The 115343-nt window shown below is 38.5% G+C and carries 117 protein-coding genes and 7 riboswitches (2 of these 124 cut by a window edge); of the genes, 80 read left to right on the top strand and 37 right to left on the bottom strand.

Going from position 1 to position 115343, the window contains the following annotated elements; translation table 11 throughout:
- Window positions 1-160, bottom strand: the 5' end (the start) of a protein-coding gene (locus ACFX40_RS02925; RefSeq protein ID WP_263034424.1) for an aldose 1-epimerase family protein. 716 nt of this gene lie to the left of the window's left edge; the window shows 160 of its 876 coding nt (coding positions 1-160); its start codon is at window positions 158-160; its stop codon lies beyond the left edge, outside the window.
- Between the two features lie 141 nt (window positions 161-301).
- Between ACFX40_RS02925 and ACFX40_RS02920 the strand changes: the two genes are divergently transcribed.
- Complete coding sequence (locus ACFX40_RS02920) at window positions 302-748, top strand: YndM family protein (RefSeq protein WP_263034423.1); 447 nt, start codon at window positions 302-304, stop codon at window positions 746-748.
- 36 nt (window positions 749-784) lie between these two features.
- Here ACFX40_RS02920 and lepB read toward each other — a convergent pair whose 3' ends face one another.
- The 3 genes from lepB to ACFX40_RS02905 all read right to left on the bottom strand — a co-directional run bounded on the left by lepB (window position 785) and on the right by ACFX40_RS02905 (window position 2593).
- Window positions 785-1336 (bottom strand): signal peptidase I, encoded by a 552-nt coding sequence (lepB, locus tag ACFX40_RS02915; RefSeq protein ID WP_013055900.1) that lies wholly within the window; start codon window positions 1334-1336, stop codon window positions 785-787.
- A gap of 190 nt (window positions 1337-1526) precedes the next feature.
- Entirely contained in the window at window positions 1527-1862 is a 336-nt protein-coding gene (locus tag ACFX40_RS02910) for a LapA family protein (RefSeq protein ID WP_060746685.1), read from the bottom strand.
- A gap of 392 nt (window positions 1863-2254) precedes the next feature.
- Complete coding sequence (locus ACFX40_RS02905; RefSeq protein WP_263034422.1) at window positions 2255-2593, bottom strand: YmaF family protein; 339 nt, start codon at window positions 2591-2593, stop codon at window positions 2255-2257.
- A gap of 252 nt (window positions 2594-2845) precedes the next feature.
- On the opposite strand from ACFX40_RS02905, the gene ACFX40_RS02900 reads away from it, so the two are divergent.
- A complete protein-coding gene (locus ACFX40_RS02900) occupies window positions 2846-3253 on the top strand; it encodes a DUF1259 domain-containing protein (protein ID WP_025749486.1) in 408 nt (135 codons plus the stop codon).
- Window positions 3254-3465: 212 nt separating this feature from the next.
- Here the strand turns inward: ACFX40_RS02900 and ACFX40_RS02895 are convergent, their stop codons facing one another.
- Complete coding sequence (locus ACFX40_RS02895; protein ID WP_028414208.1) at window positions 3466-4218, bottom strand: M48 family metallopeptidase; 753 nt, start codon at window positions 4216-4218, stop codon at window positions 3466-3468.
- 261 nt (window positions 4219-4479) lie between these two features.
- Here ACFX40_RS02895 and ACFX40_RS02890 point away from each other — a divergent pair, with 261 nt between their 5' ends.
- The 5 genes from ACFX40_RS02890 to ACFX40_RS02870 all read left to right on the top strand — a co-directional run bounded on the left by ACFX40_RS02890 (window position 4480) and on the right by ACFX40_RS02870 (window position 10193).
- Window positions 4480-5724: a methyl-accepting chemotaxis protein gene (locus ACFX40_RS02890; protein WP_181869405.1), complete on the top strand. Its 1245-nt coding sequence runs from the start codon at window positions 4480-4482 to the stop codon at window positions 5722-5724.
- A gap of 203 nt (window positions 5725-5927) precedes the next feature.
- Window positions 5928-6440, top strand: coding sequence for a GNAT family N-acetyltransferase (locus tag ACFX40_RS02885; RefSeq protein WP_263034421.1), 513 nt, complete (start codon window positions 5928-5930; stop codon window positions 6438-6440).
- A gap of 40 nt (window positions 6441-6480) precedes the next feature.
- On the top strand, window positions 6481-7635 hold the full coding sequence (locus tag ACFX40_RS02880; RefSeq protein ID WP_263034420.1) for a M20 peptidase aminoacylase family protein: 1155 nt from the start codon (window positions 6481-6483) through the stop codon (window positions 7633-7635).
- Window positions 7636-7698: 63 nt separating this feature from the next.
- Window positions 7699-7800: riboswitch (SAM riboswitch) on the top strand.
- Between the two features lie 67 nt (window positions 7801-7867).
- Window positions 7868-8110: a hypothetical protein gene (locus tag ACFX40_RS02875; protein WP_028414204.1), complete on the top strand. Its 243-nt coding sequence runs from the start codon at window positions 7868-7870 to the stop codon at window positions 8108-8110.
- Window positions 8111-8579: 469 nt separating this feature from the next.
- Window positions 8580-10193, top strand: a complete 1614-nt coding sequence (locus tag ACFX40_RS02870; RefSeq protein ID WP_098333629.1) for a M20/M25/M40 family metallo-hydrolase — start codon at window positions 8580-8582, stop codon at window positions 10191-10193.
- Between the two features lie 18 nt (window positions 10194-10211).
- Here ACFX40_RS02870 and ACFX40_RS02865 read toward each other — a convergent pair whose 3' ends face one another.
- Together ACFX40_RS02865 and ACFX40_RS02860 are read right to left on the bottom strand one after the other, a co-directional pair.
- Window positions 10212-11009 carry a VOC family protein gene (locus ACFX40_RS02865; RefSeq protein ID WP_028407853.1) on the bottom strand — a complete coding sequence of 266 codons (798 nt, stop codon included), beginning with the start codon at window positions 11007-11009 and terminating at the stop codon, window positions 10212-10214.
- Between the two features lie 147 nt (window positions 11010-11156).
- The gene (locus tag ACFX40_RS02860) at window positions 11157-11552 is read right to left on the bottom strand and encodes a CotG/ExsB N-terminal domain-containing protein (protein WP_377254008.1); all 396 of its coding nucleotides are present in this window, start codon (window positions 11550-11552) and stop codon (window positions 11157-11159) included.
- Window positions 11553-11665: 113 nt separating this feature from the next.
- Here ACFX40_RS02860 and ACFX40_RS02855 point away from each other — a divergent pair, with 113 nt between their 5' ends.
- Window positions 11666-12112, top strand: coding sequence for a GNAT family N-acetyltransferase (locus ACFX40_RS02855; RefSeq protein WP_377254006.1), 447 nt, complete (start codon window positions 11666-11668; stop codon window positions 12110-12112).
- Window positions 12113-12157: 45 nt separating this feature from the next.
- On the opposite strand, the gene ACFX40_RS02850 is transcribed toward ACFX40_RS02855, so the two are convergent.
- Together ACFX40_RS02850 and ACFX40_RS02845 are read right to left on the bottom strand one after the other, a co-directional pair.
- Window positions 12158-12388 carry a hypothetical protein gene (locus ACFX40_RS02850; protein ID WP_377254004.1) on the bottom strand — a complete coding sequence of 77 codons (231 nt, stop codon included), beginning with the start codon at window positions 12386-12388 and terminating at the stop codon, window positions 12158-12160.
- A gap of 23 nt (window positions 12389-12411) precedes the next feature.
- Window positions 12412-13581, bottom strand: a complete 1170-nt coding sequence (locus tag ACFX40_RS02845) for an MFS transporter (RefSeq protein ID WP_377254002.1) — start codon at window positions 13579-13581, stop codon at window positions 12412-12414.
- A gap of 174 nt (window positions 13582-13755) precedes the next feature.
- On the opposite strand from ACFX40_RS02845, the gene ACFX40_RS02840 reads away from it, so the two are divergent.
- Complete coding sequence (locus ACFX40_RS02840) at window positions 13756-13950, top strand: hypothetical protein (RefSeq protein ID WP_028407857.1); 195 nt, start codon at window positions 13756-13758, stop codon at window positions 13948-13950.
- Window positions 13951-13981: 31 nt separating this feature from the next.
- Here the strand turns inward: ACFX40_RS02840 and ACFX40_RS02835 are convergent, their stop codons facing one another.
- The 3 genes from ACFX40_RS02835 to ACFX40_RS02825 all read right to left on the bottom strand — a co-directional run bounded on the left by ACFX40_RS02835 (window position 13982) and on the right by ACFX40_RS02825 (window position 17169).
- On the bottom strand, window positions 13982-15283 hold the full coding sequence (locus tag ACFX40_RS02835) for an NCS2 family permease (protein ID WP_013055916.1): 1302 nt from the start codon (window positions 15281-15283) through the stop codon (window positions 13982-13984).
- Between the two features lie 219 nt (window positions 15284-15502).
- Window positions 15503-16453, bottom strand: a complete 951-nt coding sequence (locus ACFX40_RS02830; protein ID WP_336095562.1) for a sensor histidine kinase — start codon at window positions 16451-16453, stop codon at window positions 15503-15505.
- 17 nt (window positions 16454-16470) lie between these two features.
- Window positions 16471-17169 (bottom strand): LytR/AlgR family response regulator transcription factor, encoded by a 699-nt coding sequence (locus ACFX40_RS02825; protein ID WP_098248418.1) that lies wholly within the window; start codon window positions 17167-17169, stop codon window positions 16471-16473.
- Window positions 17170-17344: 175 nt separating this feature from the next.
- Here ACFX40_RS02825 and ACFX40_RS02820 point away from each other — a divergent pair, with 175 nt between their 5' ends.
- The 7 genes from ACFX40_RS02820 (at window position 17345) to msrA (ending at window position 22465) form a co-directional block, all read left to right on the top strand.
- The gene (locus ACFX40_RS02820) at window positions 17345-18082 is read left to right on the top strand and encodes an ABC transporter ATP-binding protein (RefSeq protein WP_098333623.1); all 738 of its coding nucleotides are present in this window, start codon (window positions 17345-17347) and stop codon (window positions 18080-18082) included.
- A 1-nt stretch (window position 18083) separates the two neighbouring features.
- The gene (locus ACFX40_RS02815) at window positions 18084-19250 is read left to right on the top strand and encodes an ABC transporter permease (RefSeq protein ID WP_114324285.1); all 1167 of its coding nucleotides are present in this window, start codon (window positions 18084-18086) and stop codon (window positions 19248-19250) included.
- A 114-nt stretch (window positions 19251-19364) separates the two neighbouring features.
- Complete coding sequence (locus tag ACFX40_RS02810; RefSeq protein WP_318253752.1) at window positions 19365-19499, top strand: hypothetical protein; 135 nt, start codon at window positions 19365-19367, stop codon at window positions 19497-19499.
- A gap of 105 nt (window positions 19500-19604) precedes the next feature.
- Complete coding sequence (locus ACFX40_RS02805) at window positions 19605-20081, top strand: hypothetical protein (protein ID WP_377254000.1); 477 nt, start codon at window positions 19605-19607, stop codon at window positions 20079-20081.
- A gap of 137 nt (window positions 20082-20218) precedes the next feature.
- The gene (locus ACFX40_RS02800; RefSeq protein ID WP_028407862.1) at window positions 20219-20719 is read left to right on the top strand and encodes a MerR family transcriptional regulator; all 501 of its coding nucleotides are present in this window, start codon (window positions 20219-20221) and stop codon (window positions 20717-20719) included.
- A gap of 202 nt (window positions 20720-20921) precedes the next feature.
- Window positions 20922-21350, top strand: coding sequence for a MarR family winged helix-turn-helix transcriptional regulator (locus tag ACFX40_RS02795; protein ID WP_013082191.1), 429 nt, complete (start codon window positions 20922-20924; stop codon window positions 21348-21350).
- A 152-nt stretch (window positions 21351-21502) separates the two neighbouring features.
- Window positions 21503-22465: a peptide-methionine (S)-S-oxide reductase MsrA gene (gene msrA / locus ACFX40_RS02790; RefSeq protein ID WP_098333620.1), complete on the top strand. Its 963-nt coding sequence runs from the start codon at window positions 21503-21505 to the stop codon at window positions 22463-22465.
- A 25-nt stretch (window positions 22466-22490) separates the two neighbouring features.
- On the opposite strand, the gene ACFX40_RS02785 is transcribed toward msrA, so the two are convergent.
- From ACFX40_RS02785 to ACFX40_RS02775, 3 genes are read right to left on the bottom strand one after another with little or no spacing between them, the layout of a single operon-like run.
- Window positions 22491-23615 (bottom strand): GerAB/ArcD/ProY family transporter, encoded by a 1125-nt coding sequence (locus tag ACFX40_RS02785; RefSeq protein WP_028407865.1) that lies wholly within the window; start codon window positions 23613-23615, stop codon window positions 22491-22493.
- Between the two features lie 12 nt (window positions 23616-23627).
- On the bottom strand, window positions 23628-24713 hold the full coding sequence (locus ACFX40_RS02780) for a Ger(x)C family spore germination protein (protein WP_377237620.1): 1086 nt from the start codon (window positions 24711-24713) through the stop codon (window positions 23628-23630).
- 14 nt (window positions 24714-24727) lie between these two features.
- Entirely contained in the window at window positions 24728-26248 is a 1521-nt protein-coding gene (locus tag ACFX40_RS02775; protein WP_098333619.1) for a spore germination protein, read from the bottom strand.
- 202 nt (window positions 26249-26450) lie between these two features.
- On the opposite strand from ACFX40_RS02775, the gene ACFX40_RS02770 reads away from it, so the two are divergent.
- The 5 genes from ACFX40_RS02770 to sigI all read left to right on the top strand — a co-directional run bounded on the left by ACFX40_RS02770 (window position 26451) and on the right by sigI (window position 34953).
- Window positions 26451-28106, top strand: a complete 1656-nt coding sequence (locus ACFX40_RS02770; RefSeq protein ID WP_098964503.1) for an alkaline phosphatase — start codon at window positions 26451-26453, stop codon at window positions 28104-28106.
- 749 nt (window positions 28107-28855) lie between these two features.
- Complete coding sequence (locus ACFX40_RS02765; RefSeq protein WP_257146714.1) at window positions 28856-29602, top strand: LytR/AlgR family response regulator transcription factor; 747 nt, start codon at window positions 28856-28858, stop codon at window positions 29600-29602.
- Window positions 29603-29761: 159 nt separating this feature from the next.
- Complete coding sequence (locus tag ACFX40_RS02760; protein WP_377253998.1) at window positions 29762-32785, top strand: PAS domain S-box protein; 3024 nt, start codon at window positions 29762-29764, stop codon at window positions 32783-32785.
- A gap of 76 nt (window positions 32786-32861) precedes the next feature.
- A riboswitch (yybP-ykoY riboswitch) is annotated at window positions 32862-32957 on the top strand.
- A 96-nt stretch (window positions 32958-33053) separates the two neighbouring features.
- Complete coding sequence (locus ACFX40_RS02755; RefSeq protein WP_028407871.1) at window positions 33054-33869, top strand: TerC family protein; 816 nt, start codon at window positions 33054-33056, stop codon at window positions 33867-33869.
- A gap of 373 nt (window positions 33870-34242) precedes the next feature.
- Window positions 34243-34953, top strand: coding sequence for an RNA polymerase sigma factor SigI (sigI, locus tag ACFX40_RS02750; RefSeq protein WP_116515422.1), 711 nt, complete (start codon window positions 34243-34245; stop codon window positions 34951-34953).
- Window positions 34954-35005: 52 nt separating this feature from the next.
- On the opposite strand, the gene ACFX40_RS02745 is transcribed toward sigI, so the two are convergent.
- The 3 genes from ACFX40_RS02745 to phaQ all read right to left on the bottom strand — a co-directional run bounded on the left by ACFX40_RS02745 (window position 35006) and on the right by phaQ (window position 36507).
- Window positions 35006-35203 carry an alpha/beta-type small acid-soluble spore protein gene (locus ACFX40_RS02745; RefSeq protein WP_013055933.1) on the bottom strand — a complete coding sequence of 66 codons (198 nt, stop codon included), beginning with the start codon at window positions 35201-35203 and terminating at the stop codon, window positions 35006-35008.
- 143 nt (window positions 35204-35346) lie between these two features.
- Complete coding sequence (gene phaP / locus ACFX40_RS02740) at window positions 35347-35859, bottom strand: polyhydroxyalkanoic acid inclusion protein PhaP (RefSeq protein WP_377253996.1); 513 nt, start codon at window positions 35857-35859, stop codon at window positions 35347-35349.
- 168 nt (window positions 35860-36027) lie between these two features.
- Window positions 36028-36507 (bottom strand): poly-beta-hydroxybutyrate-responsive repressor, encoded by a 480-nt coding sequence (gene phaQ / locus ACFX40_RS02735; protein WP_013082201.1) that lies wholly within the window; start codon window positions 36505-36507, stop codon window positions 36028-36030.
- Between the two features lie 353 nt (window positions 36508-36860).
- On the opposite strand from phaQ, the gene phaR reads away from it, so the two are divergent.
- The 7 genes from phaR to ACFX40_RS02700 all read left to right on the top strand — a co-directional run bounded on the left by phaR (window position 36861) and on the right by ACFX40_RS02700 (window position 42017).
- On the top strand, window positions 36861-37460 hold the full coding sequence (phaR, locus tag ACFX40_RS02730) for a polyhydroxyalkanoic acid synthase subunit PhaR (protein ID WP_013055937.1): 600 nt from the start codon (window positions 36861-36863) through the stop codon (window positions 37458-37460).
- An 81-nt stretch (window positions 37461-37541) separates the two neighbouring features.
- On the top strand, window positions 37542-38285 hold the full coding sequence (gene phbB, locus ACFX40_RS02725) for an acetoacetyl-CoA reductase (protein ID WP_014461095.1): 744 nt from the start codon (window positions 37542-37544) through the stop codon (window positions 38283-38285).
- 76 nt (window positions 38286-38361) lie between these two features.
- Entirely contained in the window at window positions 38362-39450 is a 1089-nt protein-coding gene (locus ACFX40_RS02720; RefSeq protein ID WP_028407874.1) for a class III poly(R)-hydroxyalkanoic acid synthase subunit PhaC, read from the top strand.
- A 120-nt stretch (window positions 39451-39570) separates the two neighbouring features.
- The gene (locus tag ACFX40_RS02715) at window positions 39571-39789 is read left to right on the top strand and encodes a hypothetical protein (RefSeq protein ID WP_081732003.1); all 219 of its coding nucleotides are present in this window, start codon (window positions 39571-39573) and stop codon (window positions 39787-39789) included.
- Window positions 39790-39974: 185 nt separating this feature from the next.
- On the top strand, window positions 39975-41354 hold the full coding sequence (locus tag ACFX40_RS02710; RefSeq protein ID WP_255256589.1) for a TrkH family potassium uptake protein: 1380 nt from the start codon (window positions 39975-39977) through the stop codon (window positions 41352-41354).
- A 328-nt stretch (window positions 41355-41682) separates the two neighbouring features.
- A complete protein-coding gene (locus ACFX40_RS02705; RefSeq protein ID WP_025749458.1) occupies window positions 41683-41841 on the top strand; it encodes a hypothetical protein in 159 nt (52 codons plus the stop codon).
- A 2-nt stretch (window positions 41842-41843) separates the two neighbouring features.
- Complete coding sequence (locus tag ACFX40_RS02700; protein WP_013055943.1) at window positions 41844-42017, top strand: thiamine pyrophosphate-dependent enzyme; 174 nt, start codon at window positions 41844-41846, stop codon at window positions 42015-42017.
- A 27-nt stretch (window positions 42018-42044) separates the two neighbouring features.
- Here ACFX40_RS02700 and ACFX40_RS02695 read toward each other — a convergent pair whose 3' ends face one another.
- Window positions 42045-43814 carry a B12-binding domain-containing radical SAM protein gene (locus tag ACFX40_RS02695; RefSeq protein WP_050689442.1) on the bottom strand — a complete coding sequence of 590 codons (1770 nt, stop codon included), beginning with the start codon at window positions 43812-43814 and terminating at the stop codon, window positions 42045-42047.
- A 193-nt stretch (window positions 43815-44007) separates the two neighbouring features.
- Here ACFX40_RS02695 and ACFX40_RS02690 point away from each other — a divergent pair, with 193 nt between their 5' ends.
- From ACFX40_RS02690 to ACFX40_RS02655, 8 genes are all read left to right on the top strand, one after another.
- Complete coding sequence (locus tag ACFX40_RS02690; protein WP_014461089.1) at window positions 44008-44727, top strand: FadR/GntR family transcriptional regulator; 720 nt, start codon at window positions 44008-44010, stop codon at window positions 44725-44727.
- A gap of 138 nt (window positions 44728-44865) precedes the next feature.
- Complete coding sequence (locus ACFX40_RS02685) at window positions 44866-46386, top strand: nicotinate phosphoribosyltransferase (protein ID WP_377253994.1); 1521 nt, start codon at window positions 44866-44868, stop codon at window positions 46384-46386.
- Between the two features lie 35 nt (window positions 46387-46421).
- Window positions 46422-47252 carry an ammonia-dependent NAD(+) synthetase gene (gene nadE / locus ACFX40_RS02680; protein WP_377253992.1) on the top strand — a complete coding sequence of 277 codons (831 nt, stop codon included), beginning with the start codon at window positions 46422-46424 and terminating at the stop codon, window positions 47250-47252.
- Window positions 47253-47536: 284 nt separating this feature from the next.
- Complete coding sequence (locus ACFX40_RS02675) at window positions 47537-48256, top strand: (Fe-S)-binding protein (RefSeq protein ID WP_028407881.1); 720 nt, start codon at window positions 47537-47539, stop codon at window positions 48254-48256.
- 17 nt (window positions 48257-48273) lie between these two features.
- On the top strand, window positions 48274-49713 hold the full coding sequence (locus ACFX40_RS02670; protein ID WP_377253990.1) for a LutB/LldF family L-lactate oxidation iron-sulfur protein: 1440 nt from the start codon (window positions 48274-48276) through the stop codon (window positions 49711-49713).
- On the top strand, window positions 49691-50404 hold the full coding sequence (locus tag ACFX40_RS02665; protein ID WP_028407883.1) for a LutC/YkgG family protein: 714 nt from the start codon (window positions 49691-49693) through the stop codon (window positions 50402-50404). The genes ACFX40_RS02670 and ACFX40_RS02665 overlap by 23 nt, the downstream gene beginning before the upstream one ends.
- Window positions 50405-50833: 429 nt before the next feature.
- Window positions 50834-52990, top strand: a complete 2157-nt coding sequence (locus tag ACFX40_RS02660) for a PAS domain S-box protein (RefSeq protein WP_225049643.1) — start codon at window positions 50834-50836, stop codon at window positions 52988-52990.
- 18 nt (window positions 52991-53008) lie between these two features.
- A complete protein-coding gene (locus tag ACFX40_RS02655; RefSeq protein ID WP_028407885.1) occupies window positions 53009-53512 on the top strand; it encodes a methylated-DNA--[protein]-cysteine S-methyltransferase in 504 nt (167 codons plus the stop codon).
- Here the strand turns inward: ACFX40_RS02655 and ACFX40_RS02650 are convergent, their stop codons facing one another.
- From ACFX40_RS02650 to ACFX40_RS02635, 4 genes are all read right to left on the bottom strand, one after another.
- Window positions 53513-53677 carry a hypothetical protein gene (locus tag ACFX40_RS02650; protein ID WP_263034414.1) on the bottom strand — a complete coding sequence of 55 codons (165 nt, stop codon included), beginning with the start codon at window positions 53675-53677 and terminating at the stop codon, window positions 53513-53515.
- A 135-nt stretch (window positions 53678-53812) separates the two neighbouring features.
- Entirely contained in the window at window positions 53813-54871 is a 1059-nt protein-coding gene (mtnA, locus tag ACFX40_RS02645) for an S-methyl-5-thioribose-1-phosphate isomerase (RefSeq protein WP_098332267.1), read from the bottom strand.
- A 35-nt stretch (window positions 54872-54906) separates the two neighbouring features.
- On the bottom strand, window positions 54907-56079 hold the full coding sequence (gene mtnK / locus ACFX40_RS02640; RefSeq protein WP_263034413.1) for an S-methyl-5-thioribose kinase: 1173 nt from the start codon (window positions 56077-56079) through the stop codon (window positions 54907-54909).
- A gap of 135 nt (window positions 56080-56214) precedes the next feature.
- Window positions 56215-56365, bottom strand: a riboswitch (SAM riboswitch).
- Window positions 56366-56456: 91 nt separating this feature from the next.
- Window positions 56457-57239 carry a carbon-nitrogen family hydrolase gene (locus tag ACFX40_RS02635; RefSeq protein WP_013055956.1) on the bottom strand — a complete coding sequence of 261 codons (783 nt, stop codon included), beginning with the start codon at window positions 57237-57239 and terminating at the stop codon, window positions 56457-56459.
- 112 nt (window positions 57240-57351) lie between these two features.
- Here ACFX40_RS02635 and ACFX40_RS02630 point away from each other — a divergent pair, with 112 nt between their 5' ends.
- The 11 genes from ACFX40_RS02630 to ACFX40_RS02580 all read left to right on the top strand — a co-directional run bounded on the left by ACFX40_RS02630 (window position 57352) and on the right by ACFX40_RS02580 (window position 67875).
- Window positions 57352-58524, top strand: a complete 1173-nt coding sequence (locus ACFX40_RS02630) for a pyridoxal phosphate-dependent aminotransferase (RefSeq protein ID WP_114324428.1) — start codon at window positions 57352-57354, stop codon at window positions 58522-58524.
- 130 nt (window positions 58525-58654) lie between these two features.
- Window positions 58655-58761: riboswitch (SAM riboswitch) on the top strand.
- A 79-nt stretch (window positions 58762-58840) separates the two neighbouring features.
- Complete coding sequence (mtnW, locus tag ACFX40_RS02625; RefSeq protein ID WP_263034412.1) at window positions 58841-60085, top strand: 2,3-diketo-5-methylthiopentyl-1-phosphate enolase; 1245 nt, start codon at window positions 58841-58843, stop codon at window positions 60083-60085.
- A complete protein-coding gene (locus tag ACFX40_RS02620; protein WP_263034411.1) occupies window positions 60082-60747 on the top strand; it encodes a 2-hydroxy-3-keto-5-methylthiopentenyl-1-phosphate phosphatase in 666 nt (221 codons plus the stop codon). The genes mtnW and ACFX40_RS02620 overlap by 4 nt, the downstream gene beginning before the upstream one ends.
- Window positions 60744-61382 carry a methylthioribulose 1-phosphate dehydratase gene (locus tag ACFX40_RS02615; RefSeq protein ID WP_028407891.1) on the top strand — a complete coding sequence of 213 codons (639 nt, stop codon included), beginning with the start codon at window positions 60744-60746 and terminating at the stop codon, window positions 61380-61382. Before ACFX40_RS02620 ends, ACFX40_RS02615 begins: the two co-directional genes overlap by 4 nt.
- A 15-nt stretch (window positions 61383-61397) precedes the next feature.
- On the top strand, window positions 61398-61913 hold the full coding sequence (locus ACFX40_RS02610; RefSeq protein ID WP_013082223.1) for a 1,2-dihydroxy-3-keto-5-methylthiopentene dioxygenase: 516 nt from the start codon (window positions 61398-61400) through the stop codon (window positions 61911-61913).
- Window positions 61914-62035: 122 nt separating this feature from the next.
- The gene (locus ACFX40_RS02605; RefSeq protein ID WP_060746714.1) at window positions 62036-63112 is read left to right on the top strand and encodes a sugar ABC transporter substrate-binding protein; all 1077 of its coding nucleotides are present in this window, start codon (window positions 62036-62038) and stop codon (window positions 63110-63112) included.
- Window positions 63113-63128: 16 nt separating this feature from the next.
- Window positions 63129-64634: a sugar ABC transporter ATP-binding protein gene (locus tag ACFX40_RS02600; RefSeq protein ID WP_263034410.1), complete on the top strand. Its 1506-nt coding sequence runs from the start codon at window positions 63129-63131 to the stop codon at window positions 64632-64634.
- Window positions 64631-65665 (top strand): ABC transporter permease, encoded by a 1035-nt coding sequence (locus tag ACFX40_RS02595; RefSeq protein ID WP_028407894.1) that lies wholly within the window; start codon window positions 64631-64633, stop codon window positions 65663-65665. The genes ACFX40_RS02600 and ACFX40_RS02595 overlap by 4 nt, the downstream gene beginning before the upstream one ends.
- 86 nt (window positions 65666-65751) lie before the next feature.
- Window positions 65752-67092 (top strand): CoA-disulfide reductase, encoded by a 1341-nt coding sequence (locus tag ACFX40_RS02590; protein ID WP_263034409.1) that lies wholly within the window; start codon window positions 65752-65754, stop codon window positions 67090-67092.
- Between the two features lie 128 nt (window positions 67093-67220).
- Entirely contained in the window at window positions 67221-67358 is a 138-nt protein-coding gene (locus ACFX40_RS02585; RefSeq protein WP_176550061.1) for a hypothetical protein, read from the top strand.
- Window positions 67359-67635: 277 nt separating this feature from the next.
- The gene (locus ACFX40_RS02580; protein ID WP_013082228.1) at window positions 67636-67875 is read left to right on the top strand and encodes an aspartyl-phosphate phosphatase Spo0E family protein; all 240 of its coding nucleotides are present in this window, start codon (window positions 67636-67638) and stop codon (window positions 67873-67875) included.
- Window positions 67876-67939: 64 nt separating this feature from the next.
- On the opposite strand, the gene ACFX40_RS02575 is transcribed toward ACFX40_RS02580, so the two are convergent.
- Window positions 67940-68671: a ZIP family metal transporter gene (locus tag ACFX40_RS02575; protein WP_016763389.1), complete on the bottom strand. Its 732-nt coding sequence runs from the start codon at window positions 68669-68671 to the stop codon at window positions 67940-67942.
- A gap of 156 nt (window positions 68672-68827) precedes the next feature.
- Window positions 68828-69595, bottom strand: coding sequence for a DUF4931 domain-containing protein (locus ACFX40_RS02570; RefSeq protein ID WP_263034408.1), 768 nt, complete (start codon window positions 69593-69595; stop codon window positions 68828-68830).
- Between the two features lie 199 nt (window positions 69596-69794).
- Between ACFX40_RS02570 and ACFX40_RS02565 the strand changes: the two genes are divergently transcribed.
- Window positions 69795-70265: a MarR family winged helix-turn-helix transcriptional regulator gene (locus tag ACFX40_RS02565; RefSeq protein WP_263034407.1), complete on the top strand. Its 471-nt coding sequence runs from the start codon at window positions 69795-69797 to the stop codon at window positions 70263-70265.
- Between the two features lie 170 nt (window positions 70266-70435).
- Window positions 70436-72130 (top strand): M3 family oligoendopeptidase, encoded by a 1695-nt coding sequence (locus ACFX40_RS02560; RefSeq protein WP_263034697.1) that lies wholly within the window; start codon window positions 70436-70438, stop codon window positions 72128-72130.
- A gap of 80 nt (window positions 72131-72210) precedes the next feature.
- Here ACFX40_RS02560 and ACFX40_RS02555 read toward each other — a convergent pair whose 3' ends face one another.
- Together ACFX40_RS02555 and ACFX40_RS02550 are read right to left on the bottom strand one after the other, a co-directional pair.
- Complete coding sequence (locus tag ACFX40_RS02555) at window positions 72211-72345, bottom strand: hypothetical protein (protein ID WP_255256572.1); 135 nt, start codon at window positions 72343-72345, stop codon at window positions 72211-72213.
- 132 nt (window positions 72346-72477) lie between these two features.
- On the bottom strand, window positions 72478-74061 hold the full coding sequence (locus ACFX40_RS02550; protein ID WP_098525330.1) for a PAS domain S-box protein: 1584 nt from the start codon (window positions 74059-74061) through the stop codon (window positions 72478-72480).
- 340 nt (window positions 74062-74401) lie between these two features.
- On the opposite strand from ACFX40_RS02550, the gene ACFX40_RS02545 reads away from it, so the two are divergent.
- On the top strand, window positions 74402-74668 hold the full coding sequence (locus tag ACFX40_RS02545) for a hypothetical protein (RefSeq protein ID WP_098525329.1): 267 nt from the start codon (window positions 74402-74404) through the stop codon (window positions 74666-74668).
- A gap of 50 nt (window positions 74669-74718) precedes the next feature.
- Here the strand turns inward: ACFX40_RS02545 and ACFX40_RS02540 are convergent, their stop codons facing one another.
- The gene (locus ACFX40_RS02540; protein WP_377253987.1) at window positions 74719-76830 is read right to left on the bottom strand and encodes an ATP-dependent Clp protease ATP-binding subunit; all 2112 of its coding nucleotides are present in this window, start codon (window positions 76828-76830) and stop codon (window positions 74719-74721) included.
- 419 nt (window positions 76831-77249) lie between these two features.
- On the opposite strand from ACFX40_RS02540, the gene nhaC reads away from it, so the two are divergent.
- The 3 genes from nhaC to ACFX40_RS02525 all read left to right on the top strand — a co-directional run bounded on the left by nhaC (window position 77250) and on the right by ACFX40_RS02525 (window position 80019).
- Window positions 77250-78632, top strand: coding sequence for a Na+/H+ antiporter NhaC (nhaC, locus tag ACFX40_RS02535; RefSeq protein WP_028407901.1), 1383 nt, complete (start codon window positions 77250-77252; stop codon window positions 78630-78632).
- A gap of 292 nt (window positions 78633-78924) precedes the next feature.
- Window positions 78925-79806 (top strand): alpha/beta hydrolase family protein, encoded by an 882-nt coding sequence (locus tag ACFX40_RS02530; RefSeq protein WP_377253985.1) that lies wholly within the window; start codon window positions 78925-78927, stop codon window positions 79804-79806.
- Window positions 79807-79893: 87 nt separating this feature from the next.
- Window positions 79894-80019: a DUF6254 family protein gene (locus tag ACFX40_RS02525; RefSeq protein WP_013082238.1), complete on the top strand. Its 126-nt coding sequence runs from the start codon at window positions 79894-79896 to the stop codon at window positions 80017-80019.
- 65 nt (window positions 80020-80084) lie between these two features.
- On the opposite strand, the gene ACFX40_RS02520 is transcribed toward ACFX40_RS02525, so the two are convergent.
- On the bottom strand, window positions 80085-80804 hold the full coding sequence (locus tag ACFX40_RS02520) for a 3-ketoacyl-ACP reductase (protein WP_098525326.1): 720 nt from the start codon (window positions 80802-80804) through the stop codon (window positions 80085-80087).
- A 207-nt stretch (window positions 80805-81011) separates the two neighbouring features.
- Between ACFX40_RS02520 and ACFX40_RS02515 the strand changes: the two genes are divergently transcribed.
- The 9 genes from ACFX40_RS02515 to ACFX40_RS02475 all read left to right on the top strand — a co-directional run bounded on the left by ACFX40_RS02515 (window position 81012) and on the right by ACFX40_RS02475 (window position 88779).
- On the top strand, window positions 81012-82619 hold the full coding sequence (locus ACFX40_RS02515) for a spore germination protein (protein ID WP_028407902.1): 1608 nt from the start codon (window positions 81012-81014) through the stop codon (window positions 82617-82619).
- Window positions 82620-82643: 24 nt separating this feature from the next.
- Complete coding sequence (locus ACFX40_RS02510) at window positions 82644-83843, top strand: Ger(x)C family spore germination protein (protein WP_377253983.1); 1200 nt, start codon at window positions 82644-82646, stop codon at window positions 83841-83843.
- An 11-nt stretch (window positions 83844-83854) separates the two neighbouring features.
- Window positions 83855-84091, top strand: coding sequence for a hypothetical protein (locus ACFX40_RS02505; protein ID WP_013055980.1), 237 nt, complete (start codon window positions 83855-83857; stop codon window positions 84089-84091).
- A 26-nt stretch (window positions 84092-84117) separates the two neighbouring features.
- A complete protein-coding gene (locus ACFX40_RS02500; protein WP_377253981.1) occupies window positions 84118-85239 on the top strand; it encodes a GerAB/ArcD/ProY family transporter in 1122 nt (373 codons plus the stop codon).
- A gap of 70 nt (window positions 85240-85309) precedes the next feature.
- A riboswitch (PreQ1 riboswitch) is annotated at window positions 85310-85353 on the top strand.
- Between the two features lie 230 nt (window positions 85354-85583).
- Window positions 85584-86249, top strand: coding sequence for a 7-cyano-7-deazaguanine synthase QueC (gene queC, locus ACFX40_RS02495; protein WP_028414148.1), 666 nt, complete (start codon window positions 85584-85586; stop codon window positions 86247-86249).
- On the top strand, window positions 86249-86689 hold the full coding sequence (gene queD / locus ACFX40_RS02490; protein WP_013055983.1) for a 6-carboxytetrahydropterin synthase QueD: 441 nt from the start codon (window positions 86249-86251) through the stop codon (window positions 86687-86689). The genes queC and queD overlap by 1 nt, the downstream gene beginning before the upstream one ends.
- Window positions 86682-87413, top strand: coding sequence for a 7-carboxy-7-deazaguanine synthase QueE (queE, locus tag ACFX40_RS02485; protein WP_081085294.1), 732 nt, complete (start codon window positions 86682-86684; stop codon window positions 87411-87413). The genes queD and queE overlap by 8 nt, the downstream gene beginning before the upstream one ends.
- Window positions 87414-87511: 98 nt before the next feature.
- Complete coding sequence (gene queF / locus ACFX40_RS02480) at window positions 87512-88009, top strand: preQ(1) synthase (protein ID WP_013082243.1); 498 nt, start codon at window positions 87512-87514, stop codon at window positions 88007-88009.
- Window positions 88010-88077: 68 nt separating this feature from the next.
- Window positions 88078-88779 carry an NAD(P)H-binding protein gene (locus ACFX40_RS02475; RefSeq protein ID WP_013055986.1) on the top strand — a complete coding sequence of 234 codons (702 nt, stop codon included), beginning with the start codon at window positions 88078-88080 and terminating at the stop codon, window positions 88777-88779.
- Between the two features lie 33 nt (window positions 88780-88812).
- On the opposite strand, the gene ACFX40_RS02470 is transcribed toward ACFX40_RS02475, so the two are convergent.
- Window positions 88813-89052: a hypothetical protein gene (locus ACFX40_RS02470; RefSeq protein WP_098791188.1), complete on the bottom strand. Its 240-nt coding sequence runs from the start codon at window positions 89050-89052 to the stop codon at window positions 88813-88815.
- A 316-nt stretch (window positions 89053-89368) separates the two neighbouring features.
- Entirely contained in the window at window positions 89369-89554 is a 186-nt protein-coding gene (locus ACFX40_RS02465; protein WP_013082245.1) for a YkvS family protein, read from the bottom strand.
- 307 nt (window positions 89555-89861) lie between these two features.
- Here ACFX40_RS02465 and ACFX40_RS02460 point away from each other — a divergent pair, with 307 nt between their 5' ends.
- From ACFX40_RS02460 to ACFX40_RS02445, 4 genes are all read left to right on the top strand, one after another.
- Window positions 89862-90707: a patatin-like phospholipase family protein gene (locus ACFX40_RS02460; RefSeq protein WP_013055989.1), complete on the top strand. Its 846-nt coding sequence runs from the start codon at window positions 89862-89864 to the stop codon at window positions 90705-90707.
- Window positions 90708-90724: 17 nt separating this feature from the next.
- Complete coding sequence (locus ACFX40_RS02455) at window positions 90725-90919, top strand: hypothetical protein (protein ID WP_013055990.1); 195 nt, start codon at window positions 90725-90727, stop codon at window positions 90917-90919.
- Window positions 90920-91066: 147 nt separating this feature from the next.
- Window positions 91067-91393, top strand: a complete 327-nt coding sequence (locus tag ACFX40_RS02450) for a hypothetical protein (protein ID WP_013082248.1) — start codon at window positions 91067-91069, stop codon at window positions 91391-91393.
- 312 nt (window positions 91394-91705) lie between these two features.
- A complete protein-coding gene (locus ACFX40_RS02445) occupies window positions 91706-92431 on the top strand; it encodes a cell wall hydrolase (RefSeq protein ID WP_050689417.1) in 726 nt (241 codons plus the stop codon).
- 24 nt (window positions 92432-92455) lie between these two features.
- Here the strand turns inward: ACFX40_RS02445 and ACFX40_RS02440 are convergent, their stop codons facing one another.
- A complete protein-coding gene (locus tag ACFX40_RS02440; protein WP_028407910.1) occupies window positions 92456-92815 on the bottom strand; it encodes a YueI family protein in 360 nt (119 codons plus the stop codon).
- Window positions 92816-93490: 675 nt separating this feature from the next.
- Between ACFX40_RS02440 and ACFX40_RS02435 the strand changes: the two genes are divergently transcribed.
- The 5 genes from ACFX40_RS02435 (at window position 93491) to ACFX40_RS02415 (ending at window position 96580) form a co-directional block, all read left to right on the top strand.
- Window positions 93491-93778, top strand: a complete 288-nt coding sequence (locus tag ACFX40_RS02435; protein WP_013055995.1) for a hypothetical protein — start codon at window positions 93491-93493, stop codon at window positions 93776-93778.
- Between the two features lie 230 nt (window positions 93779-94008).
- Complete coding sequence (locus tag ACFX40_RS02430; RefSeq protein WP_028407911.1) at window positions 94009-95307, top strand: NCS2 family permease; 1299 nt, start codon at window positions 94009-94011, stop codon at window positions 95305-95307.
- Window positions 95308-95482: 175 nt separating this feature from the next.
- The gene (locus ACFX40_RS02425; RefSeq protein ID WP_377254446.1) at window positions 95483-95857 is read left to right on the top strand and encodes a cytochrome-c oxidase; all 375 of its coding nucleotides are present in this window, start codon (window positions 95483-95485) and stop codon (window positions 95855-95857) included.
- 204 nt (window positions 95858-96061) lie between these two features.
- Window positions 96062-96325 carry a hypothetical protein gene (locus tag ACFX40_RS02420; RefSeq protein WP_013055998.1) on the top strand — a complete coding sequence of 88 codons (264 nt, stop codon included), beginning with the start codon at window positions 96062-96064 and terminating at the stop codon, window positions 96323-96325.
- A 48-nt stretch (window positions 96326-96373) separates the two neighbouring features.
- On the top strand, window positions 96374-96580 hold the full coding sequence (locus tag ACFX40_RS02415) for a hypothetical protein (protein ID WP_013055999.1): 207 nt from the start codon (window positions 96374-96376) through the stop codon (window positions 96578-96580).
- Window positions 96581-96637: 57 nt separating this feature from the next.
- On the opposite strand, the gene ACFX40_RS02410 is transcribed toward ACFX40_RS02415, so the two are convergent.
- From ACFX40_RS02410 to ACFX40_RS02400, 3 genes are all read right to left on the bottom strand, one after another.
- Window positions 96638-97435, bottom strand: a complete 798-nt coding sequence (locus ACFX40_RS02410; RefSeq protein ID WP_028407913.1) for an HAD family hydrolase — start codon at window positions 97433-97435, stop codon at window positions 96638-96640.
- Window positions 97436-97814: 379 nt separating this feature from the next.
- Window positions 97815-101258 (bottom strand): methionine synthase, encoded by a 3444-nt coding sequence (metH, locus tag ACFX40_RS02405; protein ID WP_028407914.1) that lies wholly within the window; start codon window positions 101256-101258, stop codon window positions 97815-97817.
- A complete protein-coding gene (locus ACFX40_RS02400; RefSeq protein ID WP_014461038.1) occupies window positions 101259-103097 on the bottom strand; it encodes a bifunctional homocysteine S-methyltransferase/methylenetetrahydrofolate reductase in 1839 nt (612 codons plus the stop codon). It abuts the gene before it with no gap.
- A gap of 107 nt (window positions 103098-103204) precedes the next feature.
- A riboswitch (SAM riboswitch) is annotated at window positions 103205-103311 on the bottom strand.
- A gap of 343 nt (window positions 103312-103654) precedes the next feature.
- On the opposite strand from ACFX40_RS02400, the gene ACFX40_RS02395 reads away from it, so the two are divergent.
- From ACFX40_RS02395 to ptsP, 9 genes are all read left to right on the top strand, one after another.
- Window positions 103655-104689: a YkvI family membrane protein gene (locus ACFX40_RS02395; RefSeq protein ID WP_225049647.1), complete on the top strand. Its 1035-nt coding sequence runs from the start codon at window positions 103655-103657 to the stop codon at window positions 104687-104689.
- 107 nt (window positions 104690-104796) lie between these two features.
- A riboswitch (FMN riboswitch) is annotated at window positions 104797-104947 on the top strand.
- Window positions 104948-105226: 279 nt separating this feature from the next.
- Window positions 105227-105886 carry a riboflavin synthase gene (gene ribE, locus ACFX40_RS02390; RefSeq protein WP_013056005.1) on the top strand — a complete coding sequence of 220 codons (660 nt, stop codon included), beginning with the start codon at window positions 105227-105229 and terminating at the stop codon, window positions 105884-105886.
- A 16-nt stretch (window positions 105887-105902) separates the two neighbouring features.
- Window positions 105903-107096, top strand: coding sequence for a bifunctional 3,4-dihydroxy-2-butanone-4-phosphate synthase/GTP cyclohydrolase II (locus ACFX40_RS02385; protein WP_028407917.1), 1194 nt, complete (start codon window positions 105903-105905; stop codon window positions 107094-107096).
- Window positions 107097-107187: 91 nt separating this feature from the next.
- A complete protein-coding gene (gene ribH / locus ACFX40_RS02380) occupies window positions 107188-107658 on the top strand; it encodes a 6,7-dimethyl-8-ribityllumazine synthase (protein WP_013056007.1) in 471 nt (156 codons plus the stop codon).
- Window positions 107659-108100: 442 nt separating this feature from the next.
- Window positions 108101-108973 carry a hypothetical protein gene (locus tag ACFX40_RS02375; protein ID WP_028407918.1) on the top strand — a complete coding sequence of 291 codons (873 nt, stop codon included), beginning with the start codon at window positions 108101-108103 and terminating at the stop codon, window positions 108971-108973.
- Window positions 108974-109104: 131 nt separating this feature from the next.
- The gene (glcT, locus tag ACFX40_RS02370) at window positions 109105-109953 is read left to right on the top strand and encodes a glucose PTS transporter transcription antiterminator GlcT (protein ID WP_028407919.1); all 849 of its coding nucleotides are present in this window, start codon (window positions 109105-109107) and stop codon (window positions 109951-109953) included.
- A 270-nt stretch (window positions 109954-110223) separates the two neighbouring features.
- Window positions 110224-112278 carry a glucose-specific PTS transporter subunit IIBC gene (gene ptsG, locus ACFX40_RS02365; RefSeq protein ID WP_377253978.1) on the top strand — a complete coding sequence of 685 codons (2055 nt, stop codon included), beginning with the start codon at window positions 110224-110226 and terminating at the stop codon, window positions 112276-112278.
- Window positions 112279-112296: 18 nt separating this feature from the next.
- On the top strand, window positions 112297-112563 hold the full coding sequence (locus ACFX40_RS02360) for a phosphocarrier protein HPr (RefSeq protein WP_013056011.1): 267 nt from the start codon (window positions 112297-112299) through the stop codon (window positions 112561-112563).
- Window positions 112563-114284, top strand: a complete 1722-nt coding sequence (ptsP, locus tag ACFX40_RS02355) for a phosphoenolpyruvate--protein phosphotransferase (protein ID WP_013082261.1) — start codon at window positions 112563-112565, stop codon at window positions 114282-114284. The genes ACFX40_RS02360 and ptsP overlap by 1 nt, the downstream gene beginning before the upstream one ends.
- A 41-nt stretch (window positions 114285-114325) precedes the next feature.
- On the opposite strand, the gene ACFX40_RS02350 is transcribed toward ptsP, so the two are convergent.
- Window positions 114326-115012, bottom strand: a complete 687-nt coding sequence (locus ACFX40_RS02350; RefSeq protein ID WP_013056013.1) for an LrgB family protein — start codon at window positions 115010-115012, stop codon at window positions 114326-114328.
- Window positions 115009-115343: the 3' portion of a CidA/LrgA family holin-like protein gene (locus ACFX40_RS02345; protein WP_013082263.1), read on the bottom strand. It continues 34 nt past the right edge of the window; only the last 335 of its 369 coding nucleotides appear in the window; the start codon falls outside the window, past its right edge — the gene reads right to left on this strand; its stop codon occupies window positions 115009-115011. Before ACFX40_RS02345 ends, ACFX40_RS02350 begins: the two co-directional genes overlap by 4 nt.

The following is a 115343-nucleotide window of genomic DNA, read 5'->3' as shown; positions in this document are numbered from 1 at the left end:
TGCCCACAATCGGAAACAATACGGGCGATACTCGTCCCCAATAAGCGGGGTCGCCGCTCCACATAAACTGCAGGTCTTTTTCTTTATGAAATACTTCTACAACTTCCGCTCCTTTTTCTTGAATGCTGACTTTCATTTGGTTATTTTCTAGTACAATCATTACAACATCTCCCAAATCATTCTTGTACGCTCGAGCAGCCTCAACCGTACTGGCTTTGCCTATATTATACCCTTCTTGGCAAAAAAGGTATTAATTTCCCTATTTTTGTTCAAATTAATATAGAAAAAGGAGGGTTCAAATATGAATCATGCAACATTATTGCTCATTAAATTTGCAGCGGCACTTATTGCGTTTGGTATAGGCCTTGATTTGTTTTTTGATGCAACCATCGGAGATATTATTTCTTTTAGCTTGCTAACGACAGTTGTGACATATTTAGTAGTGGATCGAATTGTACTGCCTCGAGTGGGCAACCGTGATGCCATTATTGTTGAATTTGTTCTAACCTATATGAGCGTATGGATTTTTGGAACATTGTTATTAGACAGCTACGTTCAAATTGCTTGGGGAAGTTTTATTTCTGCAGCTATTATTACATTTGCCGAGGTTTTTGTTCACCGCTACTTATTCAACCATATTGAAACGAAACATACGGCGAGAACGCGTCCCGCTTTTAAGCGAAAACTAGCGTATGACACAGAATTTGCAGAAGAACAGCATGTAGAAAACAAGGAAAATCCAAAATAAAAAGAAAGCTCACTTTTGAGCTTTCTTTTTTATGTGTTAATGCATAAAAGTCATTTCCTTTAAAGGCCAGTATTTCATATTGACTTCTCCCATGATCGAAGAAATCGGAGTGAGGCCAAAATGCCTGCCATCTCGGCTGATACGTCTGTTGTCACCTAGCACTAATACGTATCCATCCGGTATCGTGCCGTCTGGAGACAGTTCGTACGTGGAAAAATTTTCAGTGAATCGCTCGTAAGCAGGAACTTTGGATAAATATTTATGGAGATGCGGCTCTTTTTTGACTTTGTTATTTATATACAGAACATCATCTTTGTATTCGACCGTTTCTCCTGGTAAGCCCACGATACGCTTTACTAGAAAATCACTGCTGTAGGGAGCTTGCAAAACGACAATGTCAAAGCGCTCCAGCTTACTGTGTTTGTTAATAATAATTCGATTGCCTTCGTGCAAAATAGGCTTCATAGAATCGCCTTTTACAGTGTAGGGCTGAAACCAATAGTGCTGAACGACAACAGAAAGCAAAACGGTGCCGAGGATGACGCTTGTGTATGTAAGAATTTCACGCTTTATTTTTTTATTGACCATAATGGATGAACACCTTCTTAACGGTAAGACTGTCAATTTAAGTTTTTCATAGAGATATAACAGTGTTGATTGTACCATTCAGAACTAAAGTTTTCCATATCTATCTATTTATGCGTATATGCCAAAAATATGCTGGGCGGAACAAAAAATGAAAAGAGCCGCTATTCTCTAGAATAACGGCTCTTCTTTATTATAACTGAGCACGCTCAGTTCGAGTAGCTGGTTGATTTGGTTCTTCTTCCACAACAGGCGCAACAGGCTTATGCTGCTTGACTTCTTCTTCCAGCTCAGCAATTCGCTTGTTTTTCTGTTTCACTTGTCCTCTTAGTTGAACAATTTTCACAAAGCTCAATGAAGCAGCAACAACTCCTCCAAACACGGCCGTTGTTAAGATAATTAAAATAAGAGGCCATTTTTGTGAACCAAATACATAGTTAAATTGTACAGGATCGTTGTTAATTACAGCTAAAACAGCAATGATAAGAGCAAATATAAGTCCTAAAATAAAAAAGCTCTGTCCTTTCATAAGCTGCACTTCCTTTCTTTACATGGTCATTACAACTTTTATAGCGTAACCACTCATCTTAAGTGTTTGCTATCTTGCTTATAGGTATACGTATCCACATTTAAACAAAATCAAACATTTTCTTGATTATATATATCTTTCTTTCAAAACACAATATATCGATTGGTGTAGAAACTTTGACATGTCCAAAGACCTGGTATGTCGAACTTTTGGAATAAAGAGCTCGCATATCCTTTTTTGCTTAAGCAGAGGGAGAGACTGGCATTTAACTCATATATGCACAAAGAGACCTTTATCTATTAAAGGTCTCACTGTTAATAAAGGGGTATAAACACAAGATGAAAATCAGTTCAGAAGCTGAGACTTTGGCTTAATTGCATTAAACTATTTCATTATCTATCGCCCGGAGCAGGATGGTCTACACCTTTGACATGATGCCGATGCTGGTTGTCTTCGCTGGTATAAAAGTCATAATAGTGAACATGCATACCGTTGCCAACGGGAATAGCGGGACCAGAGTAGGCTTTGTAATGATGTGTATGTCCGTCTTCAAAAACAACATAGCCTTCTGTATAGTGAATGTGGCTTCCATCCTCGCTTTGAATTGGAGGAGACGTTACATCGAGGCACTGATGGACATGTCCTGACGCAACAGAAGTGTAGTCCACTGAGCCATGATTATGATGAGGAACAAACCCTGAAATAAAATCATCCTTGCCTATTTTTTTCATTTTACTTCCCCCTATAAATTCAATTTAAAAAAACTGCTTAAGTAAATTTTTTAAATGGCATCTAAATTTCTCTGTTTAGTTAAATTCAAAAATACATGCTATTGATATGAACAAAGAAAAATAAATATGACTTTTGATAATCAGGATTTATAAAATGGGTAGTTTTCCTGTGTGTTTGCCGTTTCTACTTGATAACTTTCACATATATTTATTAAGGTAGGACAAGTTATTACAAGAGAGGAAGTCAGCATAATGAGTTGGGAAAATAAAAAGAGTCTATGTCAGGAGTTTGCGAGAATTCTAGGTGGACAAGGCAGTTTAGATGAAAATGGCGTTTGTTTAGTACAAAAATTTCGGACGATTCGTTTTAAAATTTTAGGGCGTCCAACACGCTCTCCGTTAGTTACTCCTCAATTTTTTACTTTTGAAGATTTAGATAGCAAGGGAAGAGCGCTAAATCTAGGTGAAACCGTGCTTTTGCAAGAAGAGGTAAATCCATTATTAACGGAGCTTAGAAAAAGAGATATTAAGGTTACGGCCGTTCACAACCATTGGCTATTTGAAGAGCCGAGAGCAATGTATATGCATTTTGAATCTGTAGAACCACCGTTAGATTTTGCACGAAAAGTAAGAGAAGCGTTTAAAGTATTAAAAGGATAGAAAGCAGTTTTTTATAGAATCAGTTTATTCTTACTTACTGCTTTTAAAATTAGATTAATAAAACTTTAAACATGTATATTATATATTGGTTTATAAACTGCGCTTGAATGAACCTATCAGATTAACTAATTTTTGAGGAGTGAGATTATTCGGGTACTTCTATCCAAATAAAAAAAGCACGCGTTCGCCGCGTGCTTTTTTTATGTATAAACTTAAAATGCGTTTAGGGTGTTATCGCTTAACCACTGTTTGCGTTCAGCTGCATCTTCGAATAACTCATCTGCATTTGTAAATTGAGAAGCAATGACATATTCAATTGTTGCAAGAGGAGCTGTTAGCAAACGCCAGTTTAATACGATTGTATTATCTTGAGTCGTAGCGTATTCTTCGCCTAACTCGTCCCACTTAACAGATTCAGGAGCATTGTCAGCTGCTTTTTTAACAGATTTCAAAGCTTCTTGGAATTTTTCACCTGCGCGGCCTTGGTACCATTCTGTTAATAGTTGTCCAATACCTTCATTTGTTTGCTGCTCGTTCCAGCTTTCAGGTACTGTAGCAATGAATTTTGCACGGAATGTCATTTCAGCCTTTGCTACATCTCCACGAACGATGTTTAAGCGGTATTGACGTCCTAGGTAAGGGAATTTGTCTCCCTCTTCAAAAGAACCAGTTTTAGCTGCAGAAGCTGCTGCTTTAGGAGCCTCTTTTTTAGCTGTTTCTTTTTTTACTGCTTCTTTTTTTGGCGCAGCTGGCTTTTCCTCAGCTGGCTGTGAACCGTTTAGTTGTTTTAAAATCCATGTTGCTTTGCGTGCGATGATTGAACGCACATTGTTTTCATTAAGACCTCTTGGGATAATAACTTTTACCCCTTCTTTGTCACAAATTTGCACCGTGATATCGGTTCTATTTGGAACGACTTCAATTTTGTAGTCAATTGTTTGATTGCCTGTTTGATACGTATACATAAAATTTTTCGTACTCCTTTCTACAAATCTTCATTTTATAAGCAAAGGTAGAGTTTGGTCAAATGAAAGAATAATCAGACAGTTATCAACTGCTGTTGCAGCGCCTTGCAGAATGATATGTATTCCAATGTTTAGTGGAAAAGCGCCAATAATAATTGTTTCAATTCTTCTTTAGTTTTTACAAAAAAATATAAAAATATGCCGATACTACTAATATAGATTAGACATTCTATGTCTTTAGATTGTATAGGGGATGAAAAAATGAAAAAAGTTTTTCAAAGTTTACGCATGAAAATGCTATGTATGATTGCAGCCATGGTGGCCATAACATCTACTGTAATTGAAGTAACAAATTATTATCTTATTGTGAAACAAGAGCAAGCAGCTTCGATTACGCTAGTGATTACATTTCTGTTTGTTTCTTTTACAACTACCGTGTTCTATTTTATCATACGTCGCTACATAATTGCGGTTGAAAATTTGTCAAAAACAATGAAAGGGATTTCAAACGGTGATTTATCTGTAGATGTTGTTCCTTTGAAAGGGAAAAATGAGATTAGTACACTCATATCTTCATTTAATGAAATGATGACTCACATGAGAATGCTGCGTCAGAAAATAAGTAAAACAAAGAACACGGTCAGTCATTCCTCAGAGCAATTGCTTGCAAGCATGGAGGAAACAAAAACAGCTGTGACAGAAGTTACGATGTCTATTCAAGAAATTGCTGCGGGTTCTGATAAGCAGTTGCTAAATGTGGTTGAAACCGAGCAAGCTATGGTGGATATGGCCAAACTGCTTCAGAAAATGACTGATCATTCTTCAAAGGTACAACAATCGATGAACAGAGCCTCTGAACATGCTTCCACTGGCAATGTTTCGGTGAAAGAGGTGACGAATCAAATGAATAAAATCTATGAATCAGTTAAGATATCCACCAGTGAAGTAAAGGGACTCGAAGATCGTTCTACAGAGATTGGACGAATTATTGACACGATTACAAGAATTGCTGAACAAACAAATCTTCTTGCACTTAATGCTGCTATTGAAGCTGCAAGAGCTGGGGAACATGGAAAAGGTTTTGCTGTAGTAGCAGGGGAAGTACGTAAGCTAGCGGAAGAATCTAAAACGTCCGCTATACAAATCAGTCATCTGTTAAAAGAAATTGAAGCGCAGGCAAAGCAGGCTTATCAAAACATGGAAGTCAATACAGAAGAAGTCACACTTGGGATTGCCAGTGTCGAAGATGTAACGCAACAATTTTCCACAATCATGGAAGATGTCTTTGCTGCTCAAGAACAAATGAACAAAATGACAAGGGCAACAGGAGAGATTGATGGGTATTCGTTCAAGGTAATGGAGTCTGTCATGGGGCTTTCAGAGGTTGCCAAACAAGCAGCTGCTTATGCTGAAGAAGTAGCAGCGGCTTCACAGGAGGAATTAGCATCTATAGAAGAACTTGTAGTGTTGGCAGCTAATTTAAAAGCTACGGTAAGTGAGTCCTAAAATTTGTCTTGATATGTAACAAATACGCGCAGAAAACTGCGTGTATTTGTTTTATTTATACCCTTTATAGAAAACGATAAATAGAATTGACACGTTATAAAAGCAGTTGTATAGTGAGGCAAGGCGGCAGTCTGTCTTTTTTAATTCTTAGTAAACTTATAAGTTAAATAAAATATTTAAGCACTACATAAGGAGACGAAGAGATGAAAAATGAATTCCGTTTGGCAACAAATGACGACGCAGATAACTTATTGAACTTAACTCTACAAGCATATAAGCCTATTCGAGAGCTAGGCATTCCTTTCTTAGCAGCTACTGCTGATCTTGCTCTTGTTAAGAAAAATATTTCTCAAAACCTTTGCTATGTATATGAAGAAGATAAAAGAATCGCTGCAACTGTGTCTATACGAATGCCTTGGGGAGAACATCCAGGTCCGTTTGCAGTTCCGCATCTTTGGTGGTTTGCAGTAGACCCGTCGTTTGCCAGGAAAGGCGTTGGATCTAAGCTGCTGCATCTAGTAGAGGAAGAGATAATAAAAAATATGTTTAAATCACCAGGTGTGTCTTTAGGAACAGCAAAAGAACATCCTTGGTTAGTTGAGATGTATGAACGAAAAGGATATGTTCAAGCTAAAGAAAAGCACCTTGCAGAAGGTTATACGACCGTATTTCTTTATAAAAAATTCAATAAGGTACACTTTTGTCGTAAAAGATAAAGAAGTGATCCAAATTAAGAAATGTGAAAGAGTGATAAATATGACAGATCAATTACTACTAAACGAGTTAATAGACATACGCCGTGAGCTGCACCGGTTTCCAGAGCTTTCAATGAAAGAATATGAAACAACTAAACGTATTAAAAAGTGGTTAAAGCACTATGATATTTCTATAGCGGATACATTCCAATTAGACGTAGGGGCAGTAGCAGAAATTGTAGGAGGAAAGCCGGGACCTACTATCGCTATTCGAGCTGATATTGATGCGCTGCCAATTGAAGAAAAAACCAATCTGCCATTTGCTTCTGAAGTGAACGGTGTTATGCACGCGTGCGGTCATGATTTTCATACGGCTTCTATAATCGGAGCAGCTATCCTTCTTAAAGAGCGTCAGCAGGAGCTTTGCGGCACGGTTCGATTTATCTTTCAGCCAGCTGAAGAAACGGCTTCTGGGGCAAAAATGCTAGTTGAAAAAGGTGTGCTCGAAGGAGTGGAAGCGATATTTGGGATGCATAACAAACCGGATCTTCCTGTAGGAACCATTGGTATCAAACCGGGACCTTTAATGGCAAGTGTTGATCGTTTTGAAATTGACGTCAAAGGAGTAGGAGGTCACGCGGGTATTCCTGAAAAAACAATAGATCCGATTGCTGCTGCTGGTCAAATTGTTACTAGTTTACAAACCATTGTCAGCCGTAATCTCAGCCCCTTTCAAAATGTTGTTGTCAGCATAACTCAAATCCATGGAGGGAGCTCGTGGAACGTCATTCCTGACAAAGTAACGCTTGAAGGAACGGTGCGTACCTTTCAAGAAGAAGCAAGAGAAAAAATACCGGCTCTTATGAAACGAACTGCTGAAGGGATTGGCGCAGCTTTCGGGGCTTCAGTAGACGTTAAATGGTATCCATATCTTCCTGTAGTCAACAATGATGATACGCTGGAAAAACTGGCTACTAAAGCGGCAGAGGATCTTAGTTACCAAGTCGTAGAAGCTGAACAATCGCCTGGAGGAGAAGATTTTGCCGTATATCAGCAGCATGTACCAGGATTTTTTGTATGGATGGGTACAGCTGGAGAATATGAATGGCACCATCCTTCTTTTTCATTAAATGAAGAGGCATTGCTTGTAGCAGCTTCTTATTTTGCTAATCTCAGTTTTCATTTTTTGAATTCATTCCATTACCGAAAAAATTAAAATATTTTTATTTTTCTATTTACGCGGATGAAATTGTTTGATAAAATAAATTTTAAATTAAAAAAGTTATCACGAGTGGACGAGAGATCTGGCTCTTTGACTCCACAGCAACCTACGAATGTAAGGTGCTCCTACCAGCAAAGCATGTGCTTTGGGTGATAAAACGGGTGAAAAACTCATTTTGCATCAAAGCAAAATGAGTTTTTTTATTTTTCTAAAAGGAGAGGGTTTTATGAGTCATACAGCAGTTGCAGCACATACAGGAGAGAAAGCATTAAAGGAAGCAGTGAAATTATTAGGAAAGCATTATCAAGTAGCTTATCGTGAGTTAGAAACATTTTATGAAATTGTGGTCGAAAACCATGTTCGTACATATGCTGTAGGCATAGATATTAAAGATGTACAAAAAGCAAATGAACTAGAAATTTATTCATCATGCTGTTCCAAGCTTGAGCGAGTAGGCTGTCTTTTATAGAAAAAGTCTGCTCGCGCCTCTATTTTTTAAGTGGTTTTAAATAGAAAGCATGGTTTTTGACAAGCAAAGAATCTGGTGGGTATAATCAATACTCACTAGGTTTTAAAATTGATCGTAAATTGTCGAAATTTTTACACAAATTAAAGGTTACATTCGAAATGAATTGTGGTATGTTATAAAACAAGAATATTTTATGAAAGGAGCATTGAAATGGAAATGTCTCTTGAACACGGAAACGATGCAGGAAGCGAACAGCTTATTGATCGTATCCTAGACTTTTTAGAAGATGACCAAAAGTAAAAAAAGAGTGTGCGGTGCTATCCCTAGCCGCGCACTCTTTTTTTATCATGTGTGTAAAGGCAGCGCCATACTATGATACATAGGGATAGAATGAAAGGGTCTCTGTCAAAGGGATTGACGAATGGTTTTGTTTGATAGAAAATTTAGAAAAAGGAAAGAGATGAAGGGTATGTCGAACAAAACATCTTTGTATCAAACAAAAGAACAGTTAAAAAAACTTGTAAGCGAATTGGTTTCTATACCTAGCGTGACAGGAACGATGGCAGAAGTTGAAATGGCTGAATCGATAGCGTCGTATTTATTGAAGCTGCCTTACTTTCAAAAAAACGAGCAAGTCGAGCTTCATTCAACAGGAGACGGACGATCGATTGTCACAGCTTTTGTTCAAGGGAAAAATACGAATAAAACAGTTGTACTCGTAAGTCATTACGATGTAGTGGATGTACAAGATTATGGACAGTGGAAAAAGGATGCTTTTCACGCTGATACATTAACGAGTACTTTTTATAACCATATGGAACAAGTTCCGGCGCACGTACAAAAAGATATGATAAAAGGAGACTGGCTTTTTGGCCGAGGAACGATGGACATGAAAGCAGGCATTGCCCTGCATATCAGTATGGTTGAACGAGCATGCAACGGAGAGTTTGACGGAAACATCCTGCTGCTGTCGGTACCGGATGAAGAAGTAAATTCGCTTGGGATGAGAAAAGCAGTGCCTGTTCTTTTAGAACTTGCCCGCAAACATCAGCTGGATTTTTCTCTCATGCTAAATGCAGAACCGGTGTTCAGCCGCTATCCTGGAGATCAAACGAACTATGTGTACTCAGGATCGATTGGGAAGATCATGCCAAGCTTTTTGTGTTATGGAAAAGAAACTCATGTAGGGGAACCGCTAGCTGGTTTAAATGCTAATTTACTAGCTTCTTATTTAACAAAAGAAATAGAATTAAACGTTGATTTTTGCGAAAAAGTAAGAGATGAAACGAGTCCACCTCCTACGGTGCTGATACAAAAAGATTTAAAAGAAGAGTATTCAGTTCAAGTTCCGCACTCTGCCGTTGTCTTATTTAATTTATTTATGTTAAACCGCTCTCTTAAAGAAGTAACAGATCTGCTGTTGAAATCGGCTGACAAAGCGGCTTTGAATGTGAAAAAACATTATAATAAAGCTGCTAGGCAGTACGCTGCGGGAATGGAGAGTTCATCTCTTGACGTGAACGTATGGACGTATGAAGAACTTTATACTCATGCAGTCAAACAGCACGGTGAAAAATATGTGCAAGAAATGGAAGCAGCACTTTTGGCACAAGAGGATGATGATAGAAATAAAACCATTAACTTAGTAAACTCTCTAGTTGGTTTATGTAAAGAAGCAGCTCCGATGATGGTCTTATTTTTTACGCCGCCTTTTTATCCGGCCGTTTGTTCACATGATGACCCCTTTGTACAAGAGATTTTGTCAAACGTACAGGCAACTGCCAAAGAGCAGTTCCAAGTGGAGCTAGTTGAACAAAGTTATTTTGGCGGAATTTCGGATTTAAGCTATGCCAGCCTGCAGCATCCGCTTCAAACATTTAACACATTAGTAGCCAATATGCCGCTATGGAATAAAGGGTATCATATCCCGCTAGAAGAGCTAGAGGAGCTGAAGATGCCGGTGCTGAACATTGGACCGCTGGGAAGAGATGCGCATCAATGGACCGAAAGATTAGACGTTCAGTATTCCTTTGAAATTTTGCCTCATTTCATTTATCAAGCTATAAAAGAAGCGCAGAAATAAACATCCGCCTGCGGATGTTTATTTGTTGAATTTAAAAGAAGCTCCTTGTACGGTAATTTGTTGCGGTGTTAGAGCGTGATCCAATTCAACCAAAAATGGACGCTCTCCAACTTTTTTTAATGTATCATGGACAACACCTTGTGTTCCGCTGCAAAAAATAAGGTTTCCTCCATTGACATATAGTTTTTGACAACGTGCATCAAGCAAAGAGTCTTTGTAGCTTTCGCCAGACTGAACGTCCAGCAGTTTCGTCCACTTGCTGATGGATTCTTCGAGGTTATGTACAGCACAGTAAATATTTTTTAGCTGCAGCTGACCAGCTTGGTGAGAAGAAAGATCTGCTAGCTTTGGCTTGCGTTTTTCTTCTGGTTCACCCCATTCAATAAAAAAAGGAAGAGGCAGGGAATCGTGATCAGCTTCAATAAAACACATTTTCCATTGAAGTCTTTCTCCATCATTGGTTTGGCGAGAACCCGCTACAGGACCTTTTACAGTGACGTTCTTGTTTTCCAGCTCTTTTATCAGCAAATCCATATCATCTGTACGAAGTGCAAATCGGCCAAAATGACCAACCGGTGTATGTTCGTTAACAAGCTGCTGAATAAGGTCATTATCTGTAACGTTTTGAGCTAACGCGATATCTCTAAGCCCAAGCCATTCAATATAGCTGAGGTTAAAATAAGCCAACGTGTTAAAAGTGCCCCATTTTTCATGGATGCCGCCTTTAATGACATGTATTCCGTATTTGTTTAGTTCTTTCTGAGCTTTAATAGGGTCAGGTGAAAAATGAACAAGATGATCAAAAGATAAGTGCATGGATAGGCCTCCTTTTAAGAGAGATTCTTTCCCATTATTATACGTTGTTTTCCTTTTCAAGAGGAGTAAAACGAATGATTATGTAAAATGAAAATCTTAAAAAAAGCAAGCCGCGTATGTTTTAAACTCGACTTGCTTTAGATTTAGTTAGCGACGACAGCCATGCCCCTTATAGCAGCAGCCAAATGATTTGTTAAACCATGGATATGAGCAGCAAGGTGAACCGCAGCGACAGCGGCGACGGCTAGAACGGCGAGTAGAACGACGAGTAGAACGGCGAGTAGAACGACGAGTAGTGCGGCGAGTAGTGCGGCGAGTAGAACGGCGAGTAGAACGGCGAGTAGTGCGACGAGTAGAACGGCGAGTAGAACGACGAGTAGAACGGCGAGTAGAACGGCGAGTAGAACGACGAGTAGAACGGCGAGTAGAACGACGACGAGAGCGCCTGTGAAGAGCAGTTGGCTCTTGGTACATAAATGTTTCAAGCTCAGTAGAAGCAATCGCTTCTGTTGCTTCTCTAATTCTTTCAGCAGTGATATGCATATAAACACCTCCTGGCTAATTCGGTACATAATACAATATGTACAAGGAAGGCGTTTGGATATAGTGAAAACATGGAATTTGTCTAAATTTGTGAAAGAAATGGAGTGGTTTTCATGCTTCAAATCCTCGAACATCAAAGAGTGGATATTGCTCTTCAAATAGTAGCTGTGCAAATAGAAGCTTATCAAGAAGAAGCAAGGCTCATTGGTTTTTCAGATATTCCTCAGCTTACAGAAAGCAAAGAAGATATTATGAAAAGCAAGGAAGTGTTTATCGGAGAAATGATTGAAGGTAAGCTAGCAGGAGTGCTGTCGTTTGAAATAGAAAATGAGCGATTAACGATTTGCCGCCTTGTTGTGCGTCCTCATTACTTTCGAAAAGGAATCGGAAGCCGTCTTTTAATACATGTACTTCAAAGATATTCTGAATGTGAATGTATGGTGTCTACAGCCGAAAAAAATATACCTGCGATTAAGCTATACGAAGCTCATCAGTTTTCAATTATAAAACGTACTGCAGCTACTGATAATCTTGTGTTAGTAACGATGAAAAGAGATTGAGACATAGCTAAATTAATCCAAAGAACAATAAATGAACCACATGAGCTAGTAGAAATCGGCTGTTGATTTTCCTGCAAGACTTCGCTTTCCGCGGGCGGGCGCTGCGCCTTCTCGTTGCTTCCGCTCCTGCGGGGTCTCCTCTCTTCCGCTTATCCCGAAGGAGTCTCCGTCTTGCTGTTCAATCAACACAGCTAGCATACTCATAACAATAAAAAAATCCGAACGCGTTGGATTCTCCAGCAAGAATCTCGATTCATCGTTCGGATCTTCTTTCAACTAAAATAATATTGTCCCAGCCTCTACGATGAGAGTGTTTGCTCAGAATAATCTAGAGCTGTATGGCGCTGAATCAGCAGTAAAGCAGCTAAAGTGACAACCGCTCCAATAATAAAAGGCAGCGTCATATTGAGTTTAAAGGCAAATGCACCAAGCAGAGGCCCAAAAATACGCCCTAAGCTATCCATTGAGGCGGTTAACCCCGAAGCAGAGCCATATCCTACTTTGGTTCTCATTGTAATTAATGAGAGGACACAAGGACGAATAAGGGCATTACCTGCTGTAAATATGCACAAAAATAAGGTAGCATTAACGGCACTAGAAGATAACAAAATAGACGTAAATCCTATTGCTGAAACCAATAAGCCAATGGCCATCAGCTTTTTTTCATTTCCTTTTTTAAATCGCTGCAGCACACCGCCTTGAATCAGCGCTTGAGTTAAACCGCTCGCCATAAACATCCATCCGATTGTCGTAGGAGTAGCATTGATTTTCGCTATTTGAAAAAATTGAAAAGTAGCTTCTAAACCAGCGAGCGTAAAAGTCGCTAAAAATGAAAGAACATATAAATACTTCATAGCTCCTTGAAAATCTGACGTGAAGTCATGCCATCTCGATGTCTGTACTTTATCAGCAGATTCTTTTCGTAAAGATTCTTTTAACGTAAAGAATGAGAACGCTGTCATAATCAGTGACAAGATACCAGAGATAACGAAGGGGAAAAACAAGCCGAAAGATGAAAGGACGCCGCCTAATGCCGGTCCAAAAATAAAGCCTAAGCCAATCGACATTCCTAACAGTCCCATTGCTTTCGTGCGGTTTTCTTCATCTGTACTATCAGAAGCATATGCAAAAGCACAAGGAATAACAGCTCCTGCGAACAAACCTCCGATGATGCGCGACGTATACATTAAAGTCAGAGAGTTTTCTGCCACCGAAAAAAGAAAAAAGCTTGCGCTAAAGCCGAGTAAGCCCCAAAGTAAGATGGGACGCCGGCCTTTTATATCGGAAAGCTTCCCCCAAAAAGGTGCAGTAATAAAAGATGCGATCGAATAGCTAGCCATTAGTATTCCTAAATTGGCCGTGCTTGCACCCGTGGCACGAATAACTTCAGGTACGATGGGGATGATCACTCCAAAGCCGACAAATACCATAAAAATAACAAACATTAATGTTCCAAGCTGTTTGTTCATATGCAATTAAGCCCCTTTCTCTGTAGAACATGCCGTGAGTTTAGTATACCAAATACAAAGAAGTTTTTTACGTATATTTGGTAAAAAACGTTTTATTTACAAATGGATAACTATGTTAATATTTACCTGTTGTGCTGAGGATGATACAATTAAAAGAAAAGGGACGTGAAGCGATTGCCAATATGGATTGTATTTGCTGGGATCATAGGCGGTCTTTTAGGATTTGGGGCGCTAGTGGACTATATAGCTAAAAAGAGAAGTATCGAGTTAGATCCAGCAGAAGGAATAAAGAATGCTTCTGATGCAGAACAAATCTATGTGGAAAATTATCTTTATCAAACAAAAGAAAATAACAATCACTTTCAATAAAAAAAGCTTGGAGAGAAATCTCCAAGCTTTTTTAATGCGGTAAAAAGATGAGCTGATAGAGAAATAAAACAGCAAAGACATACACAAGCGGATGAACTTGTTTGCCTTTTCCTTTTACCAGCTTCATTAACGGATAAGAAATGAAGCCAAGCGCAATTCCTGTTGCAATACTTGATGTAAGAGGCATCGCCAGAACAACTAAAAAGGCAGGGAACGCTTCATCAAAGTCATTCCAATTAATTTTAGCTACAGCACCCATCATCAAGCTTCCGACAATAATTAATGCAGGGGAAGTAATAGCTGCTACGCCAGAAACCGAGCTTACAACCGGACTAAAGAACGCTGCAACAATAAATAAAATGGCTACCGTCACACCTGTTAGACCTGTACGTCCGCCTGCTGCTACACCAGATGAAGATTCAACGTAAGCCGTTGTTGGGCTTGTACCAAATAAAGCTCCAATCGTTGTACCAAATGAGTCAGCAAGCAATGCTTGACGTACACGAGGCATCTTATTACCTTTCATAAGACCGGCCTGTTGAGCTACGCCTACCATTGTACCTGTTGTATCAAAAATCGTCACAAGTAAGAAAGAAAAAACAACTGTGTACAAATCATGATGAATAACATCTCCAAAAGCAGCAAAAGGATTTGAAATCATTAAGCCGTCTGGAAGGTGAGGGGAAGCAAACAAACCTTTATCAAATGAAAGCTGTCCTCTAAAGAAAGCAATTAATCCGGTAATAATCATACCGAAGAATAAAGCGCCGTTTACATTTAGCGTATATAAAATGATTGTAATCGCAAGTCCGATCAGTGTTAAAACTACTTTTTCAGACTGCAAATCACCAAGTCCAATTAAATTTGACTTATTTGCAACAATAATACCGGCTGAACGAAGCCCGATAAAAGCAATAAATAAACCGATACCAGCACTAATCGCGTGCTTTAAATTGTTTGGAATAGCTTCAATTAATTTTTCACGAAACGATGTTAACGATAGGATGATAAAGATAATACCCGCTACGAATACAGCTGAAAAAGCAGTAGCATAGTCGATGCTTCCATTTGAACCAACAACTAAAGCAGCAAAGTACGCATTCATTCCCATACCGGGAGCAATCGCGATTGGATAGTTAGCTGCAAGAGCCATCCATAGCGTAGCTACGACTGCTGAAATAATAGTAGCTGTAAATACTTGATCAAAAGGAACGCCGGCGCTGGACAAAATAACTGGGTTCACAATGACGATATAAATCATGGTTAAAAACGTTGTAATACCAGCTAAAATCTCCGTTTTAGCATCCGTGTTATATTCTTTTAACTTAAACATAAGTAACCTCCAAAAATAACGAACATTAAAAGCAACATGATATATAATATTCGTTTTTTACTTGAAATGCAATAGATTTGCATATAAAAAATCAAAAACTGAAAAAGTGACGATAAAAGAGCTAAAACAAGTGTGAAATATTTCTTTTTTTCGGTGCTTTTTATAGTGTGTGCGTATAGAAGAGGCTCATACGAAAAAAAGCCGCTTGGGCTGCAGCGGCTATGTTGCTTGTTTTGAGGCAACGACTATTGGAAATTTTATTTTAATGGAAAGAGTTAAATCGTGATACGTATATTCCAAGCGTCCGTGGTAGTTGGAAACAAGTTCAGAAATGATCCACGTGCCAAGGCCTTCGTGGCGTTCTTTCTTTTCTGTAACATGAAAAGAAGTAAACAAGTGATCTTGACGTTCTCGTGATAAAGCAGCGGTAGAATTGCTGACTTCTAAAATGTAAATGCCGCTTCGAATCATACTCGAAACGGTTATCTCCTTTTTCTCAGAAGAATGAGCGGCTTCTAAAGCATTATGCAGTAAATTCATGATGAGATTCATTTGGTCAAGGTGGTTTAAAGGCAGCTGTGATAACGGTGAATCTAATTGAACATTCATATGTATTCCCCACGTATGTGCTTGATTCTTGCTTTGATGGACAACAGAAGCAACGTGCGAATGTTCACCTTGAATATATGAATGGGTATCATTCAGAGCTTCAACGTAATCTTGAATATACTCTTGTGCCTGCTGTCTTTGATTTGTTTCTAAAAGATAGGATACGGCACTGACATGTTTAATAAAATCATGTCTTTCAGCCCTTAACGCTTGAAAAAGCTCATTGTTTTTTTGAATTTCACGTGAAGCACTGCTTTCCCGGTTGGTTACAAATATGTATTGTTGATAAGAAGAAAACATGTCAGTCATGTAACCAATCATTGCGATAACGGTTAAGCTAACACTAAAAGGTGAAGATAGGCTAAATAAAAGCAGGAAAAAAGCCGTCAGTACGATTGCTTTTTTTATAGTTAGTGAAGGAGCCGTTTGATATTTCTTTCTCCATATAAAAAATGAACCAATTATAAAAGAACTAAGTAGGAGATGTAAACTAACAGGCAGGTCTTTAAAAAAGAGGAGCACGAAAACAGTTAGTAAAACTAATGTGTAAAATAGTTTCATTTTAGATAGTCCCTCCTTTAAAAGTATTCTTTTTGCAAGATGTCTAAATTTGGTTTCGTGATTAAAGCTGTTTTTTCGGTGCTTTGAAACATCACTGAGTAGGAGTGCTTAGTATACAGGGAGAAATTTTGAACATAGGAAATGTTTATAATAAAAGCTCGATGCGACCTTAGAAAATGACTCGCTGTTAATTCTTTTTCAATTTCGTTTAATGATTGATAGGTACTAAATTCTCCATTTGTCGTTATGATTGTGGTAGAGCGACCCGTTCGTTCTGCAAATATAATATCTTGTTTGTTCAGCACTTGCATTTCGGTTTTTTGTTTTAAAATAAGCTTATCTCTTGTGTCAGTTGATTGTTTTTTTTGATGAAAACGCTGAATGCCTTTTAACAGACGCTCTTTAGAATAAGGCTTCATAATATAGTCTAAAACGTTGAGTTCAAATGCATGAACGGCAAAGCCGCTGTGCCCAGTGACAAAAATGACTTGAATATCAAGTGCGTAAGCATTGATAAAGTCTGCAAGCTCATAACCTGATAGCTTTGGCATTTCAATATCTGTAATTAATAAATCAATTTGATTTTTTTTAATTTCGTTATAAGCTTCCTCCGCGCTGCTAGTCGAAAAAAGTATGTCTATATCATCTTCTCTTTCTAAAGAAATCCTCAATTTCTCTAAATCATATGAATGATCGTCCACTAATCCTACCTTCATAAATAAAAACCCTCTTTGTTTCATTCTATTGGATATTACCACACTATTTTACCATGATTTACAAGATAGAAAGGATGTTTCGCGACATAAAAAACCCTCTTTATGACAAGATGGAAGATGCTGTATGAAAAATAAGCTAAGATATAGTCAATCACGGTAAAAGGGGAGAGCGGATATGATTGAAATCAAAGGTGTGACGAAATATTTTAAAGAGAAAAAGCAAACAATTGCGGCTGTTCAAGATATTCATGTAACCATCGCACAAGGAGAAATTGTAGGGCTATTAGGTGAAAATGGAGCAGGGAAAACAACTCTTTTACGTATGCTGTCGACTGTACTTGAACCATCGGAAGGTAATATGTTTATTCACGGAATTAACATTCATAAACAGCCCGATAAAATAAAACAAAGAATCGGCGTGCTTTTTGGCGGTGAAACAGGCTTATACGACCGTTTGACCGCTCGTGAAAACTTAGCTTATTTTGCTAAGTTTTATGGCATGAGCAAACATGAAACAAAGATAAGGATTGAGGAACTGGCCAAACGTTTTGGAATGAAAGACTACTTGGATCGCCGCGTCGGAGGCTTTTCAAAAGGAATGCGTCAAAAAGTAGCCATTGCACGCACTATTCTTCATAACCCGGACGTTATCCTATTTGATGAGCCGACTACAGGATTAGATATTACATCAGCAAACATGTTTCGTGAGCTTATTAAAAGTCTGCAAAGAGAAGGAAAAACGATTATTTTTTCCAGTCACATTATGGAAGAAGTGGAGATGCTGTGTCAGTCTATCATCATGATTCATAAAGGGAAAATGATTTATCAAGGAACAAACGAACAGCTGTATAAAGAAGAGGAAAGCACAGACTTAAACTATATCTTTATGTCGCGTATCGTGAGGGGGGCTTAATATGATTTGGCATATTTATAAAAAAGAGTTAATTGATTGTTTGCGAGATCGAAAGACGATTATCTTTAGTGTGTTGATTCCGATTTTGTTAAATATAGGGATGCTGTTTTTTGTAGATAGAATGATGTCTAGTGATCAATCTGATGGTATGTCTATAGCTGTTGAGAAAGGCTCAGATACAAGTGTAGTGGAATGGTTAAAGAAAGATAGAAACCTTCAAGTTGTGGAAAGCGAAGATCCACTTCAAACAGTAGAAAAAGGCAAAGCATTAGTAGCTTTAAAAGTTGACAAGAAATTTTCCGATAAAATTCTCCATATGCAATCTCCAGATGTGACGATTTATACAAGTCCAAGTAGTGTAGAATCTTCAGGGGCGACAGAGTACGTTACAAATATACTAAACAAACAGAGAGAAGGCATCGTAAAAGAACGTTTAAATCAATTAAATATTAATAATCAAACGATTGAGCCCTTTCATGTAATTGAACAAAGTGTTTCAAAAGAAGATACCAGTTCACTATACATGGTAGCAATTTATGCCCCCCTAATTATTATTATAGGTATATTAGGAGGTATCTTGCCTTCTGCTAATGATATTTTTGCAGGAGAAAAAGAGCGAAAAACGATGGAAGCTCTACTCATGGCTCCTGTTAAACGACTACATTTACTAGTAGGGAAATGGTTCACTATTTCTACATTTGGTGTCTTAAGCGGAGTTCTTTCTACTATTTCATTTGTGCTTTTTGTACGCTACTTTACCGTGACGTTAAATGATGCCTTGAATCTAACCAATCACCTCGTTGCTTTTGGCGTTTCATTACTAGTAGCTATCACTTTATTTGCTTTATTAGCAGGACTAATTCTTTGTATCTTTAGTCTCTTAGCAAGCTCCATTAAAGAAGCGCAAAGCTATACATCACAAATCATTACGGTAGCGATGCTTCCATATTTCCTAATGATGGGGAAATCTGTAAACGAGCTGCAGTCAAGTGCCTTTTTAATTCCTATTTATAACGTATTTGCACTTATGAAACAGCTTCTCTATGGTGTCTATGACATGCAGAGTCTTGTGTATACAGCAGGAAGCTTGTCGGTTTGCATTATTGTTTTATTTACGATTGGTTATACGATGTTTACCAAAAGCCGTTGGGTGCTTGGTAAAGGGTAAGAGACTGGGCAAAAGTAATTTAGTTGAAGAGAAATCCGAACGAGTAATCGTTCGGATTTTTTTATTGGAATGGTGAACGTAGGTTTCAAGTAGGTAGTTAGCTGCTTCTAGCTGTTGATTGGAGGGAAAAACGGAGACTCCTGCGGGAAAAGCGGAACAGGTGAGACCTCACAGGAGCGGAAGCGACGAGGAGGCTCACCGGCCACCCGCGGAAAGCGAAGTCTTGCACGGAAATCAACAGCGGCGTAACAAGCGCCTCATAATAGCTCATTTACCCCAGTTGTTTGTCTCTAGATTCAATTGATTTCGTTATATCTCAACTTTTTTGTAGGGAAATAGAAATTAAAAGAGAATATGGAAAGAAAGGAGAGTGAAACAGCTGCATCTTATTATATGCATCCTATTATAGTAGAAGAAATTTCTCATTCGATAAAAAAGTATGTAAAGCAAATCGAAAAAGTGACGTTTCCAAAGCAAGGATGTACCTCGGATGTTGGTATCCTTCATACGGCTAAAGGAAAGTATGTTTTAAAGCGGACAAAAGGGGGAAAGTACAGAAAATGGTTATATAGGGAATATTATGTATTAGAAAATATACGGGCACTGGCGGACTTTCAAAGCCCGAGTGCTTACAAATTTGTTCAAACAGCTGTTATTGGCTGGAGCGGAGGAACCTGCGGAGACGCTCGTTATGATATGGCGCTTGCTGTGCGCTTTGAAGACGGAATTTTTACAGATAAAGAGCGCGCGTCTTTTTTTAAGGGATATGGCAAGGGGATTTCACCGCACGAATTTTGTTATTTTGCAGAAGGATTGTACGAGTTTTTCTAAGTAATAATGACATCATTTTCTTCATTTGTTGAACGTCCACTTTCTTTGACGAATTCATACTAGTTTTGTCACGTATGAAGGGATTTAAAAATTTCTCTCGAAATGGCTAGTAAATGAAAAAAATGGAGGGATGGAACATGACGATGAAAACGGTAGATGTGGCAAAAGCGCTGGGAATACATCCAAGTACGGTACTAAAGTGGGTCAAAATGGCCGATATCGAGCTAGAGAGAAATGAATCGGGACACTGTGAGTTTACAGAAGAAAACATTGAAGCACTTAGAAACTTTCAAAAAAACCGCAATCGTCAAGCCGTCGTCAAAGTGGTAGAAAAAGTAGTAGAAAAAGAGGAAGTCGTTATATCTGATGAACGTGCGCAAGACATGCAAAAGCAGCTTGATCAGCTTTTTTTAAGGTTGATTGAAAATGAAAAGCGTACAGAAGAAAAAGCGGGAGAAGTAGTGACGTTTCAAATTTTAGAGCATCGTTCAGAAATCGATCGATTAAATAAAGTTATTACGAAATTAGAAAATCGAGTAGTGGAACTTGAAAGTCAGTTAAAAAGTGAAGATAGCTTAAAAGGTAAAAAGCCTGTTCCGAGATGGAGAAGCTTTTTAACCGGTATTTTTAGCTACTAGCAGCGATTTACCATAACGGTAAATCGCTTTTTTTATGGAATTTTATGAAAAATACATCAATTTGTACAGGTTTGTGGAAAAAAATCTCAATAATAGTTGACGAAACGCTTAGTAATTTGATAAAACTAATTAAGTTAAGAAAGTGAAATACTTTCGTAAATACATATTCGTTATCATGCGATAGCGATAAGGAGAGTGACAAGTGAAAAAAAGAGAAGAGCTCGTTCAAGAAATGGAGACGCTGTTTCGCTTTGTGTTCAGACAGCTTCGCCAAGAAATTAATGAAGTATACAATTCAGAGCTATCAACAAATGAATTTATGGTGCTTCGCATGCTGGTTGATTCCGGCAGGCAGCGATCAACTGATTTATCAAAGTATCTTCAAGTGTCAGCAAGCCACATTACGGCGGTAACAGACTTGCTTTTGTCAAAAGGCTACATTGCACGCAAACGGTCTGAAAACGATCGGCGTATTATTGATATCGAACTGACCAAGGAAGGACAGGATATTTTTAATGCTATTCAAGAGAAGAAACGAGCCTATTTCCTTGAGCGTTTTGAGCACTTTACAGATAAAGAAATTGAAACGGTGAATAAACTGTTTCACAAAATTAAAGGCGATCAAAAATAAAGCGCTTTAAATGCGGAAGAATAATCAGTGAATATGGCCTTCACTGATTATTTTTTGTCTTAAAACGCAAAGTGTATAAAAGGCAAGTTAGTTGGTGAGAACATAAAATCAGCGTATAATAATAGAAAGAACACATGAAGGAGGTCATCTTTTTGACAGAACAATATGAAGTAGCAACTTTTGCCGGCGGCTGTTTTTGGTGTATGGTGAAGCCTTTTGATGAACAGCCAGGCATTATAAAAGTTGTATCTGGCTATACAGGCGGTCACAAAGAGAACCCGACGTACAAAGAAGTATGCTCAGAAACAACGGGCCACTATGAAGCGATTCAAATTACATTTGACCCAGAAGTTTTTCCATATGAAAAGCTTTTGGAACTATACTGGCCTCAAATTGATCCAACGGATGCAGGCGGACAATTTGCCGATCGAGGCGACTCGTATCGAACAGCTATCTTTTACCATAATGAACACCAAAAGGAACTAGCTGAAGAATCGAAGCAACAATTAGAAGCAAGCGGTCGTTTTTCTGAGCCGATTGCTACCCAAATTCTACCGGCAAAACCGTTTTATGAAGCCGAAGAATACCATCAAGGTTATTATAAGAAAAATAAATTCCGCTATGCTATGTATCGACGCGGGTCTGGACGTGATCGTTTTATTAAAGAAAACTGGAAAGACTTTGGACGGGACGAGCAGCTGAAAACGACATTAACGCCCATTCAGTATGAAGTGACTCAAAACGATGCAACGGAACCTCCGTTTCGCAATGAATTTTGGGATCATACAGAAGATGGTATTTATGTAGATATTGTATCAGGAGAGCCGCTGTTTAGTTCAACTGATAAATATGATGCCGGATGCGGATGGCCGTCTTTCACAAAAGCGATTAATAAAGATGAAGTAAACGAAAACATGGACGTTAGTCATAATATGGTTCGTACAGAAGTACGAAGCAAAACGGCTAACTCTCATTTAGGTCATTTATTTGATGATGGTCCCCAAGATGCAGGCGGCTTGCGTTACTGCATCAACTCAGCAGCTCTTCGCTTTGTTCCGAAGGAAGATTTAGAAAAAGAAGGATACGGGGAATACACTGTTTTATTTAACAAATAAAATAATATGAAAAAAAGAGCGTGATTCAACTTAAAGTTGGCTCACGCTCTTCTTTTTGTGCTTTCTTTTGTTTTATTTTAGCTCGAATGAGGCTATAGAGAAAAAGGAAAGGAATGTAGCCATAAATAAAGTAAAAGCCGGTCATGGATAATCGTGTATTAAGCTGATCGATGGTTTCCCGATCATCAAAGAAAATAGAAAAACCAAGAAGGGCAATAAGAACTAATATAAGAAAAAGCGTAGGCGGCTTATTAAATGTTTTGCTAAATCCACGAATTGTACACCATACGCTGACGGCAATAGTAGGAAGAACAACTAAAAGCCATAGAGCAATTAAAATGTATTCAAAACGCTGTAAAAATGGGATTTCGATAATTTTAGCCATCGTTAAAGTTGGCCAGATCGTATGCATTAACTGTCCCTGGCTAAAGTAAGCAAATGACACTAATGCTGTGCACAAGTATAAAAAAGCACTGAACAAAATTCCAAGTTGACCCCATTTTTGGCTAGTAGCTCCATTTTTTATAAAAGGATAGAAAAAAAGCACAGATTCAAATCCTAAATTCTCAAAAGTCATCATTTTAGTTGAAATTAAAAATTCCCATATGGTGTGATCAAACAAAGGAAATAAATTATTAAGGTGTCCGTATTTTAATGGATAAATCAATGCGAATACGAGCGGCAAGGGAAGCATAACCCCAAAAAAAGCAATTCCAGTAATCACACGAAACCCACCGGAAACTGTATAGTAAATAATAGGTAAGTAAACAAGTGATACAATCCATGTTTCCAACTGTGGAAACATCCATATTTGTAAAATTTCTACGTACGTCCGGTAAATGGTTAACGCAAAAATAAAATAATAAGCCGATGCCGCAAGAGTTAAAGCTCCTCCAAGGTATTTCCCAAAGTATAACCGGTGAATATCGACAATATCGCTGTTTTCGCGGGTTAAAATATTAAAAATCATCGCTAATAAAATACAGACGCTGATTGCAGCAAGAAAGATGGATATCCAAGCTTCATATCCAGCTCCTTTAATAATATAACGCTGAAATCCTAGGATCCCAACACCAATCTGAGTAGAGTGGACTAAGAAAAAAAGAAAAGAAGGGGAAACTTGATTTTCTTCTTTGATTGTATTATGCATCTTTTCTTCCTCCTAGTTGCTAATACCGGTTTGAATAAGGTGAACGCGAGCTTTTACTTCAATATTCATATCCGGATATTGCGCTTTGAATTTTTCACTGTTAAACCCTCGCGTTTTACTTCGAACATAATCTGTAAAACAAATGGGGTCGATTTTGTGCCGCTGAAGCTTCTTAATAAAGGTATCCCCATCTTTTTCAATATCTTTTTGAAGCGTTTTTTCAACCATTTTAATACTAGCCGGGTCTGTTAAATCTATCCATCCAGGAAACTCTTTTACAAGTCCGTCGATAGTTAAGTGCGCAACAATACTTGGATGCTGATGATTTCCTTTAATTTCATACTTTGTTTTGGTGCGCAAGTTTTGCAGTATAATTTCGCCTTTGCGGTCACTTTCTTTAATTTTTACTGAGTAGCGGCCGTGCTTTGTTCCGCTTGTTAGCAGCTTAAATAAAAACGTTTCTTTCATTCCGATGGTTGTAACGACTTTTTGTTTTTTAAAAAGCGCCAGTCCCTTTAATTTAATAGCATCTTTTTCTTGAGCTAAAACAGGAAGGTACGGGTCGCGGTCATCGCTAAAAAAACTGAATAAAAAAATTTGTAAATTGGTGTTAGGCAAATTTTCTGTTCGGATATTTTGTTCAATCAAATTAGAAATAAACTGATAGTCCTTGATTTTCTTTTTGGTAACGGAGCTCAATAATTCATGTGCGTTGCCATCTGCAATGCTTAATTTAATATTACGTCCAAGGTCTGGATTCCTAGCAATTGTATTTACTAATTCATCCACGCCATGTGTTGCAAATTTTTTTCCCATGACGATGCTTCTCAGCTGCCCAAAAGCGACCGGAAGAGATGATTTATTGTTTAAACGGAGTGGAATATCAAATGATGAATTAGCAGTAGCCGCAATAATACTAGGTTCTTCTGTTGGCCCGTACTTATAGATAGGGTATAAAATAGTTCCTCTGACTTTATTGCTTTGAGGAATATAATCATAACCTATGGAGTTAACTACTTGAATTTCGTCAATTGTTTCACGGTCTGCACAGCTCGTTAAAAAAGTAAGGCAAGTGCATAAAATAAGTATTCTCTTCATGACGTTTCCCCGCTTTACTCATTATCTAAATTACTTTTTCGTTTAGTCTTGTTCGCTTTATTAGGGTTATAGCGAAAGCGTTCTAAAGGACGCAAGTAGCTTGGTCGCTTGGCCGTATGACTATAGGGCAATCGCAGAAAGGTATCCCTATACTCTGTTGGGCGAAACGGAAAAAGCGGAACAAGATAAGGCATGCCCAAAGATTTTAAACGAAGCAAGTGAACCAGCAAGAAGCAAAAGCCAAAGGTGATGCCGACTAAGCCAAACGCAGTAGCAAACAAAATAAATGGAAAACGTAGCAGCCGGATCGTGTTAGACATTTTAAAAATAGGCGTTGTAAAAGAGGCTAAAGCTGTCAGTGAAACAATAATAAGCAAAATATTGCTTGTTAACGCCGCTTCGACTGTTGCTTGCCCAATAACAATCCCGCCTACGATTCCCAGTGTTTGCCCTACTTTTGTTGGAAGTCTGGCCCCGGCTTCGCGAAGCAGTTCAATGGTGATTTCTAAAAAAAGTACTTCGATGACCGGTGGAAAAGGAACGTTTGTCCTTGAAAAGATAATAGGCCCCAGAAGATCTTTTGGAAGCATCTCATAATGATACGTAACAATGGCTACATAAAGAGGCGTAGCAAAAATAGAGAAAAAGACGCCTAAAATACGGATAACTCGGAAAAACGATCCTAGAACCCACGGTAAATAGTAGTCTTCAGGTGAAATAAAGAAGTCAAGCAGCGTTGACGGCCCCGTAACTGCGTAGGGTGAACCGCTTGAGAAAAAGGCAGCTTGCCCGTTTAACAGACTGAACAAGACCCGGTCGATCCGCTCTGTTGTTAAAAACAGAGGAAACGCCGTAGAAGAATTATCGGAAATTAATTGATCAAGCATTGTACTATCAAAAATGACGTCGAAATCTATATCTTCCAGGCGCTGCGTCATAGTGTCTACGTGCTGAGGGTTCGTTACGCCTTCTAAGTAAACAAGAACGACACGCGTTTTTGATTTATTTCCTACGGTGAGTTCTTTAAAAATAAGGTTTTCGGAAATGACCGTTTTTCTCATTAAATAGAGATTGACATCTAAATCCTCTACAAAACCAATTTTAGGACCAACGACGCTGAACTCATTTTCTGTTTCATTTTCTTTTCGAAACCCTGTATCAAAGCTTTGAACTTTAATAAGAGCTACTAGCTTATCGTCTTTATGTAATTGAAACATTACGTAGCCGCGCAGCATCTTTTCTAAAATTTCTTTTGTATCTTTTGTGACTGAAATATCTTCAATCGGCAGAACATTTTCAACTTCATATATACTGCTTAACGTGAAGTCTAGTTTTTGAAAAGGCTCGAGTATTTTATCTTCAACACTTTGCATGTTTACGAGCTGCTTAAAATAAGTAATGATGTACTTTCGATGCTGCGAACCAATGGCTAATGTTGTGAAATCACTTGATTTTTTAAATTGTTTAATCAGTTCATCCAATGTTTTTTTGGGCTGATCGTCTGCATTCTTTTTTTTAAATAAATGTTTAAACATAACCGTGCCCCTCGCATGACTTTCTATTACTGGTAGTTTGTTCATGTACTTCCTTTTTATTCGACTATTTTTTCTCAAGAAGAAAGGAAGAATATAAAGACAAACTTTACACTCTTTTACAGCAGATAAACAGTGGATTTACGTTTGAATGGTAACTTTAGACATGTCGAAGACAATTAAGTAAAGGAGCGGGTACATTTATATGAAGAAAAAATTAGCAGGTATTACACTGGCAGGAGCAGTAGCATTGGCCTCGTTTGGTGTAGGAAACTCACTTATTCAAACCGAAGCAAAAGTGGAGCACAAGTCAGCTAAGAAGCCTCAAAATGTCATTATGATGGTAATGGACGGGACGAGTTCAAATGCTACTACACTCGCAAGATGGTACAAGGGAAAACCGTTACATATGGATCAGCTGATGGCCGGGGGAGTACGTGCGTATTCGGCAGAATCTGCTATTACAGATTCCGCTCCGGCAGCTACTGCTTTAGCAACAGGAAATAAATCAAATTCAGGTTATGTAGGTGTGCTTCCTTCAGTAGTGAACACACCTGGGGTTAAATCTGTAGAAAAAGAAGATCAATTTCGTCCCGTAGCAAACGTTCTAGAAGGAGCAAAGCTTTCAGGGCGCGCGACGGGAATTGTGGCTACTTCTGAAATCCAGCACGCTACACCAGCTGGTTTTTCAGCCCACAACTATAGCCGTGATGATTTTCAAACGCTAGCGGAGCAGCAAGTGTATCAAAACATTGATGTAGTGCTTGGAGGAGGTAAGCAATCTCTTCTTCCAGGAAAAGAAGAAAAAAGCCGGAAAGACGGTGAAAACTTAGTCGATGTTTTGAATACAAGAGGATATGACTTTGTAGAAAATAAAAAGGAATTAGAGCAGTCACACGCCAAAAAAATCTGGGGGAGCTTCGCCGACCGTGACTTAGCGTATGATATGGACCGACCGCAGACAAAAGCAGAACAGCCAAAGTTGTCCCAGATGACAAATAAAGCAATAACAACACTATCCAAAGATAAAGACGGTTTTTTCTTATTTGTTGAAGGAAGCAAAACGGATTGGGCAGCTCATGCGAATGATCCAGTAGGAATGATTAGCGATGTATTAGCGTTTGATGAGGCAGTAGGCAAAGCAGTAGAGTTCGCTGAAAAAGATGGAAATACGATGGTTATTGCGATTGCTGATCACGGAAACAGCGGTCTTTCAATCGGTAATGCAAATACAACAAAAGGATACGATACCACACCTGTTTCTGCTTATATTGATCCGTTAAAAAAAGCAAAAATGACGTTAGAAGGTGCTACGTCTAAATTAAAAGAAGATTTATCAAATAAAGAAGAAGTGGCTGCTTTGTATGGTTTGTCCAATCTAACTTCAGAGGAAAAAGCGCAGCTGACTAAAGCAAGAGATAAAAAAGAAATCAGTGCTGCACTATCGAAGTTATTAGCCAACCGAGCAAACCTTGGATTCACAACGGGCGGTCATACGGGGGAGGATGTATTTCTGTATTCGTACGGCGTAAATCGACCAACAGGGCACTTTGATAATACGGATATTGCCAAACATATGGCTAAATCAATGAATATTAACTTAAACGAGTTAACAAATGAATTATTTATTGAGGCAAATAAAGCTTTTAAAGGCTCAAAGGTAGCGGTTGACTCAAAAGACAAAAACAACCCTGTGCTGGTTGTTACAAACAATAAGCGAACGGTGCGTTTCCCAGTAAACAAAAATATTGCTATTGTAAACGGAAAAGAAATTCAAATGGACAGCGTGGTGGTACAGGATAAAAAGAATCGCTTTTTTGTATCGAAACAAGCACAGCAAATTGTAAAAAATGAAAAATAAGAAATCAATACAAAACAGGCCGGGTTATAACTTTAGGCCTGTTTTTTTACAAATAATAGATGGTTAATTAGGTTATGTAGCCTTTATAGAGGAATGAAGCTATTTATTTTACAAATAAATAGCTTTGAACACTTAAAGAAATGGAAAGTCTTCACGTTTAACTATATGTGATTTGTACTATGAAATGGTATAATAATCATAGTTTTAAAAGGAACTAGTTCGGAATACATATGTAAGTTCATACCTTTGTATGCTAGAATTTTTATAATAAAATGAATAAAAAATACATAAATTCTTTTGGCTGAAATCACAAAGTCATGGTTATTAAGGGCAATATGTAAGTAATTACCTTGAATAAAAAGTAAAAAAATGAATAAAAGTATGGGTGAAAGAGCGTAGAACATGTTTTAATAGTAAGAGAAAACAAAATGATTGAAAAAAGCTTGTCGTCTTTATCGAAAATAGTAAATAAAGATTTTGGCATGCTGATTTACAGATTATAAAAAGGGTATTAAATCATTGTTAGGAAAATAAATGATAATAGATAAACGGTTTTTATGTCTTCTTCTAGAAAACCTACAATTATTGCAATATTCCCCATGAACAATCGTTGTGCGTTCCATTAACGATTAGCGTCCGTGTAGATCATTCATCTCAACATAAAAACACTATAACTATGTGTAGACATGCATAAAACAGAATGGGCAATAGTTCGTACTATACTTTAACATTGTATCCTAGGGGGAGTCATGATGAACAAAATTAACTTAATTATTGCCGATGATAACGAAGATTCGGTTGAAATTTTAGATTATTTTATAGAACAGCTTCCGGAATTTGAAGTGATTAGCACCTGCAAAGACGGAGAGCAGCTTGTACAGGAAGTGATGGCTAAGAGTCCAGACCTTTTGCTCGTAGACATTAATATGCCTACGATTAACGGTGTAGATGCCATAAAAAAGTGCCTGCGCATTAAGCCGAATTTAAACTTCATTTTTATCACCGGCTATGATGAATTTGCTGTAAAGGCATTTGAGTTGTCAGCACTGGATTACATTGTAAAACCGATTGAAAAAACCAGGCTTTATATGGCGTTAGAGCGGGCAAAAAACTCCATTGGAATTGATAAAAATCAGTCAAAAAAGCCAGGTGAGCAATTAAAAAGACTGCCTGTAAAATTTAATGGTTCTACTTATTACATTCCAATTGATCAAATTATTTTTATCGAGAAATCCGGAAAAAAATGCTTAATTTATACTCAATCACGTGTCTATGAGACATATGAAAATATTAGTGATATCTATATGTATTTGAACCCTTCTGTATTTAGTCAAACACACCGGTCTTATATCGTGAATTTACAGAAAGTTTCGCACATCACACCAAAAAACGAAACATATCTTGTTTATTTCTTAGAAATTGATGAATATGCTCATATCTCAAAATTAAAAATCCAAGACGTTCAAAAACAGCTGCATCAGTTAATGACGAATTAAAAGATGCTGCTGCTTCTAAAATAGCTATGTTGATGAAAGGACGAAGCTTATGTAAGTTTCGTCTCTTTCATGTGTCTGCTTTCGGAATAAATGATCGTAATATAGTTCTTATGAGAAGAGTTAGATAGAAGACGTAACGTTGAATTGAAAGGAAAGAAAATGATTTCAATTACTGGTAACTATAATGAATTTACCGTATTTCTTGCTGTCATTGTAGGGATTCTTGCCTCTTATACAGCACTTGATATTATGAGCAAAATGATAAAAAAACAGCGGAACAATTATTTGTGGCTTACACTGTCAGCAACTTCAATGGGGCTTGGAGTGGGGGCGATGCACTATATTGCGATGCTTGCTTATTATGTTCCTGTTAGCTTTCATTTTGATCCTGTACTTTCTGTCCTTGCTTTAATAATAGCGATCAGCGGATCATTAGTTGCGTTTTGGACATTCTGGAAATGGCGCACGTCGGTATGGTCAGGGCTTATTTTAGGAAGCAGTATTCTGGGTACGCATTACATTGCAATGGCAGCAATCGAAACAGAAGCACGTATTCATTATGCCGTGCTATCTGTTTTGCTTTCCATCATCATCGCCCTGGTCGTTGCATTTTATGCGATGCACTTGTTTTTTCGTTCGAAAAGCGTGAAAGCTAATCCGTTTCTTAAACTTGTTAGCTCTATTTTGCTGGGTATTGGAATTTCAGCTATGCATTTCATCAGTATGTATGGAATGAAGCTCCATATTGCACATTCAGTTGCTAGAAGGTGGGGCCAGTGGCTGCCGTATCAAGCGCCATTTTCCAATATTATTGCAAGCATCACAATTACGCTACTCATTGTCTTCCTGCTCGTTGCTGCTTTTAAGCGTCAGGAAGAAGTGAGGGAAAGTCAATTAAAAGAAGAGTATTATCAATCTCTTTTTAACTACAATCCCAATATTGTGTGTGCGGTTGATTTGTACGGCAATATTCAAACGATTAATCCAAAAGGAACAGAGCTAACAGGATACACGTTGCATCAAATGGAGAAAATTCCGTTTCCTTATATGTTTAGAGAAGCTGAAAGAGCTGAAGAATATATGTGGAAATCTCTGAGCGGAGACTCTGTGTATTATGAGGCAACGCTCATTCGCAAAGATAATCAGCCTGTATACGTTGAAGTAACGCAAATGCCTATTATTGTTCATGGTCAAATTAAAGGCAGTTACGTTATTGCCAAAGATGTGACAGACCGAAAAAAGGCTCAACAGCAGCTGTTGGATTTACAAGAAGATTTAAAACGCACGCTTTCACAGCAAGATGGCGCTATTTTTAAATTTGTGAAAAACGATAAAGGGTATATTCATACCATGTGCGAAGGAAAAATGGTTCGTGAAATGGGATATGAGGAAATAGATGTTGTTGGTAAAACACTTGAAGAATTTTTGCCTGAATCCTACGCGAAAGAAAATAAGAGATACTATGAGAAAGCATGGGCGGGAGAGAAAGTGTCTTATGAAGTACTTATGAACGACTTTGCTTACTATACGAAGTTAATACCTCATATCTACAAAGGAGAAGTACAAGAAGTTATTGGTTCTATAGTAGATATCACTGATCTTCACGAGGCAAGAGAAAAGCTGGCTAAAAGTGAAAGCATGTATCGCTCCGTTCTTTCTACAATGTCAGAAGGTGTGGTGTTTCATGACCTTGAAGGTAACTTAATTGCTGCCAATGCCTACGCTGCTAAAATTCTAAACGTGCCTTACGACCAAATGTTATCGGTTAACCCGTTTGGTTTAGACTGGGAAATTATTCATCCTGATGGCACAGCTTTTGCACTCGAAGATATTCCATCTGTCCGCTGTCTTCATACAAAAGAGCCCGTACGAAACACGGTCATGGGCATTTATTTAAATGAGAAAAAGTTGACTTGGCTTTCGGTGAATGCTGAACCTCTTCAAGAAAGCAAATATTATAAAGGCGTAGTGGTCACATTTTATGATATTACAAAACAGCAGGAACAAGAACAAGATTTGCTTCATTCTAATCAGCAAATGATTATAGCAAAAGAAGAAGCCGAAAAAGCAAATCAAGCCAAGTCTGAATTTTTATCAAAAGTAAGCCATGAGCTTCGTACGCCGTTAAACAGTATTTTAGGTTATGCACAGATATTGGAAGAGCAAGGGGAAAAAGATTTAACAGAAAAACAATTGAATCGTATACGAAAAATTTTAAAAGCAGGTAATCATCTTCTTTATTTGATAAATGAAACGCTTGATTTATCGAAAATTGAATCAGGTCACTTAGCGATTAATCTTGAACCGGTGTCGGTAAAAGAGGCAATTGAAGACGCCCTTAAAATTATGAAACCACTAGCAAAAAATAAGCATAGTATACTTTATACTCGCTTTCACGCATACCAAGAAGTCTTTGTTGAAGTAGATGAACTTCGGTTTCAGCAGATCTTATTAAATCTGCTTACAAACGCCATTAAATATTCGCCCGCTTATCGTGATATCACTATCTATACTGACATCACTCAGGATCACGTAACTATATCGATTGAAGATAAGGGCTTTGGAATTCCAGCTTCAGAATTAAATCGGATTTTTGAGCCTTTCTACCGTGTAAATAGACTAGAAAAAGACGGAACAGGAATTGGGTTGGCGCTTGTAAAACAGCTTGTTGTATTAATGAATGGAACGTGCGGAGTCCGAAGTGAAGAAGGAAAAGGCAGTACATTTTGGGTGCGTTTTCCCATAGTCCATCCACCTGTTCCTAAACGCTTATCTGATGAAGGAGAAGCCGAGCCGTTTTTAGGTTTTTCCATGCCAATTTCAATTGTGTATATTGAGGATAACGATACAAATATCGAGCTTATGCAATCGATTCTTTCTCCATATAAAAACGTTAAGCTTTTAATTGCTAAAACAGGAGAAAATGGCATCGGGCTAATCAGGTCTATTTCACCGGGTATAATCTTAATTGATATTGATCTGCCTGATATGAATGGTTTTGAGGTATGCACACAGCTTCAGCTGGAAAAAGAGTTGAAGCATATTCCGCGAGTCGCCCTGAGTGCAAGCGCGATGCAAAGCGATATCGATCAAGCTTTTTTAGTCGGCTTTAGTGAATACGTAACAAAGCCTATTCACATTGCAACGTTTTTGAATGTATTAAAACGCTTAACAAACGCTTAACAAAAGTTTAGAGGGCTTTTAATTGACTTATTAGTGAACTCTTTGTAAAATAAAAACAACTTAATACATTTACTTCTTAAGGAGTAAAGGGGAGTAGCGTCAGGGAAACCTGAAACAAAGTCGTCATTACATGGAGTATTCCATCGGCTTTGTTGGCATAATGATTATGCTTAGCAAGACCTTTGCCATATTTGGCAAAGGTCTTTTTGTGTTTTATTCCAGTAATGAGGATAAATAAACTTATACAAAGAAACGAGAGGGGATTTTTATGGATGCATCACTTTTGTTAGAGTATGGATGGGTATTGCTAGTGCTGGTTGCATTAGAAGGAATTTTGGCGGCGGATAATGCTCTTGTGATGGCCATTATGGTCAAACATTTACCGGAAGAAAAACGCAAGAAGGCATTATTTTACGGACTAGCCGGTGCCTTTATTTTTAGATTTGGTTCATTGTTCTTGATTTCATTTTTAGTCGACGTATGGCAGCTTCAAGCTATAGGAGCCATTTACTTATTGTTCATTTCCATTAATCATATTGTGAAGCGATATATGAAAAAAGACGATCATGAAAAAGTGAAAGAAGCAGACGGGAAAAAGGGCTCAAGTTTCTGGATGACGGTTTTAAAAGTAGAAATAGCAGACATTGCTTTTGCCGTTGATTCAATTTTGGCCGCTGTGGCTCTTGCCGTTACATTGCCAACAACAAATCTTCCTCAAATTGGCGGACTGGACGGTGGACAGTTCTTGGTGATCTTCGCCGGAGGAATTATGGGATTAATTATTATGCGTTTTGCTGCAACTTGGTTCGTCAAGCTATTAAATACGCGCCCAGGCCTAGAAACGGCGGCTTTTGCTATTGTAGGCTGGGTAGGGGTTAAGTTAGCGGTCTATACCCTTGCTCATCCGGAGTTGGGTATTATTAATGAACATTTCCCTGAATCAAAAGTGTGGAAAATTACGTTTTGGATTGTGTTACTTGCCATAGCAGCTTCAGGCTGGTTTCTATCTAAAAATAAAGAACAAACTGATCTTGAAAGCTCAGAGAAAGAAAAAGAATCGTTAAAAAAAATTGAAAATCAATAATACAAAAAAACACGCCTTCAATTAGCATTGAAGGCGCGTTTTTTTGTGTTGGGATAAAATACCTAGTTTAGATTATTTAAATAAAGGGTAAAAGAACTAACTGCTGTTTAATTACTGTATATCCGAATGTTTTGCTTTTTCGTTCATATTCTGTAGAGAACAGAAGCAGCCGTAAGTAATTCAGTTCAATGAAGTTTATTTCAGTTTATAAACATATATTTCAAATGTATGTTAATTGGTAAAATTGAGCTATTATGGGTTATAATAAAGGGAAATTAAAAGGAGCAGAGCGCTTCTCAACCCTGTTCGTCATCAAAAGAATGGATATTAATATGGTATAAAGCAACTGAGTATAGTAAAAGAGGTGAAGCCAATGCTCACAAAAGTTCAAACGCCTCCATCGCTTGAAACGCTTGTACTGACGATTCAGCAAGGGGATAAACAATTACATAATGAAATGATACAACAGTATAAACCGTTTATTGCTAAAGTTGTTTCAGCTGTATGTAAACGTTATATAAGTGAAGCTGATGATGAATTTAGCATTGGTCTAATTGCATTTAATGAAGCCATTGAAAATTACACAATCCAAAAAGGACGATCTCTTCTTGCATTTGCGGAACTTATTATTAAAAGAAGAGTAATTGACTATATTCGAAAAGAAAAAAGAAATCAAACGCTGCTCTATAGCCGAATTGAAAATGAAGGTTTTATTCAAGGCAAGGTAGAAAGGGATATATCGCTTTCTAACTATAAAAGGCAAAGTGAAACTTCATATATTCAAGAGGAAATGACTTATTTTTGTCAGGCGCTAAAATTGTTTAAATTAACTCTTGAAGACATTATTAACACGTCTCCTAAACATAAAGATGCAAGGGGAAATGCAGTCGAAGTTGCATCATTTATCGTCAATGAAAAAGAATTAAAAGATAAGCTGTTTTTAAAGCGGCAGCTTCCTATTCGCTTGATTGAAAAACATGTCAAAGTGAGCCGGAAAACAATTGAAAGAAACCGTAAATATATTATCGCCATGGTTATTATATTAGCGGGGGACTACGTGTATTTAAAAGACTATATTATGTAAGAAAAAGGCACACGCAGGTGCCTTTTTTTTAGCCATGTTATGAAGTTAAGTTTTATTTTTGTGTGCTGCCGCTTAAGTGAGCTTGAGCTTGTTGCACCAAGCGTTTTGTGATTTCTCCGCCTACTGAACCGTTGCTGCGTGCAGCAGTGTCAGAACCTAGAGTTACCCCAAATTCTTGAGCGATTTCATATTTATATTGATCTAAAAATTGTTCTACGCCTGGTGTTAATAGTTTATTTGTTCTAGCCATGATTAGTCATCTCCTTTTTTAGTGGTACAGCAGTTCACTGCTGTATCTGTATTATTTGTTGTTTCCTATTTTGCATACTGGTAATGGTTTGCAAGAAAGTATAAAAAAGCCCAGCTTTCAAAGAAGCTGGGCTTTTTTATATATTATTTTACAGCTGCATATTGCTCAAGAGACTGAGCAAATGACTTTTGAAGAGATTTTACTTGTTCTACGTATGCATCAGATACGTGTTGGAATTCTTGGCGCGTTTTCTTTTGCTCTTCTACTAATTGTGTTACTACTTGATGATATTGTTCTTGAGCTTGCTTTACTAAAGAATAGCTTGATTTGCTTTGGTTAAGAGAAAGCTCTTGTAATTTATTTAATGCTTCATGCGTGCGGTTTGTCCATTCTTCATAAGAATCGGCAACAGCGTTGCCAGCTGTTTTACGTAAGTTTTCAACTGTTTTTTGTTGAAGGTCTTCTAATTCAGCTTTCCATTGTTTGTCTGTTGCTTGAAGCTGTTCAACTGCTTTTGTTACAAATTCTTGCTGTTGCTCAAGTGCTTTTAACGTCCATTGCTCAATTTGTTTGTTTCCGTCTGCAATGTTTTGTAACCCCTTTGTCCATTGTTCCCACATTGCATCAATTACTGTATCATACTTTACTGTTGACATAATCAAATTCCTCCTTGAATAATTTGGTCTGGCGAACAGTTATCGTAATGAACAAAACGTTAAAGAAGAAATTCGTAGTTGTGTGATAAACCTAACATTCCGCGCTCGCTGGTTGACCGTGAAATTTTACATTATATTAGGAAACGCAGATGTACTGCGTGAATCCCTTTAATCGTTTTCTTCCTCTTTTGATTCTTTTGACTTTTTAGAAGAAGAAGAGCTAAAAGGGAACAACATGTCGGTATACATGTGAAAAAATGAATCTAACATGTTTTGATACTGTTCAAGTGAATTAGCCCACATGCTTAAATATTGTTCACCGGCATCTGTTAATGAATAAATCCGGCGTGCAGGGCCTTCAGCTGACGTATCCCATTGCGATGTAATCAAGTTGTCTTTTTCAAGCTGTCTCAGCGTGCGGTAGACATTTCCTTGATCAACTGATGTGAATCCAAAGCTCATTAGTTGCTGAATGAGCTTGTAACCATGTAGATTCCAACCTCTTAAACTTAAAAGAAGAAAAGGAACCATCAAGTTTTTTGGTGCACCGCTAATCGATTTTTCTAAGTTGTTTGAATTAGAGGTGTTATCTTTTTCACTTGATCCCAAGGTAATCACCCCTTCGAAAAAAGAGAATTTGTTTTCCATATGTGTAATTTACACCTAGATGAAAAAATTGTCAACACTTTAAAACAGGTCTTTCAAATACAGGAAAAAAGAACGATTTTTTGGATTTCGACAAAAAGCGTCAAAAAAATTCAAAAATAAACAAAGATTTAGAATTGTTTATTTTGGAAAACGTATTTATAATAGTACATGTAGGTAATTTTTATAACATTTATAATTTGTTGGTAAGTGAATTGTGAAAAGATTTACATTATCCAATAAATAAACGCAAAATTGGTTGCGTTTACTTAGAGCTTCTAATATGTCGCTTGTCACATTAAGTGTCCATATTGAAAGCCATCACTTTTAACGTACACAAGAAAGGAGATGGAGTTTTGGAACAGCAAAAAGTATTTGATCCGTTTCAAGCATGGAAAGACGTATATGACAAAACCGAATCTTACTGGGGTAAAGTTATTGGGGACAATATGAATCGTGAAGAATTTTCCCAGCTCATGGGAAATGTGCTAAATATGAACCTTCAATATCAACAAGCAGTAAATGAAGTAACGGGGCGCTATCTGCACCAAGTAAATGTACCAACAAAAGAAGATGTAGCAAACGTTGCGTCATTAGTCATCAATGTGGAAGAAAAAGTAGAATTATTAGAAGAGCAATTTGACGATCGTTTTGATGAATTAGAAGCACAGCAAGAAAGTGCATCTGCTTTGAAAAAAGATGTAACTAAGCTGAAATCTGATGTCAAATCGTTAGACAAAAAACTCGACAAAGTTTTATCTCTTCTTGAAGGGCAGCAAAAAACACAAGACGAGTTAAAAGAAACTATTCAAAAACAAATTAAAACTCAAGGTGAGCAGCTTCAGGCTCAGCTGTTAGAAAAACAAGAAAAATTAGCTGAAAAGCCAAAGGCAGAAGCTAAATCTGAAGCAAAACCGTCAAACGCTCAAAAAACTGAGCAGCCGGCTCGCAAGTAAGGTATAGGGGATTTTATAACAACATTAACTGCTGTATTTACAGTAAAAATCATAGCTGAAGAAGCAAGGGGGAAATTTTTCATGACAACATTACAAGGTAAAGTAGCAATCGTAACAGGCGGATCTAAAGGTATCGGGGCAGCAATTACACGTGAGCTTGCTTCTAATGGAGTAAAAGTAGCAGTAAACTATAACAGCAGTAAAGAATCTGCAGAAGCAATCGTAAAAGAAATTAAAGACAACGGCGGAGAAGCTATTGCGGTTCAAGCTGACGTGTCTTATGTAGATCAAGCAAAACACCTAATCGAAGAAACAAAAGCTGCGTTTGGTCAATTAGACATTCTAGTAAACAATGCTGGAATTACGCGCGACCGTTCATTCAAGAAGTTAGGTGAAGAAGATTGGAAAAAAGTAATTGATGTAAACTTACATAGCGTATACAACACAACATCAGCTGCGCTAACGCACCTTTTAGAATCTGAAGGTGGTCGTGTTATCAATATTTCATCAATTATTGGTCAAGCGGGCGGATTTGGTCAAACAAACTACTCAGCTGCTAAAGCAGGTATGCTAGGATTCACTAAATCATTAGCTCTTGAGCTAGCTAAGTCAGGCGTAACAGTTAATGCAATTTGCCCAGGATTTATTGAAACGGAAATGGTAATGGCAATGCCGGAAGAAGTTCGTGCAAAAGTTGTAGCAAAAATCCCAACTCGTCGCTTAGGCCACGCTGAAGAAATTGCACGCGGAGTGGTTTACTTAGCAAAAGACGGCGCGTACATTACAGGACAACAGTTAAACATTAACGGCGGCTTATACATGTAATAGATGCTGGCCCTGACTTTTGTCGGGGCTGTGCTTGTTAACTAACTACTAATGAAATGAAAGGGTGTGTATATTCGTGGCAATTCCTTACGTGCAAGAGTGGGAAAAATTAATCAAATCAATGCCAAGTGAATATAAAAGTTCTGCAAGACGTTTTAAGCGTGCATATGAAATTATGACAACAGAAGCAGAACCGGAAGTTGGATTAACACCAAAAGAGGTTATTTGGAAAAAGAACAAAGCGAAATTATACCGCTATACGCCAGTAAAAGATAACCTGCATAAAACACCAATTTTACTCGTATATGCACTGATCAATAAACCATATATTTTAGATTTAACGCCTGGAAACAGCCTTGTTGAATACTTATTAAACCGCGGTTTTGACGTGTATTTACTTGACTGGGGAACTCCTGGGCTTGAAGACAGCAATATGAAGCTAGATGATTATATTGTGGATTATATTCCAAAAGCGGCGAAGAAGGTGCTCCGCACTTCTAAATCTCCTGAGTTGTCTGTTCTTGGTTACTGCATGGGCGGAACCATGACATCTATTTTTGCTGCATTAAATGAAGACTTGCCGATTAAAAACTTAATTTTTATGACAAGTCCATTTGATTTTTCGGATACAGGTTTATACGGGGCATTCCTAGACGATCGCTACTTTAATTTAGATAAAGCAGTAGATACATTTGGAAATATCCCTCCAGAGATGATTGACTTTGGAAACAAGATGTTAAAACCAATCACGAATTTCTACGGTCCATATGTAACGTTGGTGGATCGTTCGGAAAATCAGCGTTTTGTTGAAAGCTGGAAGCTCATGCAAAAGTGGGTTGCTGACGGCATCCCATTTGCTGGTGAAGCTTATCGTCAGTGGATTCGTGATTTCTATCAACAAAACAAATTAATCAATGGTGAACTTGAAGTTCGCGGACGCAAAGTAGATTTGAAAAATATTAAAGCTAATATTTTAAACATTGCTGCTAGCCGTGATCATATTGCGATGCCGCATCAAGTGGCAGCTTTAATGGACGCTGTTTCAAGTGAAGATAAAGAGTATAAATTGTTGCAAACAGGTCACGTATCTGTTGTATTTGGTCCAAAAGCAGTGAAGGAAACATATCCTTCAATCGGCGATTGGCTAGAAAAACGCTCTAAATAAAATAAAGACGAGGCTGGACAAAAGTATTTTAGCCGACGTGAAAAACGAACCACTGAGATTAGTGGTTCGTTTTTTTGTTATGGTAAACGTAGGTTTCAAATATATAGTTGCTTCTAGCTGTTGATTGGAGGGCAAGGCGAAGACTCCTGCGGGAAAAGCGGAACAGGTGAGACCCCGCAGGAGTGTCAGCGACGAGGAGGCTCACGGGCCGCCCGCGGAAAGCGAAGTCTTGCACGGAAGTCAACAGCGGTGTCACAAGCGGTTCAGCACATGTATCCCATTTGTTCGTCTTTAGATTGGATTCATTTAATTATGTCTCAACCTCGTTTTTTTTTGTAAACAGACAATATTGATTGACGGTTCTTTATGCGGGCTGCTGGAATGTATGATATCTAATGACAAGTGAGGTGACTTCTTTTATACTAATGTAGTCACCTTCTTGAACATGGGATTTTTCACATGGATATTGCGATCCGTGTAACAATGAGTATGCTTTGGGAAGAAAGAAGAAAACTATTAGTATTATAACAAAAAAGGAATGTCAGATTATGCCGCAACCATGGAAACGACGAGTAAGGCAGATGTCTTCAGCTCAAATTATTGTTACATTTTACATAGTGGCTGTTACGCTTGGATTTCTATTACTTAGTATTCCAGAAGCTTTAAAGCCGGGAGTGAAGTTAGCATTTATTGATCGCTTATTTATTGCCGTCAGTGCGGTAAGTGTAACAGGGCTGACACCTGTCTCTACTCCGGATACATTTAGTACGACGGGCTATTTTTTGCTCGCTTTTATTTTTCAAATCGGTGGTATTGGTGTAATGACACTCAGTACATTTATTTGGATGATTTTGGGTAAAAAAATCGGTTTAAAGGAACGTCAGCTCATTATGACGGACCATAACCAATCCCGCTTATCAGGGTTAGTTGACTTGATGAGAAATATTTTATTTATTATTTTTGCCATTGAACTAGTTGGCGCCATTATTTTAGGATTACATTTTCTCCGTTATTATTCGAGCTGGACAGATGCGTTTCTGCATGGTTTCTTTGCTTCTGTCAGCGCTACAACAAATGCTGGCTTCGATATTACAGGATCTTCATTTATTCCGTATGCCCATGATTATTTTGTACAAGTGGTAACCGTTATTTTAATTACGCTTGGAGCGATTGGATTCCCTGTATTAATTGAAATTAAGCACTATTTTTTAACATTTAAAGATAAGCGTAAATTTCAGTTTTCGCTATTTACGAAGCTAACGACTATTATGTTTTTTCTGCTGTTAGCAGGGGGGACAATCTTGATTCTTGTGCTAGAGCATTCAGGATTTTTAGCAGATAAGTCTTGGGATGAATCGTTTTTTTATGCGTTTTTCCAATCCGCTGCTACAAGGAGCGGAGGAGTAGCGACCATGAATATTAATGAGTTTTCGCTTCCCACGTTAATTATGATGAGCGCGATGATGTTTATCGGGGCTTCACCGAGCTCAGTAGGGGGAGGAATTCGTACGACGACGTTTGCATTAAATATTCTTTTCCTGTTTTATTACGTAAGAGGAAATAAGACGATTAAAATTTTTCGCCGCGAAATTCATGAAGATGACATTATTAAATCAGTAGCTGTATCGATGTTAGCGGTAATCATTTGCTCGATTTCTCTTCTTGTTTTAAGTATTACAGAACATTTTTCTCTCATTGAGCTTATTTTTGAAGTGTGTTCAGCTTTTGGGACAACAGGTTTATCAATGGGAATTACAGGAGGGCTTTCTGATATTGGTAAATGCGTTATTATGATTTTAATGTTTATTGGCCGAATCGGCATGTTTTCATTTATTTTAATGCTTCGCCGTCCAACGTCTGGACCGGATTATCACTATCCGAAAGAACGTATTATTATTGGATAAAAGAGGCTGAGGTAAAAATATGTTAGTTGAAGAAGAATCCGAACGAGCTTAATTCTTAATCAAGCTCGTTCGGATTTTTTTATGATGGTAAACATAGGTCTCATATGTTTAGCTGCTTCCAGCTGTTGATTGGAGGGCAAGGCGAAGACTCCTGCGGGAAAAGCGGTTCAGATGAACTCATGTATCCCATTTGTTTGTCTTTAGATTAAAGTAATTTCGTTATGTTTCAACCGCTTTTTTACAGCTTTTTCTGCTTATATTGCGCATCAGAAAGTGCATTCTAAGAAAAGGAAGTTCAATGGACTTCCAAGCATAGGAGGGATATATGATGGCAAAGCGTAAAGTAGGGTACAAATCAGCACTGACTAACAATAATACACCAAAAGAGAGCCTTTCAGATGCAGAATTTGCTGCTGAATATGCTGGCGGCGAGGAGCCGGCTAAAGGCGCGAATCGCAATTCGAAAAAAGGAAAGCAAGGTAAGTAACGATGAGCAAACATAAACAAAATAATAAGCATATAGCAAGCACCGAAGCAAAGCAAAAGCAATTACTGCAAGAAGAGTTCGGAGCGGAAATGGGCGATCCTAACGCAGCTAAAATATATGAATCCTTAGGAAAGACAAAGTCTGATAAAGAGCAAAAAAAGAAAAAAGAATGTTAAAGAAAAAAACCTCGGATATCCGAGGTTTTAGCTTACAACTGGAAGGCCAAATGCCTCTACAGGTGCTGAATAAAGTTTTGTATCATTTGCTTTTTGATCATAATAAGCAAGAAGAACAGATGGTTGTTCATTTATTTTTCCCGTTTGTTTATAATACATATAGTCAAATGGCAGAATCTCTAAAACAGTGTGCTTGTATAATTCTTTTTCAGCGAGCTGTTCAGCTTCAAAAGCCTGTCCCATAATAGAAGGGTTAGCAAGCATTTGCTGATAGTAATGAGAGCGGATTTGTTTTTCTACTTTATCGTCCCACCAAGGTTTACGAGGCTTATGCTTTTGGTTTTGTAAATAATCAATTTTCATAAACCCTTCAATCATTTCTTCATTTGAAAAATTCTCTGTTTCAATATACTGTCTAAGGCGTCTGAATAAATCTTCAAGCTGATGGCCGATTCGAACCCAGCCCATTTCATCCCAATACGTCCCGAAGTTTTGGAAGAAATCAAAAGGTGTATCATAGCAGTGCTCTACTAAAAACTCTATTGTTTCATCCATTCGATGGTCATTCCAAAACTTTTCTAAAATATCTTCTACGTGTTTAATACGTACGACATCTGAAAATGGCAAGACGTTATTGCTTAAAATTTCATAAGGCGACTGATCCATGTATTGATAATTATAGCGAGGCGCACTTAAGCGTAAGCCGGTGCCGCGAAGCATTTTCAAAAAGCCTAGCTGAAGCTCTTCAGGGCGAAGTGCAAATACATCATTAAACGTATTCTTAAATGAGTTATAATCTTCGTCTGGCAGTCCTGCGATTAAGTCTAGATGCTGATCGATCTTTCCGCCTTCTTTTACCATTGTTACGGTACGCGTTAATTTTTTAAAGTTTTGTTTGCGTTTGACTAGTTCATTGACAGCATCATTTGTAGATTGAACGCCAATTTCAAAGCGGAATAATCCTTTTGGCGCATGATCGTTTAAGAACTGAATAACTTCTGGGCGCATAATATCGGCAGTAATTTCAAATTGAAATACGGTGCCTTCACGGTGTTCATCAATTAAAAATTGGAACATTTCCATGGCGTAGCTGCGGCTGATGTTGAACGTGCGGTCTACGAACTTAATTGTGCGGGCTCCGTTATCCATTAAATAGCGAATATCCTCTTTTACCTTTTCTCTATCGAAATAACGAACGCCTACTTCAATAGAAGAGAGACAGAACTGACAGCTAAACGGACAGCCGCGGCTCGTTTCAATATACACAACGCGTTTTGAAAGTTCTTGGCGGTCTTCTTCAAAACGGAAAGGAGAAGGCATTTCGCGCAGATCAATTTTATTGCGCTGCGGGTTTACAACTGGTTTTCCTTCTTTTCGGAAAGCCACGCCGCTTACGTTTTCAAACTGACGCTCTCCGTGAAGTTCGTCCAACAGCTGCTTGAATGTTTCTTCGCCTTCACCGATCGCGATAAAGTCAGCTTCAGGAATACGCTCTAGCCAGTGAGTTACATCATAGGTTACTTCTGGTCCACCGAATATAATGATGAGCTCGGGATTGATCTTTTTAAGCATTTGTGCCACTTTAATCGTTTCTTCAATATTCCAAATGTAACAGCTGAAACCAATAATATCTGGGTTGCGTTTATATAAATCCGTGACAATGTTCATAGCAGGATCTTTAATCGTATATTCGGCCATATCCACTTTATAGTCAGGCTCTGCATAGGCTTTTAAACATCGAAGGGCTAAAGAAGTATGGATATACTTCGCATTCAATGTACTGACAACAATGTTCATTCAAAAAGCTCCTTTTAACTCGTAATATGAAATCAATTTACTATTTTAGCACATTTGAGAAATAAAGTATAAATACCTTGCCACTTTTGTTGTGGAGGGGAAAGGATTTCGGTAAAATGTAACAGAAACGTAAAAGAAGAAAGAGTCTCGGTTAATGTAAACCTTGGTGAACGAAAAAAATGAGGTGGAAAACGTGGAATATAAGCGAATTAAGCCAAAAAAAATATACGAAGAAGTAGCTGAAACGCTTCTTGAGAATATAAAAGAAGGCAGTTTAAAGCCTGGTGACCGTTTGGATTCAGTGCAGCAGCTGGCGGAAAACTTTCAGGTAGGGCGCTCAGCTATTCGTGAAGCTCTTAGCGCTTTGCGGGCGATGGGGCTGCTCGAGATGAAACAGGGAGAAGGCACATTTGTACGCGAATTTAACTCCGATATGCTGTCTTTGCCTGTAACTAGCGCTGTATTAATGAATAAAAATGATATTGAGCATTTGCTTGAAGTGAGAAAAGTATTAGAAATTGGGGCTGTTCGAGCGGCAGCTCAAAAGCGAACGGATGCGGATCTTAACCAGCTGTCTGATAGTCTGGAACAAATGAAAGGAGCGTTTGGCAATGAAGAGCTGGGAGAGAAAGCAGATTTTGCTTTTCATTTAGCCATTGCCAAAGCATCGCAAAACCCTCTTTTAGTGAAGCTTATGAATAACGTATCAGAAATGATGATTGAAACGATGAAAGAGACAAGACGCATCTGGCTTTATGCAGAAGAAAAAACGGCTGAACGGATTTATAAAGAGCATCAGCAAATTTATGAAGCTATTCTTTCTCAGCATGCAGAAGACGCTCAGCATTTTATGATGAGTCATCTTGATAATGTTGAACACGTGTTAATGAAATACATACCAGAAGAAAAATAATGCCATTTCAGGTAGAAAAGTGTGCACCAAATAACAGAAAAACTAAAATTCAAGCACCTTCCGATAATTTATGCTTGCTCTATTGTGAAAAGATTTACATAATAGAAACTAGGATTGTCAAATGGAGGGTTACAAAGTATGAAAAAGCAATATAGAGATGATAGTTTAGCTTTGCATACAGATTTATATGAACTGAATATGGCACATACGTATTTTAAAGACCATATTCATAAACGCCGTTCTGTATTCGAAGCTTACTTTCGTCGGATGCCGTTTGAAAGCGGTTATGCTGTGTTTGCCGGGCTAGAAAGAGTAATTGATTTTATTGCTAATTTCAGATTTAGCGAAACGGACTTAGATTATTTATATGAAGAATTGCATTATGAAGCGGAGTTTATCGACTATTTAAAGCAAGTTCGCTTTAGCGGTAATGTTCGTTCGGTCGTAGAAGGCGAAATGATTTTTGCTAATGAACCGATGCTGCAAATTGACGCTCCTTTAGCAGAAGCGCAGCTTATTGAAACGCCGCTTTTAAATATTTTAAATTTCCATCCGCTGATTGCGACAAAAGCATCGCGTATTCGCTTGGCGGCGGGAGAAGATAATTTATACGAGCATACGGGTACAAACCAACTTATGGAATTTGGCTCAAGAAGAGCACATGAGCTGGACGCTGCTTTTTACGGAGCAAGAGCTGCTTATATCGGAGGCTTTGACGCAACGAGTAATGTCAGAGCGGGAAAAGTATTTGGAATTCCTGTATCCGGCACTCACGCTCATGCGCTTGTTCAAGTCTATCGTGACGAATATAGTGCGTTTAAAAAGTATGCGGAATCACACCGTAACTGTATCTTTTTAGTAGACACATATAATACGTTAAAATCAGGTATTCCCAATGCTATTAAAGTAGCAAATGAAATGGGAGATCGCATTAATTTTATCGGTATTCGATTAGATAGCGGAAGACTTCCATATCTTTCTCAAGAGGCAAGAAAAATGCTTGATGAAGCTGGCTATCATGATGTGAAAATTTTTGCTTCGAATGATCTCGATGAGTACAGCATTCTAGATTTGAAAGCGCAAGGTGCCAAAATTGATGGATGGGGAGTTGGAACAAAGCTCATGACGTCCTTTGATCAGCCTGCGCTAGGAGCGGTGTACAAGCTGGTTTCGATTGAAGATGATCATGGAAACATGGTGGATACGATTAAACTGTCAGAAAATCCAGAGAAAATTTCCACTCCTGGTTTAAAAGAAGTATACCGAATTGTAAACCAAGTGAACCACAAATGGGAAGGCGATTATATTACGATGCAAGACGAAGTGCCGAACGAAGAGCAGCACTTAAAAATGTTTCATCCGATTCATACGCACGTCAGCAAGTTTGTCACGAACTTTAACGCACGTAAAATTCACCAGCCAATCTTTGCGCAGGGAAAGCTTATGTACGAGCAGCCTACAATTGAAGAAATGAGAGCCTACTGCTTACAAAACTTAAAGCATCTATGGGATGACTACAAAGTCATTACAAAATCGAACGAAGATGTATTCCGTCCTACAGAGTATCCGGTAGACTTGAGTACAAACTGCTGGGATAACAAAATGCAAAATATTGAAGAGACTAGAAGCAAGTTACTATCTGATACCGTACTTGTGTAGATTCCGTCAGCTAGTAATGAGAGGAGAGTTTTTTTATGAAAGAGCTACAAAAGCAAATTATTGAAGAAATGCACGTCCAAAAAGAAATTAATCCCGTGGCAGAAATTCGCCGCAGCGTTGATTTTCTGAAATCCTACATGAACAAATATCCTTTTTTACGTTCGTTTGTACTAGGTATTTCCGGCGGCCAAGATTCTACGTTAACTGGAAAGCTGGCGCAGCTAGCGGTTAATGAGTTGAACGAAGAGGCCGGAGAAGAACGCTATCAGTTTATTGCTGTTCGTCTTCCATACGGTGTGCAAGCAGATGAAGCAGACTGTCAAGATGCACTTGCTTTTATTCAACCAACAAAATCTATTTCTATTAACGTAAAACCAGCAGTAGATGCGATGCTTTCTGCTGTTGAAGAAGCGGCAGATGATAAAGTTTCCGACTTCAACAAAGGAAATGTAAAAGCACGTGAACGAATGATTGCGCAATATACGGTAGCGGGCATGTACAGTGGAGTCGTACTCGGAACGGATCACTCTGCTGAAGCTGTTACAGGATTTTATACAAAATTCGGTGACGGAGGAGCTGACTTAGTACCTATCTTCCGTCTGAACAAGCGACAAGGAAAACAAATGCTAAAAGAATTAGGCTGTCCCGAGCATCTATATATGAAAAAACCAACGGCTGATTTGGAAGAAGATCGTCCACAGCTTCCGGATGAAGAAGCGCTTGGCGTAACGTATGAGCAAATCGACGATTATTTAGAAGGCAAAGATGTAGGTGAACATGCAAGTAACGTCATTGAAGGTCACTTCTTAAAAACGCAGCATAAACGCCAATTGCCAATCACAGTATTTGATGATTTTTGGAAATAAATAAGTAAGAAGCTAAGACAAACGTAGTTTTTAGTTGAAGGAAGATCTGACGGGTGAAGATTCTTGATAGAGAATCTTCACCCGTCGGATTTTTTTAATGACATGGCAAACGTAGGTTTCACGTATCTCAATTTCTTATTTTCTATGAAAAAAGATAGCAAACAAAGAAAGGTATTTTTGAAAAACTAGTGAAATTAGAAAAACATAGGAGTATAATAGCATTAAGTCATCTGATGACCTGTTAACTAAAAGAAGTAAAATGATCAGCTTGGAGGGAGCAAATGATGAAAGTATCTTTATTTGCCACATGTTTGATTGATATGTTTCAAACAAATGTAGGAAAAGCGACGGTAGAATTGTTAGAACGATTAGGATGCGAAGTGGATTTTCCAAAGAGTCAAGTTTGCTGCGGACAGCCTGCATATAACAGCGGTTATGTAAAAGAATCAAAAGAAGCGATGAAAAACATGATAAAAGCGTTTCAGCATGCAGAGTACGTTGTATCTCCGTCTGGCTCGTGTGTGACAATGTTCAAAGAGTATCCGCATCTTTTTGAAAGTGATGCTGCATGGCATGAATCTGCCGTGAAGCTTGCTGATAAAACGTATGAGCTAACGGATTTTATTGTAAACGTTTTAAAAGTGGAAGATGTAGGCGCCAGCTTAAATGGTAAAGCCACTTATCATTCTTCTTGTCATATGACGCGTTTGCTAAACGTAAAAAAAGAACCTTTTACACTATTAAACAATGTAAAGGGGCTTGAAATGGAAAACCTTGAAAACAGTCATAACTGCTGCGGGTTCGGCGGAACGTTTTCGGTTAAAATGGGGCAAATCTCTGAACAAATGGTCGATGAAAAAGTGGGCTGTATAGCTAAGACAAACGCAGAGTACTTAATTGGAGCCGACTGCGGCTGTCTTATGAATATTGGAGGAAGAATTGAACGAAAAGGACAGCCTGTAAAAGTGATGCATATCGCTGAAGTATTAAATAGCAGAATGTAAAGAAGGGAGAATGCCGAATGTCTATGAAAATAGGAAACGACCAGTTTAAAAAACGTGTTGATGATGGAGTCAATAATGCGTTTATGCGCTTTGCGGTTTCAGGTGCTCAAGAGCGCTTAAGAAGCCGTAGATTAGATGCGGCAGAAGAGTTAGGAAACTGGGAAGAATGGCGAGCGCTTGGTGAAGAAATTCGTCAGCATACGCTTGAAAACTTAGATTACTATTTAGAACAGCTGACAGATAATGTAGCTAAACGCGGAGGCCACGTTTTTTTCGCTCAAACAGCTGAAGAAGCGAATGAGTACATAAAAAATGTAGCGAAGCAAAAGCAGGCAAAGAAAGTGGTTAAATCCAAGTCAATGGTTACAGAAGAAATTCATATGAACGCTGCTTTAGAAGAACTAGGCTGTGAAGTTATTGAAACGGACTTAGGAGAATATATCCTGCAAATAGATGATCACGATCCGCCTTCTCATATCGTAGCTCCTGCACTTCATAAAAATAAAGAACAAATTAGAGATGTATTTCAGGAAAAGCTTTCGTATAAAAAAACAGAAAAACCTGAAGAACTAGCTCTTCATGCCCGGGAAATGCTGAGAAAAGAATTTTTATCAGCAGATATTGGCATCACGGGATGTAATTTTGCGATTGCAGAATCTGGATCTATTTCACTTGTAACCAATGAAGGAAATGCAAGGTTAACAACTGCCCTTCCTAAAACGCAAATTACGGTTATGGGAATGGAAAGAATTGTGCCAACGTTTGAAGAGTTTGAAGTGTTGGTAAGCCTGTTAACTAGAAGTGCAGTAGGTCAGCGGCTCACAAGTTACGTAACAGCGCTTACAGGGCCTAGACTTCCAGGGGAAGTAGACGGACCGGAAGAATTTCACCTAGTGATTGTAGATAACGGGCGATCTGCGATTTTAGGAACTGAGTTTCAATCTGTTTTACAGTGTATTCGCTGTGCGGCATGTGTGAATGTATGTCCCGTGTATCGCCATATTGGAGGGCATTCATATGGATCTATTTATTCAGGTCCGATTGGAGCTGTATTATCTCCTTTGCTTGGAGGCTATGAAGACTACAAAGAGCTTCCCTATGCATCAACGCTATGCGCAGCCTGTACAGATGCCTGTCCGGTCAAAATTCCGCTGCATGAGCTATTACACAAGCATCGTCAGCGAATTGTCGAAAAAGAAGGAAAAGCACCTATTTCGGAAAAGCTGGCGATGAAAGCATTTGGCTTGGGAGCAGCTTCTTCTTCTCTATATACAGTGGGTGCTAAAGTAGCACCGGCAGCTCTTACGCCTTTTATGTCAGGAAGCAGTATTTCCAAAGGACCTGGTCCATTAAAAGCGTGGACGGAAAGTAGAGAGTTTCCCGCACCTACAAAAGAGCGCTTACGAGATTGGTTTGATAAAAGGAGTGATGATGATGAACGGAAGCATTCAAAATAGAGACAGTTTTTTAGACAATGTTGCTGCTAATCTTAAGCGAAACAGGCGAACAAGCGGCGTAGTAAAGCCACAATGGAAGCACGCTCCTCAGCATGAGGTCTACCGCAGCTATTCGCCGGATCAATTAAAGAAAGAGCTTGAAAACCATTGCGAACGTATTCATACTCGCTATGTAGAAACATCATCACAACACTTGCCAGCTGTCCTTGAGGAAGCCGTAGCGAACTATGGAAATGGTCTTGTGAGCACGTGGGATGATCCTAGGTTTTCCGAATATGGATTGAATCTGCTGATGGAGAAATGGGAAACAAGCAGTAGCCTTCATGTATGGAATTCAGTTAAAGGCGATGAGAATATTACACTAGCTGAACAAGCAAATGTTGGCATTACCTTCAGTGATTTGACGTTAGCGGAATCTGGAACAGTTGTTTTGTTTAGCAGTGCTGAAAAAGGACGAGCGGTAAGCTTGCTGCCCGCCACTTATATTGCAATCATACCTCAAAGCTCAATTGTCCCTCGCATGACACAAGCCGCTGAAATGATTCATGAAAAAGTAGAGCGAGGAGAAACGATTGCTTCTTGCATTAACTTTATTACGGGACCGAGCAATTCAGCCGATATTGAAATGAATTTAGTCGTTGGTGTGCATGGACCTATTCAGGCCACTTATATTGTAGTGAATGATCGATGAGGCTGGGACAAACGTATTTTAGGCGAAGTGAAAAACGAACCGTGAATCAACATGTTTGATTCACGGTTCGTTTTCTTTGTTATGTTGAGCATAGGTTTTAGCTGTTTCATTCCTTCTAGCAGTGGATTGGAGGGCAAGGCAAAGACTCCTGCGGAAAGCGAAGTCTTGCACGGAAACCAACTGTGGTGTCACAAGCGGTTCAGCTAGCTCATGCATCTCATTTATTCGTCTTTAGATTGGATTCATTTTGTTATGTCTCAGCCTCTTTTATTCATGCTCCATTTCTAAATAGCGGGATAATGTGAAGAAATGTCGCATTTTGAATAAACGTGCCTAATTTTAAAAAGGTAAAAAGCAAATCTTGTAGAATATTAAGTCTATAGATAAAAGGTGGGGAAATGGGAAGTGCAAAAGAAAGGAGCAATGAGCATGTCACCACATAGAGAATTAACATCTGAAGCTGCGCAAAAGCAGCAAGATGAATTACAGCAGCTACGAGCTATTTTTAATGACGTATTAGATGCCATTGTCGTATTTGATGAGTATTTTCAAGTTATAAATGCAAATGAATCAGCCTGCGGGCTGTTTGAAAAAACAAAGGATGAGCTATTAACGTATCAAATGAAAGATTTTCTGATGTATTTTCCGTATGACATGATTGAAGCATATTATCCAGCACTTTTAGAAGAAAGCTATTTCAAATATGAAGGCGCGATGACGCTTCGAAGCGGCATGATGAAGCATGTTGAATTTACTTCACACAAACATAGTCACATGTCGGGCATTATTGTGTGTACATTTCGGGATATTACGCAGCACAAAATGATGGAAAATGAACGGTTTATTAGTCATCATATGTTTATGGATGTATTTAATGAAGCGGTAGACGGAATTGTCATTTTTGATCGAACGGGTCAGCTTATCGACGCGAACCCTTCATTTTGCGAACGATTAAATTATACAAGAGCACAGCTTCTAACCAAAACATTAGAAGAGCTTGTAGAACCTACTTATCATTATAAGGTGAAAAAATTATGGAGAACTCTGCATCAAGAAGGAAAGACAAGCGGCGAGCTACCGATCAGGCTCGAAAATGGAGACGTTACTTTTTTTGAATTTACCACAACGGCTAATATATACAGTCAATACTATATGTCCATTATGAGAGACGTGACGGAAAAACGGCTGATGGAGCAGCAGCTGTTGAGAAGCGAAAAAAATTTCAGGGCTATTTTTGAAAATGCGATTGAAGCGATCTTGATTTGGAGAGACGATGGTGAAATCTTGAACGCTAATCTTGCTTCTTCGCGTACATTTGAGCTGCCGTTAAACAAATTAATTGGAAGCAATTTGTATACATTTATCGATACAAAAAGCTTTAGTGCGTTAAAGGTGCTCCAAACGTTTCAAACAAAAGGAGAAATTCGCAATCAGCTTCCTTTTTACATGCCAAATGGAGAAATCAAACAGTTGGAATTCACAGGGAAAAAAGGCATTATAGAAGGAGACCATTTAACGATTTTTCGAAACATCAGTGAACGTACAAAAATCGAACAGGAGCTTCGAAATAACGAAGAGAAATTCAGACAGATTTTTAATGGTTCGATCGATGGGTTAGTTTTATGGGACGGCAAGCGAAATATTATTGATGTAAATTCTTCTCTTTGTGATATTCTAGAACTCAGCAAAGAGGAGATTTGTGCGCACTCCATGGAGGATTTTATTTCTTCAGCGAATTTAGATGCGGTCATTGAGCATAAAGAAACGATTGAGCAAAAAGGGGAAGCTGAAGGAGAGATTACGTACGTTACGGGGAACGAAAAAGTTAAAAATATCGAATTTTCCACGAAAAAAGATATCTTGCCAGGTCTATATATGACGCTTTTACGAGACGTAACGGAACGAAATCAAATGCAGGAGCAGATTAGGAAATCGGATACGCTTCAAGTAGTCGGACAGTTAGCAGCTGGGATTGCGCATGAAATCCGCAACCCAATGACAGCTTTAAAAGGGTTTGTTCAGCTGTTAGAAAGCAGCATTCAAGAAGATCATTCTCTTTATTTTGATATTATTAAATCCGAATTAAAAAGAATTGAAACCATTATTACAGAGTTTCTAGTACTCGCTAAGCCACAGGCAGTAAAGTTTGAAAAGAAAAATCTAGATGCGGTTGTGAAAGAAACGATCGATTTATTAAATGCTCAAGCGCTTTTAGAAAATATTCAGTTTGAACTAAGTGTGTCCCCTCAGCTGCCAATGGTATACTGCGAGCCGAACCAAATTAAGCAAGTACTAATAAATGTCATTAAAAATGCAATTGAAGTCACGTCAAACGGAGGAAAAATTTTTGTTGATGTCTCCTCTACAGAGCCGCACTACGTGACGGTCTCCATTCGAGATCAAGGAGACGGAATGCCTGAAGAGCGCATCAAGCGCTTAGGAGAACCATTTTATACGACAAAAGAAAAAGGAACGGGACTCGGTTTGATGGTCTCATATAAAATTATCGAAGAACATAAAGGGCGAATTGAAGTGGAAAGCAAAATAGGAGAAGGCACAGCTTTTCATGTTATTCTTCCAGCTTAATTAGAAAGGATAAAAAATATGTACTACGGAGAAATGAATTTATTTTCTGATTTGAAAATTTATATTGTAGCCTCGGAAAAAGGGGTTCAACATATTTGGTTTGATAGCGATGATCATAACGAGCAGCTTGAAAAACTTGTCCATGACGAGAATTATCATCATGTGAAAGAAGCAAAGCGACAGCTGCAGGATTATGCTGAAGGGCGCACGTTAACATTTGATTTGCCTTTGGATATAAAAGGAACAGACTTCCAAAAAGAAGTGTGGTTAACGCTTGAACATATACCTTATGGACAAACGTGGTCTTATAGTGAGGTAGCGGACTCTGTTAATCGCTCTAAAGCCGTAAGGGCTGTGGGACAAGCGAATCGTCGAAATCCACTGCCTATTATTTTGCCTTGTCACCGTGTGATTGGGAAAAATGGGGCTTTAACAGGTTATGCAGGTTCTCAAACTCATATAAAAGAGAAGCTATTAATGCTTGAAAGAAATGTAGCAAAAGGCGCTCTTGAGTTAAAATAACTATTCATCGTCCAATTTCCAGCCTTCTCCCTGCACAAAAACACCGTCAATTTGCTGAGGAGAAGGGAGGGAATTTAGTTCTTCATCTTTGGATAAATCGAATAGCTGATATTGCTGCTTACGATTCAGCGCTTTGTTTTTATCCGTTTTTTGCTCTGAACTCATATTTACTCTCCCCCTTATTCAAAAGAAATCCCCTATAATATATGTAGAAAAGGAAGAGAGTACTGTTACAATTGTGTTACAAATGCAGGTGGAAATCAGTGCTCAATAAAAAAAGCCGCATAGCAGCGGCTTTTTTTATTGAGCAGATTGCAGCAAAACGTTTTGAATGGATTCAAAAGACGGGGCATGGATAATTCCATGCTCTGTAATAATGGCCGTAATCAGTTCGCTTGGCGTCACATCAAAAGCTGGATTGTACACAGAGATTCCGTCTGGAGCAATTTGCGTATCCCCAATGTGTGTTACTTCTTTAGGTGAACGTTCTTCAATAGGAATGCTGCTGCCGTCTTGAATAGATAAATCAAATGTGGACTGCGGCGCTGCTACGTAAAATGGAATACCGAATGCTTTCGCTAAAAGAGCAAGTCCATATGTTCCAATTTTGTTAGCCGTATCGCCATTTGCTGCAATGCGGTCAGCACCTACAATAATCCCATTAATTCCTTTTGTTTTAATGGTATGAGCGGCCATATTATCCGTAATCAGCGTAACGTCCACTCCCGACTGCTGAAGTTCCCATGCTGTTAAGCGAGAACCTTGAAGAACGGGTCTTGTTTCACAGGCAAATACTTCAAGCGGAATATCGCGCTGCTTAGACAAGTGAAAAGGTGCTAAGGCTGTTCCATAATAAGCTGTAGCAATTGAACCAGCATTACATATTGTCATGATTTTATCTTTCTTTTTAAATAAAGAAAGAGCATAATCTCCAATTCGGTAGCACGTTTCTTCATCTTCTACTTGAATTTGAATAGCTTCATGAACAACTTTTGTTTTAGCTTCATTAACGGACGAAGCGGATTCAGCGCTTTTCGCTACGCGCTCCAATGCCCAAAATAAATTGACGGCAGTAGGGCGTGAACTAGCTAAATACTGTTGATCAAGAGCTAGCTTTTTGTTAAATTCCTTGACTGAATCTGTGTCATAGCTAAGCGCAGAAAGAGCAAGACCAAAAGCCGCCGTAATGCCAATTGCAGGGGCTCCGCGTACTTTCAAGGTAGTGATAGCATCCCATACGTCTTTAATGGTTTGCAGCTTAATATATTCAACTTTGCCAGGAAGCTGCTGCTGATCTAATAAAGTAATATATGATTCATTCCATTCCACTGAGCGCGGAAGTGATAGTGTATTTGTCATGCTGATACCGATCCTTTCATTGTGTACATTATTCGTTATCGAAGTAAATGTTCAAATTCATTTGGTGAAACGTCTTGTTGGTGCAGAAGCAAATAGCGTCCAATTTTTAACGCAGTACGTTTAGCGTTAATTTTTCTTTCCTCTAAAGAAATTTCGTCTAAGTCCGCCACGTGAGCTAAGCCAATCGTACGTCGAATGATTTCACATCCTGCATATCCAACAGCATCTTGCCACGTTTGCGTTAAAATTTCATGTAATAAGCGCTCATCTTTAGCGAAAGGTTCAGTGCTTTCAGAATGCCAAAGCGCAGTAAAGGTATCTTTGAATACGTTCCATGTGTTCGTAATGTGTGCAAATAACGGTTCGCGATTTGTTTCTCGAGAAAGAGCATTTAAAAATAAGTTCGCAACAAATTGCCCTAAATCGAATCCAAACGGACCGTAAAAAGCAAACTCTGGATCAATCACTTTCGTTTCTTGACTGCTAGCAAAGATGCTGCCTGTATGTAAATCACCGTGGATTAGCGTTTGCGCATTTGTTAAAAATTTATATTTTAATTTTGCTGCTTGTAGCTTTACATCACTATCATTCCACAATTCTTCTACATCAGGACGCAGCGCTTTTTCAAATTCATTTGTATCAATATCAAAAAAAGGATCTGTAAAAACTAAATCTTCCGTAATATTGCATAAGTCGGGGTTGCTGTACTTAACAACTTCTTCTTTTTTATCCTGAGGCTTTAAGGCGAAATCAGACGTTTTGAACGCAATATGTCCTAAAAAAGAACCGATATGCTGTGAGAGCAGAGGATAACTTTCACCTTGAATAAGTCCGGCACGAGAAATCGTTAAATGAGACAGATCTTCCATGACCGTAACAGCAAGCGTTTCATCGTGGTAATAAACAGCGGGAACAAGTTCTGGCGTAAATGCACCGAATTGCTTGAGCGCATTGCTTTCAATTGTGGCACGGTTCAAGGATAGAGGCCAGCTTTCGCCTACAACTTTTGCATAGGGAAGTGCTTGTTTGACGATAATGGATTTATTCGTTTGATCATTTATGATGTGAAAGACGAGATTTAAGTTACCGTCACCAATTTCACGGGCAGTCAGTGCTTCTGTAGCATCAAAAAGACCTAGCTTTTTCACAAGTTTGATTGCTGAAATTTCTGTTAAAGGCTGATACTTCTCTGTTTTTGTTGTTGACATCGGAATCCCTCCATAGTTTATTAAACTGATTTGTTTACTAAGTTAATAGGTTTAAGAATATATGGAGGCTTTTATAATTTTAGAAAATATAAAAGCCTCTTTCGTTGGAAAGAGGCTTGATTGTAGTGTTCAAACCTCTTATCTGCCAGAAAAAATTACTTTCTGTTGGAATTAGCACCGTGCCTTTGTAAAACATGTTTTACGGGTGTGATCCATCTTAGGATGGAATGACGGTCGGTTGCTGGGCTTCACAGGGCCAAATCCCTCAGCCAACTCTTGATAAGAGTACGATTACTTATTCAATTTTGATTTGTTTGAATATTTTATGATATCTGGTGAAAATCGTATCATGCAAAAAAACGGCTGTCAATACATAATTAATAAAATTCTGTACGGCGATCTGTAAAGACAGGAATTTGTTTACGAATTTCTTTTACAAGTTCCAGGTTAACGTCAGCACTTAAAAGTTCTTCGCTATCGCCAGCTTCAGCGATTATTTCTCCCCACGGATCGATGACTAAGGAATGTCCGGCAAATGTGTTATTAGGATCTTGGCCTACACGATTACACGCGATTACATAGCATTGATTTTCGATTGCACGGCTAATGAGCAGGGCTTTCCAGTGGGCAAGTCTTGGAGCCGGCCACTGAGCGACAACAAACAAGACTTCTGCTCCGCTGCTAGTATGAACCCGTATCCATTCTGGAAAACGAATATCGTAACAAATAACTCCTGCGCACAGTGACTGTTCAAGTGTAAAAAGATTTTTTGCTGTTCCTGCTTCTAAATACAGGTGTTCATCCATTAATTTAAATAAGTGCAGTTTACTGTATTGTGATACTTCACGACCTTTTCGGTCAAAAATATACATCGTATTCGTGACACCTTGCTCTGTTTTTTTCGCAATCGAACCTGCCACAATATTTACTTCGTTTGTTTTAGCAAACTGAGAGATTAATTGCTTGGCTTGCTGCCCTTCATCATCTGCAATTTCGTCTAGCCGAGTCAAATCATAAGCTGTATCCCATAGCTCAGGAAGCACAAGGATATCAGGGTTTTCTTTCAGGGCTTCCGTCATTTTTTGTTCGATATATTTTCGGTTTTTAGTTGGGTTTCCAAACGCAATATCAAGCTGCAAACACGTAATTTTTACACTCACTTTATCATCCGTCCTTTTTTTAGTAGTTGAAAAAAATGACTTTACAAGTTGAGTATTACAATATATTATTTGTGACTAGAATTTCAAGAATTTTTTGAGAAGGTGTGCGATGATGAAACAATTTGAGCAATCGGAACTATTAAAAAGTTTACCAAAACAATTTTTTGCATCACTTGTAGGCAAGGTAGGAAAAGTAATGGCCCAAGGGCACGACGTTATTAACTTAGGGCAGGGAAATCCCGATCAGCCTACTCCTTCACATATTGTAGAAACACTGCAAAAAGCAAGTGCTAATCCTATGCATCATAAATATTCTCCATTTCGGGGGCACCAGTTTTTAAAAGAGGCCGTTGCGACTTTTTATAAACGAGAATATGGCGTTGATGTGGATCCTGAAAAAGAAGTAGCTATTTTGTTTGGCGGGAAAGGTGGACTTGTAGAAATCCCGCAGTGCTTATTAAACCCTGGAGATACGGTGCTGGTTCCCGATCCTGGATATCCTGATTACTGGTCTGGAGTAGAGCTTGCAAAGGCAAAGATGGAAGTGATGCCGCTCACGGCTGAAAATCATTTTCTACCCGTATACGAAGAGATAAGTGAACGTGCTAAAGAACAGGCAAAGCTCATGTTTTTAAACTATCCGAATAATCCTACTGGTGCAGTGGCAACGGCAGAATTTTTTGAAGACACCGTGGCGTTTGCTGCCAAGCACGATATTTGTGTGGTACACGACTTTGCCTACGGAGCAATTGGATTTGATGGCAAAAAGCCAATCAGTTTTTTACAGACTCCTGGTGCAAAAAAGACGGGAATTGAAATTTATACTCTTTCTAAAACGTATAACATGGCGGGATGGCGAGTTGGATTTGCTGTAGGAAATGAAAGTGTTGTAGAAGCTATTAATCTTCTTCAAGATCATATGTATGTCAGTCTCTTTGGGGCGGTTCAAGAGGCAGCAGCCGCAGCTCTGTTAGAATCTCAACAATGTGTGAATGATTTAGTTAAGCGCTATGAATCTAGACGCAATACCTTTATTCAAGGGCTTCGAGAAATTGGTTGGGATGTTACATCTCCAGCGGGCTCCTTTTTTGCATGGCTAAAAGTTCCTGAAGGATATACTTCTGAACAGTTTTCAGATTTACTTCTCGAAAAAGCTCACGTTGTAGTGGCGCCTGGAGTAGGCTTTGGAACATATGGTGAAGGCTATGTGCGCGTAGGACTGCTGACGGATGAAGAGCGTATGAGAGAAGCTGTATCTCGAATAAAAAAATTAAATTTATTTTAAAAACGCATTGACAATCCTTTTTGAGTTGGCTTAATATGTAAGAAGTTAACGAGATTAATAACCGATAAATCCTAGCGGTATTTTTTTTTTAGTATATAATCTATGAATTTAATTTAAATAAATAGCAACTTTCTTATTAAGAGTAGGTGGAGGGACTAGCCCGATGAAGCCCGGCAACCGACTTAACGCATGTTAAGCACGGTGCTAATTCTTGCAGCAGCAGCTGAGAGATAAGAAGAGCAACGAAAGCCTCTTCTTAATCACAGAAGAGGTTTTTTTATTAACGATATTAAACAGCAAGGGAGTTTTTAGCATAATGAGTGAAATCGTTGCAAGCTACTTACTACATGATAATAAAGGAAATTTTCATAAAAAAGCGGAAGGAATTGCTTTAGGACTAACCGTCGGCTCATGGACAGATCTGCCGCTTTTAGATCAACAGCAGCTTCAAAAGCATAAAGGGCGCGTCGTGTCCGTAACTGAGCTTCAAGATTGCGAACGTGTAAACGGATATTTAGGCGGAGAAATTAAGCAGGCAATTGTCAAAATTGCTTATCCAACTGCTAACTTTTCAAGAGATTTACCGGCTATTCTAGTTACGGTTTTCGGAAAACTATCACTTGATGGAAAAGTGAAATTATTAGACTTGGATTTTCCTGATGAATTATTAGCTCAATTCCCAGGCCCGCGCTTTGGAATAGAAGGTATCCGAGAGAAACTAGGCGTTTATGACCGTCCGCTTGTGATGAGTATTTTTAAAGGCGTGATTGGAAGAGATATGACGTACTTAACAACTCAGCTGCGTGAGCAAGCGCTTGGCGGAGTGGATTTGGTTAAAGACGACGAGATTTTGTTTGATAGTGAACGAACACCTTTTGAAGCTCGCGTTACAGAAGGGAAAAAAGTACTGAATGAAGTATACGAAAAAACGGGACACCGCACGCTGTATGCTGTTAATTTAACGGGTCGAACGTTTGAATTAAAAGAAAAAGCGAGAAAAGCAGCTGAGCTAGGAGCCGATGCTCTTTTATTCAATGTATTTGCTTACGGGTTAGACGTACTGCAGGCACTTCGAGAAGACGATGAAATTAACTTGCCGATTATGGCACACCCAGCTGTTAGCGGAGCGCTTACGCCATCAGAGTTTTACGGTTTTTCAAATTCATTACTGCTTGGAAAGCTATTGCGTTTAGCCGGAGCGGATTTCTCTCTGTTTCCATCACCATACGGAAGCGTAGCGCTTTCTCTTGAAGATACGACAGGCATTGCCTACGAATTAACGCGTCCTGTACACAAATATAAGCAGTCTTTCCCGGTTCCTTCAGCAGGAATTCATCCTGGAATGGTACCGCAGCTTGTGAAGGACTTTGGAATCGACAGCATTATTAATGCAGGAGGCGGAGTTCACGGTCATCCAGAGGGAGCTATCGGAGGAGGAAAAGCATTCCGTGCGGCGATAGATGCAGTACTCTCTCATCAAACATTAGCCGAAAAAGCTGAAGAATCAAAAGAGTTGCAAAAAGCTTTGCAACTATGGGGAACAGTAGAGGTGAAAGCATGACATCGTTAAAAATCTTTTGTGACTTTGATGGAACAATTACAAATAGCGATAACATTATTGCTATTATGAAACAATTTGCTCCTCCGGAGTGGGAAAGTATTAAAGACGACGTGTTGGCACAGCGCGTCTCCATTCAAGAAGGAGTAGGGCAAATGTTTGCCTTGCTCCCCGTGGAATTAAAAGAAGATATTATTTCTTATATTTTAGAGACGTCTGCTATTCGAGATGGATTTGATGATTTTATTGCCTATACAAAAGAGCACCATATTCCGCTTTATATTGTAAGCGGAGGAATTGACTTTTTTGTAAAACCACTTTTGGGAAATCGAGTTGCAGAGGAAATGCTCTACTGCAACGGATCTGATTTTTCCGGTGAGCATATTTCCATTACGTGGCCTCATACATGTGATAAACAGTGTACAAATGACTGCGGCTGCTGTAAGCCAACGATTATTCGCCATCTTGCAGATGAAAGAGATCATACGGTTGTTATTGGCGATTCCATTACGGATTTGCAGGCTGCCAAATTAGCTGATACGGTCATTGCACGTGACTTTTTAATTGAAAAATGTGAAGAGCTATCTCTACTGTATCGTCCTTTTTCTACTTTTTATGATGTAATTCATCATTTACAAGAATTAACAGAAGAGGTGAAAGCATGAGTATCATGGCTCAGCAAAGGTTGCATGAGCTTGCGGATATAAAAGATGAGCTGGCAGAGCGCGATTGGTTCTTCGGTACAAGCGGAAACTTAGCAATTAAAGTGGACCAAAATCCAACAACTTTCTTTGTATCAGCAAGTGGAAAAGATAAACGAAAACGTACAAATGAAGATTTTTTATTAGTTGATCAATACGGAAAGCCTGCAGAAGACACGCATTTAAAGCCTTCTGCTGAAACGCTTCTGCACGTTAAGATTTACAATTTAACGAATGCTGGGTGCAGCCTTCATGTACATACAATCGACAATAACGTGATCTCTGAACTGTACGGAGATGAAGGCGTTATTTCATTCAAAGGTCAAGAAATTATTAAGGCGCTAGGTATTTGGGAAGAAGATGCGGAAATTACTGTTCCGATTATTCCGAATTACGCAGATATTCCGACACTAGCAGAAGAGTTTTCTCATCATATAAAAGGCGATCAAGGCGCGATTTTGATTCGTAACCACGGGATTACGGTATGGGGGAAAAATGCATTTGAAACAAAAAAAGCGCTAGAAGCCTATGAATTTCTATTTAGCTACCACGTCAAATTACTGTCACTTAAAGGCATTAAGCCAAAGGTGCATTTATAAAAGGAGGAAACAACAATGGCGCACATTCGCTTACATGTAAACAATAAAAGAATTGAAACTCAAGAGGAAGTATCAGCTTTTCTGGCAAACAATGAAGTTATTTATGAAAACTGGGACATTACAAAACTTCCAGAAAATCTTCGTGAAAAATATGATTTAACTGATGAAGAAAAAACAGAAATTTTAAACGCTTTTGGTGAGGATATTAAAGATATTTCTGAACGCCGCGGTTATAAAGCTCAAGATGTTATCTCGTTATCGGAATCTACACCAAATATTGATGAATTGTTAAAAAACTTTCAGCGCAAGCATATTCACACAGATGACGAAGTTCGCTTTATTGTAAGCGGTCATGGAATCTTTGTTATCCAAGGAAAAGACGGCGAATTTTTTGATGTTGAATTAGAGCCGGGCGATTTAATTTCAGTACCAGAAAATATTCTTCATTACTTTACACTAATGGAAGATCGTAAAGTAGTCGCTGTCCGAATTTTCGTGACAACTGAAGGATGGGTACCTATTTACGCATAACAATTACTTGTAAAGCATAGGTCATCATCACCCCGCTTTTACATCTAAAAGCGGGGTATTCTTTGGACTATTATAAAACTAACTATTTTTATATGAATAATAAGTTTAATGGGAGGAACACCATGAAAAAGAGTAAAAAAATGCTGTGGCCACTTACTTTGCTCGTGCTTCTAGTCTTTGCGCTGGCTGCCTGCACGAAAGAACAGCCAAGTCTAAACGAGAAAGCACAGGCAGCTCCAGCGCAGCAAGCGGCTTCTGCTAAGCCTGTACAGCAAGAAGGAAAAAAGGTTACGAAAGATACAAAAATTGCGCTTATTTCTGAATTTACGTCAGGCACTCACGCTGCTCAGTACATAACAGGTGTGACAAAAGCGGCTAAAAAAGCAGGGGTACAGCTATCCGTTTCTGATTCAAACAATGATCAATCCAAAATGGCTGCTTATTTAGACACGGCTATTAACCAAAATGTTGACGGTATTATGATTGACCACGGCCGGGCTGAAACTCTTGAACCTGGCGTGAAACGCGCGATTGCAAAAGGAATTCCCGTTATTGCAACAGACGTAGAATTAAAAGTAGAAGGCGTTACAACAATTGACCAAGACGATTATATGCTTGCGCTGCAGGGTCTAAAACAAATGATGCAGGACATTAATGGAAAAGGAAACATTGTATATGCGTTTGTTGGAGGCTTTGCGCCGATGGAAAAGCGCGACAGCATTTATAAAATTATGATGAATCGCTACCCAGATGTAAAACAAATTGCTACGTTTGGAAGCGCAACGGACAACACCTCATTAGACACACAAAATAAAATGGCAGCTGTGTTGAAGCAGTATCCAAATAAAGGAGACATCGCGGCCGTTTGGGCACCTTGGGACGAATTTGCAAAAGGAGTAACAAGAGCGATTAAAGAAGCGGGACGAGACGAGATTAAAGTGTACGGAGTGGACTTATCTGATGAAGATCTGCAAATGATGCAGGCAAAAAACAGTCCGTGGAAAGCGTCAGCTGCCGTAAATCCAGCTTCAGTAGGAGAAAAGCAAGTTGATCTGCTTCTTAAAAAGATTTCCGGTCAAGAGATTCCTCGCTACTATTCATTTGATCCGGTTTTAGTCAAACAAACAGACTTGCCTAATCAAACGATTAATATGGATCAGCTTAGTCAGTACGTAAAAGAATGGGGCAATAAAGAATAGAAATGGAGGGACAGATATGACGAATGAGCTTTCAATGAAGAACATTACAAAAAACTTTGGTTCTTTTCAAGCGCTGAACAAAGTTGATTTTACTGTTCAAAAAGGGGAAATCCATGCTTTATTGGGAGCCAATGGTGCCGGTAAAAGTACGCTGATGAAAATATTGTGCGGAGCTTACGATGAGTACGAAGGGAAAATATTCAAAAACGGAGAAGAAATCTCCATTTCTTCTCCTAAAGAAGCTAAGCGCCACGGCATCGGCATTGTACATCAAGAAGTAGATGTAGCGCTGATTCCTTCGCTGTCAGTAGCTGAAAACATTGTGTTAGACGTGCAGACTTCTAATAAAAGTAAGACATTTGTAAACTGGAAATCTATTTATAAGAAAGCGGAAGAAGCTCTTTCTTTACTTGGCTCTTCTCTATCCGTTAAAAAAAATGTCGTTGACCTAACTCTATCAGAAAAACAGCAGGTGCTTATTGCACGTGCAATTGTACAGAATGTTGATTATTTAATTTTGGATGAACCAACCGCACCTCTTAGTGTGGAAGAGACGAAACAATTGTTTTCTGTGATGAGAGAGCTGAAGAAAAGCGGAGTAGGCATTATTTACATTTCACATCGCCTTCAAGAAGTGGTTGATATTTGCGACCGTTTAACCGTTTTAAAAGACGGACGCTATGTAGCTACAAAAGAAACTTCACATACATCGATTGAAGACGTGATTACGCTCATGTTAGGAACGTCTTCTGTAAAACAATGGGTCAAAAAATCAGTAGAAATTGGAAACGAACTGTTACATGTAGAAGCATTATCTCTTCCAGGGCGCCTTTCTAATATCTCTTTTCATGTAAAAGAAGGAGAAGTAGTCGGTATTGCAGGGCTTGTTGGAGCGGGGAAAACGGAGCTTTGCCGCAGTCTATTTGGTTTAGAACAATATGTGAGCGGCAACGTTCGATTAAAAGGCAAGAAATTAAAGTTGAATAAGCAGCCGTATTATTATATTGCACAAGGTCTTTCTCTTGTTCCTGAAGAACGAAGAAAAGAAGGAATTTTTGTTCATGAATCCATTGCCGATAACTTAGTTTTGCCAAGTCTGTCCCGCTTTACAAATTATTCATTTCTAAAGCGGGGAAAGATCAAAGAAAAAGCGCAGAAAACGACTGGGCAAGTTGGCGTAAAGTCTCATTCTATCGAGCAGTCAGTTGGAACGTTAAGCGGTGGAAATCAGCAGAAAGTAGCAATCGGAAAATGGCTTGTTACGGACTCTAGCGTGCTGTTGTTTGATGAACCAACTAAAGGGGTCGATGTGGGCTCCAAACAAGAAATATTCGACTTAATTACAAATCTTGTGTCACAGCAAAAAGGCGTTGTTTATGCAACCTGTGAATTCGAGGAACTGCTAGGGGTAGCGGATCGAATTTATGTTATGTACAACGGGAAAATCGTGAAAGAATTATCCAAAGAAGAAGCAACTAGTGAAAAATTATTTTATTATACAGCAGGAGGAGTAAAAGGATGAGTGCGGAGTATGTAACAGAACCTGTAGCGAAACCAAAGAGAAAAATAAGCGTTTTCGACTTTTTTTATAAATATGGGACAGTCTTAATGATTTTTGTTATTATGATTATTTTCTCCATTGCCACACCTAACTTTTTAACAGGAGAAAACATTAGTGATATCCTGCGCTCTATTTCCATTGTTACCTTAATAGCGCTTGGTGTAACGATATCGTTAACCGTCAACGGACTCGATTTATCTGTAGGGTCTACGGCTGGGTTAGCCACTATTTTATCAGCCTCTATGCTTGTTTTACACAGACAAGAAATTGCAGTCGCTATCATTGTTCCGATTATTGCATCGCTTCTTATCGGGTTAATAAATGCTTTTTTAGTAGTGAAAGTAAAGATTCCTGATATTTTAGCCACTCTTTCCATGATGTTCATCGTACAGGGGATTTTATTAACGTATACAAAAGGCTCAGCTATTTATACCAATATGCCTTTACCAAGCGGAGACAGAGCTCCGGGAATTTTTATTCCATCTTTCCTTGCGCTGGGGCAAGGTCACTTACTAGGTATTCCTGTTCCTGTTATCATTATGCTGCTGACTGTGCTGCTTGTTCATATCGTTTTTTCTTATACGAAGTTTGGGCGTTTTTTCTACGTAACAGGAGGGAACATAGAAGCAGCAAGACTTTCGGGCGTACCGGTTAATCGTTACCGTATGTATGCCTATATGTTTTCAGGTTTGCTTGCTGGAATTGGAGGAGTCGTTTTAGCTGCCCGTATTGGAGTAGGAGAAGTAAACGCGGGTTCACCATTTTTAATGGATGCCGTAGCTGCTACATACATTGGCTTTTCCGTATTTGGAGCAGGGAAACCGAATGTATTCGGGACACTGATTGGCTCTATTTTAATTGGTGTGCTGTTAAATGGGTTAACGATGCTAAATGTTCCGTATTATATGCAAGACATTATTAAAGGAGCTGTATTAGCAGGAGCCTTGGCTTTAACATATTACCGCTCGAAACAAACATCTACGGCTGTGTAAACAGCCGTTTTTTTTCGTTTGAAATCGGGAAGAATAAGGAAAAACAATAGTATAGCTTATTATTTATGTAGAAAGAGGGAGTATAGATGAAACGTGTCGTCATTATAGGAGGAGTAGCCGCCGGAATGAGCGCAGCTTCACAGCTTCGCCGGATGAAAGAAAAAGAAGAAGTGGAAATCCTTGTGTTTGAAAAAGGTGGAGATATCTCTTACAGCGCATGTGGCATGCCTTACTATCTGTCAGGAGTTGTAAAAGAAAAAGACGATTTGATTGCTCGGACGAAACAAGAATTTGAAGAGCGAAACATCTCCGTCCATCTTTTCTACGAAGTTAAAGAAGTAAATCATACAAAAAAATACATAGTAGTGCAAGATGTAAAGACGTCAACGGAAAAAGAGATAACATATGATGAACTCATCATTGCAACTGGAACAACGGCTGTTAAACCCAATTTTATGAGTGATCACATGCCGAATGTATGCACATTAAAGTCATTAGAAGACAGCGAAAGAATCTATACATATCTACAGGCTCACTCCGTAGAGAAAGTCACCATTATCGGCGGAGGATATGTCGGAATGGAAGTAGCTGAAGCAATGAAGGCTTTGGGAAAAGAAGTACGGGTTATTGAACAGGGAAAGCAGATTCTATCTATTTTAGATCAAGAAATGGCAGAGCATTTACAAAAGCAGCTAGATGACGATATTTTATTTCATTTCGAAGAAGAAGTGGAAGCATTGCTGCATTCAGATGGTTCCATCACTCACGTTCAAACAAACCGTCAAACGTATCAAACAGATTTAGTGATTGTAAATGTAGGAGTTCGTCCGAATACGCAATTCTTAGAAAGAAACGGACTAAGGATGCTTGAAAATGGAGCTATTTTAGTAAATGAGAAGTTGGAAACCAACGTGCCACATATCTACGCAGCAGGAGATTGTGCAACGAGCTATCACCGCGTATTAAAAAAAGATGTTCATATTGCTCTTGGAACCATTGCCAATAAGCAGGGAAGGGTTCTTGGTTACCGATTAGGGGGAGAAAGTCGAGAATTTCCCGGTGTTATAGGTACAAGTATTGTCAAAGTGATGGACTATGAAATCGGAAAAACCGGCATTTCAGAAAGAGAAGCAAGAGAAAATTCTCTTTTATACAAAGCCGTCACAGCCGAAGCTCCGAGTCATGCTTCTTACTATCCAGGAGCTGAAAAGATTGTGATAAAACTTGTTTATCACCCTGAAACAAAAGAGATTTTGGGGGTTCAAATGATTGGGAAAGAAGGAGTAGCAAAACGAATCGATGTATTTGCGACAGCTATTACTTGCCGTCTCACAACAGATGAAATAACCATGCTAGATCTTTCGTACGCTCCTCCTTTTGCTACGGTATGGGATGCTGTACAAATTGCTGCTCAGAAAGCTGAATAAAAAAGAGGCTGGGACAAAAGTAGTTGAGTCCAAGTAAAAAACGAACCATTCATCAAACTGTTTGATGAGTGGTTCGTTTTTTTTTGTGATGGTGCACATCGTTTTATTTGTTTCGTTCCTTCTAGCAGTTGATTGAAGGGCAAGGCGAAGACTCCTGCGGGAAAAGCGGAACAGGTGAGACCCCGCAGGAGCGAAAGCGACGAGGAGGCTCAGCGGCCGCCCGCGGAAAGCGAAGCTTTGCACGGAAATCAATTGCGGTGTCATAAGCAGTCCAGCTCATGTATCTCATTTGTTCGTCTTTCGATTAGATTTATTTCGTTATGTCTCAATCTTTTTTCGATTCGACAAGCAGCATCTTTTGTCGAAAAACAAGTTGTAAAAAAAAGATAAATGGTATTCCTATAGTAATGTAAGCGTTTGTAAATTCCGACAAAATAATTTTTTTGCAAAAAAAATGTCTATTATTGCGACTCTATTTACATATTTAGTAGAATTTGTAATAATGCGTTATAAGCTAATTTCTTTGTCATAGGAGAGGATTTTGTGTTTGGAGTGAGAAATAGAACGAAATCAGAGAGATTATTAGTAGAAATCGTCCAAAAAAGACAAAAGATGGTGCAGCTCGGAGAAGAAAAAGGTTTGACTAATGAAGAAACCGTTACCTGTAGTCAAGAGCTTGATCAGCTCTTACTCGTTTATCAAAAGCAGCGTTTAAAAGAAGAGGAAGAAAAGACATCGTTTGCCACACTGATTAGCCGCTTTTTATCTTTTTCAAAGCTGTAATGCAGGACAAGCATTCGGGATCGGGCAGTAAAACAATTATGCTGCCCGTGGCCTCTCTTCACCTTTAAAAAATGTTAATTAAAAAGATCATAAACAAAATACCAAAAATAAACGAATAAGTAGCAAATCTTTCGTTTCCATCGCCGTGACTTTCCGGAATCAACTCTTTATAAATAATAAAAAGCATGGCTCCAGCAGCAAAAGCTAATCCATATGAAACGAGAGAATCAACAAAATTAGTTAAATAAAACCCGAGTAAAGATGTTACAATCTCAACAGAGCCTGTAAGGGTAGCAATTAAAAATGCTTTTATTTTACTGATATTTTGCTGAGCTAAAAATAGCGCGACCAACAGTCCTTCAGGTGCATTTTGAAGACCAATTGCAAGGGCGATTAAGTTCCCTGTATTTTCAACATTTGAAGCGTAGCTAACACCAACAGACAGTCCTTCAGGAAGGTTATGCAAAGTAATAGCGGAAACAATTAAAAGTGCTTTTTCATCAAATTGAATGCCGGTTTTAGAATGTTCAAGGTCAATGTGAGGAATATTCTGCTCCAAGAGTGTTAATGTTACAACTCCAAGCAGTAAGCCAATTGCTAAGGAAAAAAATCCGCCGCTTTGAAGAGATTCTGGAATCAAGCTCATAGTAGAAGCAGCTGTCATAATACCTGCAGTGAGCGCAAGAAGTATATCTTTCCAGCGATGAGTGAGTTCTTGATTCAAAAACAGAATAGGCAAAGCGCCTACTCCAGTCGATAGCGCAGAAAGAATGCTTCCAATTAGTACCTCAGTCATAAACCGTCTCCTTTTACGTATTCTTCTTTTTATCCTCAATTCACATCGTTCTTTTAGTGTATGTTTTTTTTGTTTCTATGAGCATGACTATTTTAAAAGTGAATAGCTTTATGCAATAACCTTACAAAAAAGTTGAACCAGTGAAGGTTCAACTTTTTAGGTAAAGTACAGCTCCTGAACTTGGTTAGCAATGTGCTCAAGCTTATTGGAAACTTGAGGAATGCCATATCCTACATACAAAGGAGATGTGGCAAAGCGAGGAATGATTTTCGCCGCAATTTTGCCGTTTTTAAGATTATAAAAAAATAAGTTATAGCTCGTGCAGCTACGATGAAAATGATTTAATAAATAGTGAGCAGCCGTTTGAAGATAATCTGCAAATACATGCATCTCTTTGTCAAGCTGATCCGTTATCACGTTAAATTCAAAAAAGCCCATTCTAGGTTTTGCAGATAAATTAAATGTGACGTGTTCATTTTGGGCAATTGTGACTCCTTCAAACTGCTCTAGCTTCACATTTTCATTTACATCCATCTCATTTAAACCAATAATTTGCATATGAGGATGTCGTAATGATCCTCCGGACATGGGGCCGTGGTTTTTAAAGAAAAGAACAGAAGCATATTCTCCGCTGTTCATCATCGATATCCATCGTTCAGTAGCAAAGCTCAGCAAGGTGTACAGATGTTCTTTTGGATAAATAGACAGTTCTGAAGAACACTCATCGGTCTCAATAATAACCGTCTGATAAGCATCTTGCAGAACGGGAAATTTATTTTTCAGCCAAATGATAGGTCCTTGTTTTTCAATAATGCCAGTAAGAGATTCTACGTCGCAAAAGGGACAGGGGTTTTGCCGGTTAACGATTGTTTCAGGCTTTTGTGAACCAATCGCGGAATTAAATAATAAATGGGTTGGTTTCATAATCATTCACCTTTTTATGTAATGGTCATATGTTTATTGTATTAAAAGCATATGTATAAATCCACTTATATACATTTTTTATCGAAAAAATTGTACAAGCGGAGAGAATAACCGATGAAATAAGTCTGCTTTGATTGACTTTGAAGGGAAATTTTAGTATTATCTTGATATCAAGATAATATTAAAGGAACTGATTAAAATGACGAATGATGTAACTAGAGAAGAGTTAGACCAATCTCTTAAATTATTTATTGTACTATCTCGTGCCAATCGTTCAATTAATGATCATGTGCATAAATTTATTCAACAGCATGGAATGAATCCAACTGAATTTGCTGTCCTAGAGTTATTGTATCACAAAGGTCAACAGCCTCTGCAGCAAATTGGCGGAAAAATTTTACTCGCAAGCGGCAGTATTACGTATGTAGTAGACAAGCTTGAGAAAAAAGGCTTCTTAGAGCGCGTTGCTTGTCCGAACGATCGCCGTGTAACCTACGCAGCGATCACTCAGCAAGGCAAGGAAATGATTGAAAGTATGTTTCCGAGTCATGAAAAAAGAATTCATGATATTTTATCCGTCCTGTCTAGCGAAGAAAAGGAAGTTGCTATTTCGATGCTTAAGAAACTGGGGCACTATGCAGATGAATTTTTACCGGGATCGACTAATTAATTAAGGAAAGCTCGTTTGTTTCTGTTGAACAAACGAGTTTTTTCTATGACTTCTTTCATAACCAATCGACATAAAAAATAAAAAGTGACAAAAAATTGAAATTAACAGGAATACAGCTGGATAAAAACGAATTAGGTTACATACAGACAATAGAGGAAGGGGTACAAATGATGAAATTTGAGAATTATACATATACGCGACCTGATATGAATGAAATTGAAAAGCAGTTTGAAAAGGCCATTACACACTTTACGGAAGCAGCGTCAGTCAGTCAGCAAAACGAGGCAATTCGTCTAGCAAATGATGCGTATTCCCAGTACAGCACAATGGGGAACATCTGCTATATTCGTCATTCCATCGACACAGCGAATGAATTTTATAAGGAAGAACAAGACTATTTTGATGAAACACAGCCGCTTTTAGAAGGATATGTAGAGAAATTTTACAAAGCGTTAATCTCTTCGCCTTTTAAACAGCAACTAGAAGAAAAGTGGGGCAAGCAGCTGTTCTCTCTTGCTGAAATGCAGTTAAAAACGTTCTCTCCGGAAATAGTAAAAGAGCTTCAGGAAGAAAATAAGCTATCGTCTCAATATACGAAACTAGTGGCGTCAGCTAAAATTTTATTTGAAGGAGAAGAAAGAACGTTAGCTCAGCTCGATCCGTTTATGGAGTCACCTGATCGAGAAATGAGAAAAAAAGCAGCAGAAGCAAAGTTTCAATTTTTTACCGATCATGAAGAGGAATTTGATGATATTTATGACAAACTTGTAAAAGTGCGGACCAAGCTTGCTGAAAAATTAGGCTATAAAAATTTCGTAGAAGTGGGCTATGCTCGTATGTCTAGAATAGGCTACGATGCTGAAATGGTTGCCGCTTTTCGCAAACAAGTAAAAGAGTATATTGTTCCCCTTACTGAAAAACTAAAAAAGCGTCAGCAGGAAAGAATTCAAGTAGAGAGCTTAACTTATTATGATGAACCGTTTCAGTTTGAAACAGGAAACGCAGTGCCAAAAGGTGATGAAAAGTGGATTATTGAAAATGGACGGGTTATGTATAAGGAGCTTTCTAAAGAGACGGACGAATTTTTTTCATTTATGCTTGAAAATAATTTGATGGATTTAGTCGCTAAAAAGGGCAAAGCAGGCGGAGGCTACTGTACGTTTATTGAAGAATACAAAGCACCGTTTATTTTTTCGAATTTTAATGGAACATCAGGGGATATTGATGTGTTAACGCATGAAGCAGGGCATGCTTTTCAAGTGTATTCCAGCCGAGATATGGAAACCAATGAGTATCACTGGCCTACGCATGAAGGAGCTGAAATTCATTCGATGAGCATGGAGTATTTTACATGGCCTTGGATGGATTTGTTCTTTAAAGAAGACAAAGATAAATACCAGTTTTCTCATTTAAGCTCAGGCTTAACTTTCTTGCCTTACGGGGTAGCAGTAGATGAATTTCAGCACGCTGTATACGAACGCCCTGAGATGACGCCTTCGGAACGAAAACAAACGTGGCGAGAAATTGAAAAGAAATATATGCCTTCTAAAAACTATGACGGCCATCACTATCTAGAAAGCGGGGGCTTCTGGCAGCGCCAGCTTCATATTTACACGTCTCCGTTTTATTATATTGATTACACGCTCGCTCAAATTTGTGCATTTCAATTTTGGAAAAAAGATCGAGAAAATCATGAACAAGCATGGCAAGATTACGTTCATTTGTGTAAGCTTGGCGGAAGTAAGCCGTTTTTAGAATTAGTAGAGGAAGCGAATTTGATCTCTCCATTCGAAGAGGGCTGCGTGCAGTCTGTAGTAGATGAAATTGAAAACTATTTAAATAGTATTGATGATAAAAAGCTATAAAAAAAGAGATTGAGACACAACAAAATCAATCCAATCTAAAGACGAACAAATGAGATAAACAATCTAGTATGAATCGCTTGTTACACCGCCGTTGATTTCTGTGCAAGGCTTCGCTTTCCGCGGGCGGCCGGTGAGCCTCCTTGGCGCTTATGCTCCTGCGGGGTCTCACCTATTCCGCTTTTCCCGCAGGAGTCTTCGCCTTGCCCTCCAATCAACAGCTAGAAGCACCTAGATTAAATCTACGTTCACCCTCATAATAAAAAATCCGAATGAGTTTGATTCTTAATCAAGAAACAAACTCGTTCGGATCTTTCTTCAACTAACATACTTTTGTTCCAGCCTCTTTTTTAATGATTAATTTCTTGTTCCCATAAAGGAATCGTAAGGGAAACGCTGGTTCCTTCGCCAACAGTGCTTTTAATCTCAAATGTTCCTTTATGCTGATACAAAATGTTTTTAATCACAACAAGTCCAAGACCAGTACCTGAGGGCTTCGTGGTAAAAAAGGGCTTTTGAATGTGCGTAAGCAAATGTGAAGGAATGCCGACTCCTGTATCTTTAATGAAAATAGTAAGATCTTTAGTATGCTGAGTAACGTTTAAATGAATTTCTCCTCCGCTAGGCATAGCTTCGAGCGCATTTTTTAACAAATTAATGAGTACTTGCTTAATTTGATTGGCATCACAGCAGATGTATGTATGCGGGGCTTCCACCTGCGTTTTAACTACGACATTTTTTAATACACATTCTGATTCATACAGAAGAATAACGTCATTTAAAATAGTAGAGAATGCATGCTTTTTCATAACCGTATCATGAGGTTTAGCGAGCAATAAAAATTCTCCAACGATTGAGTTAATACGATTCAGTTCACTAAGCATGATGGTTGTATAAGAATGATAGCGGCTGCTGTCTTCATGAATAAGCTGAATAAACCCATTCAGAGAAGTAAGCGGATTTCGAATTTCATGAGCGATTCCCGCTGCCATTTCGCCGGCTAGAGATAACTTATCGGTTTGGCGAAGAAATTTTTCTGTTTCCTTTTCTTCGGTAAGATCGCGTGAAATACCAAAAAGCGCAACGACCTGTTTATCACGATTAAAAATAGGTGAAACAGTGCTTTCTACATCAATTATTTTTCCGTCTTTTCGCTTGTCCTGGGTTTCAAAGGCTACTAGCTTTTCTCCTTTTTTAACCTTTTCTAATCGGCTTTCAGCGTCGCCTTTTAAGCCGGCAGGAATAAATGGAATGGCTTTTCCCACAATTTCTTCAGCTTTCCATCCGTATATTTGCTCAAAAGCATCGTTTACTTTAATCACTTTACCGTCTAGACTGAACACGGCAATGGCGTCGCGATTGTATGTGAAAAAAGATTGTAAATACTCTTGAGCTGAATACAGTTCATCTTCGGTTTTGTTCATTTTGACCGTCGTAATAGCAATCAGTTTTTTAGAGAAATGAGCACAGTACAACAAAATAATCATTGTGATCAGCGTAAACAAAATGAAATAAACGATATCTAATTTCACGAAAGTTACAGATGTAAAAAGAGTGTTGCTTACATAAAAGTACAAAACAATTATTATGGACATTAATGTAGAAATTACAATAGCGACATAGCTATAATAAATAAAGCTAACAATAATTCCAAGAAACAAAAATAAATAATTAATAACAGCAGGTTCAATAGATGTCATGTACGCAATATAGGCATAATAGCATATAAAAAAAGAATACATAATGATAGCAGGATGAAAACGAAAGTAGTACATAGCCGTCACTACCAATAATAAAATTCCTCCGCTTATAAAAACAATCATATGAGGATCAGCTGCAATAAAGTGGTATAACACAATGTGGACAAAATATAGCAGCCAAAAAATAAGTAAAAGAATAAAATTCCGTTTTTTTATGAGGTTGTGTGATTCCATAAAAAATCCCTTTCTTAAATGGTGAATAATTTTATAGGAGAATAACTTTATAGTCAGCTAGTCGCACGATATAGTGATATATCACTCATATTAGCATAGTTACAACTGTGTGAATAGCCGAATTGAGCACTTAGACCAAGGAAGATAGATCTAGAATACAGCTAGTCATAAACTATTAAGGAAATATGAGGGGAATATGAACGAAATGAAGGGGATGTAAAGCTTTTGTGATAACCTTGTAAAAATGAACTTTTTTCTAATTGGATAGGCTATACTGCCAGTAGAGCCATATGAATGGTGACTACATAGAGGCTCAGATGATTCGAAGGGAGACGGTAAAATGAACAAAAGTTTATTAGTCAAGTTATTTGGATCACTTCTAGCAATTATGTTAATCACAGCATGCAACTCACAAACGGATGAAAAAGACGCCACAGAACAGCAAACAGAACAGTCGGATGATACTCAAGCGGAGGATACAACGACAGATGATTCACAGGAAACAATGAAGCAAAACGAAGCAGATGATTCATCTGGGGATGAAGCAGCTGATGATCAAGAAGAATCAACGGATAGTGCTGACGAAAAAACAGATGAAAGTAAATAAACGTAAGTATTTCTATAAAAAAAGCGACTCAAGTAGAGTCGCTTTTTTTATTAGTTTTGTACGGTGATTTCGCTTGCTTCATTTAACGTTACGTTCACTGTCGATACGTCTGCGTCATCTAAAAGTAAGTCTGTAATTCGATCTTCAAGCTGTTCTTGAATTGCTCGGCGGAGCGGTCTAGCACCGAATGCAGGGTGATAGCCAAGTTCAGCCAGTTTTTCTTTTACTTCAGCTGCTACGCTCAGCGTGATGTTTTGTTCTTGTAATGTTTCTTTTAATTCAGCAAGCATAAGGTCCACGATTTTAATCAAGTTGTCTTTTTCAAGATGATTAAATTCAATGATTGTATCAAATCGATTTAAAAACTCTGGTTTGAAATAAGATGAAAGTGAATCTAAAACGGATGCCTGCTTAAGCGCATCATTTTCTGCGTCAAACCCAACCGTAATTTTCTTTTCACCTACACCAGCGTTACTTGTCATAATGATAACCGTGTCTTTGAAGCTTACTGTGCGACCTTGACTATCCGTTAGACGTCCATCTTCTAAAATTTGCAAAAACATATGCTGAACGTCTGGATGAGCTTTTTCAATTTCATCTAGTAAGATGATGGAATAAGGATTACGGCGTACTTTTTCTGTTAATTGTCCTGCCTCTTCATGACCTACGTAGCCAGGAGGTGAGCCGATTAATTTAGACACCGCGTGTTTTTCCATATATTCACTCATATCTAGACGAACCATTGCATCTTTTGAGCCGAACAGTTCTTCAGCTAATGTTTTGGTTAACTCTGTTTTACCGACACCTGTTGGACCGACAAATAAGAATGAACCAATTGGGCGATGCTTCGCTTTTAATCCAGCGCGAGAACGTCGAATCGCTTTTGCTACTTTTTCTACAGCTTCCTGCTGTCCGATTACTTTTTGAGCTAAGTGCTCTGCTAAATGCTTCATTTTTGCTGATTCATTTTCTTGAAGTTTACCAACAGGGATACCCGTTTTCTTTTCAATAATTGCTTGAATGTCAGCGATATCCACATTCATTTTTTGCTGTTCTTCGTTTAGTTGTTTTTCAAGAGCAGCTTCTTCATCGCGCAGTTTTGCCGCTACTTCATATTTTTCATCCTTTAGCGCCTGCTCTTTTTCTTTTGTAATTTCTTTTAAGCGAGCGGCCGCGTCGTCTTTATTTGTAATGCCTGCCTGTAAGTTCATTTTTGAACCTGCTTCATCTAGCAAGTCAATTGCTTTATCAGGCAAGAAGCGATCTTGAATGTAGCGGTGTGATAAATTTACACAAGCGCGGATCGCTTCATCTGTATAGCTAACGCCGTGATAATCTTCATATTTACTTTGGATTCCTTTTAGAATTTCAACGGCTTCTTCTACAGACGGTTCGTGAACCATAACCGGCTGGAAGCGTCGTTCAAGAGCCGCATCTTTTTCAATGGAACGGTACTCTTTTAAAGTTGTCGCTCCGACTACTTGAAGTTCGCCTCGTGCAAGAGCTGGTTTTAAAATATTGCTTGCGTCCATTGAACCTTCCGCTGAACCAGCTCCTACAAGAAGGTGAATTTCATCGATAAATAAAATCACGTTTTTTCGCTGTTGAAGCTCAGAAATTAACTGCTTCATGCGCTCTTCAAATTGACCGCGCACGCCGGTATTAGCTACGAGAGATGCTACATCTAACAGATATACATCTTTATTTAGCAGCTTGGCAGGAACTTTTCCTTCCGCAATTTTTAAAGCTAACCCTTCAACAACAGCTGTCTTACCAACACCAGGTTCTCCGATTAGCACCGGGTTGTTTTTGTTTCTTCTATTTAAAATTTCAATGACGCGCTCTACTTCTTCTTCGCGGCCAATAACAGGGTCAATCAATCCCGTTTTCGCAATTTGAGTTAAGTTTCGACCAAATTGATCTAAAAAGCCGCCGCCATTTCCTTGCTGTGGCTGCTCCGGTGCAGCTTGTTCGTGCGCCATTTGATTGAATAAATCATCGATGTTCATAAAGCCGCCACCTCCAAAACCTGATGGGATTTTATGTTCTTTCATTAGTGCTTGATAACATGTATGACATAAACGATATTGAGATTTTTGGTTATTTGTTTGTACATTTAATTGAATAGATGCTTCACGTTTATTACAGTTTTGACAAATCATTTAATTAGCCTCCCTAAATGATTTTAATCGAAGATCAGCAGGTGTTTGACCTTTCTTGACCTTTCGTAATGTTATTATACTTTGACCTTTTTTGACTTTCAAGTCTTTTGCTTAAAAAATTTTTGAAGGAAGTTCCTCGCTTATGTACAAAAGGCAGTACATTAAAAAAAGATGTGTTTTATGTGTACCCGTTCTATACATGTAAAAACATAAGAGACATTTTGTACAATGATCTGCTTGGAGAGGGAATTAATATTAATAAGAAGAAAAGTGGAAAGATGAGTGCAGAGCTTACCGTTGGATAAAATAAGTTATTGACAGCAAGAAGGATAAAAATTATACTCAAGAAGGTTTGCACTTAACTGCATAAAAGCATAAAAGCGTTTAAGTGAAAAAGAAAGATAGAAAGGGAATACCTCATGAAAAAAGAAATTTCATTTATACAATCAATAGCGGTGGTTTTGGTGCTATTAGCTATTATTTTTGTTTCATTATTTACGTTAAAGCTGCCGCCTCATATTCCGCTGATATTTGGTGTAGCATTTATTAGTGTGATTGGCTTTTTGTTGAAATATAAGTGGACAGAAATGGAGAAAGGGATTTTAGATGGTGTTAGACTGGGCATTAAGCCTATCCTTATTTTAATGCTGATCGGGATGCTTATTGCGATTTGGATGGTAGGAGGAACGATACCGACGATTTTATCCTACGGTTTCCACTGGATTTCACCGCAGTACTTTTTAATTAGTGCTTTGGTTATTACCGTATTAGTTTCAACATTCACGGGAAGTTCATTAACAACCGTCAGTACGGTAGGGGTCGCTTTATTTGGCGTAGGAACTGCTATTGGTGTACATCCAGGGCTAGCAGCGGGGATGATTGTTTCAGGAGCTGTGTTTGGAGATAAGATGTCTCCCTTGTCTGATACAACAAATTTTGCTTCTGGTATCGTTGAAGTCCCGCTTCCTAAACATATTCAGCACATTACGTGGACGACGGTTCCAAGTATTGTTATTACAGCAATCATTGCACTGGTAATCGGAATCAACGGAAATCAGGAAAGCGTCAATTACGGGGAAATTCAAGGAATTCAAGACGCATTAAAACATACGTTTAATTTACACGTGTTAACGTTGCTTTCTCCACTTTTAGTTCTTATTTTTTCGATGAGAAGAGTCGATGTACTGCCAACGTTAGTTTTAGGTATTGTAACGGCCATCATTACAGGAATGATTACACAGCATGAATTTACGCTGAGTCAATTGCTAGGCGTTCTTCAAAGCGGGCCGGCAGTAGAGTCAGGAAATAAAGTAGTGGATGCGATTGTGAATAAAGGGGGACTGCAGTCCATGATGTTTTCTATTTCCCTTATCATGATTGCCTTGTCGCTAGGTGGCTTGATGAGAGCCGTTGGAATTATTGATGCTTTGTTAGAAGGATTAGCAAAACAAATTCGCCGCAGCGGAGACGTTATTTTTGCTACGCTTCTATCTTCAATTGGAGTGAACGTTATTACAGGCGAACAGTATTTATCGATTCTCTTGCCTGGACAGACGTTTAAGCCGCTGTATGAAAAATGGAATTTAGATCCAAAAAACTTATCACGAACGCTTGAAGACGGCGGAACGGTTATTAATGCTATTATTCCGTGGGGTGTCAGCGGTGCTTTTATTTCAACTGCATTAAATATTCCCGCAGCTGACTATATTCCATTTACATTCTTTAGCATTCTCTGTCCGATCTTTTCAGTTATTTTAGCATATACAGGCATTGGCATTGCCAAGAAAAAAGCTCAGTCTTAACTGGGCTTTTTTTTTTGGAAAAAGGACAGGTAAAAAACGACAAAAAAAGTATCATTCCACTTTTCAAATCTATAATTTAATAATACAATTTACTATACGTCTTTCTTGTTAATGTATTTGTATGAATTCTTATTTCTTTACAGATGAAGAAATTTGAGTTTTGCGGTATGATAAATAAGCTGTATTGGCGATGGGATGAATGCCCTTTTTAGCAAACATTTAAGAAGGGTAAAGCCAAATGAAAACACTCATTATAAAAGAGAAAAGATATTTATTGAGGAGAGGGTTTCTGTTGAAAAAATGGGGCATCATTGCATTAATCACTGTAGCTGTGCTCGGTGTGACAGCGGTTTTCAACCGAGCTGAAAGTGATGATGTAAATAAAGAAAAATTGAATTTATTATCGCCTTATTCAAATAAAGTAGATGTATATAGCATTACGTATCCTAGTGATAATTTAAAGATAAAAGGGTTTTTAGTACAGCCTAAAGACATTGCAGACAAACATTATCCGCTTTTAGTATATAATCGCGGAGGAAATCGCGAACATGGCATGATTCGCGCAAAAACACTGCAGTACTTATCATATTGGGCAAGTAAAGGCTACGTCGTGGTTGCGACTCAATACAGGGGAAATGGCGGAAGTGAAGGTACAGAGACGTACGGCGGTAAAGATATTGACGACGTGTTAAATCTTATTAAGTGGGGAGAACAGCTTCCTTATGTAAATCACCAGCAAAAGGTAGCGCTAGGATATTCACGCGGCGGCATGATGACGTATTTAACGATGAAAAACGGCGTTAAATTTGATGCAGTTGTCGTACAATCAGGTATTACAGACATGTTTCAATTCTATGATCAAAGAGGGCCTGAAATGAAACAAGTGCTGCGGACGATTGTAGGAGATCCGGCGCAGTATCCGGAGAGGTATAAAAGTCGTTCTGTTGTTTATTGGAGCGATAAAGTAAATTCACCTCTTTTGATTTTACAGGGTGATCATGATCGTAAAGTTCACCACACGCAGGCTGAAAAGCTTGTGAAACAACTAGATGAGCAGGGAAAAGAATACAAATATGTACTGTACAAAAACGGAGACCATCCGCTAACTGCATATTATGATCGATATAACGCGGAAATTGATAAATGGTTTAAAATACATTTAGCTAAGCAGTAAAGAAATTGGAAACAGTTTTGATGAATGGAAAAGAGCAGCTTGTTTGATCCTACTACATGTAAGCATATAAAAAGGGGATGAAGCAAAATGACTCAGTCTAAAAGTCAAAAAGAGCGTCAGTGGAATGTGCGAAAACAATCACAAAACCCATCGCATGGAAAAGTGAAATCTTTTGAAGAACTATCAGAAGAAATCACGCCTAAACGTAAATAAGGTAACCACCATATAAAGGAAGATACAAAAAAGGAGAGCTGAAGCTCTCCTTTTTCTATGTTTGTTTATGGATTTGTGGACCACATGCCCGCAGATTTGATAAAAATACGAGGATGCAATTTTAATTGTGCGACCATAATTTCTGCTAAGTCTTCAGGCTGCATCACTTTATCAGGATTGCCATCCGTTAAGTTTTCTTTATACGCTAATTCCGTTGCTACTGTACTTGGTGTTAGAGCTGTTACACGAATATTGTGTTTGCGCACTTCTAACGCTAGAGATTCAGTTAAGCCGAGCACGCCAAATTTTGAAGCGCTGTAAGCACTTGTAACGGGAGCGCCTTTTTGACCAGCAGTGGATGAAATATTGATAATGTCTCCACCATTTTTTTCGATTAATTGAGGTAGAACGGCGCGCGTTACGTAGTAAACGCCCATTAAATTCACATCAATGATTTGTTTCCACTCAGCTGGGTCTAGCTCTAAAAAGCTTCCGAATTTACCGATTCCTGCATTGTTGATTAAGATATCCGTTGCCCCTAATTTTGTATGTAGATGCTCAACTGCTGCGTTTACTTCTTCTATAGAAGAAACATCTGCTGTTGCATAAGCAACTTGTACATCAAATGCTTCTAGTTCAGAAGCAACAGCCTTTAAATCTGCCTCTGTACGAGCAATTAAACCGATATTTACGCCTTCTTTTGCTAATTCAATCGCAGTTGAACGACCGATGCCTTTTCCTGCTCCTGTAATAAGAGCTACTTTGCCTTTAAGTGATTGTGCCATGTATAGACTCCTTTCAATGTTCCGCATAAACATTCTTCATAATAACAAAGAATTATCCATTACTATCCTATAGAAATGCACAAATGATGTCAAAAATAAAGATTATTAAAATGGCTTCAAGTATAAATTTCCTTTTCATACAAAAACTATAGAGACTAAAAAGAAGAAATTCCGTTTCTTTTCGTTCAATGTAGTGGAGGATGAACAATGCGTATAAAAAAACTATCTGAGTTAACGAATAAATCCAAACAGCGGAAAGAAAAAGCTGACGAATCGAAGGACTCTAAGGACACTAAGGATACTAGTGCTTCTTCTACACAGGAAGAGCAGAAATTATCTGAGAGGGCGGGAGATAATTTATCCCGCATGAAAAAAGCATTGGGACAGAGCACGGATTTAGTTGTGCGAGAGTTTCGAATTTCGATTGAAGAAAAATTTACTTTAGGTGTTGCTTACATCGACGGATTGGTAAATAAAGATGAAGTTGAACACTATGCGCTGGACTCCATTATGCACTATCACGATGAACATTTAACACATGATGATGGCATTGTTAATATGTACGAATTGATTAAAAGCTATAGTTTGGCAGCGGGTGAAATCATGGAAGCAAAGACATTGGATGATGCTCTTCTTCATGTGTTATCAGGAGATACCGTACTGTTTTTAGAAGGATATCAAACGTGTATTGTGGCAAGTACAAGAGGGTGGAGAGACAGGGCTGTTTCTGAACCACAGTCTCAAACCGTTGTAAGAGGGCCTCGAGACAGTTTTACAGAAACACTGCGAACCAATACCGCATTGATTCGGCGCCGAATAAAATCTCCAAAACTTTGGATTGAATCACAGCAAATAGGAGAGTTTACAAAAACGGATATTGCGCTCGTTTATATAGACGGCATTGCGGATGAACAGGTCATTCAAGAGGTAAAGGAGCGTCTTTCTAAAATTGATATAGACGGTATTTTGGAGAGCGGATATATCGAAGAGTTGATTCAAGATGAAGATTATACACCTTTTCCTACTATGCATAACACGGAGCGTCCAGACTCCGTGGCAGCAGGTCTTTTAGAGGGGCGAATAGCCATTTTAGTAGACGGTACACCTTTTGTATTAATGGTTCCTGCCTTATTTATTCAATTTTTTCAAGCGGCCGAAGATTATTACCAGCGCGCAGATATTAGTACATTGATTCGCTTAATGCGCTACATGGCATTTTTCTTAGCTCTTTTAACACCTTCTGCTTACATTGCTTTAACTACTTTTCATCAAGAGATGCTTCCTTTTGCTTTGTTAATTAGTATTGCAGCTCAAAGGGAAGGTGTGCCTTTTCCAGCTATTATTGAAGCGTTTATTATGGAAATCACGTTTGAAATTTTGCGAGAAGCGGGAGTCCGATTGCCTCGAGCAGTAGGTTCAGCTATTTCGATTGTGGGAGCACTCGTTTTAGGAGAAGCCGCCGTACAAGCGGGATTAGTTTCACCTGCAATGGTTATCGTTGTATCCATCACCGCTATTAGTAACTTTGTGTCACCCGTGTATGATATGGCTATTGCAGTAAGGATGCTGCGCTTTATCTTAATGGTTTTAGCAGCTACTTTTGGCTTGTTCGGTATTATCCTGGGGCTAATTTTAATGATTTTACATTTATGCAGCTTAAGGTCATTTGGAGTCCCTTATATGACACCTATGGCTCCATTTGTGAAGCGTGATCAAAAGGATGTTCTGATTAGACGTTCGATTAAAAAAATGAAAACAAGGCCAAAGCTTATTAACGAGAAGAATATTTCACGTCAAAAGACGCAAAAAAACTAAACTGTGTAAAGGTGGCCGTTTACTATGAAAGCATTTCTAATGTTATGTATCTGTTCATTGCTATTAAGCGGCTGCTGGAGCAGTCGAGAGTTGAATGAGCTAGCCATTACGGTTGCCGTCGGAATTGATAAAGCAGAAGATGGCATCATTGTAACAGTTCAGCTGATTAACCCTGGTGATATTCAGGCCAAAACCCCTACAAACGGGCCTTCTGTTACCACATTTTCTATTAAGGCTTCGTCTGTAATGGAGGGGTTAAGAAAAATAACGACAAAATCTCCGCGGAAAATTTATCTTTCTCATTTACGAATGCTAGTGCTTAGCGAAAGCATGGCGGAAGACGGTATTGCTGAAGTGCTTGATTTCTTTGCTCGGGATCATGAAGTGCGTACCGATTATTTTGTTGTTGTGGCTAAAAACACGAAAGCATCGAGCGTTTTGAACGTATTAACAACAATCGAAAAAATACCAGCTAACCATATGTTTGCTTCATTAGACGTGTCACAGCGTATTTGGGCACCTACTAGAGGAGTAAAGTTAAATGAACTGATCAGTAACTTAACCAGCGAGGGAAAGCAGGCGGTGTTATCGGGAGTATTGGTCAAAGGCGACGTGAAAAAGGCAGGAGATATGTCGAGCATTTCCCGGACTAATCTGTCCACCCTGCTCAATTTTAAAGGATTAGGTGTCTTTCAAAATGATAAGCTGATCGGCTGGTTCAATGAAGACGAAAGTAAAGGATATAACTATATTACAGGAAATGTAAAAAGTACGTTAATTGTTATTCCATGCGAAGGAAAAGAAAAACAGCACGATATCATCGGAGTAGAAATGCTTCGAACGAACGTGAAGGTAACGGCTTCTATGAAAAACCATAAGCCTCATATTCACGTGGATTTAAAAGGTGAAGCAAACGTGGCAGATGTAGAGTGTCAAGTAAACTTACAGGACCCAGCTGTAATCAATATGCTCGAACGAAAAACAGCAGCGGACGTAAAAGAAAAAATGAATGACGCAGTGGAAAAAGCTCAAAAAGATTATAAAAGTGATATCTTCGGTTTTGGAGAAACGTTTTACAGACAAGATGTAAAGAGATGGTACAAAATGAAAAGAGACTGGAACAGAATTTACGCAGAGGATTTAACCGTCGATTTAGATGCAAAAGTTCAAATCCGTCGCTTAGGCACGTTAAATAACTCATATATGAAGCAAATGAAGCATTAAGGAGAAAGAAAATGGAGGGATTTATCGCCTTACTTGTACTGCTTGCTTATTTGACTAAAAAAATAATGATCAACTTCCGAAAGGAAAAGTATTATCGTGAGATAGTCGTCTACCTTTGTCTTATAGGTTTGGGTCTATTCTTTTGGGGAGCGATTACACTCCGTAAAGAAGTTCCTACGCCTCTGTACTTTTTAGAGGCACTAATTAAGCCTCTTACTAGAACCGTTCATCATTTGTTATTCACGTGAGCAAGCATGTAGGAGAGAAGGTGTGTATGATGCAAATAAAAGAATTTATTAGTCCGAAACAATTTCTTTTTCTCATTTATGTTTTTTGTATCGGAAGCGCCATCTTGGCAGTTCCCGCTACATTATTAGAGACGAATAGACAAAATGCGTGGTTTTGCGGTGTGCTTGCTATTGGCTTTGCACTTTTAATCGTTGCGGTGCTTTTATGGCTGATTCAGCGTTACCCTCAGCAAACATTCATTCAAATAGCTAAAAAGGCGCTAGGTCCTTATGCAGGAACGTGTATTTCTCTTATTTACATTTTCTTTATGTTCATTCAGTCTACGTTTTCGCTTCGAGATATCAGTACATTCATGACGACTCAAATTGTCCCTGAAACTCTGCCTACGTGGATTCATGCTCTTGTTCTTTTAGCTGTTATATACGGAGGGTATCTAGGTATTGAAGTGGTAGCAAGAACCGCGGAAATCTTTTTGCCTTGGATTGTGGTCCCCTTTTTATTGTTAATTGTTTTAAATATTCCTCAGATGAAAATTGATCGTCTTTATCCTTTTTTTGAATTTAGCATGGATGATTTAGTATTAGGGAGCACTTATTTTTTAGGAAACCCGTTTATGGAATTGGTTTTTATTCTAATGATTACGCCTCATATAAAAGATGGAAAAAAGGTAAAAAGAATGTTTGTTATCGGCACTGTCGCATCGGGCTTGACGATTACGATTGCAGTTGCGGCTTGTATATTAGCTCTTGGCGCGAATATTGCATCGATGCACAGCTACCCAGTTTATTTATTAGGAAAAATGATTTCGTTAGGTGCAACGATTCAGCATGTTGAAGTATTAGTAGCTATTATTTGGATGTTATCTATCTTTTTTAAAGTTGTTATTGTGTTCTATGCTATTCAGTTAAGTATCGTCCAATTGTGTAATTTACGGGTGCGCAATTTTTTAAGCTTTCCTTTAGGTCTAATTATTACAGGCGTGGCGTATTACATTATTCCTAATACAGCTTACTTCAATTATTTTGAAAAATATTACTGGCCGTTTTATTTATTTGTACTAAGCGTCTGTTTTCCGGTGTTATTTATTGCGCTTTCTTATATAAAGAAACATAAGGCAGCTAAAGGCGATAGAAGCCAACAAACATAGCATTATTCATACGCATGTGGTATAATACGATGACAATTCAAGAAGAAACGCCGTACACGTTTGTATATGTACGGGAGAGGTTCGAAAACTCCCTCTATAAAAAACTAAGATCATCGTTGATGACAAAAGACACGGTTTTAGTGTGTCTTCTTTCACGTGCTTTTCTATCAACGCGTCTTTTTGACGTGTATGCTGGCGAGGACGTGTATCTTAGTTGCTTTTTAGGGAGATTGCTGGAAAAGAGCAGTCTCTTTTTTGTGTTATAAAATTAGTCACAAAGGGAACGAACGGTTCAATAAAGTTTCTTCTTCTTTTGATTTCAATCAAAAAGGAGACGAACAATAATGATGAAAAATGAAAAAGCTATTGTTGTATTTAGCGGAGGTCAAGATAGTACAACATGTCTATTTTGGGCTTTGAAAAACTTTAAAGAAGTAGAAACGGTTACTTTTCAATACGGTCAGCGTCATAGTCAAGAGATAGAGGTAGCAAAAGCTATCGCAGCTGATTTAGGTGTGAAGCATACCGTACTAGATATGTCACTTTTAAATCAATTAGCACCAAATGCCTTAACGCGAGATGACATTGAGATCGAGCAAAAAGAAGGAGAGTTGCCTACAACGTTTGTGGACGGCCGCAATCTGTTATTTTTATCATTTGCAGCCGTACTGGCTAAAAACAGCGGAGGCCGTCATATCGTAACAGGCGTTTGCGAAACTGATTTTTCAGGATATCCAGACTGTCGAGACGTATTTGTGAAATCGTTAAACGTCACGCTTAATTTATCAATGGACTTTGAATTTGTGATTCATACGCCGCTTATGTGGATTGATAAAGCAGAAACGTGGGCGTTAGCCGATGAGCTAGGGGCGCTTGAGTATGTGCGTGAAAAAACATTAACGTGCTACAACGGTATTGTTGCTGACGGGTGCGGCGAATGTCCCGCATGTCAATTGCGAAAACGCGGGTTAGATCAATACCTGCAAACAAAAGAAGGAGGAGAGAAATAATGCTGCAACAAATGTATCCTCAAGTATTTCATGACTATGAATATGAACTGAACAAAGATATGCAGTTTGCTGCGGCACATTTTGTTCCTCACACAGAAGCAGGTAAATGCCGTCAAGTCCATGGACATACGTATTTTGTAAATCTAACTGTTGCCGGAGATACATTAGACGAAGCGGGCTTTTTAGTAAACTTTGCGCTATTGAAAAAAATTGTTTCTGGTCAATTTGATCATACATTATTGAACGATCATTCTATCTTTAACGAAGAAAATCCAAATGATTTTCCTACAACTGAAGTTGTTGCCCGTAAAATTTATGAGTTGGTTCAAGAATATCTAGACACACTACCAAATAAGCCTTCTTGCGTACAAGTATTCGTGCGGGAAACGCCGACAAGTTACGTAGTTTACCGCCCAAAGAAGGTGAAAAAACGTGGCTAATACAATTCCAGTACTTGAAATATTCGGACCAACGATTCAAGGGGAAGGAATGGTTGTAGGACGTAAGACGATGTTTGTTCGTACCGCAGGCTGTGATTATTCCTGCAGCTGGTGTGATTCAGCTTTTACGTGGGATGGATCAGCTAAAAACGATATTCGTCAGCTAACAGCAGAACAAATTTGGACGGAGCTAAAAGAAATTGGAGGAGATTGCTTTGATCACGTCACCATTTCTGGAGGAAACCCTGCGCTTATCAAGGCGATTGGTTCACTTGTAGAGCTTTTGCACAGTCAAGGGGTAAAAGCAGCTCTTGAAACACAGGGAAGCCGTTATCAGGATTGGTTCCTAAAGATCGATGATTTAACGATTTCTCCTAAGCCTCCAAGTTCATTAATGAAAACAAATTTCTCCGTATTAGACGATATTATAGAGACATTACTAAAGGAAAAACGCATGGCGCATATAAGCATAAAAGTCGTTGTATTTAATGATGAGGACTTTGAGTATGCAGCGTCTGTTCATGAACGTTATCCTGAGGTTCCATTTTTTGTTCAAGTAGGCAACGAGGACTTAACGACAATCGATAATGCGTCGTTAACACAAGAATTGCTTAAAAAGTATGAGTGGTTAATCGATAAGGCAGTGGCAGCTAAAAACATGAACGATGTAAGAGTTCTGCCGCAGGTTCACGCCCTTGTGTGGGGAAATAAACGAGGCGTGTAAGCGCATAGCAAAAAATTTACAAAGAAAAATAAAAACAGATATATACAAAATAAAAAAACGCTGTTAGAATGACAATCGTAGAAAGAGAGGAAATGCAAATGAGCGGTCGAAAAGATGAAGAATTAGAAGGTGTATCACTCCTTGGAAATCAAGGAACAAACTATTTGTTTGAATATGCACCAGAGATTCTAGAAGCATTTGATAACAAACATCCAAATCGTGATTATTTTGTGAAATTCAACTGTCCGGAATTTACGAGCTTATGTCCAAAAACAGGTCAGCCGGATTTCGCAACCATTTATATTAGTTACATTCCAGATGAAAAAATGGTAGAAAGCAAGTCGTTAAAGCTTTATTTGTTCAGCTTCCGTAACCATGGAGATTTCCATGAAGACTGTATGAACATTATTATGAATGACTTAATTAAACTGATGAATCCAAGATATATTGAAGTATGGGGAAAATTCACACCACGCGGCGGGATTTCAATTGATCCATATACAAACTATGGCCGTCCCGGTACGAAATATGAAGAAATGGCTAATTATCGCCTGATGAATCATGATTTATACCCAGAAACAATTGATAATCGTTAATTCGAACAAACAGGTTGTGTATGCAACCTGTTTTCCATTGCAAAAACAACAGGTGAGAAGGTGAAAGAATGTCACAGAGATCAGCATTAGTATTAGGTGCAAGCGGACTTGTTGGTCAAGAACTTTTAAAAATGTTATTAAGCAACAGCTTATATAACCATGTGACAGTGTTTGTTCGAAAAAAGCTACCAATCGAACACACAAAGCTACGTCAGCTTGAAATTGATTTTTCAGAGCTTGATAAGCACGAAGAATGCTTTGCAGTTGATGATGTATATTGCTGTTTAGGCACGACAATGAAAAAAGCAAAAACAAAAGCGAAATTCATTAAAGTGGACTACGAATTTCCTTTAAAAGCGGCTAAATGTGCAGAAAAATATCGCTGCAAAAACTTTTTAACGATCACAGCAATTGGTGCTGATCTTCGTTCGCCATTCTTTTACAGTAAAGTAAAGGGGCAAGTAGAAGAAGATATCGCAAGCTTGTATATCCGTTCTACTCACTTTTTCCGCCCATCGTTATTATTAGGGAAGCGTCAAGAGTTTCGCCTATTTGAAAAGATTGGGGGATACACGTTAAAGTCGTGTTCATTTTGCCTTGTAGGAAAGTGGAGAAAGTATCGTCCAATTAAAGCGTATAACGTAGCCAAATCGATGATGAAAGCTGCTCTTGAAGATAAATGTGGCGTTCATGTACATGAAAGCCAAGACATTTATACAGGTGAATGCTATTATTCGTTTACCAACGGCAAGCGAGTATTATCAAAATAAAGAAAAGCCTCTTCATAAGAAGGGGCTTTTTTTCTATCTTCCGTCACCATCCGCATCTCCATCTCCACCGCTATCTCCATCTCCATCACCATCATGATCGTGGTTAGAAGCAGATTCACTCCAGCTTGTGTAGGAGTTAGAATCTTCTTCGGCATAATTCATGGGTTCAACGGATGTTTTTTTATTTGAAGTTTGTTTGCGTTTAAAAACGAACTGCACGATGAAAAAAAGAATGACAATAAGAGCAACGATAAACAATACAGTATCAAACATGCTAGTAATTCCTTTCAGTAAGAAGATAGTAGTAGCTTGTTCTTATTGTCACACGAAAATAAGCCCCTTTCAAGAAAAAATGGGGCCTGTTTTTGTTTCTTTAAGGAAACTTTTTTTATCTCAGCCATATATTATTGTATAAAGAAACATTTTAGAAAAGAGGGAGTACAGTGAAAAAAAGTTCGAAGGATGTTAAGGTGCAACAGTATATTTACCTCATGTATAAGCTGGGGATTATTACAGAAGAACAAAAGAATCAATTCTTTCAAAACCAATAAAAAAGCAACCGCTTTTGCTTTCCGGCTGCTTTTTTCCTTTACATAGCTGGATTAATGATGATGTAGTTTTTGTGGTTGACAACAGTTCGCTGTTCTAAGTCTAAATCGCGGTAGTTTGTCATGTAAGTCAAATCTACAATCACGGAGTTTTCATTTACTTTTTCAACAATGCCCTGTAAGCCATTTTTAAATTCTATCAAGTTTCCTACCTCTGCTATTTTCATGATTTATCGCTCCTTTGTTTTAAATTAGTTCATTATAAATTTTTTAAATAATTTTAATTTTAAAAATAGTAAAACTAGTTAGCGTTTTCTTTTTTACAATTTTGCCTTAAAACTGGGAATTAGTAAAGAGTTTTTTGAAAAAATATAAAATAAAATTGAAAAAATAAGTAAAATGTGCTGAGAAATAAAAGGAATTGGTAGCTTTAATGAAAGAGAGAAGCAGGACAGTTCCATCTTTGTGCATCTTTCGTTATAATAAACGAGGTATAATCTTGTCATAAATTATAAGAATTAGAAGGTGTAGAAATTGAAAGATACTGGACTCGTGCTCGAAGGAGGCGGTATGAGAGGCCTTTATACAACTGGAGTTTTAGATTACTTTATGGAAAGAAATCTGTACCTTCCGTATGTAATTGGCGTTTCAGCCGGCGCTTGTCATGCCACTTCTTATTTATCTAGACAAATAGGAAGAAGTCGCAAAGCTAATTTAGATTTTTTAGAAGATCCTCGCTACTTGTCGTGGAAAAATTATTTTAAAACAAAAGAGATATTTGGAATGGATTTCGTTTTTGATGAAATTCCTAATCAGCTTCTTCCATTTGACTTTGAGGCATTTGCTGAGCGTACAGAGAAGCTTGTAGTAGGAGCAACGGACTGTGTGACTGGAGAACCCGTTTATTTTGATGAGTATGACCGGGACATTTTGACAGCGGTTCGCGCTTCTAGTTCCCTTCCATTTTTAGCACCTGTCGTTACATATAAAGGAAAAGAGCTGTTAGACGGAGGAATCAGTGATCCGATTCCAATCAAAAAAGCAGTGCAGGATGGATATAGAAAAAATATTGTTGTGCTAACGCGAAACGAAGGATATCGAAAAAAGAAATCAAATATGCTTTGGTTATTGAAGCGCAAATATCGTCATTATGATGGGCTGACTCGTGCGCTTGAGAACCGCTATAAATTGTATAATGAAACATTGTCATATATTGAAGAACAGGAAAGACAGGGGAATATCTTTGTGATTCGTCCGCAAACCCCTCTTGTAGTAGGGCGAATTGAGAAGAATCGTGAGCGTCTCGACGCTCTTTACAACCAAGGATATAAAGAAGCTGAAGCTCAATTTGCATCTCTGCAAAATTGGCTGAACAGTTAAAAGCGAGGTGAAACTGAATGGATGAACAAACAGCCATAAACATGTTGAATGAGTTAAGTGAAGGAAAAGTAACCGAAATTAAAGTTAAAAAAGAAGACTTTCTTGCTTTTCGTCCTTTTTTAGTAAATCGCCCTGATTTCAAACATTTTCGTGGAATAGCTGGACGCGGTGGGGATTTTACCTATACGTATCTAGAAATTCCTAGGAGCTAAACGAAATGATGGCATTATTTGATTATGCCTTATATAATGGATGTATGAGCCTGTACAGTAGAGAATATACTGTTACAAGTGCTTGTGCGTTTATTTAGTAACGTACGGTAAGAGCGAATAAACGTGTTTAGTTATAGGAGGGATATTATGGATGAGTTTCGAAAAAGTACAGCACCTTTTTATTTTGCAGATCATATATGGAAAGATAAAAATGGAATGACGACTTATGGGATGCTGTTAACGAACCGGCCCGAAGATGACGGGGACTATGACCTCCATTCGTTATTAGAAGAAGCATATGTAGATCATAAAAAAATTCTAATTACTACTGTTTACGACAACAGTGAACAGCAGTTGACCGGATACGTGATACATTTATCAGATGATCAAGACGTCTTTACGTTTATGGATGATACGGGTGCTAAGCTAGTGATTGATTTCTATGATGTTGTAGAAATTGAGATCGAAGATTAAAAAGAGCTGAATGTTGATTACAACATTCAGCTCTTTTGTGTAAAAGTAGATGAATTTAAATGTTTATCATAAGAATTATAAGGGAAAAACAAATGAAGAAATTTCTGATTAAACTGAAATAAACCGGGAAAATATACCTGTATTTCAGAAAAATTACCGTGATTATGACAAAAAACAAGGTACAATGTCATAATTGTGTTCCGAACGTAATTTTGTTCATCAAACTTAAAGAAATGTAATTAAATCGTTCGGTGAAACCCCTATATAGCTATGATAGAGTAATACCATACGAAATTTCAGGAGGTATTACCTATGAAACATAGTTATATGAAATCAATGGTAGTAGCTTGTTTAGCTACTCTTTCATTTATAGGTTTTAATGCAACAGCTACGGCTGCAACTAATTATAAAGTAGTCAAAGGCGATAGTCTTTGGAAGTTAGGTAAAAGATATAGTGTAACAATTGACGATATTAAAAAATTAAACAATCGTCAAGGAGATATGATTTATATTGGTGAAACATTAGCGATTCCGAGTAAGACAAAAGTGCTGGCTGCTGAAACAACGGAACCTTCAACGGCAGCACCGGCTAATACAGCCAAGTCAGAACCAAAACCGGAACCGAAACCAGAAGCGAAACCGACGGAACAGCAAACACCTGCAGTTTCGATTTCAGCAAGTGAAAAAGATTTATTAGCGCGCTTAGTAGAAGCTGAAGCAAAAGGCGAATCATATGAAGGAAAAGTAGGGGTAGCAACAGTGGTGTTAAACCGTGTAGATTCTCCGAAGTTTCCAGATACGGTAACAGGAGTTATTAAACAAGTTGTCGGAAAAGCATACGCTTTTTCACCGGTCCAAAACGGATCAATTAACAAACCTGCTTCAGAAGATTCGAAAAAAGCAGTAGAGCAAGCATTGACTAGAAAAGATCGTTTAGACGATTCCATTTACTTTTATAATCCAAAAACAGCTACCGATAACTGGATTCGTTCACGTGCTGTAATTAAAACAATTGATCATCATGTATTTGCTAAATAAAAAAGAGCCGTTATGGCTCTTTTTTTAGTCTAAAAAAATATCTCGTTCCAAACTGCCTTCAGAACCTGTTAAAACCAGACCAATATCGGTATCAGCTTCTAAGTTCTGAACGATAGTAAAAGGCACTTTATGTTCGTTAGCCGCTTGAATATAGGGGGAGAGGTATGAGTAAGACAAGGAGCCATTTAAAAACAAATGACCGTCTTTCACTTTTTTTAAAAGAGGCTTTATTTTTACTGCATCTTTTTTCATGACTTGCCCTTTTTTTAGCGCAAGTTCAATATTCTCACGTAGAGCAGTTAAGAAATATCTTCTTTCGTCTCTTTTTGTTTCCTTTGCTCCGTACATTCCTCGTTCTAAGTATTCTTCTAGTTGATCAGACATTGCGTCACTTCCTTTCGTTATAAACTATAAACGATTATGGCTATAAGTAAAAGGGAGAGGAAAAAAGGAAAATCACTGTGCTATATCACCTGTTTTTTTGCTGAGTACAAAGAAAAACAAAAAATGTGTTGAAATTTAGCCTAAAATATTGTTTAATGTAAATAGATAGAAAATCCTATCGGTTTTTTATTAAAGGTTTGTAAGCGATTACAGATATACATACATAGCAGCGTTTGGGGAGACGCTCCTATGATTTTATGTTCAAAGCGCATTGTATAAAAAGGGGATTATATAGCTTTAGGGCATATACGGTCAAGCAAAGGGTCAGATAAATTAATAAAAAATCGCTATGTATTTTCGTAAGAAGAACGGTCAACATTTTTGTTGAGCGTTCTTTTTATGCGTTCATATTATGTTTATTCCTTATTGCAGCAGGTGCTGGAAATTACAAAGGTCCATTCCTCGTTTCATCTCTCTTATTTTACATAAGTTACATGTAGTATGTTTCAAAGCCTTAAAAAATATATGTCTCTACGCTTGTTTAATCCTAACGAGGTGGTAGAAAAGGAATATTTTTTAAGAAATCACAAAAAAAGAGGCGATCGCCTATGCAAGAGGTAGGTGAATAACATATGTAATAAAGAGAATGAAATATAATTTGAGGAGGCATGTATCATGCAAGAATTTGATATTAATGACATAAGAAGACCATTCGGTGGTTTTGGAGGCTTTGGTCGTCCAGGATTCGGTTTCGGTCGCCCGGGTTTTGGTTTCGGTCGTCCTGGTTTTGGCTTCGGCCGTCCGGGGTTCGGCTTTGGCTTTGGTCGCCCGTGGGGTTGGGGCTTTGGAGCTCCATTTCTTGGAGGATTAGTTCTTGGAAGTGCATTAGGAGGTCCAGGTTATTACGGTTATCCAGCACCATATTATCCGCCGTACCCACCATATTATCCTTATTATTATTAAAACAATGAGCGCTGATAAAGCGCTCTTTTATTATGTCCAGTCCAAGGTGTATATAGAATGAATGCAAGACGTTACGTTTAGAAAATGATAACAGTTTTAAATAAGGAATGAACGCTTAAGCTAAAGGAGACAAGTTTTCCTTGCAACAATTGTTGATTTTGCTATAATAACTTCGGTGGCATTTTTGGCCACTGGGTGGGCGAGGGATAGATGAAAAGAAGGAAATTAGATTGAACGCATTATTTGAAAAGTTGTTTCGTTTAAACGACCACCAAACAACTGTTGGAAAAGAAAGTTTAGCTGGGGTCATTTCATTTCTTTCCATCGTGTATATTATTGCTGTTAATTCAACCATTTTGTCTGATGCCGGTATTCCGCTGGAAGCAGGAATATTCGCAACAGTAGCTTCGGCTTTTGTAGGCTGTGTTATTATGGCTTTTTGGGCAAATGCGCCTCTTATTCTGGTGCCAGGTATGGGGATTAATGCATTGTTTACGTATACGATGGTTCAATCAATGGGGTTATCTTGGCAAGAAGGGTTATTAGCAGTAGTGATATCAGGCTTTCTTTTTATAGCATTAGCTTTTTCACGACTGTCTGCCAAAATTGTCTCTTCGATTCCGCATTCGCTAAAAGAAGCGATAACAGTCGGTGTTGGCTTATTTTTAACATTTATCGGTTTGCAAAAAGGGAAGCTTGTAGTTCCAAGCGAAAACACTTTTGTAGCACTTGGAGACTTGTCAGATCCGTTTGTGATCAGTACGCTATTGACGTTAATTATCACAATCGTACTGTTTATCCGAAATGTGAAAGGTAACTTTTTGTTAAGCATGATTGCCGGATCAGTCCTTGCCTTCTTACTTGGTGTAAGAAGCGGTGCAGAAAAAGGACAGTCCGCTGGGAGCGTGAACGACTTCTTTAGCAGCTTTGGCACATTGTCTTTTGGAGCTATTGGAGACGTTGCGTTTTGGGCAGCTGTCTTTTCATTAACAATGGTATTGATTTTTGAAAATATCGGTTTGCTGCATGGTCAGCTAGGTATGATGAATCAAGATGGCAAATTTCCGCGGGCCTTTCAAGCAACAGCCGCCTCAGCTTTGCTAAGCGGCGTGTTTGGAACAAGTCCAACGGTGTCTTCTGTAGAAGGAGCATCTGGTATTGCAGCAGGAGGGCGAACGGGTTTAACATCGCTGATTACAGGAGTTTTATTTTTAAGTTCACTTCTGTTTATTCCATTTATCAAGCTGGTTCCAGATAGTGCTATTGCACCTATTCTCATTGTTATTGGAGCATTGATGATTCAAAATATCAAAAACATCAATTTACAGGACTTAACAGAAGGTTTCCCTGCATTTTTAATTATTGCGCTTATTCCTCTTACGTACAGCATTGCTGATGGAATTGCATTTGGGTTCATTGCGTATCCACTGCTTAAATTATTTCTTGGTAAAATGCGTGAAGTATCGATGTTTATGTATGTAAGCGCGCTGTTGTTTTTCTTGAATTTTGTGCTGCATTATATTGCTTAAAATAGACAGCTGAGTATTTTTGCTCAGCTGTTTTTTATGTTTGCGGTAAAGAATCCTCTTTTTAGATATCATACTCCGTATTTCGTGTCCTTTAGCTAATCTGCCGCTTCTAAAATGACGTTTCCTGCGTAAAGTAGTACAGAAGTCGGAGGGGAATATAAGGGGGGAGAAAATGATGGGAATTAAATTAATTAAAATATCAGCCGTTTATTTTGGAATTGGCATCATATTGGGGTATTATATGTCAATTGTTCACAGCTACGCTTTGACACCTGTTCACGTGCACATCAATTTATTAGGATGGACATCGCTTACGTTAGCGGGACTTATTTATTATTTATTTCCTGCGTTTAGCGAAAGTAAATTAGCCAAACTGCACGTATGGTTGCATAATATAGGATTACCGGTCATGATGATTGGTTTATTTTTCATGATCGTACTAGAAAACCAAGCTTTTACACCCGTAGTGGCAGCAGGAGCAACACTTACGGCTATTGGCGTTTTAATTTTCGTATATCACATCCTTAAAAATTTGAAATCTGAACAATAAACGAAGAAGGTCGGTGACGCTGGCTGCTAATTTCAAAAGGAAAAAGAACCAGCTATAGCGAATATACATGTAAACAAGGTGAAAGAGTGATTTACATAAAGGTGTGCTAGGCATCTTTATAAGGAGGGGTAAGCTGCAGGGATTTCTAGCTCTTATAAAAGCCAATAAAAGGGCTGATTATAAGTTTCTTGCGGCGGAGATACTATGGGAGAACATCAACAATTAGTGCGTGTTAGGGAGCTAGCAAATGAAATTATTCGACTTCGTCTTCAAGACCGTACGACTTATGACGAATTAGAGTTGCAAAATAATGTAGAGTTGTTGTCTCGTTCTGTGGTTGACTTAGTAAACATTATGTTAGCCGAAGATGTGGATTCGTCTACGTCTTTAAAAGCTACAGCTTCTAAAATGAAAATGGTGTATAATAACATGCATCAAGCTGAGAAAAAAGATTATTTGCATTTCTAATTGCTAGGCTCCTTTTCGCCACAAACGAAATGGAGGTGTACGAGGCAGATGCTATCGTCACTAACGACTTCTGAAGCTATTGTAGCATCCGTTCTTGCACTGGTTGTCATTGCCGTTTCCATTATCTTTTTTGCCACTCTTATTATGGTTGTTGTTCGACGAGAAAGAATCAGCAGCTTAGTTAATCACGGAGAGCATGCAGATGGAAAGCAAAAAAGCTTAGGTGAATTTTTTCGTTCTTTACGGAAAAAATAACTACCGTTTTCTTATTAAATAGATAAAAGCGGTCAATTTAAACGTTGACCGCTTTTTTTAGATGGTTTGCTTATTTTTTTCTAAAACAATACCCGCTGCTTCACTAACAGATGACACAACAGCAGAGGCATGACGCTGAACAGCTTCAGGAGCTGTAGCCATAGCGAAACTGTTGGGCGTTAATTGAAACATAGGAATATCATTAAATGAATCCCCCACACATGCAATTTCCTCTGGTTTTAGCTGAAGATGATTTAATAAAATTTCAATGGCATTTCCTTTGCTGATATGTTTAGGCATAATATCCAAACACTGCTTGGCAGAAATATATGTATCAATATAATCACCAAACTCTTCGTTCACTTCTTTTTGCAGAGCTACCATTTCATCATGATCTCCAAGAACCGTGATTTTAGATGGAGAAAGAGCGTGACCAAATGAATCCGTCATTTTAATTTGTTCTTCGATAGGGAAAAACATGTGAGTTTCAATCGCTTCAATAATTTCATTTCGCTGCTCTACATAATTCGTGTCGTTTGAACAGACAAGCGTAATACGGTTAGGATCTATCGTTTTTTTATAAAGTTGAGCCGCTAAATCATCTTCAAACACTTTTCCATGAAGTTCTTGATTTTCTTTAGTCCACACAAATCCTCCGTTTTGGCTTATGCGATGAAATGTATTATTAATATCAGTAGAAATCTTTAAAATTTCCGCATCCATTCGTCCCGAAGCAAGACAAACCTCTACTCCTTGGCGCTGAAGTTCACTAAGTGCGTCTGCATTATGCTGTTCTACGTATTTTTCTTCGTGTAAAAGAGTGCCATCTAAGTCGCTTACAAATAACTTAATCATTTCTTGAAAATTCCTTTCCCTAAAAAATTTGCTGTGATAAGAGCGTTACAAATTTATTACATTCCTTATTCTATCAGTGTTTCCCAAGAAACTCATAAAAAAAGCTCAAACCGGCGGTGAATTCAAAGAGATTAAGACATAACTACATCAATTTTTTCCGCAGGAGTCTTCGCTTTACCCTTCAAACAGCTAGAAACAGCTACATGAAATCCAGTTCACGATCACAATGAAAAAAATCCGAACGCAGTTGATTCTCAATTAAGAATTCTGGATTTACCGTTCGGATCTTTCTTCAGCTACAATTCATTTGTCGCAGCCTTTTTTTCAGGTTTGTTCACTGTAAAAAAACAGCCGCGGTCTAAAAGACCGCGGCCATATTTTACAATACGTTAAAATATTTCGCTTCAGGATGTGCAAAAACAAGGGCTGTAACAGAAGCTTCTGGTTCCATCATGAAACCGTCTGTTAACTGAATGCCGATGTCTTCAGGTTTAAGTAATTTAAACAGTTTTGCTTGGTCTTCAAGGTCTGGACATGCAGGATATCCAAATGAAAAACGCTGACCTTGGTATTTGGCTGAAAAACGCTCCGCCATTGTAAAGTCAGGCGAATCAGGGAATCCCCAGCGGTCACGAATTTGCTGATGAACACGTTCTGCTAATCCTTCAGCTAGTTCAAGCGCAAGAGCTTGGAATACGTGACTCTTTAAAAACTCGCCGTTTTCTTTGAATTTCGCCGCGCGTTCGCGAATGCCTGTTCCTGCTGTTACAGAGAAGAAACATACATAGTCCATCTCTTTTTCTTTAGGCTTTGCAAAATCAGATAAGCACAGGAACTGTCCTTTTGCTTGCCGAGGGAAGGTAAAGCGTTCAATTTCTGTTTTCTCATCAGCAGGATCATAAATAATTAAATCATTTCCGTCTGCTTGAGCAGGGAAGAACTGATAAATAACCGCTGGCTTAATTAAGTTTTCTTTTAGTGCCAGTTCGAGCAGGTCATCAACGGTTTCTTTTAATTGAACAGCACGCTCGTCTTTTTCAGCAAGCAGCTTATTCACTTTTCCTTTTAGTCCTAAGTGATGGCCTAAAAGCATCTGCCAGTTAATATACGGAAGAACCTGTGCCAAATCGTAGTGTTTCACAACGTGCCGCTTTAAATCAGCCGGTACAAAAACAGGAGCGTCCGTTGAAATGGCGGATCTTTCTAAAACAGCGGTAGCTGCTTGAGCGGTTTGAGGCTGGCGTTCTCGAACTGTTACTTTCTTTTCTTGCCGCGTTTTTAAATCTGCTAAAAGCTGAATAACTTCTTCTTTGTTCTGCAGCTTATTTGCTAACGCTAATCCGTCCATCGCATCTTTGGCGTAGAGGACCGCACCTTCATATTCCGGGGCAATTTTAAAGTCAGTAAATTTACGGGAAAGGGCAGCGCCTCCTACCATAATTGGAACATCAATGCTTGATTGTGTTAAATCTTGGGCAGTTAAAACCATTTGCTGAGCTGACTTTACTAGAAGACCTGACAGGCCAATGATGTCTGGCTTTTCTTCTTTTACTGCTTCAATCAGCTGCTGTGGCGTTACTTTAATCCCTAAATCAATTACTTTAAAACCATTGTTGCTTAAAATGATGTCTACTAAGTTTTTACCGATATCGTGCACGTCGCCTTTAACCGTTGCAAGAATCACTTTACCTTTTCCAGAATCATTTTCAGTTGCCTCCATATGAGGTTCTAAAAAGGCAACGGATGCTTTCATAACTTCCGCACTTTGAAGCACTTCTGCTACAATCAGCTGGTTGTCATTAAACAAACGTCCAACTTCCGCCATCCCCTTCATAAGCGGTCCGTTAATAATATCTAACGGATCATCATATTGAGCTAAAGCTTGTTCTAAATCAGGAAGCAATCCTTCTTTTGTCCCTTCAACAATATACATTGCCAATCGTTCTTCGAGTGTTAGCGTAGAAATTTCTACTTTTGCTTCTTTCTTTTTATCACGATAAAAGTCGGTGAACGTGCTTAACGTTTCATCAGTTGTGTTAAATAATAACGCATTAGCAAGCTCAATTTCAGCTTCTGGAATAGAAGCATAGCGTTCTAATTTTTCTGTATTAACAATGGCATAATCCAGTCCAGCCTGCGTACAGTGATAAAGGTAAACCGCATTTAGTACTTCACGTCCGACTGGAGGAAGACCGAATGACACGTTACTTACGCCAAGAATGGTCAGGCAATCAGGCAGGGCTTCTTTAATCATTTTAATTCCTTTAACTGTTTCTTCAGCAGAACCAATATATTGTTCATCACCAGTCCCTACAGGAAACACAAGAGGGTCAAAAATAATATCTTTTGGATTAAAGCCATGTTTTTCAACAAGTAAATCATGTGAGCGTTTTGCAATCTCTACTTTTCGTTCTGCAGTAACGGCCATGCCTGTTTCATCGATTGTACCGACAACCAGAGCTGCACCGAATTTTTTTACTAGCGGTAAGATTGCATCAAAACGCTCTTCACCATCTTCTAAGTTAATGGAGTTAATAATGACCTTACCTTGCGAGTACGTTAAAGCTTTTTCAATAACTTTCTCGTCGGTTGAATCGATTACAAGAGGAACCTTCACTTTTTTTACAACTTCTTGAATAAACTCCTCCATGTCTTCCATTTCTTCACGGTCCGGATCTGCTAAGCAAATATCAATAACGTGAGCACCATTTTTAACTTGAGCACGCGCAATTTCAGATGCTTCTTCAATTTTTCCTTCCGCAATCAGACGCTTGAATTTGCGAGAACCGATTACATTCGTACGTTCTCCCACAAAAAGAGGGCGCATAGAATCGTCATATACAAGTGGTTCAATACCGGTTACAGCATGGTTATGCTCGGAGCGATCAAGCGAACGAGGAGCAACCTCTTTTACCGCTTCAGCCAGTGCTTTAATATGAGCAGGCGTTGTACCGCAGCATCCGCCTACAAAGTTCAGCCAGCCTTTATCAGCAAACCCTTTAATTTTTTGAGCAAGCAGCTCAGGAGATTCATGATAATTGCCTTCTTCATCCGGAAGTCCAGCGTTTGGATAACAGCTAACTGCTGAAGTGGCTAGGTCTGAAAGAGAGCGAATATGATCCGTCATAAATTCAGGGCCTGTCGCGCAGTTAAGTCCGACTGAAAGAGGCTTCATGTGTTCCAGTGATAAGTAAAAAGATTCGATATCTTGACCAGCGAGAGTTGTTCCCATCGGCTCAATTGTTCCTGAAATCATAATAGGAACTTCGGTTTTTAGTTTTTCAAACGCCGCTGTAATGCCTAGAAATGCGGCTTTTACGTTCAGCATGTCTTGACAGGTTTCGACTAAAAGCAAGTCAACGCCGCCGTCTAACAAACCTCGAGCTTGCTCTTCGTACGATTCTACTAACTCAGGGAATGTAATACCTCCGGTAACAGAGAGAGTTTTAGTGGTAGGACCGATAGCTCCAGCTACGAACCTAGGCCATTCGGGAGTTGAATATTTATCGCGGGCTGCACAAGCAAGCTTCACAGCTTCGATATTCAATTCATACGCCAAGTGACCTAAATCGTATTCATCAAGTACGGTAGATGTTGAGCCAAACGTATTGGTTTCAATGATGTCAGCACCTGCTGCAAAGTACTCTTCATGAATGCGCTGAATGACATGAGGCGCTGTTCGAGTCAAATATTCGTTGCAGCCTTCATATTCTTCGCCGCCGAAATCTTCAGCGGTTAAATCAGCATCTTGAATCATCGTTCCCATTGCTCCATCGATGACGAGTATTCGCTTCTTTAGTTGTTGTTCGATAAGTGAGCTCATTTATATCTTCCTTTCTGATGTAACAAGTTGCTTGTCATGAATATAGCGTGTTAGAATTTCAGTCATTTCATAGCGCATAAACGGCGTAATTAAGTAAATACCGTCAAATAGCTCATATGCTGTATCAATTAAGTTTTTTGCAATCGCAAGGCCTTCGACTTCACCGCGAATCCGGTCATTTCCCGTTGCGTCCATGCGTTCTAGAATATCTTCTGATAATTTAATTCCAGGTACTTCATGGTGAATAAATCGAGCGTTTCTCGCGCTTGTTAACGGCATGATCCCGATGTATACCGGTGTTGTTAAATGTTTGGTTGCTTCATATACCTCTTCAATTTGCTTAGTTGAATAGAGAGGCTGAGTAATGAAATAGTGAGCCCCACAATCGATTTTCTTTTCCAAACGCTGAACGGCTCGGTCTAAGTGACGCACGTTTGGGTTAAAGGCAGCCGCGATGGAAAAATTGGTTTTTTGACCAAGCGGTTTCCCGGAATAAGATAGTCCTTCATTAAACTGAGCGATTAAACTAATCAAGTCAAATGAAGATAAATCGTAGACAGAAGTGGCGCCAGGGAAATCGCCAACTTTTGACGGATCACCGGTAATTGCAAGCACTTGATTCATTCCTAGCGTATGAAGTCCCATTAAATGAGATTGAAGTCCAATTAAATTTCGATCGCGACAGGTAATATGAATAAGCGGTCGTGCTTTTGTTTCTTGCTGCATCAGTGTTGCCATTGCCAAGTTGCTGATGCGAGGTGAGGCAAGAGAATTATCAGCTAATGTAATAGCATCTACGCCGACTTTATCGAGTGCTTTTGCACCTTCTAAAAATTTCGTCGGACCCAGCTGTTTAGGCGGATCTAGCTCGACGATAACCGAGCGGCGCTTTTTCACAATTTCATGCATATGAGGTTTATCCTGCTGCTCACGCTCTTGAACCGTAACGGCTGGTCTCATTTTAACGACTTTGCTTGTAATCGGAGGCAGGTCTTTTAAGGCAGATGACATTGCGCGTACGTGAGCTGGTGTTGTACCGCAGCATCCTCCAATTAAGCGAACCCCTTGTTCGCGGAATAAACGTGCGCTTTCTACAAAGTAGTCTTCATTCGTTTCATACTCCAGCTTTCCTTCCACATACGCCGGAAGGCTGGCATTAGGGTAAGCAGATAAGAAAGCACGATCAGGAAGCGGTACTTCTTCAAGAGACTGAATCATATGATAAGGACCTAAACGGCAGTTTAGCCCGACAACATCTGCTCCTAAGTCTTCTAATTCTTTTAATGCATCTGCTAAAGGACGCCCATCTTGCAGTACGCCAATATCATGCAGGGAAACGTGGGTAATAATAGGCTTATCCGTTTCTTTTCTTGCCAGTGTAAGAACGGTTTTTAATTCTTCGAAATCATAGTATGTTTCAAACAAAAGGCCATCCACGCCTTCATTTAAAAGCCAAAACATTTGTTCACGAATGCTTCGCTTAACTTCTTCTAAACTAATAGCGTTTTTTTGGAAAGAACGAATTCCGCCGAGTGTACCAACCACGTAAGCCTGATCTTTTGCAGCTTGTTTCGCTAATTTTACACCAGCAACATTGATGTCTTTAACTGAATCTTCTAATCCATAACGGGCAAGTTTTTGATAATTAGCAGCGTACGTATTTGTTTGAATAACGTTTGCACCAGCTTCTACATAGGCTCTGTGAATACGAGAAACCTCTTCTGGTTTGGTGATGTTTAGTTCTTCAAAACAGCTGTCAATACCGTGTGAGTAAAGGAGGGTACCAGTGGCACCATCCCCAATTAAAATTTTAGACTTTAAATCTTCAAGTAACCCCATGTCAAAACCTCCTTAAATTGTTCCGCTTCTATTTCACGAGTGATTCGTTTTATGCAATATGCCGATAAAATAGAAAAAGTCTTCTTAAGAAGAAGACTTTTTTCGCCTTCTTATCTTCCAAGCAATAAATTGCTTGCTGGATTTAGCACCATGTCTCTAACGACTGGTTGCTGAGGTTTCAAAGGGCCAGTCCCTCCACCTCTCATGATAAGAATCAATTGTATATAATTGAAACATATTTTTTTAAATAGAAAGAATACTTATTTAATAATTTATCTGATTTTTAGAAATTATACAACAGTAAATTGTGAATTTCCAGCAAATATTGAGGAAAATTTAAAAGCTAAAGGGAAAATATCCGTATATTTTGTTTGAAAATGACTGTTATGTTAGGGGTTAAGGAGTTTTTGTGAAAAATACAAAAAGAAAATGAAAAATAAAAAATAAACGAAAAGGCACAAGCGCTGGGATATGCGTAGATTTACACGTAAAAAGGCTCGTCTTTTTTTTACCGTTTCTACATATAGTGAACTATGAAGGGTAGAAGGGTGATGGGCATGAAAAGGTGGAAACTCACGCTGCAGGTTGCTGCTACGTATGTAGGCACTGTTGTAGGAGCCGGTTTTGCAACAGGCAAGGAAATAGTTCAATTTTTTACACAGTACGGGGAACTTGGAATGGTCGGGATTTTGGTCAGCGGCTTGTTTTTTATTTGGCTAGGTTCGAAAATGATGCTGCTTTCGCACGCAATTGGGGCTTCTTCTTATCAGCAGCTTAATACATATTTATTTGGTGATGTGCTTGGAAAAGCGGTAAACGGTGTAATGATTGTCATTTTATTTGGAGTAACTTCAGTCATGCTAGCGAGTACGGGAGCAATAGGAAAAGAACAGTTCGGGCTATGGCCTCCTGTTGGGATGATTTTTACAATTGTTTTAACTTATATATTTATCGCCAAAGGAATTAACGGTATTTTAATGGTTAATTCTCTTGTTGTGCCGATGATGCTTTCATTTGCTTTTATCATCTTTGTGCCAAATATCAGCTATTTCTCACTGATTCAAACGAAGCCGGATTTAACGCTCGTCACGCAGTGGAAGTGGGCGGTTAGTCCCTTTTTATATATTTCCCTAAATCTAGCTTTGGCTCAGGCTGTTTTAGTTCCATTAGGAAGCTCCGTGAAAGATAGGAGCGTGATTAAAAAAGGGGCCGTAATAGGAGGATGTGTACTTACGTTTATGCTTGTTTCTACTCATCTTGCCCTTTCCAATTTGCCTTATTCATTTCAACTTGATATTCCGATGAGTGCCGTTGTTAAAAATATCTCAGCGTGGGTGAATGTTTTATTTACGGTAGTTGTGTTAGGCGAGATTTTTACTACATTGATTGGAAATGTATTTGGAATCGCTAAGCAGATTCAGTCATTTCTTCCCCTGAATGACAAACAAGCTTTTGCATTTATTATCTTGGCTTGCTTTATTATTGGGCAATTCGGATATGCCCAGCTTCTTGAGTTTTTGTATCCGATATTTGGCTATATTGGACTAGCTTTTGTATGGATGCTATGTATTAAAAAAGAAAAAATAAGCTAAAAGCTGGATTTTAAAGAATAGATGTGAAAAAACGAAGTTAAATGATGTGACAAGTCGATTTTACTTTGCTATAATGTAAAACAAATAAGACTCTAGCAGTCGAATATATTATCCTTCGGGGTCGGGTGTAAGTCCCAACCGGCGGTGATAAAGCGTATGCTTTTAAGCCCGTGACCCGTTTTCATACGATGTATGTTAGCGGTGGATCTAGTTAAAATCTAGAGCCGACAGTAAAAGTCTGGATGGGAGAAGGATCAGGAAGCACAGTTGTTTTTTTTGTGTTGAATTAATAAGGGACACGCTTGCCTTTTTTAAAGCTACCCTTGTTTTTATACACAAAATATAACTGTTTATTTCGTATACAATTAGCGGAATTTTGCATAGATAAAACTGATTCAGCTCAGCCGACCCTTTGGACATTTGTTCAAGGGGCTTTTTTATTTTCAGTGGTTGGGGGAAAGATAAATATGAAAAAAAAGCAGCTGCTATTTCAAAACGGTATAAGAAGTTGGAATAGCGCCAAGGCAGGTGAAGAAAATGTTCACGGGTATCATTGAAGAAATTGGAAAAATAAAACGTATTCAAAAGGCGACAGAAGCAATTGTTCTTACGATTGATGCGAAGACCGTGTTAGAAGATGTGAACTTAGGGGACAGTATTTCAGTTAACGGCGTGTGTTTAACCGTAACGGCTTACTCTCAAAATGAATTTACGGTCGATGTCATGCCGGAGACGATTAAAGCAAGCACCCTTCAGCTTCTAACCGTTGGATCACGTGTTAACTTAGAGCGGGCGATGGCTGCAAATGGCCGGTTTGGAGGGCATTTCGTTAGCGGACACGTTGATGGAATTGGAACCATTGTAAGCAAAACACGCAAAGGAAATGCCTTTTATTATGAAATTCAAGTCGATCCTGAACTTCGTGAATTTATGATGTTAAAAGGATCTGTTTCCGTAGACGGAACAAGTCTTACTATTTTTGATGTCAGCAACCAATCATTTACTATTTCTCTTATTCCCCATACGGTGCTTCACACAGTCGTAGGAGACAAACAGCGAGGAGACAAAGTGAATATTGAATGCGATATGTTAGCTAAATATATGCATCAGATGATGACAAATAAGTCAACTCCTGGCGCCTCGAATCGTTCAGGTAACATGAAGGATTTATTGCAGCAGCATGGTTTTACAAATTAACAGTGAGGTGAAAGAGATGTTTCATAAAGTAGAAGAAGCCATTGAAGAGTTAAAAAAGGGAAAAGTGGTTATTGTATGCGATGATGAAGATCGAGAAAACGAAGGAGATTTTATTGCATTAGCCGAAAAAACGACGCCTGAGGTTATTAACTTTATGGCTACTCATGGAAGAGGATTAATTTGTACACCTGTTAATGAAGAAATTGCACATAAATTGAATCTTCACCCGATGGTAGCGAACAATACGGATGTACATGGAACAGCATTTACAGTAAGTATTGATCATATTTCAAGTACAACAGGTATCAGTGCATACGAACGCTCTGCTACCGTTATGGCTCTTGTGAATGAAGCGACGGTACCAAGTGATTTTCAACGCCCAGGACATATTTTCCCATTGATTGCAAAAGACGGGGGCGTTCTCCAGCGTGCAGGTCATACAGAGGCTGCTGTTGATTTAGCAGTATTAGCAGGAGGAAAGCCTGCGGGTGTTATTTGTGAAATTATGAATGAAGATGGAACAATGGCACGCGTACCGGATTTAACAAAAATTGCAGAGCAATTTGATTTAAAAATGATTACAATAAAAGATTTGATTGCCTACCGCCGCAAACATGACCAGCTTATTAGCCGTGAAGTAGAAGTGAGCTTACCTACGGCATTTGGTGAGTTTAAAGCTGTAGGATATACAAATAAACTTGATAATAAAGAACATGTGGCTCTTATCAAAGGTGATATTGATCATAATAGCCCCGTTCTCGTTCGCGTTCACTCTGAGTGTTTGACTGGAGATGTGTTTGGTTCTGAACGCTGCGACTGCGGTCCTCAGCTTCACGCAGCTCTTACGCAAATTGAAGAAGAAGGACGCGGCATTCTGCTGTATATGCGTCAAGAGGGCAGAGGGATTGGCTTATTAAATAAGCTAAGAGCATATAAGCTGCAGGAAGAAGGATACGATACCGTAGAAGCGAATGAAAAACTCGGGTTTGCTGCAGATTTACGAGAGTATGGAATCGGTGCTCAAATCTTAAAAGACCTTGGAGTCAAACAAATGAAGCTTTTAACGAATAACCCTCGTAAAATTACCGGGCTAAAAGGCTACGACCTTGAAGTGGTCGAGCGAGTACCTCTTCAAATGCCGGCAGTGGATGCCAATAAAAAATACTTAGATACAAAAGCTAAAAAATTAGGTCATTTATTACATTTATAATTTTACACTTTTTTTCGTTATAACAAGTGAAGCTAATTCATGAAAAGAAATGTAAATAACTATATATTAATACTAGCAGGAGGAACAAAAGATGAATCATTTATATGAAGGAAATTTAGTAGGCACAGGATTAAAAATTGGAATCGTGGTAGGGCGTTTTAATGAATTTATTACAGGCCGTTTACTTAGTGGAGCAGAAGATGCGCTCAAACGTCACGGCGTAGCTGATGAAGACGTAGACGTGGCTTGGGTGCCGGGCGCTTATGAAATCCCATTAATCGCCAAAAAATTAGCTGAATCTAAAAAATATGATGCAGTGATTACGCTAGGAACCGTTATTCGAGGAGCTACTCCACACTTTGATTTTGTATGTAATGAAGTAGCAAAAGGCGTTGCATCTCAAAGCTTACAAACAGGCGTGCCAATTATCTTTGGTGTATTAACGACTGAAACAATTGAGCAAGCAATTGAACGTGCAGGAACAAAAGCAGGAAATAAAGGATGGGAAGCTGCAGCATCAGCTATCGAAATGGCTAACCTTTCAAAAATGATTGAAGGATAATAGATACGATTTCAGTTTTTATAAGCTGAAGAGTTAAAAGAGGCTGAAACAAAAGTATGTTAGTTAAAGAAAGATCCGAACGATGAATCGTTCGGATTTTTTCATTGGTAGGGTGAACGCAGGTTTCGTGTATGTAGTGGCTTCTAGCTGTAGATTAAAGGGTCAGGCGAAGACTTCTGCGGGAAAAGCGGAAGAAGTGTGACCCTGCAGAAGCGGAGGAGGCGAGGAGGCTTCGCGGCCGCCTGTGGAAAGCGAAGTCTTGCTCGGAAATCAACTGCAGTGTAAAAAGCGATCCATACTATCTTATGTATCCCGTTTGTTCGTCTTTAGATTGGATTGATGTAGTTATGTCTCAAGCTCTTTTAAATAGAAGCTAGCTATGTATAATTTGGCTAAAACGTCTTACTCTAAGTAATAATTAGGTCGTAAAAGGGAGACGTCTATGCCTCATTATACTGCTTTTTTTGCATTGATTATTATCAGCACAGCCGTTTTGCTTACAGTATTCATACGTAAAAAAGATAAAAAGCTAGTCGTTTTGCTTTTTTTTATCATTGGAATGGCTTATATACTAGAATATGTTGTATTTGTGTTGTTTGAAAGTTACGATTACGATCCCGATTTTATGACCAATGAATATTTTGATAATTTGTTCGGGTCCTTAACTTCTCAAGCGTTTGCTTTTCCAATCATGGCTATGGTGGTAGCTGCTTATCAATTGAAATTTCGCTATATTTTAATTATTTCAGCTATGTTTATGGGGATTGAAGAATTATTTTTACACTGGGATATTTATACACATCACTGGTGGAAAACAGTCTATACAGGCGCTTTAATGACTATAGGCTTTAGCATTTCAAAGATTTGGTATGTATGGCTAACAGAACGGTATATGACATTTGTGCATTACGCTACATTTTTTCTCGGGATGCTCGCCATTACTTCTACTATTATGTTTATGCTGTTAGCATATTTTCATAATAATTGGTTTTATACAGGATGGTTTGCGTCGGCTACTCATGATTCCGTAAATGCAACGATGATTTACGTTTGTGTTGTTACGGTTCTCCTCGTTTGGAGTGTAGCCAAAGAATTTTTTGTTGGAGCTGCAATGATTATAGCGGGGCTGCGTATAGTAGATATTTTACTGATTCACTATGGGGTTTTGCTGGTATCTATTACCACTTCACTTGTTCTTTTTACGCTTCTACAAGCGGGTGCATTCATTCTGAGCGTTATGCTTCAAAACTTTATTATGAAAAATTGTTATGGGACAAGCAAAAAAGACGTTGCGTTTCCAGCGAAGAACTACTAAGATAATACGTAACTCAAATAGTTTAGTTCAATAATATTTGAAACAAAGAAAAATGAATTGACGGTTATGCGTATTATTTGTAAGATAGGAAAGCAAATAATAGAAAGCCGAAACAGGGGAGTGAAGGATTCGTGAAAGAGTCCTTTTTTGTAGAAAAGGTACTTAATAATAATGTATTAATTGCTAAACACCTTACCTATGATGAAGTTGTGCTAATTGGGAAAGGAATAGGGTTTAATAAGAAAAAAGGCGATGAAATCGATGCAAAAGCCGTGGAGAAAATGTTTTTGTTAAAGAGTGAAGAAGAGCAAGAACAATACAAGCAGCTTTTAACGCAAGTGGATGAAGACGTGATTGAAATGATGAATGATATTGTAACGCACATTCAAAAGCGTGTTAACATTCCTTTGAATGAGCACATACACATTTCATTAACGGATCATATCGCGTTTGCGATAAAACGTTTTCAGCAGGGAATGGGGCTTAAAAATCCATTTTTACTTGAAACAAAAGCTTTATATCCAGAGGAATATACGATCGCATCTGAAGTGGTAGAAATTATTAGTCGCAAAATAGGCGTGCAGCTTCCAGTAGGAGAGATTGGTTTTATTGCGCTTCATATCCACAGTGCGCTGACTGAAAAAAACCTCCTGGAAGTGAATCAAGACTCGCAGCTTATTCAAACGATTATTAATGTGATTGAAGAATCGCTTCATCTGCGGGTAGACAAAGAATCTGTGCACTATATGAGATTGATTCGTCATTTGCATTTTGCGATTGATCGAGTAAAAACAGGAGAAAAAATAGAAGAGCCAAAAAAAATTGCTTTGCTATTGAAAGAAGAATATCCCCTGTGTTACAATGTGTCTTGGAAAGTGATAAAAGTAATGCAGCAAGCGTTACATTTACCTGTGTATGAAGCAGAAGCCGTTTACTTAACGATGCATCTGCAGCGACTTATAACAAAAACGGATTTATAAAATCATTTCAATACGTGTTACTGATACGATCAGGCATGAGTGAGAAATGAAGCGATGTGTAATTGGATGAGTGTATCCATTTATCGTTTCTTTTTCCTCATGCCTTTTTTTGTTATAAGAAAGCGCAATCATTGAAGGCTTCGCCTCAGGATACCAGGAGATGTAATAAGTTTTCTAGTTAAAGAAAGCGTTTTATGAAAGCGCGTTAATGATTCACGTATCAAATAAATAGCTTGTTGCACACTAAATATATAAAAGGAGGTAAGCGCCATGTTTAAAAAACTTTTTGGAGTATTACAAAAAGTCGGAAAAGCGCTTATGTTACCGGTTGCGATTTTACCGGCAGCAGGGATTTTACTTGGAGTAGGGACAGCGCTTCAAAACCCTACATTGTTGGATGCAGTACCGGCACTTGGTGCAGACTGGGTTCAATTGGTTTCAAATGTTTTGTCGCAAGCGGGTCAAATTGTATTTGACAACTTATCGCTATTGTTTGCCGTTGGTGTTGCCGTTGGTTTAGCTGGTGGTGACGGTGTAGCAGGTATTGCTGCAATCGTAGGCTACTTGATTATGAACAAAACGATGAGCACAATCTTAGTTGCTACAGGACAACTAGATCCTGACAAAATGGGTGCCAATCCAGCTTACACTAGCATCTTAGGAATTCCTACGTTAGCTACAGGTGTATTCGGGGGTATCATAGTAGGTATTTTAGCTTCATCCATGTATAATCGTTATTTCAATATTGAATTACCATCTTATTTAGGGTTCTTTGCAGGAAAACGATTTGTACCAATCATTACTGGGGTATTTTCAATTGTTTTAGGTGTTATTATGATTTTCATTTGGCCGCCAATTCAAAGCGGATTAAATGCTTTCTCTACTAACATGATTGATGCAAACCCAACTTTATCAGCGTTTGTATTTGGATTGATTGAACGTTCATTAATTCCATTTGGACTTCATCACATCTTCTACTCTCCGTTCTGGTTTGAGTTTGGTGATTACGTTAATAAAGCAGGTCAACATATTCACGGTGACCAAAAGATTTTCTTTGCCCAATTAGCAGATGGCGTGCCTTTAACAGCAGGAACATTCCAAGTTGGTAAATTCCCGTTCATGATGTTCGGATTGCCAGCAGCAGCTCTTGCGATTTATCACGAAGCTCGTCCTGAAAACAAAAAATATGTAGCTGGTATCATGGGTTCAGCTGCTTTAACATCTTTCTTAACGGGTATTACAGAGCCGCTTGAGTTCTCATTCTTATTCGTAGCACCAGTACTATTTGCAATTCACGCAGTATTTGCTGGTTTATCATTTATGGTTATGCAATTATTAAATGTTAAAATCGGTATGACATTCTCAGGTGGAGTTATCGATTACGTTCTATTTGGAGTTATGCAAAACCGTACAGCATGGTGGCTAGTTATTCCAGTAGGTTTAGTTCTAGCAGTTATTTACTACTTCGGTTTCCGCTTTGCAATCCGTAAATTTAACTTAAAAACACCGGGTCGTGAAGATAAAGAAGAAGGAGAAGAAGATGTAAAAGTAGAAGCAGCAGAGCTTCCAACAAATGTTTTAGCTGCACTTGGCGGTAAAGAAAACATTACACATTTAGATGCTTGTATTACGCGTCTGCGTGTATCCGTAGATGATGTAGGTAATGTTGATAAAAGCCGCTTGAAAAAACTTGGAGCAGCTGGTGTTCTTGAAGTTGGTAACAATATTCAAGCTATTTTCGGTCCGAAATCTGACACGTTAAAAGGTCAAATTCAAGACATTATGAATGGCAAAACACCGGTTGTCACAAAAGAAGAGACAAAAACAATTGAAAAACCTGTTGCAACATCTGGAGTAGGAAGCGATAATGGTAATGATATTGTTTCACCGATTGAGGGAGAATTGGTACCTTTATCGGAAGTACCAGATCAGGTATTTTCACAAAAACTAATGGGTGACGGTTTTGCGATTATTCCGAAAACAGGCACAGTAGTTGCACCAGTGGACGGAAAAATAGTAAACTTATTCCCGACGAAACATGCTTTAGGTATTGAATCAACGACTGGACGTGAAATTTTAATTCACGTTGGTATTGATACAGTTAATTTAAAAGGCGAAGGTTTTGAAGCTTTAGTTGCCCAAGGCGATGAAGTGAAAAAAGGACAGCCTCTATTGAAAATTGATTTAGACTTTGTAAAAGAAAATGCGCCATCGACGATTACGCCGATCATTTTCACGAATTTACAAGCTGATGAAAAAATTGATATCTTAAAGCAGGGCCAAGTTTCTCAACAAGAAGCAAATATTATTAACATTTCAAAGTAAAAAGGAGATTGATTTAACATGGCACAAAAAACATTTACAGTAACAGCAGACTCAGGAATTCACGCACGTCCAGCAACAACTTTAGTACAAGCAGCAAGCAAATTTGATTCTGATATCAACTTAGAATTCAACGGTAAAACTGTAAACTTAAAATCAATCATGGGCGTTATGTCTTTAGGTATTCAAAAAGGCGCTACAATCACTATCTCTGCAGAAGGTTCTGACGAAGCAGATGCACTTGCTGCTCTTGAAGATACAATGAGCAAAGAAGGATTAGGCGAATAATGACAAAGGAAATTCAAGGCATTGCCGCTTCTAGCGGCATTGCTATTGCTAAAGCATTTCGTCTAGAAAATCCAGAATTAACCGTTGAAAAAAAATCAGTAACTGAAGTTGAAGCAGAAGTAGCACGTCTAGAAGCTGCGCTAGAAAAGTCAAAATCAGAACTTGAAATTATTAGAGAGCACGCTCGTAAAGAACTTGGAGATGACAAAGCAGAAATCTTTGAAGCTCACTTATTAGTTCTAAGCGATCCTGAACTTATTAATCCAATTAAAGATAAAATTACAAATGAAAATGTAAACGCTGAACATGCACTTGATGAAGTAGCGGCAATGTTTATTAATATGTTTGAGTCAATGGACAATGAATATATGAAAGAACGTGCTGCTGATATCCGTGACGTAACAAAACGTGTATTAGCTCATCTTTTAGGTGTAAACGTTTCAAATCCAAGCTTAATCTCAGAAGAAGTTGTCATTATCGCAGAAGATTTAACGCCGTCTGATACAGCACAGTTAAATCGTAAGTTCGTAAAAGGATTTACAACAGATATTGGCGGACGTACTTCTCACTCAGCAATTATGGCGCGTTCAATGGAGATTCCAGCTGTTGTAGGTACAAAAACAGTTATGGAAGACATTCAAAACGGCGTATTAGTAATTGTTGATGGTTTAGATGGCGAAGTTATCGTTGATCCAAGCGAAGAAACAGTAAAAGCTTACGAGAAAAAAGCCGCTGAGTATGCAGAACAAAAAGCTGAGTGGGCTAAGCTTGTAAATGAAAAAACGGTTTCAGCTGATGATCATCACGTTGAACTTGCAGCTAACATTGGTACACCAGAAGATGTAAAAGGCGTATTAGAAAACGGCGGCGAAGGCGTTGGCCTTTATCGTACAGAATTCTTATATATGGGCCGCGAGGATCTTCCGACGGAAGAAGAGCAGTTTACTTCTTATAAAACAGTTCTTGAACGTATGGAAGGTAAACCAGTGGTTGTTCGTACTCTTGATATTGGTGGAGACAAAGAGCTTCCTTATTTAAATCTACCAAAAGAAATGAACCCATTCTTAGGATTCCGTGCTATTCGCTTATGTCTAGAGATGCAAGACATGTTCCGTACACAGCTTCGTGCGCTTCTACGTGCAAGCGTATACGGTAATCTGAAAATTATGTTTCCTATGATTGCTACTGTTGATGAGTTCCGTCAAGCAAAAGCTATTCTTTTAGAAGAAAAAGCTAAACTTCAACAAGAAGGCGTACAAGTTTCGGAAGACATCGAAGTAGGGATGATGGTAGAGATTCCTTCCTCAGCGGTAATCGCAGATTTATTTGCTAAAGAAGTAGATTTCTTCTCTATCGGAACAAACGATTTAATTCAATACACGCTTGCAGCTGACCGCATGAATGAGCGCGTGTCTTATTTATATCAACCGTATAACCCAGCGATTCTTCGCTTGGTGAATATGGTAATCAAAGCGGCTCACAAAGAAGGTAAGTGGGTAGGCATGTGCGGAGAGATGGCAGGAGATGAGATTGCAATCCCAATTCTTTTAGGTTTAGGCTTAGATGAATTCTCAATGAGTGCAACATCTATTCTGAAAGCTCGTTCTCAAATCCGTCAATTATCAAAAGCTGATATCGAACCTCATTTAGATACAATTCTATCAATGTCTTCTACGGAAGAAGTTATTGAGTTCGTAAAATCAACTTTTCATATTGGATAATAAAAAGGTGTGATCATATATGATCACACCTTTTTTATCTTTTAAGCGAAAATAGTAGGCAGAAGCATATTCGCAAACAGCATTGTAAGAAGTGCTGCTACGATCATGCCAAGGCTAGAAAAAGTACCTTCAATTTTTCCAAATTCAAAAGCTCTTGCTGTACCTGTCCCATGAGAAGCTACTCCTAAAAGAAGACCTCTTGCTAGAGAAGAGTGCAGTGCGAGGAGCTTAATCAGTTTTGGAGCGACCATACATCCTACTACACCGGTTATAATCACAAACATAATGGTGATATTTGGATCTCCTCCTAGCGTCTGAGATACATTAACGGCAATAGGAATCGTAACCGATCTTGGAATCAAGCTATGAACCAGCGTTGATTGTAAATGAAACACTAATGCTAACAGCATGGAAGATATCATGGCAGCAAACGTGCCGAGCCCTACGCTTAAGCTGATTTCAACACGATGTTTTTTGAGTAAATCAAAATACTTAAACATAGGAACAGCAAAAGCAACGGTTGCTGGTCCAAGCATAAAGCTAATAGCACTGGCACCTTGCTTATAATGATCATAAGAGCCATTCGTTACTAATAAGATGCCAATTAAAAGAATGGGGGCTAGTAAAATAGGGGAAACTAGCATAGACTTATATTTTTTATAGAGCACTTTTGTGCCGACATAAACGAGCAGTGTAAGCGGAAGAGCAATCCATGTGAGTAATGTCATTTTAGCGAACCTTCCTTTCTTCTTGAAATATGTTCTGCAATGATTCCCGTTATAGACATCACAATAATCGTACTGATTGTGATAATAATCACAATCTGGATTCCAAAATGCATCAATACATCTCCATAATTGATGAGTCCAACGACGGCTGGTATGAAAAATAGTAATAGTTCTCCCACTAACAGTGTTCCACCTTGTTCAACCCAGCTTAATTTAATTACTTTAAAGTACAGTAAGAAAAACAGTAAGAAAAATCCGATGATACTACCTGGCACTGGGAGGTCAAACCACTGTGAAATACTTTCTCCTATTAAAAACAGAGCCGTTAGTA

This window comes from Priestia sp. YIM B13552 (assembly GCF_042787775.1).
Classification (GTDB): Bacteria; Bacillota; Bacilli; order Bacillales; family Bacillaceae_H; genus Priestia; species Priestia megaterium_E.
This window is presented reverse-complemented; position numbering and strand designations above follow the sequence as displayed.

Coding starts and splice junctions, on each gene's coding strand:
- ACFX40_RS02920 (WP_263034423.1), top strand. CDS start 302: ATGAATCATGCAACATTATTGCTCATTAAATTTGCAGCGGCACTTATT.
- lepB (WP_013055900.1), bottom strand. CDS start 1,336: ATGGTCAATAAAAAAATAAAGCGTGAAATTCTTACATACACAAGCGTC.
- ACFX40_RS02910 (WP_060746685.1), bottom strand. CDS start 1,862: ATGAAAGGACAGAGCTTTTTTATTTTAGGACTTATATTTGCTCTTATC.
- ACFX40_RS02905 (WP_263034422.1), bottom strand. CDS start 2,593: ATGAAAAAAATAGGCAAGGATGATTTTATTTCAGGGTTTGTTCCTCAT.
- ACFX40_RS02900 (WP_025749486.1), top strand. CDS start 2,846: ATGAGTTGGGAAAATAAAAAGAGTCTATGTCAGGAGTTTGCGAGAATT.
- ACFX40_RS02895 (WP_028414208.1), bottom strand. CDS start 4,218: ATGTATACGTATCAAACAGGCAATCAAACAATTGACTACAAAATTGAA.
- ACFX40_RS02890 (WP_181869405.1), top strand. CDS start 4,480: ATGAAAAAAGTTTTTCAAAGTTTACGCATGAAAATGCTATGTATGATT.
- ACFX40_RS02885 (WP_263034421.1), top strand. CDS start 5,928: ATGAAAAATGAATTCCGTTTGGCAACAAATGACGACGCAGATAACTTA.
- ACFX40_RS02880 (WP_263034420.1), top strand. CDS start 6,481: ATGACAGATCAATTACTACTAAACGAGTTAATAGACATACGCCGTGAG.
- ACFX40_RS02875 (WP_028414204.1), top strand. CDS start 7,868: ATGAGTCATACAGCAGTTGCAGCACATACAGGAGAGAAAGCATTAAAG.
- ACFX40_RS02870 (WP_098333629.1), top strand. CDS start 8,580: ATGTCGAACAAAACATCTTTGTATCAAACAAAAGAACAGTTAAAAAAA.
- ACFX40_RS02865 (WP_028407853.1), bottom strand. CDS start 11,009: ATGCACTTATCTTTTGATCATCTTGTTCATTTTTCACCTGACCCTATT.
- ACFX40_RS02860 (WP_377254008.1), bottom strand. CDS start 11,552: ATGCATATCACTGCTGAAAGAATTAGAGAAGCAACAGAAGCGATTGCT.
- ACFX40_RS02855 (WP_377254006.1), top strand. CDS start 11,666: ATGCTTCAAATCCTCGAACATCAAAGAGTGGATATTGCTCTTCAAATA.
- ACFX40_RS02845 (WP_377254002.1), bottom strand. CDS start 13,581: ATGAACAAACAGCTTGGAACATTAATGTTTGTTATTTTTATGGTATTT.
- ACFX40_RS02835 (WP_013055916.1), bottom strand. CDS start 15,283: ATGTTTAAGTTAAAAGAATATAACACGGATGCTAAAACGGAGATTTTA.
- ACFX40_RS02830 (WP_336095562.1), bottom strand. CDS start 16,453: ATGAAACTATTTTACACATTAGTTTTACTAACTGTTTTCGTGCTCCTC.
- ACFX40_RS02825 (WP_098248418.1), bottom strand. CDS start 17,169: ATGAAGGTAGGATTAGTGGACGATCATTCATATGATTTAGAGAAATTG.
- ACFX40_RS02820 (WP_098333623.1), top strand. CDS start 17,345: ATGATTGAAATCAAAGGTGTGACGAAATATTTTAAAGAGAAAAAGCAA.
- ACFX40_RS02815 (WP_114324285.1), top strand. CDS start 18,084: ATGATTTGGCATATTTATAAAAAAGAGTTAATTGATTGTTTGCGAGAT.
- ACFX40_RS02805 (WP_377254000.1), top strand. CDS start 19,605: ATGGAAAGAAAGGAGAGTGAAACAGCTGCATCTTATTATATGCATCCT.
- ACFX40_RS02800 (WP_028407862.1), top strand. CDS start 20,219: ATGACGATGAAAACGGTAGATGTGGCAAAAGCGCTGGGAATACATCCA.
- ACFX40_RS02785 (WP_028407865.1), bottom strand. CDS start 23,615: ATGCATAATACAATCAAAGAAGAAAATCAAGTTTCCCCTTCTTTTCTT.
- ACFX40_RS02780 (WP_377237620.1), bottom strand. CDS start 24,713: ATGAAGAGAATACTTATTTTATGCACTTGCCTTACTTTTTTAACGAGC.
- ACFX40_RS02775 (WP_098333619.1), bottom strand. CDS start 26,248: ATGTTTAAACATTTATTTAAAAAAAAGAATGCAGACGATCAGCCCAAA.
- ACFX40_RS02770 (WP_098964503.1), top strand. CDS start 26,451: ATGAAGAAAAAATTAGCAGGTATTACACTGGCAGGAGCAGTAGCATTG.
- ACFX40_RS02765 (WP_257146714.1), top strand. CDS start 28,856: ATGATGAACAAAATTAACTTAATTATTGCCGATGATAACGAAGATTCG.
- ACFX40_RS02760 (WP_377253998.1), top strand. CDS start 29,762: ATGATTTCAATTACTGGTAACTATAATGAATTTACCGTATTTCTTGCT.
- ACFX40_RS02755 (WP_028407871.1), top strand. CDS start 33,054: ATGGATGCATCACTTTTGTTAGAGTATGGATGGGTATTGCTAGTGCTG.
- sigI (WP_116515422.1), top strand. CDS start 34,243: ATGCTCACAAAAGTTCAAACGCCTCCATCGCTTGAAACGCTTGTACTG.
- ACFX40_RS02745 (WP_013055933.1), bottom strand. CDS start 35,203: ATGGCTAGAACAAATAAACTATTAACACCAGGCGTAGAACAATTTTTA.
- phaP (WP_377253996.1), bottom strand. CDS start 35,859: ATGTCAACAGTAAAGTATGATACAGTAATTGATGCAATGTGGGAACAA.
- phaQ (WP_013082201.1), bottom strand. CDS start 36,507: ATGGAAAACAAATTCTCTTTTTTCGAAGGGGTGATTACCTTGGGATCA.
- phbB (WP_014461095.1), top strand. CDS start 37,542: ATGACAACATTACAAGGTAAAGTAGCAATCGTAACAGGCGGATCTAAA.
- ACFX40_RS02705 (WP_025749458.1), top strand. CDS start 41,683: ATGGCAAAGCGTAAAGTAGGGTACAAATCAGCACTGACTAACAATAAT.
- ACFX40_RS02700 (WP_013055943.1), top strand. CDS start 41,844: ATGAGCAAACATAAACAAAATAATAAGCATATAGCAAGCACCGAAGCA.
- ACFX40_RS02695 (WP_050689442.1), bottom strand. CDS start 43,814: ATGAACATTGTTGTCAGTACATTGAATGCGAAGTATATCCATACTTCT.
- ACFX40_RS02685 (WP_377253994.1), top strand. CDS start 44,866: ATGAAAAAGCAATATAGAGATGATAGTTTAGCTTTGCATACAGATTTA.
- nadE (WP_377253992.1), top strand. CDS start 46,422: ATGAAAGAGCTACAAAAGCAAATTATTGAAGAAATGCACGTCCAAAAA.
- ACFX40_RS02675 (WP_028407881.1), top strand. CDS start 47,537: ATGAAAGTATCTTTATTTGCCACATGTTTGATTGATATGTTTCAAACA.
- ACFX40_RS02670 (WP_377253990.1), top strand. CDS start 48,274: ATGTCTATGAAAATAGGAAACGACCAGTTTAAAAAACGTGTTGATGAT.
- ACFX40_RS02665 (WP_028407883.1), top strand. CDS start 49,691: ATGAACGGAAGCATTCAAAATAGAGACAGTTTTTTAGACAATGTTGCT.
- ACFX40_RS02660 (WP_225049643.1), top strand. CDS start 50,834: ATGTCACCACATAGAGAATTAACATCTGAAGCTGCGCAAAAGCAGCAA.
- ACFX40_RS02655 (WP_028407885.1), top strand. CDS start 53,009: ATGTACTACGGAGAAATGAATTTATTTTCTGATTTGAAAATTTATATT.
- ACFX40_RS02650 (WP_263034414.1), bottom strand. CDS start 53,677: ATGAGTTCAGAGCAAAAAACGGATAAAAACAAAGCGCTGAATCGTAAG.
- mtnA (WP_098332267.1), bottom strand. CDS start 54,871: ATGACAAATACACTATCACTTCCGCGCTCAGTGGAATGGAATGAATCA.
- mtnK (WP_263034413.1), bottom strand. CDS start 56,079: ATGTCAACAACAAAAACAGAGAAGTATCAGCCTTTAACAGAAATTTCA.
- ACFX40_RS02630 (WP_114324428.1), top strand. CDS start 57,352: ATGAAACAATTTGAGCAATCGGAACTATTAAAAAGTTTACCAAAACAA.
- mtnW (WP_263034412.1), top strand. CDS start 58,841: ATGAGTGAAATCGTTGCAAGCTACTTACTACATGATAATAAAGGAAAT.
- ACFX40_RS02620 (WP_263034411.1), top strand. CDS start 60,082: ATGACATCGTTAAAAATCTTTTGTGACTTTGATGGAACAATTACAAAT.
- ACFX40_RS02615 (WP_028407891.1), top strand. CDS start 60,744: ATGAGTATCATGGCTCAGCAAAGGTTGCATGAGCTTGCGGATATAAAA.
- ACFX40_RS02610 (WP_013082223.1), top strand. CDS start 61,398: ATGGCGCACATTCGCTTACATGTAAACAATAAAAGAATTGAAACTCAA.
- ACFX40_RS02605 (WP_060746714.1), top strand. CDS start 62,036: ATGAAAAAGAGTAAAAAAATGCTGTGGCCACTTACTTTGCTCGTGCTT.
- ACFX40_RS02600 (WP_263034410.1), top strand. CDS start 63,129: ATGACGAATGAGCTTTCAATGAAGAACATTACAAAAAACTTTGGTTCT.
- ACFX40_RS02595 (WP_028407894.1), top strand. CDS start 64,631: ATGAGTGCGGAGTATGTAACAGAACCTGTAGCGAAACCAAAGAGAAAA.
- ACFX40_RS02590 (WP_263034409.1), top strand. CDS start 65,752: ATGAAACGTGTCGTCATTATAGGAGGAGTAGCCGCCGGAATGAGCGCA.
- ACFX40_RS02575 (WP_016763389.1), bottom strand. CDS start 68,671: ATGACTGAGGTACTAATTGGAAGCATTCTTTCTGCGCTATCGACTGGA.
- ACFX40_RS02570 (WP_263034408.1), bottom strand. CDS start 69,595: ATGAAACCAACCCATTTATTATTTAATTCCGCGATTGGTTCACAAAAG.
- ACFX40_RS02565 (WP_263034407.1), top strand. CDS start 69,795: ATGACGAATGATGTAACTAGAGAAGAGTTAGACCAATCTCTTAAATTA.
- ACFX40_RS02560 (WP_263034697.1), top strand. CDS start 70,436: ATGAAATTTGAGAATTATACATATACGCGACCTGATATGAATGAAATT.
- ACFX40_RS02550 (WP_098525330.1), bottom strand. CDS start 74,061: ATGGAATCACACAACCTCATAAAAAAACGGAATTTTATTCTTTTACTT.
- ACFX40_RS02545 (WP_098525329.1), top strand. CDS start 74,402: ATGAACAAAAGTTTATTAGTCAAGTTATTTGGATCACTTCTAGCAATT.
- ACFX40_RS02540 (WP_377253987.1), bottom strand. CDS start 76,830: ATGATTTGTCAAAACTGTAATAAACGTGAAGCATCTATTCAATTAAAT.
- nhaC (WP_028407901.1), top strand. CDS start 77,250: ATGAAAAAAGAAATTTCATTTATACAATCAATAGCGGTGGTTTTGGTG.
- ACFX40_RS02525 (WP_013082238.1), top strand. CDS start 79,894: ATGACTCAGTCTAAAAGTCAAAAAGAGCGTCAGTGGAATGTGCGAAAA.
- ACFX40_RS02520 (WP_098525326.1), bottom strand. CDS start 80,804: ATGGCACAATCACTTAAAGGCAAAGTAGCTCTTATTACAGGAGCAGGA.
- ACFX40_RS02515 (WP_028407902.1), top strand. CDS start 81,012: ATGCGTATAAAAAAACTATCTGAGTTAACGAATAAATCCAAACAGCGG.
- ACFX40_RS02510 (WP_377253983.1), top strand. CDS start 82,644: ATGAAAGCATTTCTAATGTTATGTATCTGTTCATTGCTATTAAGCGGC.
- ACFX40_RS02505 (WP_013055980.1), top strand. CDS start 83,855: ATGGAGGGATTTATCGCCTTACTTGTACTGCTTGCTTATTTGACTAAA.
- ACFX40_RS02500 (WP_377253981.1), top strand. CDS start 84,118: ATGATGCAAATAAAAGAATTTATTAGTCCGAAACAATTTCTTTTTCTC.
- queC (WP_028414148.1), top strand. CDS start 85,584: ATGATGAAAAATGAAAAAGCTATTGTTGTATTTAGCGGAGGTCAAGAT.
- queD (WP_013055983.1), top strand. CDS start 86,249: ATGCTGCAACAAATGTATCCTCAAGTATTTCATGACTATGAATATGAA.
- queF (WP_013082243.1), top strand. CDS start 87,512: ATGAGCGGTCGAAAAGATGAAGAATTAGAAGGTGTATCACTCCTTGGA.
- ACFX40_RS02475 (WP_013055986.1), top strand. CDS start 88,078: ATGTCACAGAGATCAGCATTAGTATTAGGTGCAAGCGGACTTGTTGGT.
- ACFX40_RS02470 (WP_098791188.1), bottom strand. CDS start 89,052: ATGTTTGATACTGTATTGTTTATCGTTGCTCTTATTGTCATTCTTTTT.
- ACFX40_RS02465 (WP_013082245.1), bottom strand. CDS start 89,554: ATGAAAATAGCAGAGGTAGGAAACTTGATAGAATTTAAAAATGGCTTA.
- ACFX40_RS02455 (WP_013055990.1), top strand. CDS start 90,725: ATGGATGAACAAACAGCCATAAACATGTTGAATGAGTTAAGTGAAGGA.
- ACFX40_RS02450 (WP_013082248.1), top strand. CDS start 91,067: ATGGATGAGTTTCGAAAAAGTACAGCACCTTTTTATTTTGCAGATCAT.
- ACFX40_RS02445 (WP_050689417.1), top strand. CDS start 91,706: ATGAAACATAGTTATATGAAATCAATGGTAGTAGCTTGTTTAGCTACT.
- ACFX40_RS02440 (WP_028407910.1), bottom strand. CDS start 92,815: ATGTCTGATCAACTAGAAGAATACTTAGAACGAGGAATGTACGGAGCA.
- ACFX40_RS02435 (WP_013055995.1), top strand. CDS start 93,491: ATGCAAGAATTTGATATTAATGACATAAGAAGACCATTCGGTGGTTTT.
- ACFX40_RS02425 (WP_377254446.1), top strand. CDS start 95,483: ATGGGAATTAAATTAATTAAAATATCAGCCGTTTATTTTGGAATTGGC.
- ACFX40_RS02420 (WP_013055998.1), top strand. CDS start 96,062: ATGGGAGAACATCAACAATTAGTGCGTGTTAGGGAGCTAGCAAATGAA.
- ACFX40_RS02415 (WP_013055999.1), top strand. CDS start 96,374: ATGCTATCGTCACTAACGACTTCTGAAGCTATTGTAGCATCCGTTCTT.
- ACFX40_RS02410 (WP_028407913.1), bottom strand. CDS start 97,435: ATGATTAAGTTATTTGTAAGCGACTTAGATGGCACTCTTTTACACGAA.
- metH (WP_028407914.1), bottom strand. CDS start 101,258: ATGAGCTCACTTATCGAACAACAACTAAAGAAGCGAATACTCGTCATC.
- ACFX40_RS02400 (WP_014461038.1), bottom strand. CDS start 103,097: ATGGGGTTACTTGAAGATTTAAAGTCTAAAATTTTAATTGGGGATGGT.
- ACFX40_RS02395 (WP_225049647.1), top strand. CDS start 103,655: ATGAAAAGGTGGAAACTCACGCTGCAGGTTGCTGCTACGTATGTAGGC.
- ribE (WP_013056005.1), top strand. CDS start 105,227: ATGTTCACGGGTATCATTGAAGAAATTGGAAAAATAAAACGTATTCAA.
- ACFX40_RS02385 (WP_028407917.1), top strand. CDS start 105,903: ATGTTTCATAAAGTAGAAGAAGCCATTGAAGAGTTAAAAAAGGGAAAA.
- ribH (WP_013056007.1), top strand. CDS start 107,188: ATGAATCATTTATATGAAGGAAATTTAGTAGGCACAGGATTAAAAATT.
- ACFX40_RS02375 (WP_028407918.1), top strand. CDS start 108,101: ATGCCTCATTATACTGCTTTTTTTGCATTGATTATTATCAGCACAGCC.
- ptsG (WP_377253978.1), top strand. CDS start 110,224: ATGTTTAAAAAACTTTTTGGAGTATTACAAAAAGTCGGAAAAGCGCTT.
- ACFX40_RS02360 (WP_013056011.1), top strand. CDS start 112,297: ATGGCACAAAAAACATTTACAGTAACAGCAGACTCAGGAATTCACGCA.
- ptsP (WP_013082261.1), top strand. CDS start 112,563: ATGACAAAGGAAATTCAAGGCATTGCCGCTTCTAGCGGCATTGCTATT.
- ACFX40_RS02350 (WP_013056013.1), bottom strand. CDS start 115,012: ATGACATTACTCACATGGATTGCTCTTCCGCTTACACTGCTCGTTTAT.